At 74.0% G+C, this 97,180-nt stretch carries 96 protein-coding genes, 2 tRNA genes and 2 pseudogenes (1 of these 100 running past the window's edge); 33 read left to right on the top strand and 67 right to left on the bottom strand.

Going from position 1 to position 97,180, the window contains the following annotated elements; genetic code table 11:
- The first annotated feature begins 37 nt into the window (after positions 1-37).
- Positions 38-319: pseudogene (locus MUE36_11320) on the top strand (DUF222 domain-containing protein).
- Positions 320-1,452: 1,133 nt separating this feature from the next.
- Here the strand turns inward: MUE36_11320 and MUE36_11315 are convergent.
- Together MUE36_11315 and MUE36_11310 are read right to left on the bottom strand one after the other, a co-directional pair.
- Positions 1,453-2,073: pseudogene (locus MUE36_11315) on the bottom strand (patatin-like phospholipase family protein).
- 126 nt (positions 2,074-2,199) lie between these two features.
- Entirely contained in the window at positions 2,200-2,589 is a 390-nt protein-coding gene (locus tag MUE36_11310; protein ID MCU0311516.1) for a VOC family protein, read from the bottom strand.
- Between the two features lie 52 nt (positions 2,590-2,641).
- Here MUE36_11310 and MUE36_11305 point away from each other — a divergent pair, with 52 nt between their 5' ends.
- Positions 2,642-3,346, top strand: a complete 705-nt coding sequence (locus tag MUE36_11305; GenBank protein ID MCU0311515.1) for an acyltransferase — start codon at positions 2,642-2,644, stop codon at positions 3,344-3,346.
- A gap of 30 nt (positions 3,347-3,376) precedes the next feature.
- Here MUE36_11305 and MUE36_11300 read toward each other — a convergent pair whose 3' ends face one another.
- Positions 3,377-3,958, bottom strand: a complete 582-nt coding sequence (locus tag MUE36_11300) for a hypothetical protein (protein ID MCU0311514.1) — start codon at positions 3,956-3,958, stop codon at positions 3,377-3,379.
- Complete coding sequence (locus MUE36_11295) at positions 3,955-5,370, bottom strand: MFS transporter (protein MCU0311513.1); 1,416 nt, start codon at positions 5,368-5,370, stop codon at positions 3,955-3,957. The genes MUE36_11300 and MUE36_11295 overlap by 4 nt, the downstream gene beginning before the upstream one ends.
- A 181-nt stretch (positions 5,371-5,551) precedes the next feature.
- On the opposite strand from MUE36_11295, the gene MUE36_11290 reads away from it, so the two are divergent.
- From MUE36_11290 to MUE36_11275, 4 genes are read left to right on the top strand one after another with little or no spacing between them, the layout of a single operon-like run.
- The gene (locus MUE36_11290) at positions 5,552-6,187 is read left to right on the top strand and encodes an SDR family oxidoreductase (protein MCU0311512.1); all 636 of its coding nucleotides are present in this window, start codon (positions 5,552-5,554) and stop codon (positions 6,185-6,187) included.
- The gene (locus MUE36_11285) at positions 6,184-6,990 is read left to right on the top strand and encodes an SDR family oxidoreductase (GenBank protein ID MCU0311511.1); all 807 of its coding nucleotides are present in this window, start codon (positions 6,184-6,186) and stop codon (positions 6,988-6,990) included. Before MUE36_11290 ends, MUE36_11285 begins: the two co-directional genes overlap by 4 nt.
- A gap of 40 nt (positions 6,991-7,030) precedes the next feature.
- A complete protein-coding gene (locus tag MUE36_11280) occupies positions 7,031-7,663 on the top strand; it encodes a TetR/AcrR family transcriptional regulator (GenBank protein MCU0311510.1) in 633 nt (210 codons plus the stop codon).
- 37 nt (positions 7,664-7,700) lie between these two features.
- Positions 7,701-9,182 (top strand): hypothetical protein, encoded by a 1,482-nt coding sequence (locus MUE36_11275; protein ID MCU0311509.1) that lies wholly within the window; start codon positions 7,701-7,703, stop codon positions 9,180-9,182.
- Positions 9,183-9,201: 19 nt separating this feature from the next.
- On the opposite strand, the gene MUE36_11270 is transcribed toward MUE36_11275, so the two are convergent.
- On the bottom strand, positions 9,202-10,047 hold the full coding sequence (locus MUE36_11270) for an SDR family oxidoreductase (GenBank protein MCU0311508.1): 846 nt from the start codon (positions 10,045-10,047) through the stop codon (positions 9,202-9,204).
- 108 nt (positions 10,048-10,155) lie between these two features.
- On the bottom strand, positions 10,156-10,953 hold the full coding sequence (locus tag MUE36_11265; GenBank protein MCU0311507.1) for an SDR family oxidoreductase: 798 nt from the start codon (positions 10,951-10,953) through the stop codon (positions 10,156-10,158).
- 17 nt (positions 10,954-10,970) lie between these two features.
- On the opposite strand from MUE36_11265, the gene MUE36_11260 reads away from it, so the two are divergent.
- A complete protein-coding gene (locus tag MUE36_11260; GenBank protein MCU0311506.1) occupies positions 10,971-11,894 on the top strand; it encodes an LLM class flavin-dependent oxidoreductase in 924 nt (307 codons plus the stop codon).
- An 18-nt stretch (positions 11,895-11,912) separates the two neighbouring features.
- Here the strand turns inward: MUE36_11260 and MUE36_11255 are convergent, their stop codons facing one another.
- Positions 11,913-13,124, bottom strand: coding sequence for a flippase-like domain-containing protein (locus tag MUE36_11255; GenBank protein ID MCU0311505.1), 1,212 nt, complete (start codon positions 13,122-13,124; stop codon positions 11,913-11,915).
- Complete coding sequence (locus MUE36_11250) at positions 13,121-13,954, bottom strand: PIG-L family deacetylase (GenBank protein MCU0311504.1); 834 nt, start codon at positions 13,952-13,954, stop codon at positions 13,121-13,123. The genes MUE36_11255 and MUE36_11250 overlap by 4 nt, the downstream gene beginning before the upstream one ends.
- 158 nt (positions 13,955-14,112) lie before the next feature.
- On the opposite strand from MUE36_11250, the gene MUE36_11245 reads away from it, so the two are divergent.
- Positions 14,113-15,300 carry a glycosyltransferase gene (locus MUE36_11245; protein MCU0311503.1) on the top strand — a complete coding sequence of 396 codons (1,188 nt, stop codon included), beginning with the start codon at positions 14,113-14,115 and terminating at the stop codon, positions 15,298-15,300.
- On the opposite strand, the gene MUE36_11240 is transcribed toward MUE36_11245, so the two are convergent.
- Together MUE36_11240 and MUE36_11235 are read right to left on the bottom strand one after the other, a co-directional pair.
- Entirely contained in the window at positions 15,260-16,078 is an 819-nt protein-coding gene (locus tag MUE36_11240; GenBank protein ID MCU0311502.1) for a phosphatase PAP2 family protein, read from the bottom strand. The genes MUE36_11245 and MUE36_11240 overlap by 41 nt on opposite strands.
- Before the next feature lie 2 nt (positions 16,079-16,080).
- Positions 16,081-17,427, bottom strand: a complete 1,347-nt coding sequence (locus MUE36_11235; protein ID MCU0311501.1) for a PQQ-dependent sugar dehydrogenase — start codon at positions 17,425-17,427, stop codon at positions 16,081-16,083.
- Between the two features lie 124 nt (positions 17,428-17,551).
- Between MUE36_11235 and MUE36_11230 the strand changes: the two genes are divergently transcribed.
- The gene (locus MUE36_11230; protein ID MCU0311500.1) at positions 17,552-18,043 is read left to right on the top strand and encodes a GtrA family protein; all 492 of its coding nucleotides are present in this window, start codon (positions 17,552-17,554) and stop codon (positions 18,041-18,043) included.
- Positions 18,044-18,048: 5 nt separating this feature from the next.
- Complete coding sequence (locus MUE36_11225; protein ID MCU0311499.1) at positions 18,049-18,672, top strand: class I SAM-dependent methyltransferase; 624 nt, start codon at positions 18,049-18,051, stop codon at positions 18,670-18,672.
- On the opposite strand, the gene MUE36_11220 is transcribed toward MUE36_11225, so the two are convergent.
- Genes MUE36_11220 through MUE36_11205 form a run of 4 tightly spaced genes read right to left on the bottom strand, consistent with a single transcriptional unit; the run spans position 18,646 to position 23,017 of the window.
- On the bottom strand, positions 18,646-19,782 hold the full coding sequence (locus tag MUE36_11220) for a hypothetical protein (GenBank protein MCU0311498.1): 1,137 nt from the start codon (positions 19,780-19,782) through the stop codon (positions 18,646-18,648). The genes MUE36_11225 and MUE36_11220 overlap by 27 nt on opposite strands.
- Before the next feature lie 13 nt (positions 19,783-19,795).
- Positions 19,796-20,890 carry a hypothetical protein gene (locus tag MUE36_11215; GenBank protein MCU0311497.1) on the bottom strand — a complete coding sequence of 365 codons (1,095 nt, stop codon included), beginning with the start codon at positions 20,888-20,890 and terminating at the stop codon, positions 19,796-19,798.
- Positions 20,883-21,620: a class I SAM-dependent methyltransferase gene (locus MUE36_11210; protein MCU0311496.1), complete on the bottom strand. Its 738-nt coding sequence runs from the start codon at positions 21,618-21,620 to the stop codon at positions 20,883-20,885. The genes MUE36_11215 and MUE36_11210 overlap by 8 nt, the downstream gene beginning before the upstream one ends.
- Positions 21,620-23,017 carry a glycosyltransferase family 4 protein gene (locus MUE36_11205; GenBank protein ID MCU0311495.1) on the bottom strand — a complete coding sequence of 466 codons (1,398 nt, stop codon included), beginning with the start codon at positions 23,015-23,017 and terminating at the stop codon, positions 21,620-21,622. Before MUE36_11205 ends, MUE36_11210 begins: the two co-directional genes overlap by 1 nt.
- Before the next feature lie 70 nt (positions 23,018-23,087).
- Here MUE36_11205 and dtd point away from each other — a divergent pair, with 70 nt between their 5' ends.
- Positions 23,088-23,525 carry a D-aminoacyl-tRNA deacylase gene (gene dtd / locus MUE36_11200; GenBank protein MCU0311494.1) on the top strand — a complete coding sequence of 146 codons (438 nt, stop codon included), beginning with the start codon at positions 23,088-23,090 and terminating at the stop codon, positions 23,523-23,525.
- A 43-nt stretch (positions 23,526-23,568) separates the two neighbouring features.
- Positions 23,569-25,179, top strand: a complete 1,611-nt coding sequence (locus tag MUE36_11195) for an ATP-binding cassette domain-containing protein (protein MCU0311493.1) — start codon at positions 23,569-23,571, stop codon at positions 25,177-25,179.
- Here MUE36_11195 and lnt read toward each other — a convergent pair.
- Together lnt and MUE36_11185 are read right to left on the bottom strand one after the other, a co-directional pair.
- Positions 25,157-26,659 carry an apolipoprotein N-acyltransferase gene (lnt, locus tag MUE36_11190; GenBank protein ID MCU0311492.1) on the bottom strand — a complete coding sequence of 501 codons (1,503 nt, stop codon included), beginning with the start codon at positions 26,657-26,659 and terminating at the stop codon, positions 25,157-25,159. The genes MUE36_11195 and lnt overlap by 23 nt on opposite strands.
- Positions 26,660-26,730: 71 nt before the next feature.
- A complete protein-coding gene (locus tag MUE36_11185) occupies positions 26,731-27,297 on the bottom strand; it encodes a copper chaperone PCu(A)C (GenBank protein ID MCU0311491.1) in 567 nt (188 codons plus the stop codon).
- A gap of 117 nt (positions 27,298-27,414) precedes the next feature.
- On the opposite strand from MUE36_11185, the gene MUE36_11180 reads away from it, so the two are divergent.
- A complete protein-coding gene (locus MUE36_11180) occupies positions 27,415-28,371 on the top strand; it encodes an aminoglycoside phosphotransferase family protein (GenBank protein MCU0311490.1) in 957 nt (318 codons plus the stop codon).
- Between the two features lie 6 nt (positions 28,372-28,377).
- Here MUE36_11180 and MUE36_11175 read toward each other — a convergent pair whose 3' ends face one another.
- The 5 genes from MUE36_11175 to hemE all read right to left on the bottom strand — a co-directional run bounded on the left by MUE36_11175 (position 28,378) and on the right by hemE (position 33,743).
- Positions 28,378-28,932 carry a hypothetical protein gene (locus tag MUE36_11175; GenBank protein MCU0311489.1) on the bottom strand — a complete coding sequence of 185 codons (555 nt, stop codon included), beginning with the start codon at positions 28,930-28,932 and terminating at the stop codon, positions 28,378-28,380.
- A 91-nt stretch (positions 28,933-29,023) separates the two neighbouring features.
- Entirely contained in the window at positions 29,024-30,202 is a 1,179-nt protein-coding gene (locus MUE36_11170; GenBank protein ID MCU0311488.1) for an NlpC/P60 family protein, read from the bottom strand.
- A gap of 98 nt (positions 30,203-30,300) precedes the next feature.
- Complete coding sequence (gene hemG, locus MUE36_11165) at positions 30,301-31,737, bottom strand: protoporphyrinogen oxidase (protein ID MCU0311487.1); 1,437 nt, start codon at positions 31,735-31,737, stop codon at positions 30,301-30,303.
- Entirely contained in the window at positions 31,724-32,656 is a 933-nt protein-coding gene (gene hemH / locus MUE36_11160) for a ferrochelatase (protein ID MCU0311486.1), read from the bottom strand. Before hemH ends, hemG begins: the two co-directional genes overlap by 14 nt.
- Positions 32,657-32,684: 28 nt before the next feature.
- Positions 32,685-33,743 carry a uroporphyrinogen decarboxylase gene (hemE, locus tag MUE36_11155; protein ID MCU0311485.1) on the bottom strand — a complete coding sequence of 353 codons (1,059 nt, stop codon included), beginning with the start codon at positions 33,741-33,743 and terminating at the stop codon, positions 32,685-32,687.
- 162 nt (positions 33,744-33,905) lie between these two features.
- Between hemE and MUE36_11150 the strand changes: the two genes are divergently transcribed.
- Positions 33,906-36,071 (top strand): AAA family ATPase, encoded by a 2,166-nt coding sequence (locus tag MUE36_11150; GenBank protein ID MCU0311484.1) that lies wholly within the window; start codon positions 33,906-33,908, stop codon positions 36,069-36,071.
- Positions 36,072-36,194: 123 nt separating this feature from the next.
- On the opposite strand, the gene MUE36_11145 is transcribed toward MUE36_11150, so the two are convergent.
- Entirely contained in the window at positions 36,195-36,866 is a 672-nt protein-coding gene (locus MUE36_11145; GenBank protein ID MCU0311483.1) for a metal-dependent transcriptional regulator, read from the bottom strand.
- Positions 36,867-36,955: 89 nt separating this feature from the next.
- Here MUE36_11145 and MUE36_11140 point away from each other — a divergent pair, with 89 nt between their 5' ends.
- Both MUE36_11140 and MUE36_11135 read left to right on the top strand, forming a co-directional pair.
- Entirely contained in the window at positions 36,956-41,584 is a 4,629-nt protein-coding gene (locus MUE36_11140; protein ID MCU0311482.1) for a DEAD/DEAH box helicase, read from the top strand.
- 1 nt (position 41,585) lies between these two features.
- Positions 41,586-42,362 carry a hypothetical protein gene (locus MUE36_11135; GenBank protein MCU0311481.1) on the top strand — a complete coding sequence of 259 codons (777 nt, stop codon included), beginning with the start codon at positions 41,586-41,588 and terminating at the stop codon, positions 42,360-42,362.
- A 57-nt stretch (positions 42,363-42,419) separates the two neighbouring features.
- Here MUE36_11135 and MUE36_11130 read toward each other — a convergent pair whose 3' ends face one another.
- The 3 genes from MUE36_11130 to MUE36_11120 all read right to left on the bottom strand — a co-directional run bounded on the left by MUE36_11130 (position 42,420) and on the right by MUE36_11120 (position 44,842).
- On the bottom strand, positions 42,420-42,797 hold the full coding sequence (locus tag MUE36_11130) for a hypothetical protein (protein MCU0311480.1): 378 nt from the start codon (positions 42,795-42,797) through the stop codon (positions 42,420-42,422).
- Positions 42,798-42,875: 78 nt separating this feature from the next.
- Complete coding sequence (locus tag MUE36_11125; protein MCU0311479.1) at positions 42,876-44,702, bottom strand: hypothetical protein; 1,827 nt, start codon at positions 44,700-44,702, stop codon at positions 42,876-42,878.
- Between the two features lie 63 nt (positions 44,703-44,765).
- Positions 44,766-44,842, bottom strand: a tRNA-Thr gene (locus MUE36_11120).
- Positions 44,843-44,974: 132 nt separating this feature from the next.
- Here MUE36_11120 and MUE36_11115 point away from each other — a divergent pair.
- The 3 genes from MUE36_11115 to MUE36_11105 are packed head-to-tail and all read left to right on the top strand — an operon-like array spanning position 44,975 to position 49,156.
- Entirely contained in the window at positions 44,975-47,248 is a 2,274-nt protein-coding gene (locus tag MUE36_11115) for a xanthine dehydrogenase family protein molybdopterin-binding subunit (protein MCU0311478.1), read from the top strand.
- Positions 47,245-48,234, top strand: coding sequence for a TIGR03564 family F420-dependent LLM class oxidoreductase (locus tag MUE36_11110; GenBank protein MCU0311477.1), 990 nt, complete (start codon positions 47,245-47,247; stop codon positions 48,232-48,234). The genes MUE36_11115 and MUE36_11110 overlap by 4 nt, the downstream gene beginning before the upstream one ends.
- A 28-nt stretch (positions 48,235-48,262) precedes the next feature.
- Positions 48,263-49,156, top strand: a complete 894-nt coding sequence (locus MUE36_11105) for an AAC(3) family N-acetyltransferase (GenBank protein ID MCU0311476.1) — start codon at positions 48,263-48,265, stop codon at positions 49,154-49,156.
- Here the strand turns inward: MUE36_11105 and MUE36_11100 are convergent.
- From MUE36_11100 to ispD, 6 genes are read right to left on the bottom strand one after another with little or no spacing between them, the layout of a single operon-like run.
- Positions 49,138-49,995: an MBL fold metallo-hydrolase gene (locus MUE36_11100; GenBank protein MCU0311475.1), complete on the bottom strand. Its 858-nt coding sequence runs from the start codon at positions 49,993-49,995 to the stop codon at positions 49,138-49,140. The genes MUE36_11105 and MUE36_11100 overlap by 19 nt on opposite strands.
- Positions 49,992-50,813 carry a TauD/TfdA family dioxygenase gene (locus tag MUE36_11095; GenBank protein MCU0311474.1) on the bottom strand — a complete coding sequence of 274 codons (822 nt, stop codon included), beginning with the start codon at positions 50,811-50,813 and terminating at the stop codon, positions 49,992-49,994. The genes MUE36_11100 and MUE36_11095 overlap by 4 nt, the downstream gene beginning before the upstream one ends.
- Before the next feature lie 55 nt (positions 50,814-50,868).
- On the bottom strand, positions 50,869-51,468 hold the full coding sequence (locus MUE36_11090) for a hypothetical protein (protein MCU0311473.1): 600 nt from the start codon (positions 51,466-51,468) through the stop codon (positions 50,869-50,871).
- The gene (rlmB, locus tag MUE36_11085; protein MCU0311472.1) at positions 51,465-52,559 is read right to left on the bottom strand and encodes a 23S rRNA (guanosine(2251)-2'-O)-methyltransferase RlmB; all 1,095 of its coding nucleotides are present in this window, start codon (positions 52,557-52,559) and stop codon (positions 51,465-51,467) included. Before rlmB ends, MUE36_11090 begins: the two co-directional genes overlap by 4 nt.
- Positions 52,556-53,035, bottom strand: a complete 480-nt coding sequence (gene ispF / locus MUE36_11080; GenBank protein MCU0311471.1) for a 2-C-methyl-D-erythritol 2,4-cyclodiphosphate synthase — start codon at positions 53,033-53,035, stop codon at positions 52,556-52,558. The genes rlmB and ispF overlap by 4 nt, the downstream gene beginning before the upstream one ends.
- Positions 53,036-53,044: 9 nt before the next feature.
- Positions 53,045-53,779: a 2-C-methyl-D-erythritol 4-phosphate cytidylyltransferase gene (ispD, locus tag MUE36_11075; GenBank protein MCU0311470.1), complete on the bottom strand. Its 735-nt coding sequence runs from the start codon at positions 53,777-53,779 to the stop codon at positions 53,045-53,047.
- Between the two features lie 141 nt (positions 53,780-53,920).
- On the opposite strand from ispD, the gene MUE36_11070 reads away from it, so the two are divergent.
- A complete protein-coding gene (locus tag MUE36_11070) occupies positions 53,921-54,580 on the top strand; it encodes a Crp/Fnr family transcriptional regulator (GenBank protein MCU0311469.1) in 660 nt (219 codons plus the stop codon).
- Here MUE36_11070 and MUE36_11065 read toward each other — a convergent pair.
- Genes MUE36_11065 through MUE36_11055 form a run of 3 tightly spaced genes read right to left on the bottom strand, consistent with a single transcriptional unit; the run spans position 54,561 to position 57,393 of the window.
- On the bottom strand, positions 54,561-55,505 hold the full coding sequence (locus MUE36_11065; protein MCU0311468.1) for an SDR family NAD(P)-dependent oxidoreductase: 945 nt from the start codon (positions 55,503-55,505) through the stop codon (positions 54,561-54,563). The two genes, MUE36_11070 and MUE36_11065, sit on opposite strands and share 20 nt — an antisense overlap.
- Positions 55,502-56,347, bottom strand: coding sequence for an enoyl-CoA hydratase-related protein (locus tag MUE36_11060; protein MCU0311467.1), 846 nt, complete (start codon positions 56,345-56,347; stop codon positions 55,502-55,504). Before MUE36_11060 ends, MUE36_11065 begins: the two co-directional genes overlap by 4 nt.
- Positions 56,344-57,393, bottom strand: a complete 1,050-nt coding sequence (locus MUE36_11055; GenBank protein ID MCU0311466.1) for a TIGR03617 family F420-dependent LLM class oxidoreductase — start codon at positions 57,391-57,393, stop codon at positions 56,344-56,346. The genes MUE36_11060 and MUE36_11055 overlap by 4 nt, the downstream gene beginning before the upstream one ends.
- Positions 57,394-57,512: 119 nt before the next feature.
- Between MUE36_11055 and MUE36_11050 the strand changes: the two genes are divergently transcribed.
- Together MUE36_11050 and MUE36_11045 are read left to right on the top strand one after the other, a co-directional pair.
- Positions 57,513-58,004 carry a nitroreductase family deazaflavin-dependent oxidoreductase gene (locus MUE36_11050; GenBank protein MCU0311465.1) on the top strand — a complete coding sequence of 164 codons (492 nt, stop codon included), beginning with the start codon at positions 57,513-57,515 and terminating at the stop codon, positions 58,002-58,004.
- A 71-nt stretch (positions 58,005-58,075) separates the two neighbouring features.
- Positions 58,076-58,873 carry a thioesterase family protein gene (locus MUE36_11045; protein MCU0311464.1) on the top strand — a complete coding sequence of 266 codons (798 nt, stop codon included), beginning with the start codon at positions 58,076-58,078 and terminating at the stop codon, positions 58,871-58,873.
- Between the two features lie 2 nt (positions 58,874-58,875).
- Here MUE36_11045 and MUE36_11040 read toward each other — a convergent pair whose 3' ends face one another.
- Positions 58,876-59,796 (bottom strand): amidohydrolase, encoded by a 921-nt coding sequence (locus MUE36_11040; protein MCU0311463.1) that lies wholly within the window; start codon positions 59,794-59,796, stop codon positions 58,876-58,878.
- A 111-nt stretch (positions 59,797-59,907) separates the two neighbouring features.
- Here MUE36_11040 and MUE36_11035 point away from each other — a divergent pair, with 111 nt between their 5' ends.
- The 4 genes from MUE36_11035 to MUE36_11020 are packed head-to-tail and all read left to right on the top strand — an operon-like array spanning position 59,908 to position 62,603.
- Positions 59,908-60,966 (top strand): hypothetical protein, encoded by a 1,059-nt coding sequence (locus MUE36_11035; GenBank protein MCU0311462.1) that lies wholly within the window; start codon positions 59,908-59,910, stop codon positions 60,964-60,966.
- A 5-nt stretch (positions 60,967-60,971) separates the two neighbouring features.
- Positions 60,972-61,523 carry a hypothetical protein gene (locus tag MUE36_11030; GenBank protein MCU0311461.1) on the top strand — a complete coding sequence of 184 codons (552 nt, stop codon included), beginning with the start codon at positions 60,972-60,974 and terminating at the stop codon, positions 61,521-61,523.
- A gap of 4 nt (positions 61,524-61,527) precedes the next feature.
- Positions 61,528-62,355 (top strand): SDR family oxidoreductase, encoded by an 828-nt coding sequence (locus tag MUE36_11025; GenBank protein MCU0311460.1) that lies wholly within the window; start codon positions 61,528-61,530, stop codon positions 62,353-62,355.
- On the top strand, positions 62,352-62,603 hold the full coding sequence (locus MUE36_11020; protein ID MCU0311459.1) for a NifU family protein: 252 nt from the start codon (positions 62,352-62,354) through the stop codon (positions 62,601-62,603). Before MUE36_11025 ends, MUE36_11020 begins: the two co-directional genes overlap by 4 nt.
- A gap of 193 nt (positions 62,604-62,796) precedes the next feature.
- On the opposite strand, the gene MUE36_11015 is transcribed toward MUE36_11020, so the two are convergent.
- Complete coding sequence (locus tag MUE36_11015; GenBank protein MCU0311458.1) at positions 62,797-63,159, bottom strand: hypothetical protein; 363 nt, start codon at positions 63,157-63,159, stop codon at positions 62,797-62,799.
- Between the two features lie 83 nt (positions 63,160-63,242).
- On the opposite strand from MUE36_11015, the gene MUE36_11010 reads away from it, so the two are divergent.
- Positions 63,243-64,037 (top strand): thioesterase family protein, encoded by a 795-nt coding sequence (locus MUE36_11010; GenBank protein ID MCU0311457.1) that lies wholly within the window; start codon positions 63,243-63,245, stop codon positions 64,035-64,037.
- Between the two features lie 16 nt (positions 64,038-64,053).
- On the opposite strand, the gene MUE36_11005 is transcribed toward MUE36_11010, so the two are convergent.
- Positions 64,054-64,338, bottom strand: a complete 285-nt coding sequence (locus MUE36_11005) for an antibiotic biosynthesis monooxygenase (protein MCU0311456.1) — start codon at positions 64,336-64,338, stop codon at positions 64,054-64,056.
- A gap of 64 nt (positions 64,339-64,402) precedes the next feature.
- Between MUE36_11005 and MUE36_11000 the strand changes: the two genes are divergently transcribed.
- The 3 genes from MUE36_11000 to MUE36_10990 all read left to right on the top strand — a co-directional run bounded on the left by MUE36_11000 (position 64,403) and on the right by MUE36_10990 (position 66,764).
- Entirely contained in the window at positions 64,403-64,753 is a 351-nt protein-coding gene (locus MUE36_11000; protein MCU0311455.1) for a hypothetical protein, read from the top strand.
- Between the two features lie 103 nt (positions 64,754-64,856).
- Positions 64,857-66,164 (top strand): cytochrome P450, encoded by a 1,308-nt coding sequence (locus MUE36_10995; protein ID MCU0311454.1) that lies wholly within the window; start codon positions 64,857-64,859, stop codon positions 66,162-66,164.
- 3 nt (positions 66,165-66,167) lie between these two features.
- The gene (locus tag MUE36_10990) at positions 66,168-66,764 is read left to right on the top strand and encodes a class I SAM-dependent methyltransferase (GenBank protein MCU0311453.1); all 597 of its coding nucleotides are present in this window, start codon (positions 66,168-66,170) and stop codon (positions 66,762-66,764) included.
- Here the strand turns inward: MUE36_10990 and MUE36_10985 are convergent.
- The 7 genes from MUE36_10985 to MUE36_10955 form a co-directional block, all read right to left on the bottom strand.
- Entirely contained in the window at positions 66,736-67,350 is a 615-nt protein-coding gene (locus tag MUE36_10985) for a WHG domain-containing protein (GenBank protein MCU0311452.1), read from the bottom strand. The two genes, MUE36_10990 and MUE36_10985, sit on opposite strands and share 29 nt — an antisense overlap.
- Positions 67,351-67,561: 211 nt before the next feature.
- The gene (locus MUE36_10980) at positions 67,562-68,221 is read right to left on the bottom strand and encodes a dienelactone hydrolase family protein (GenBank protein ID MCU0311451.1); all 660 of its coding nucleotides are present in this window, start codon (positions 68,219-68,221) and stop codon (positions 67,562-67,564) included.
- Positions 68,222-68,376: 155 nt separating this feature from the next.
- Complete coding sequence (gene disA / locus MUE36_10975; protein ID MCU0311450.1) at positions 68,377-69,453, bottom strand: DNA integrity scanning diadenylate cyclase DisA; 1,077 nt, start codon at positions 69,451-69,453, stop codon at positions 68,377-68,379.
- Between the two features lie 61 nt (positions 69,454-69,514).
- Complete coding sequence (radA, locus tag MUE36_10970; protein MCU0311449.1) at positions 69,515-70,999, bottom strand: DNA repair protein RadA; 1,485 nt, start codon at positions 70,997-70,999, stop codon at positions 69,515-69,517.
- A gap of 10 nt (positions 71,000-71,009) precedes the next feature.
- Positions 71,010-72,485 (bottom strand): hypothetical protein, encoded by a 1,476-nt coding sequence (locus MUE36_10965; protein MCU0311448.1) that lies wholly within the window; start codon positions 72,483-72,485, stop codon positions 71,010-71,012.
- Positions 72,486-72,553: 68 nt separating this feature from the next.
- Positions 72,554-73,297, bottom strand: coding sequence for a hypothetical protein (locus tag MUE36_10960; GenBank protein MCU0311447.1), 744 nt, complete (start codon positions 73,295-73,297; stop codon positions 72,554-72,556).
- 133 nt (positions 73,298-73,430) lie between these two features.
- On the bottom strand, positions 73,431-75,956 hold the full coding sequence (locus tag MUE36_10955; protein ID MCU0311446.1) for an ATP-dependent Clp protease ATP-binding subunit: 2,526 nt from the start codon (positions 75,954-75,956) through the stop codon (positions 73,431-73,433).
- Positions 75,957-76,141: 185 nt separating this feature from the next.
- Here MUE36_10955 and MUE36_10950 point away from each other — a divergent pair, with 185 nt between their 5' ends.
- Positions 76,142-77,167, top strand: a complete 1,026-nt coding sequence (locus MUE36_10950) for a polyprenyl synthetase family protein (GenBank protein ID MCU0311445.1) — start codon at positions 76,142-76,144, stop codon at positions 77,165-77,167.
- A gap of 24 nt (positions 77,168-77,191) precedes the next feature.
- Here the strand turns inward: MUE36_10950 and MUE36_10945 are convergent, their stop codons facing one another.
- The 19 genes from MUE36_10945 to MUE36_10855 all read right to left on the bottom strand — a co-directional run bounded on the left by MUE36_10945 (position 77,192) and on the right by MUE36_10855 (position 93,033).
- Positions 77,192-78,019 (bottom strand): alpha/beta hydrolase, encoded by an 828-nt coding sequence (locus MUE36_10945; GenBank protein MCU0311444.1) that lies wholly within the window; start codon positions 78,017-78,019, stop codon positions 77,192-77,194.
- 23 nt (positions 78,020-78,042) lie between these two features.
- Positions 78,043-79,029, bottom strand: a complete 987-nt coding sequence (locus tag MUE36_10940) for an NAD-dependent epimerase/dehydratase family protein (protein MCU0311443.1) — start codon at positions 79,027-79,029, stop codon at positions 78,043-78,045.
- Between the two features lie 23 nt (positions 79,030-79,052).
- A complete protein-coding gene (locus MUE36_10935; GenBank protein MCU0311442.1) occupies positions 79,053-79,847 on the bottom strand; it encodes a type III pantothenate kinase in 795 nt (264 codons plus the stop codon).
- A 16-nt stretch (positions 79,848-79,863) separates the two neighbouring features.
- Entirely contained in the window at positions 79,864-80,724 is an 861-nt protein-coding gene (nadC, locus tag MUE36_10930) for a carboxylating nicotinate-nucleotide diphosphorylase (protein ID MCU0311441.1), read from the bottom strand.
- Positions 80,725-80,728: 4 nt separating this feature from the next.
- Complete coding sequence (locus MUE36_10925; protein MCU0311440.1) at positions 80,729-82,378, bottom strand: FAD-binding protein; 1,650 nt, start codon at positions 82,376-82,378, stop codon at positions 80,729-80,731.
- Positions 82,379-82,433: 55 nt separating this feature from the next.
- Entirely contained in the window at positions 82,434-82,826 is a 393-nt protein-coding gene (locus MUE36_10920) for an aspartate 1-decarboxylase (protein ID MCU0311439.1), read from the bottom strand.
- A 64-nt stretch (positions 82,827-82,890) separates the two neighbouring features.
- Complete coding sequence (gene panC / locus MUE36_10915; GenBank protein ID MCU0311438.1) at positions 82,891-83,742, bottom strand: pantoate--beta-alanine ligase; 852 nt, start codon at positions 83,740-83,742, stop codon at positions 82,891-82,893.
- A gap of 4 nt (positions 83,743-83,746) precedes the next feature.
- Positions 83,747-84,514, bottom strand: a complete 768-nt coding sequence (locus MUE36_10910; GenBank protein MCU0311437.1) for a DUF2520 domain-containing protein — start codon at positions 84,512-84,514, stop codon at positions 83,747-83,749.
- A gap of 10 nt (positions 84,515-84,524) precedes the next feature.
- Entirely contained in the window at positions 84,525-84,956 is a 432-nt protein-coding gene (folK, locus tag MUE36_10905) for a 2-amino-4-hydroxy-6-hydroxymethyldihydropteridine diphosphokinase (GenBank protein MCU0311436.1), read from the bottom strand.
- A 29-nt stretch (positions 84,957-84,985) separates the two neighbouring features.
- Positions 84,986-85,354 (bottom strand): dihydroneopterin aldolase, encoded by a 369-nt coding sequence (gene folB / locus MUE36_10900; protein MCU0311435.1) that lies wholly within the window; start codon positions 85,352-85,354, stop codon positions 84,986-84,988.
- A gap of 5 nt (positions 85,355-85,359) precedes the next feature.
- Positions 85,360-85,878 carry a hypothetical protein gene (locus MUE36_10895; GenBank protein MCU0311434.1) on the bottom strand — a complete coding sequence of 173 codons (519 nt, stop codon included), beginning with the start codon at positions 85,876-85,878 and terminating at the stop codon, positions 85,360-85,362.
- Positions 85,875-86,630: a dihydropteroate synthase gene (folP, locus tag MUE36_10890; GenBank protein ID MCU0311433.1), complete on the bottom strand. Its 756-nt coding sequence runs from the start codon at positions 86,628-86,630 to the stop codon at positions 85,875-85,877. Before folP ends, MUE36_10895 begins: the two co-directional genes overlap by 4 nt.
- A 68-nt stretch (positions 86,631-86,698) precedes the next feature.
- On the bottom strand, positions 86,699-87,403 hold the full coding sequence (folE, locus tag MUE36_10885) for a GTP cyclohydrolase I FolE (GenBank protein ID MCU0311432.1): 705 nt from the start codon (positions 87,401-87,403) through the stop codon (positions 86,699-86,701).
- Positions 87,400-89,247, bottom strand: a complete 1,848-nt coding sequence (gene ftsH / locus MUE36_10880; GenBank protein MCU0311431.1) for an ATP-dependent zinc metalloprotease FtsH — start codon at positions 89,245-89,247, stop codon at positions 87,400-87,402. The genes folE and ftsH overlap by 4 nt, the downstream gene beginning before the upstream one ends.
- A gap of 151 nt (positions 89,248-89,398) precedes the next feature.
- Complete coding sequence (gene hpt, locus MUE36_10875) at positions 89,399-89,938, bottom strand: hypoxanthine phosphoribosyltransferase (protein MCU0311430.1); 540 nt, start codon at positions 89,936-89,938, stop codon at positions 89,399-89,401.
- 39 nt (positions 89,939-89,977) lie between these two features.
- Complete coding sequence (tilS, locus tag MUE36_10870) at positions 89,978-90,877, bottom strand: tRNA lysidine(34) synthetase TilS (protein ID MCU0311429.1); 900 nt, start codon at positions 90,875-90,877, stop codon at positions 89,978-89,980.
- Between the two features lie 4 nt (positions 90,878-90,881).
- A complete protein-coding gene (locus MUE36_10865) occupies positions 90,882-91,955 on the bottom strand; it encodes a zinc-dependent metalloprotease (protein ID MCU0311428.1) in 1,074 nt (357 codons plus the stop codon).
- Positions 91,956-92,128: 173 nt separating this feature from the next.
- Positions 92,129-92,425, bottom strand: a complete 297-nt coding sequence (gene rsrA / locus MUE36_10860) for a mycothiol system anti-sigma-R factor (GenBank protein MCU0311427.1) — start codon at positions 92,423-92,425, stop codon at positions 92,129-92,131.
- A gap of 2 nt (positions 92,426-92,427) precedes the next feature.
- Positions 92,428-93,033, bottom strand: a complete 606-nt coding sequence (locus MUE36_10855; GenBank protein MCU0311426.1) for a sigma-70 family RNA polymerase sigma factor — start codon at positions 93,031-93,033, stop codon at positions 92,428-92,430.
- A gap of 111 nt (positions 93,034-93,144) precedes the next feature.
- Between MUE36_10855 and MUE36_10850 the strand changes: the two genes are divergently transcribed.
- Together MUE36_10850 and MUE36_10845 are read left to right on the top strand one after the other, a co-directional pair.
- Positions 93,145-93,678 carry a nitroreductase family deazaflavin-dependent oxidoreductase gene (locus tag MUE36_10850; protein MCU0311425.1) on the top strand — a complete coding sequence of 178 codons (534 nt, stop codon included), beginning with the start codon at positions 93,145-93,147 and terminating at the stop codon, positions 93,676-93,678.
- 35 nt (positions 93,679-93,713) lie between these two features.
- Positions 93,714-93,953 (top strand): DUF2516 family protein, encoded by a 240-nt coding sequence (locus MUE36_10845; protein MCU0311424.1) that lies wholly within the window; start codon positions 93,714-93,716, stop codon positions 93,951-93,953.
- Between the two features lie 8 nt (positions 93,954-93,961).
- Here MUE36_10845 and MUE36_10840 read toward each other — a convergent pair.
- The 4 genes from MUE36_10840 to MUE36_10825 all read right to left on the bottom strand — a co-directional run.
- Positions 93,962-94,037, bottom strand: a tRNA-Thr gene (locus tag MUE36_10840).
- A gap of 57 nt (positions 94,038-94,094) precedes the next feature.
- Positions 94,095-95,180, bottom strand: coding sequence for an AAA family ATPase (locus MUE36_10835; GenBank protein ID MCU0311423.1), 1,086 nt, complete (start codon positions 95,178-95,180; stop codon positions 94,095-94,097).
- A complete protein-coding gene (gene tmk, locus MUE36_10830; protein ID MCU0311422.1) occupies positions 95,177-95,800 on the bottom strand; it encodes a dTMP kinase in 624 nt (207 codons plus the stop codon). Before tmk ends, MUE36_10835 begins: the two co-directional genes overlap by 4 nt.
- Positions 95,797-97,180: the 3' portion of an MFS transporter gene (locus MUE36_10825; GenBank protein ID MCU0311421.1), read on the bottom strand. It continues 176 nt past the right edge of the window; only the last 1,384 of its 1,560 coding nucleotides appear in the window; the start codon falls outside the window, past its right edge — the gene reads right to left on this strand; the stop codon is at positions 95,797-95,799. Before MUE36_10825 ends, tmk begins: the two co-directional genes overlap by 4 nt.

Raw genomic sequence — 97,180 nt, 5'->3', positions numbered from 1 at the left:
CGAAGGCGCCCGCCTCCTCACCGCCGTCGAACGCGCCATGCCACCACGCGACCCCCACACCGAGACGACCGCCACCCCCGACCAACGCCGCGCCGACGGCCTCCTCGCCCTCGCCGGCGCCACCCTCGCCGCCGACACCGATCCCGACCGGGCCACCGTCGTCGCCGTCGTCGAGCTCGCCGCCATCTGCGACGACGACCCCGATGCCACCGCCGAACTCGAGACGGGCCAGCCCCTCGCCACCGAGACCGCCCGCCGGCTGCTCTGCGACAGCCGGATCGAGGTGGTGGTCCAGGACCGCGCCGGCATCGCCGTCGGTGTCGGCACCACCGCCCGGGTGGTCACCCCGGCGATGCGGCGGGTGCTGATGCGCCGCGACGGGCGCTGTCGCTTCGGGAACTGCACCTCGACCCGCTTCCTGCACGCCCACCACATCACCCCCTGGCCATCACCGACCACCACCGCCAACCTCGCCCTGTTGTGCTGGCACCACCACCACCTCGTCCACGAAGGCGGCTGGGCACTGTCCGGTGATCCCAACAGCGCGCTCCACGCCACCAACCCCACCGGCACCACCACCGTCACCAGCCACCCCCACCACCACCCCCCACCCGGGCTGGTGTCACCACCGCCGCCGCCACCTCATCCGCCCAACATGACGAACGGGGCGCCGCATCGAGGTCGCGACCGCATCCCACGAACCACGACGCCCAATGCCAAACATGAACCCGTCCCGCTCTTCGCCGCCGACACGAGCTGAGCAACCGTCCCGGGCGAGGCGTCCATCAGCCCGGGCCGGGCCGGGTGCGTGAAGGTTCGGCACGGCGCGGCACGGCACGGCACGGCACGGCGCGACTCGGGCGACTCGGGCGACTCGGGCGACTCGGGCGACTCGGGCGACTCGGGCAGCGCAGCGCAGCGCACGACCCTGCGCGGCCCCCGCCCGGTCCCACCGGTCGAGCCGGCCCTTCCCGCCGGCCACGCCGCTCTGGCGGAACCGGCAGCGAGGCGCATCGGGGGGCGGCCGAGGGTGCGGGCAGACGAACGGGCCCGGTCCTCAGCAGTGCACGCGGCAGCCTCCGACGCGGGGACTCGTCAGTCGGGGATGCCGGTGGAGAGGCCGGCCAGGAGGGTGCGGACGAACGGGCGACCCACCTGCTCGGCGGTGTCGACCGCGGTGGCCTCGGCGATCTCCTCGCCCCGCTCGTCGCTCATGAAGTCGATGCCGGCGGCCGTCACCACGTCGGGACCGGGCTCGATGGTGACGACGGGGATGCCCGCCTTGTGCAGGCGCTCCACCTCGGCGTCGAGCTTGCCCTTGGCGTAGCGCCGCACCATGCCCTCGCGGTCGAGGCGGCCGAGCGACCCGAGGTCGTGCCCGGACATCGGCGACACCACGATCACCAGGTCGAGGTGGTCCTGGGTGCGCAGCACGTCGGCGTTGGTCGGGGAACGCACACCCCCGTCCACGTAGCGGTGCCCGTCGATCCGCACCGGCCGGAAGTACCCGGGGATCGAGCACGACGCGTGCACCGCATCGGCCAGCGACGGCCACAGGTCACGCCCGAACACCTGCCGCTTCAGATCGGACTGGCGAACGGCCGTCACCCACAGCTGCTCGTGGGGCCACTCGTCGGCCAGGATCCCGTGGAGCGCCTCGGTGTACTCGGCGAGCTCGAGGGAACCGTCGGGCACCAGGGTCATGAGCGCCCCCAGCGGATCGACCCGCCACGGGCGGCGGGTCCAGCTCGTGAACAGGCTCATGTTGGGGGCCCGGGGGCGGCGCAGGTACGAACGGACGTCGAACGGTGGGAACTCGGGTCGCTCCGCCAGCCCGTCGACGACGTGACCGGGGAGCTCGACCGGCGTCCCGCCCACCGTGACGGCGGCCAGGTCAGCGGCGGGGACACCCCGGCGCAGCATCGCCCCGACGAGCGACCCGGCCGACGTCCCCACGATCACGTCGGCACGCCGCGGGTCCCAACCGAGCTCCTTCTCGAGCGCCACCAGGGCGGCGGCGTGGTACGTGAGACCCACGACCCCACCACCACCGAGCACCAGTCCGACTCTCATTCGCTCATCTCTTCCCCGATCGGCGCGACCGGAACCGGGCTCGCGTGTCGCTGGCCCACACCGGTACGGCGAGGCCCTTCCACGATCACCGTACGGGGGGCCCGCCGCCCGGGGTAGGACCGAAGGTCAGGTTCGCTGGGGGTCGAGGGGGCGGGCGACGCTCAGCTCGTGGCCGGCCGGGTCGGGAACGTGGAAGTAGCGCTCCCCCCACGGGGCGTCCGACGGGGCCATGGCCGGCTCGTACCCCGCGGCCACCACCCGGTGGTAGGCGGCGTCGACGTCGTCGACCCACACGATGGTGCGCCCCCACACCTGCGCCGGGGACCGCCAGCCGGCCACCAGCTGGAGGTTGAGGAACGCCGTCGGGCCCACCCGGAAGCTCGTGAAGGCGGCATCGGCGCCGCCGTACGCGCACTCGAAGCCCACCGCCTCGTAGAACGCCACCGACGCGGCCATGTCGGCGGTGACCAACGTGACCGCGGAGAGCGCCTCGATCGGGCCGGGATCGGCGGGCATCCCGCCCACCTTCGCACAGGAGAGGTGCTCGACGTTGGCTACGGTCTCGGCGGTGCCGCTCCCCGAAGCCCTGGCCCGCCGGGCCCGAGACACGCTCGCCGCCACGGTGCAGGGCGCCTGGGCGCTCGCCCACGACGTCGGCAAGGTGCGGGCCGGGTCGGCCCGGGCCCGCCGGTTCGGCGCCTTCGGGGAGGGCAGCTCGATCGCCTTCCCGCCCGGCGACGTCATCGGCCCGCAGGCGGTGCGCATCGGGGCCCGCTGCGCCATCGGGGCCGAGGTGTCCCTCGCCGCCGGGTTCCCCGCCCAGACCTTCCCCGACGTCTGCGACCCGGTGATCACCATCGGCGACCGGTGCTCGATCGGCCGCGGCGGCTTCGTGGTCGGGCTGTCCTCCATCGTCCTCGAGGACGACGTCACCATCGCCCCGAACGTCTACATCACCGACCACAACCACACCTACACCGACCTGTGGCTGCCGATCGGGCAGCAGTGGCCCGAGCAGGCCGACGTCCGCATCGGCGAGGGCTGCTGGCTCGGCACCGGGGTGATCGTCCTGCCCGGTACCACCATCGGCCGCCACGTCACCGTGGCCGGCGGCGCGGTGGTGCGCGGCGACATCCCTCCTTACAGCGTGATCGCCGGCACGCCGGCCCGGGTCGTGCGCCAGTGGAGCGAGGCCGACGGGTGGGTGCCGCCCCTGGCCCACTCGCTGGACGTGCCCCCCGGCTGGCCGGTCGGCGTCCCGCCCACCAGCTGACCGGGGCCCCGGCTCGCTCGCCCCGCCCGCTCAGCCGGCGAGCTCGGCGGTGACGGCGGGGGCCAGCAGCTCGGCCAGCCCGGCGGTGACGGCGTCGAGCTGGTCGGCGGTGCGCCGGTACACGTCGAGGGGCTCACCGACCGGGTCGGCCACCTCGTCGGCATAGCGCCCCACGGCCCGACCCGACGGGCGGGCGGCGGCCACGGCGTCGGTCCAGGCCCGCAACGGGCGACCCGGCCGCGCCGGGCCCACGGACCGCCCCAGGCGGACCACCTCACCGATCACGAACGTCCGGTCCACCGCGGTGGGGTCGTGGATCAGCACGCCGCTCACGTGGTCACGGGTCATGCCCAACACGAGGTCGGCCCCGACGACGAGGCCGGCGTCGAGGCGGCGGCTCTCGTGGCCCGACAGGTCGAGGCCCCGCTCGGCCATGACGGCCACGGAGTTGGCGGTGGCCGGTCCGCCCCAGCCGAGGGTGCCCGCCGAGTGCACCCGGGCGCTCACCCCGGCGGCGCCGAGATGGTGGGCGAGCAGCACCATCGCCATCGGCGAACGGCAGGTGTTCCCCGAGCAGACCATCAACACGTCGATGGCTGCGACCGGGCTCACCCCTCCATCACCGGGCTGATGGTGAGCGCCGTCTCGGTCTCCACGAGATCGTCGGCCGCCGAGCGCGCCTCGGCGGTGACGGGGGGACGCTGGGAGATCACGAAGCGCACCACCACCACCGAGGCGAACGAGACGACCGCGGCGATCGCGTAGTACCAGCCGAAGCCGCCGAGGGCGGTGGCGGTGACGGCGATGCTGATGCCGGCCGCCCCGCCGAGCTGGGACGTCATCCGCATGGTGGCCATGCCGACCCCGAAGAACTCGGGCTGCAGGGCGTTGCCGGCGGCCGACGCCGTGGCCGGGCGCATCATCCCGTGGGACAGGCCCATGACCACGAGGCCGAGGACGAAGACGACGAGGTCCTCGAGGACGAAGCCGGCCAGGAACAGGCCCATGGCGGCGGTCATGGCGACCGCGCCGATGGTGCCCGCCGCCCGCTCCCCGAGGCGGACCGCGACCCGCCCCCCGACCGGCGACCCGACGGCCATCCCCAACGGCAGCGGGAGCATCAGGAACGACGTCGACACCACCGAGGTGTCGAACACCTCGGTGAGCAGCAGCGGCGCGGCGAAGAAGGCGCCGTTGCCGGCCACGATCGACAGGACCTCGGCGCCCACCGGGGCGTTGAACTGCCGCGACCGGAACAACCCCGGGGGCAGCAACGGGTCGGTGGCGCGGCGCTCGGCGCGCACGAACACGGCGAGGGCGACGGGGAACACCAACGCCGCCACCAGGATCGACGGGTGCGTCCACCCCCAGGCGGCGGCGCGGTCGAAGAAGAACAGCACCGAGCCGCTGGCCACCATGAGGCTCACCCCGCCGAGCACGTCGAAGCGCACCCGCTCGGCCAGCGGCGTCTCGCGCAGCCACCGCCGACACATGGGGAAGAACGCCGCCGCCAACAGCATCTGCATGACGAACACCCCCCGCCACCCGAGGGCGGCGACGAGCGGGCCGCCGAACATCAGGCCGAGCGCCGGCGAGAACGCGGTGACCCCGGACCACGCGCCGAGCGCCCGGGGCCGGTCCTTCGGCTCGAAGGCCGCCATGATCAGGGCGATGGCGGTGGGCACCGTGGCCACGCCGGCGGTCTGGCTGAGCGTGCGGAAGAGGATGAGCGACCAGGCGTCCCACGCCAGAGCGGTCATCCCTGCCGTGACGACGCTCAGGCCCAGGCCCCACAGGAACACCCGGCGGTGGCCGTGGAGGTCGCCGAGCCGGCCGAAGGTGGGCAACAGCACCGACGAGACCAGCAACGGGAGCGTGATGACCCACGCCAGGGTGGTGGCGTCGGTGTCGAGCGACGCGGCGATGGTGGGCAGGGCGGCGATCAGGATGACCGAGGGCCACGCCGTGACGAAGATGCCCATGAGCGTCGACCACAGGGTTCGGCGCTGCTGGCGGACGTCCACCCGGGCAGTGTAGGGCACCATCCCCTAACGCGCATTTGGTCGGCCGGGACGCTCCCGCTCGGCGTGGCCGACACCCCCGTCGACCTGGGACACTGCCCGGATGTCCTCGTCGCCTCCCCCTGCCGGGCAGCCCGCGCCGACCAGCACCGCCGGGCCTCCCGGACCCCCGAGCGTCCTCGTCGTGGGCACCACGGCCGCCGCGCACGGCCTGGTCGAACGGCTCTCGGCCCGAGGGTCCGACGTCGCCCACGTCGACCCCTGCACCGCCGTCAGCCCCGCGGCGGCCATCGACCTCGCCGTCGACCACCTCGGCGCCCCGGCCACCCTGGTGCTCGCCCACCTCGACCCGGCGGCGGCGGTCGCCGCGCCCCTCGTCACGCTCGACGAGGCGACGTGGGACGCCGCCGGTGAGCGCTCCATCCGCCTCGCCCTCCAGGTGCTCCAGGAGGCCCACCGCCACCTCCCCGACGGCGGGCACCTCGTGGTGGTCCTGCCGTCGGCGGCCACGATCGGCGTTCCGGGGCTCGTGGCGCTGTGCACCGCCGTCGAGGCGATCCGCGTGATGGCCAAGGTGGCGGCCCGACGCTGGGGGGCCCGGGGGATCACGGTCAACGTGGTGCTCGTCCCGCTGGCCGACTTCCTCGGCGACGCCGCCCCCGCGGGCGCCGCCGTCCCGTCGCTCGGCGCGGCCTCCCTGCCCGACCGCGACGCCCTCGACGACGCCACCGCCCTCGTGGCGCTGCTGTCCGGACCGGACGGCCGGGCGCTGACCGGCGCCACGCTGGGTGCCGACGGGGGGACGGTGATGCTGCCGTGAGCACCCGACACCCGAGCCCCACCGAGCTCGGCATCGACGGCCTGCTGGAGGGCCGCGTCGTCCTCGTCACCGGGGCCGCCGCCGGCGTGGGCCGCGGCGTGGCCCTCGCCGCCGCCGCCGCCGGCGCGGTGGTCGGCCTCGGCGTGCGCCGGCCCGAGACCGGCGAGGCGGTGGCCGCCGAGATCGCCGCCCTGGGTGGTCCGCCGGCGACGGTGCTGCGCGGCGACGTCACCAACCCCGCCCTCGTGACGGCGTCGGTCGAGGAGCTCGTGGCCGCCCACGGCCGGCTCGACGCGGTGGTGCACAACGCCACCAGCAACCGCTCCAGCGAACCGGTCGAGCTCGAGACCGCCGACCTCGACCTGTGGGACGAGCACGCCTCGGTGGCCCTCACCGCGTCGTACCGGCTCGCAGTGGCCGCCCACCCGCACCTGAAGGCCGCGGGCGGGAGCTACGTGATCATGGTGTCCCCGGCCGGCATCGACGCCTCCGCTCCGCTCGGCTTCTACAGCACCGTCAAGGCCGGTCAGCGCGGCTTCGTGAAGGCCCTGGCCCGCGAGTGGGGACCCGACGGGATCAGGGTGAACGGCGTGGCGCCGCTCGCCGTCACCCCGGCCCTCGAGAACCGCTTCGAGGTCGACCCGTCCATGCACGACCGCCTCCGGGCCCTGATCCCCCTCGGGTGGTTCGGCGACCCGGCCGCCGACATCGGCCCGCCCACGGTCGTGCTGTGCAGCGACGCGGCGCGCTACGTCACCGGCCAGACCCTGGTCGTCAGCGGCGGACGCTTCACCGCCCTGTGAGCCGCCCCTCCCCCGGGCTCGGCCCTCTAGGCTCGGCGCCGTGGGGAGCACCGCAGCGGCCACCGGGGGTGGCCGGGACGTCGACGCGACCGAGGTCGCGACCTCGGAGCGGCGCGCCGAGATCCTCGCCGTCGCCGCGGACATCTTCGCCCGCAAGGGCTACGTGAACGCCACGGTCCGCGAGATCGCCGACGCCAGCGGGATCCTGGCCGGGAGCCTGTACCACCACTTCGACTCCAAGGAGGCCATGGTCGACGAGATCCTGTCGACCTTCCTCACCGGGCTGGTGGCGCGCTACGAGGCGGTCATCGACGCCGGCGACGACCCGGAGACGACGCTCACCAACCTGGTGCACGTCCTGTTCGAGGGACTCACCGAGAACCGGGCGGCCATCACGCTGTCGCACAACGACAGCTACTACCTGCGCCAGATCCCCCGCTTCGCCTACCTCGAGGAGACCGGCCGGAAGGTCGAGCGGCTCTGGGTGGAGGTGCTGCGCGAGGGCGTCGGGTCCGGGGCGTTCCGGGCCGACGTCGACCCCGCGCTGGTGTGGGTCTTCATCAAGGGCGCGGCGTGGGCCGCCGTGCAGTACGTGAGCGACGGAGGGCCCACCGCGGGCGCGGCGATCGCCGACACCCACCTCGCCGTGCTGCTCGACGGGGTCCGGGCCTGATGCAGGAATCCTGAATTCACTTGCCTACAATTGCCGGGTGACGACCGACCCCCGCTCCCCCTGCATCATCGGCGTGGCCCAGCACACCTGGCGCCACGAGCCCGCCCCGGAGCCGCTCGACATGTGGGCCCGGATGGCCCGCTCGGCCGACGGCGACACCGGTGCGCGGTCCGTGCTCGACGCCGTCGACGACCTCTCGGTCGTGCACTGCGCCACCTGGGACTACGACGACCCACCCGAACGCCTCGCCGAGCGGATCGGTCTCGGGCCCGGTCACCGCACCCTGTCGATCCTGGCCGGGACCTCCCACCAGAGGATGATCGACGCCGCCGCCGAACGTCTCGTCGCCGGCGAGTCGAGCGTGGCCCTGGTGGCCGGCGGCGAGGCCCTCGCCACCAAGAAGCGCCTCGAGAAGGGCGGCGAACCCCTGCCGTTCTCGTTCCCCCACCCGAACCCGGTGTTCCCGGTGCGCTTCGACGAGTGGTTCCTGCCCACCGACGCCGCCCACGGCATCATGCCGGCCTGGCTCACCTTCGCGCTGTTCGAGAGCGGGCGACGCGCCGGCCACGGCACCGAGCCCGACGCCTACCGGCGGTCGCTGGGCGAGCTGCTCGCCCGCATGAGCGAGGTCGCCGCCACCCACCCCGGCGCATGGTTCCCCGAGGCCCGCACCGCCGACGAGATCCTCACGCCCACGCCCGCCAACCGGGTGGTGGCCTGGCCGTACACGAAGCTCATGACGGCCTTCCCCGACGTCGACATGGCGTCGGCCACCCTGCTCACCACCCACGCCGAGGCCGACCGCCTGGGTGTGCCCCCGGAGCGCCGTGTCTACCTGCGGGGCTGGGCCTTCGCCCGCGACGCGGTGTACGTCGCGTCGCACCCGGAGATGGGCGGTTCGCCGGCCATGCGGGCGGCGTCCGCCGAAGCCCTGGCCTGTGCGGGGATCACCGCCGCCGACCTCACCCGCATCGACCTGTACGGCTGCTTCACCAGCGCCATCGGCTTCGCCATGGACGCCCTCGGCCTCCCCGTCGACGGGCCGGTGGCCCCCACGCTGCTGGGCGGGCTGCCGTCGTTCGGCGGGCCGAGCTCCAACTACACCGGTCACGCGGTGGCCACCATGGTCGACACGCTCCGCGCCGACGGCGGGGGGTTCGGCCTGGTCAGCGGCGTGGGCATGCACATGACCAAGCACGTCTACGCGGTGTACGGCACCGAGCCCGGCGAGGTCCGCCTCCCGGCCGAGGACCTCCCCGATCGGATCGCCACCACCCACCCGCCGCTGCCGGTCGTGGCGCACGCCGACGGCGTCGCGACGATCGCCGCCTACACGGTGGTCCACGACGCCGACGGACCCACCCACGCCGTCGCGGTGTGCACGCTGCCCGACGGCAGCCGGGCCTACGCCCTGGCCCGCGACGCCGCGCTGCTCGGTGAGCTCGAGGAGGGCGAGTGGGTCGACGCCAAGGTGACCCTGCGCCCCGACGGCGACGTCAACCTCTTCACCCCGGCCTGACCGGCAGGGGCCGGCTCGCTCAGCCCCCCGTGAGGCGGGCGCGCAGCTCCTGGTTGTGCACGAACACGGGGAGCTCATCGGCGTCGTTGACGGCGGGTCGCACCGACGTGCCCCCGTCGACGCACAGGCACTGGCCGGTCACGTAGCCGGCGAGCTCGGACATGAGGAACAGGGTGGCCGCCGCGATGTCGTCGGCGGTGCCCCGCCGCCGCATGGGGATGACGAGCAGGTCGTCGCCGTCGGTGTCACCGGGGGCGCGCTGCGCGGCGCTCTTGGGTGTGGCGATGGACCCGGGGGCGACGGCGTTGACCCGGATGCCGTGGCGGCCCCACTCGACGGCGAGGGTGCGGGTGAGCGACAGCACGGCCGCCTTGGCCGCCCCGTAGGCGGCCATGTACGGCGCGGCGTTCAGGGCCGACACGGTGGCGATGTGGACGATGGCCCCGCCCTGCCCCTGCTCGACCAGCCGGCGGCCGATCGCCCGGGTGGCGTTGACGGTGACGCCCAGGTTGAGGGCCATCACGTCGTCGAAGGCGGGGTCGTCGCTGGCGAACGGCGCCCACTGCGGCGGCCACATACCGCCGGCGGCCTGCACCCCGCCGCGCAGCGGCGCGAGCTCGTCGGCGCGCTCGACGGCGGCGGCGACCGCGTCACGGTCCTTGCCGTCGGCCACGATCCCGAGGTGGTCGACCCCGGCGGCGGCCAACTGGTCGGTGGCGATGCGGAGCTTGTCGGCGTCGACGTCGACGGCCACCACCCCCGCACCCGCGTTCCCGAGGTGGCGGCAGATGGCCGTGCCGATGCCGCCACCGCCCGCGCCGACCACCACCACCGACGAGCCCGCGAGGCCCCAGATGTCTGTCATTGCGAGGACCCTAGAACGCCGAACACGGTCAGACGGGCGGCGAGGGGAAGCGCCAGCGACCGAGCCGCACCGCGTCCCGACGAGGCGCAGCCGAGGAGGGCGCCATCGTCACTGTCGCTGCCAACCGCCGGCGGCCCACGTGCCGCCGTCGACGTGGATGGTGGACCCGGTCACGAGCCGGGAGAGGTCGCTGGCGAGGTACAGCGCCGCCGCCGCCGAGTCCTCCGGGGTGCCGAAGAACCCGACCGGTGGGGTGTAGGCGGGCATGAACTCGGGCTCGCTGGCGAGCATCGCCGCCCGGGCCTCCTTCTCGCCCTCGCTGGGCTGGGCGTCGGAGGCGATGTTGTTGACGCGGATGCGCCGCCCGCCGAGCTCGAGGGCCAGGGACTTCGAGAGGCTCGACACGGCCGTCTTCATGGCGGCGTACACGGCGAACCCCGGGCCGGCCTGGTGGGCCTCGACCGAGGTGAGGTTGATGATCGAGCCGCCGTCGGGCATGTGGGGCACCACGGTGCGGATGAAGTGAGTGACCTGGGTGAAGTTCTCGGCGATCAGCGACGCCTCCCCCTTGGCCGACACGTCGAGGAACGGGCTCACGAACGTGCCCCCGGCGTTGTTGACCAGCACGTCGATCTTCCCGAGCTGCTCGACGGCGCCGGCGACGTAGGTGTCCACCGCGGCGCTGTCGCGCACGTCGAGCACGCCGGTGTGCACCGTCGCCCCCGCCGCCTCGGCCGCCGCCGCGGTGGCCGCCAGCCCCTCGGCGTCCCGATCGCACAGCGACAGGGTGGCGCCGCACCGGGCGAACAGCCGGGCGGTGGCCGCCCCGATGCCGACCGCGGCGCCGGTCACGAGGGCCACGCGGTCGGTGAGCAGGATCGAGTTCCGGTCGAAGAGATCGTCCATCGGGCCAGACTAAGCCGATGCGTCTCGCCGTCTGGCCCCTCGCCCAGCAGCCGTGGGCGGACGTGCTGGGCGCAGCGGTCCACGCCGATGCCACCGGGTGGGACGGGGTGTACGTGGCCGACCACTTCATGGGCGACGGGCACCGGTTCGGACCCGTCGAGGGCCCGACGTGGGAGGCCACCGCGGCCGTCGCGGCGCTGGCCGCCGTCACGAGCCGGGTGCGGGTCGGGCCGCTGGTGCTGGGCGCGACCTACCGGCACCCGGCGGTGGTGGCCCGGTGGGCCGCCACGGTCGACCACGTGAGCGGCGGCCGCCTCGTCCTCGGCCTCGGCGCCGGGTGGCAGGCCAACGAGCACGAGCAGTACGGCATCGCGCTGCCCTCCCCGGGGCACCGCGTCCGGCTGCTCGACGAGACGTGCGCGGCGATCCGGGGGCTCCTCGACCGGCCGCGCACCACGCTGCACGGCGTCACGGTGCACCTCACCGACGCGATCGCCGAGCCGAAGCCCGTCCAGCCCCGGTTGCCGCTGCTGGTGGGCGCGAAGGGGGATCGGATGCTGGAGGTGGTGGCCCGCCACGCCGACGTGTGGAACCTCTGGGCGCTGCCCGGACCGCTCGCCGAGCGCTCGGCCGTGCTGGACCGCCGCAGCGAGGAGCTCGGCCGGGACCCCGCCGAGATCGAGCGGAGCGTGCAGGCCCTCGTCCTCCTCACCGACGACGCGACCGAGGCGAGGGCGTTCGTCGACCGGCACGCCCCCCGGGCGGCCTTCGCCGGTCCGCCGGAGGCGTTCGCCGAGCTCGTGGGCGCGTGGCACGACGCCGGCGTCGCCGAGGTCGTCGTCCCCGACCTCCACCTGGGCCGCGGCAACCAGCGGGCCGACGCCCTCGCCGCGCTGCGCACGGCGGTCGCCGAGGTTCTCCCGGCAGCCCCTGGGCCGTGACGAGGAGGGCGACAGGCGTCAGCTCGGGACCGACGGGCGGGCGGGCACTTCAGCCGGCTGGGGTGCCCGCCACGACCGCTTGGTGGCCCACACGCCCCAGGCGGCGAGCCCCAGGGGGATCTCGGCGAGGTAGGTGAACCCGCGGAAGAGGAACACCGCCGCCGCGGCGGCCGCGTCGCCGCCACCGAAGCCGATCAGGGCGGCCACCGCCCCGGCCTCCACGAACCCCACGCCGCTGGGGGTCAGCGGGATGGTCTCGAGCAGCCGGGCGAAGGCGAAGGCGGCGAACACCTCCACCCACCCGAGCTCCTCGGTCCCGATGCCGATGGCCCGCACGCACGCCAGGAGCAACAGGAACTGACCGAGGTTGTAGCCGAGCATCCACAAGCTGATCCGCCACCACCGGGTGCGCAGCAACCCGATGCTGCGGCGCCGGAACGAGCACACCGCGCCCACCATGTCGGGTGCCGACGACCGTCGCACCCACCGGGCCAGCGGCGTGACGACCCGCTGGGCGACGGCGCCGACGGCCGCGGCGAGCGACTCGCTGCGCAGCACCAGCGAGAGCACCACGACGGCGACGGTGAGCGCAGCGAGGCCGAGGAGGGTGGGCGCCAGCAGCTCGGCGGTCGATCGCCCCGTGACCACCAACAGGACCAGGGCCACGACCGGGAGGGCGAGCTTGGTGAGCACGTTCCAGATCCCCGACACGAGGATCGACAGCGTGATGGCGCTCACGCGGAAGCCCCACGACATCTCGACGCCATACGTCGCCCCAACGCCGACCGCCCCGCCGAAGGGCACCACGTTGGACACGGCGCTGCCGGCGAAGTTCACCGTGAGGGCCTGGGGGTGGCTGAGCCCGGGCAGCGTGGTGGTGAGCACCCCCGTGTAGAGCACCATGCTGAACATCCACAGCGAGGCCAGGCCGGCGACCTGGAGCCAGTCGAGCTTCTGGATCTCGCGCCAGATCTCGGAGTAGTGGGCGTCGGTCACCGCCGGCACGACGAAGGCGAACAGCACCCCGACGATGGCGAGCGACACCGTCGCCTCGAGCACCCGGCGCCCGGGGCTCTTGCGGTGCAGCTCGTTCTCGACCACCGCCCGCAGGTCGGCAGGGTCGTCGACGAGTTCGTCGACAGGGCAGTCGACAGGTTCGTCGACAGGTTCGTCGGGCCGGTCGGGCGGCGGACCCTCGCCGCTCGGGTCGTCGGCGGCCCCGGAGGTCATCGGCCCACGTTCGACAGGCCCGCGAGCAGGTCGGTCGAGCGCGGCTCGGTGGGTGCGCCGGGACGGGTGAACCACTCCGTGCCGAAGGCCGACGCGTACACGTCGTCGGGGAGGTCGAGGAACACCGCCAGGGTCCGCACGGTGTCGGGGGCACCGGTGGCCTGGCTGGCGTGGGCCCGCATGGAGGCCCGCTTGGCGTCGAGCCAGCCGGTGACGTCGACGGCGTGGGTGATCCGGTCGGCGGGGGTGTACCAGGCCGACACGTCCGGGGGGACGAAGCCGTCGGGCACGGCCAGGCCCATCGACTCGGCCAGCGCCACGCCCCCGGCCAGGAAGTCGCGGTCGACGGTCGCCTCGTAGCGCACCACCCCCGTCGCGTCGGCGGCCAGGCACGCCACCTCGTGGACGCGCCGGTGGTCGGGGTGGCCGTACCCGCCGTTGGCGTCGTCGGCGAGGAGGACGTCGGCGCGCTCCTCGACGAGCAGCGCCGCCAGGCGGTGGGCCACGTCGTGCCGGTCGGCGGCGCACAGCGACCGCGACGGCCAGGTCCCGTCGGCGGCCGGGGCGTGCCCCGAGTCGAGCAGGTCGAGGAACTCGAGGCGGGCCACGCCGAGGGCCCGGGCCGACGCCTCGGCCTCGGCGGAGCGGCGACCCCCGAGCGCTTCGCCCTCGGCGAGGACGTCCGCCCCGACGTCGCCGCGTTCACCCCTCGTGGCCAGGACCAGGACGGTGCGATGCCCCTCGGCGGCGGCCCGGGCGAGGGTGCCGGCGGTGAGGAGGGCCTCGTCGTCGGGATGGGCGTGGAACGCCACGATGGTCCTCCGGGTCACCCGGGCATTCTGGCAGTTGCACCCCCAAGGCCCCGTCGGACCGCCGGCCCGGTCGCGGGCACGGGGAGGAGACGAGGGAGCACGAGGGGGGACGACGGGGCACGGGAGGTCCGGGGCTACGGTGACGCCCTGCGTGGCCCCGATCAGGGAGGTCGGCCATGACCGACGCCGACACCTCGACGGACGCCCCCGAGCCGGCCACCGGGCCGCTGCGCGTCGGCATCGTCTCGGACTGCTACGTGCCCCGCCTCGGGGGCATAGAGATGCAGGCCCACGACCTCGCGAGGAACCTGACAGCGGCCGGTCACGAGGTCGTCGTGGTGACCCCCACCGCGGGCCCCGACGTCGTCGACGGCGTGCGGGTGCGGCGCATGGACGTCCCGCTGCTGCCCTTCGACGTTCCGTTCCTGCCGTCCACGTTCCGCCTCGCCACCGACCTCCTCGTCGAGGAGCGGGTCGACGTCGCCCACTTCCACGGCGGCCTCGCGTCCCCGATGGCCTACCTGGCCGCCCGCCGGGCCCAGGCCATCGGTATCCCGACGGTGATCACCGTGCACTGCATGTGGAGCTACGCCGCCCCGGCCTTCGCGGGCCTCGACCGACTGGCCCACTGGTCGCAGTGGCCGGTGGTCCTGTCGGCGGTGAGCGACGTGGCCGCCGAACCGATCCGGCGCATCGCCGGACCGGGGCGACCGGTGGTGGTGCTGCCCAACGGCATCGACGACGAGGCCTGGCGCGTCGAGCCCGTCGAACGTGACCCGACGACGGTGACCCTCGTCTCGGTGATGCGCCTGGCCCCCCGCAAGCGCCCGCTGCAGATGCTGAGGATGGTGGGCCGCGTGCACGCCGCGCTGCCCCCCGGACGACGGCTCCGGGTCATCGTCATCGGTGACGGCCCGGAACGCCCGCAGCTCGAGAAGTACCTCCGCACCAACGGCCTCAGCGAGGTCGTCGACCTGATCGGCCGCCGCACCCGCGAGGAGATCCGCGGCTACTTCGCCCGCAGCGACGTCTTCGTCGCGCCCGCCAACCTGGAGTCGTTCGGGATCGCCGCGCTCGAGGCCCGCTGTGCCGGCCTGCCCGTCGTGGCGAAGGCCCGCACCGGCATCCGCGAGTTCGTCACGCACGAGAAGGAGGGACTGCTCGCCAGGGACGACGCCGAGATGGTCCGCGAGCTGATCCGGATCGTGGTCGACGACGACCTGCGCCGGACCATCACGACCCACAACCGCAGCGAGGCCTCGCCGGTGGACTGGTCGGTCGTGGTGGGCCGGAACGTGGCGAGCTACCGGGCGGCGATCGAGCTCATGGCGCGACGGCCGGCCGGCGGCGGCCGGCCCGGGTGACGACCCTCGCCGCGCCGTAGCCGATCACGAAGATGGCCAGGCCTCCCACCGCGTCGAGGAGGTAGTGGTTGCCGGTGATGACCACCACGTAGATCGTCGTCGCCGGGTAGAGCACGGCGAGGCTCTTGGCCCACCACGACCGCACGCGGGGGAGGAACACCCACATCCCCCAGAACGCCCAGCCGCAGTGCAGCGACGGCATCGCCGCGAACTGGTTGGAGATGGTCTGCATGGCCGAGGAGTCGAACGACCACAGCGTCGGATAGGCCACCATGGTGTCGACGAAGCCGAAGGCCCGGCCGTCGCCCATCGTGTCGAGCAGGCGGGGGGGCATGAGCGGGAAGGTGGCGAAGCCGACGAGGCCGAGCAGCGTGCCGATGAGCAGCGTGTTGCGCCACAGGGGGTAGTCGTCGGGGAAGCGGCGGTACAGGAACAACAGGCCGGCCATGGTGACGACCATGTAGGCGGCGCCGTAGTAGTAGTTGGACACCACGATCAGCGGTCGGAACTCGAGGGCCCAGTCCTGGAGGGCCTGCTCGTGCCACAGCCAGAGGCCCTGTTGCCAGTCGATGATCCGCATGGCGTTGGCGTAGGCCGCCTCGGCGTTCGACTTCGAGACGTTGCGAACGGTCTCGTACGCGAGGTAGACGGCCCCCACGATCACCAGCTCGCGCCACCACAACAGCACCGACCCGTCGCCGAGGTCACGGCGCCGCCAACCCGCCCACACCGTGGAACGTGCCGCCGGCGGAACCACACCGGGGGCGACGTCGTCCACGGTCAGCCCGCCTCGACCTTGAACAGGCCCTCGCCCGCGGAGAGCACGTACAGCTCGCCATCGACCCCTTGACCGAAGCTGACCAGGGCCTGGTCGGGGAGCACCGCCCCCAGGGCGCGGTCGTCGAGCACGACGCCGTCTCGCACCAGGAGCCCCCGGATCTCACCCACGCAGTAGTCACCGTAGAGGTAGACGCCCTGGAGCGCGGGAATGGCCGTACCCCGGTACACGTAGCCACCGGTCACCGAGCAGTTGCCGTCGCGGTGGTCGTAGGTGTGGATCGGGTCGACGAGGCCCTCGGGAGGCGTCCCGTCGCGGAACGGCCGGTCGCCCTCCCGCCAGTTCCAGCCGAGGTTCACCCCGAGCCCGGCGCCGTCCGGGGCGGCCAGCAGGTTGACCTCCTCGATCTCGTTCTGCCCGACGTCGGCCACCCACAGATCACCGGTGGCGCGGTCGAAGCTGAAGCGCCACGGGTTGCGGGCGCCGTAGAGGTAGATCTCGGGCCGCCCGCCTCCGGCTGCGAACGGGTTGTCGGCCGGCACGGCGTAGGCCCGGTCCGCGGTCGGTGCGCTGGGGTCGATGCGCAGGATCTTGCCGAGCAGCTCGTCGGTGTCCTGGCCGTTGTCGCCGGGATCGCCGGACCCACCGCCGTCGCCCACCCCGGCGTAGAGGAAGCCGTCGGGCCCGAGGACCAGCTGGCCCCCGTTGTGGTTGGCGAACTCGCGATGGGGGACGGTGAGCAGCACCCGTCGGCTGCCGGCGTCGATGGTGGCACCGCCGTCGGCCGCGATCACCGCGTACTCGGCGATCACCACGTCGCCGGTCGGGTCGGTGTGGTACAGGTACACCGAGTCGGCGGTCTCGTCGAAGGCGATGCCGAGCAGCCCCTGCTCGCCACGGGCCCGGGTGAGGTCGCCCAGATCGAGCAGCGGGTCGGGATCGAGGTCGTAGCGGTCCGATCCCCCGGGCTCGACGGTGCGGACCACCCGCCGGACGGTGCCGTCCTGCTCGGTGATCCAGAGCTCGCCGCCGTCGGGGCGGGCCGCCAGGGCGGTCGGCTGGTCCAGGTCCACGAGCGGGGTCAGCACGACGTCGGCCTCGATGGCGTCGGGCCCCGCACCGGCAGGACCGCTGTCGGGAGGGCCGCTCGGCAGCCCCGTCGACGGCGCCGGCACGGCCGGTTCGGCGCCGTCACCGCCGTCGGACCCCCCGCACGCGCCGAGCAGGAGAGCGGCGACGACCGCCACGGCGACGACCCCTCCCCCGCGCCGCCGGTGCCCGGCGCGGCGGGAGAAGGTCGGAGGCGGGGACAGGAGGTGACCGTCGGGCGTCGTCGCGTCTGGCGTCATGGCGTCTGGAGGGTACCGGCGCCGCCCGGGGGACCGGCGGCGGCGGGCGCTCGCCGTCTGTCACCGCCCGCAGCCCGGAGGTACGCTGCTTCGTCCGTCGCGCACAGAGTTGGTACCCCCACCCGTGAAGACCCATCCGGCCGAAACGAGCCCCTCCGGCGAGTCCGGCCCGCCCACCGGCGGCCTGCTCGGCGCCGTGTTCGGCAAGGTCCGGACGAAGGGCCCCCGCTACGTGATGGTGTCGGTGGTCAACGTCGTCATCGGCGCCGGCCTGTTGTTCGTGCTCCAACGCTGGATGCGCCCCACCTTCGCCAACATCGTGTCGGTGGGCATCGGCGCCGTCCCCGCCTTCTACATGAGCAGGGCCTGGGTGTGGGGCAAGCGGGGGCGCTCCCACCTGAAGAAGGAGATCCTGCCGTTCTGGATCTTCACGTTCTCGGGGCTCGTCATGTCGACCGCGGTCATCGCCTACGTCGACGACCACACCAGCAACCGGGTGGCCATCCTCGCCGCCCAGCTCGCGACGTTCGGCGTGCTGTGGGTGCTGCGCTTCTTCCTCCTCGACAAGCTCTTCCACGTGGAGATCTACGAGGACGACACCCCCGACGAGGACTGAGCCCGGTGGACCCCCGGCACCGCGACGCCGCCGAGCAGGCCCGCGGCTTCATGCCTCCCGACGAAGGCCTCGCGCTGCACGACGCCGCCATCACGGTCCCCCGGGGCGGGTCGCCGATCCTCGAGATCGGCAGCTACTGCGGCAAGTCGTCGATCTACCTCGGATCGGCCGCCCGGGCACGCGACGTGGTCGTCTTCGCGCTCGACCACCACCGCGGCTCGGAGGAGAACCAGCCGGGGTGGGAGTGGCACGAACCGGACCTCGTCGACCCCGAGGTGGGCCGCATCGACACCCTCCCCCGCTTTCGACGCACCGTGCACGACGCCGGCCTCGAACCGGTGGTGGTGGCGCTCGTGGGCGACTCGCCGACCGTCGGGCGCCACTGGCGCACACCGCTGTCGCTGCTGTTCATCGACGGGGGCCACGGCACCGAGCCGGCCCACCGCGACTACGAGCTGTGGACACCGTGGGTGGAGCCGGGTGGCCTGCTGGCCATCCACGACGTGTTCCCCGACCCGGCCGACGGCGGCCGCCCGCCGTTCGAGATCTACTGCCGGGCCCTCGACTCACAGCAGTTCACCGACGTCTCGGCCACCGGCTCGCTACGGGTCCTGCGCCGCACCGCCTGACGACATCGGGTCGGCCTCGTCGGGGACGAGCGCCAGGTTGGCGCTCATCCGGTCGGAGGTCAGTCGGGCGCGGGCCCCTTCGGTGAGGGCGTCCGGCTCGAGCGACCGGAGCACCCGGGCGGCGTGGGCGGCCAGGTCGGCCCGGCCCGCCCACCACCCCGACACCAGCAGGTCGTCGTGGAGCGCCACGACCTGTTCGTCGTCGAGGGCCACCGTGCCGGCCCGCCACGCCTCGTCGACCGCCAACGCATGGCCGACGGCGCGGTCGTGCAGCTCGCGACCCCGGCAGTCGGCCAGCAGCCGCAGCCGATGCCACACGGCGTCGTGCAGCCCGTCGAGGTTGGCGACCAGCGCCTCCCACGGGCCGTACGACAGGGCGAAGCGGTCGCGGTGACCGGCCACCACTGCGCCGAGCCCCGCCTCTTCGACGGTGGGCCATCCCGACCCGACGCACCGGCCCAGCTCGGCGTCGACCCAGCCCACCAGGTCGGCGAGATCGACCCGGGGCACGCCGAGCAGCCCGCCCGCCACGCGCGAGAAGGGGTTGTCGCGGTAGTAGGCGACGGGATCGGCGACCTCCTCGGCGGTGGTCTCCCACAGCACGTCGGCCCGGATGCCGGTGGTGGCGTCGGCCAACAGGTCGTCGAACGGGCGCGACGGGTGGGGCCGGGCGACGTGGCCGATGCCGATGTCGACCCACCAGAGCAGGTCGGCGTCGGCGGCGGGCCCGGCCGCCGACCGGTCGAGCAACCCCGGCTTCGACCAGCCGACGGCCAGGTAGGCCGGCGTGTCCTTGGCCGGGTTCGACGCCGTCGGGGCCCGGCGCCCGGCGGCGAACGCCTCGGTGGCCGCGTCGGCCAGCCCGGCCGCCGGGAGCTCGTCCCAGGGACAGGCCACGACCGTGGTCGGGGCGCCCGGGGCCAGCTCGGCCCGCCGTCGGGTCACCGCCTCGACGAGCTCGGGGCCGACGTGGGCCACGAGGTGGTGCCGGGTGCCGAGCACCGGGACCGCCAGTGCGAGGTACTGCTCGGTCGTACGGCGGGGTGCGGCGTCGATCGCCGCCAGGTCGACGAGGGCGGTCACGACGGCGACGTCGACCGGCGTCCCCACGTCGGCGGACCGCTCAGTCCGTGGGATCGGCCAGGGACTCGCTCTCGTCGACCTCGACCAGCGGCGGCAGGGCGTCGTGGTCGACGAACAGGGCCCACGCCGGGCTGGTGCGGCTCAACGCGTCGGCGGCGAGCACCACCGAGGCGTCGGTGTAGGTCGAGCGCTCGTCGGCCGGGAAGTGCACTGCGTCGGGCTGGACGATGCCGGTGAAGTAGTGCCCGTCGTCGTCACGGAGCGCCTGGGCCCACGAGAAGAGCTGGAGGGCCTGCTCGGCGTTGCCGAGGGACAGCTCGGCCATGAGGCACTCGCAGGTCTCGGCGGCGGTGATCCACGGCCGGTCGCTGACGCAGCGCACCCCCTGGCCCTCCATCACGAAGGTCGAGCGGCGGGCGTCGAGCCGGGAGCGACCGTCGGCGGGCGACAACACCCCGGCCAGCACCGGGTAGTACCAGTCCATCGCCCAGCGGGCCTTGGGGGCGAAGGCGTCAGGAGCGTCGCCTGCGCAGTGGCGCCGGATGACCGCGGCGAGGCGGGCGGCGCTCAGCTCCCAGTCGGGTCGTTCGTGGCCCAGCAGGTCGGCGAGGGCCACGGCACAGCGCAGGCTGTGGCAGATGCTCGACGAACCGGTGAGGAGCGCGAACGACCACGGGGTGCCGTCGGCGTGGCGCGCCCAGAGGATCTCGCCACGAGGGGTCTGGAGGTCGAGGACGAAGTCGATGCCGGCCTCGACGGTCGGCCACATCGCCTCGACGAAGCCGCGGTCGCGGTGCAGGAGCCAGTGGTGCCACACGCCGGCCGCCGGGTAGGCGATGGTGTTGGCGTCGAGCTTGTCCTGCTCGATGCCCTCGGCGAGGTAGTACTGGTGCCACGAGCCGTCGGGGCGCTGGATGTCGACGAGCCACTGGTAGGCCCGCTCGGCCTCGGAGCGCAGGCCGACGAGGTCGAGGGCCATCGCCGCCTCGACGTGGTTCCAGGGATCGGCGTGGCCGCCGGGGAACCACGGGATCATCCCGTTGGGGAGTTGCCAGTCGGCGATCGCCTCGCCGGTGGCCCGGGCCTGGGCGGCGCTCAGCATCCCGGGGACCTCGGGGACGGGGTGCTCAGGCATGGGCCATCGTCCGCACGGGCTTGGTGGCGTACACGACGAGCGACTTGCCGAGCACCGGGTTGAGCAGCCGCTCGGTCACCCGGGTCACCGACGGGGCGGCCACGATGTCCCACTCGAGCAGCCGGGCGTAGGCCCGCACGAGGGGGTTGGCGTCGTTGGTCGGACCCACGGCGCACCGCAGCCACCAGTACGGCGAGTGCAGCGCGTGGGCCAGGTGGGCCCCACCGGGCTCGAGGCCGGCGCCCTGCATCTTCCGGCGCACCTCGCCCTCGGTGTAGATGCGCACGTGGCCCCCCTCGACGTACGGGGCGTGGTACTCCTCGGAGAGCGCCCAGCAGACCCTCTCGGGGAACCAGGCCGGCACGGTGACCGCCATGGTGCCGCCGGGGCGCAGGACGCGGGTGAGCTCGTCGAGGGCGCGCAGGTCGTCGGCGACGTGCTCCATGACCTCGGAGGCGATGATCCGGTCGAAGGAGCCGTCGGCGAAGGGGAGCCGGGTGGCGTCGCCGTTGACGGCGGTGGCCAGCATCTGCGGCGGGGCCTCGCCGGAGGCCTGCATGCCCTCGAAGACGCCGAGGGTCTCGACGAGCTCGGGCACCGCCATGTCGCACGCCACGACGCGGGCGCCGCGGCGCAACGCCTCGAAGGCGTGGCGACCGAAGCCGCAGCCGAGGTCGAGCAGGCGGTCGCCGGGCCGCAGGCCGAGGCGGTCGTAGTCGGCGGTCAGCATCAGCCCACGACCGGCGCCGGCGCGGCGACCGTGGGCGCGCCGCGCCGGTAGCGGGGCGCCGCGGCGGCGCCTCCCGGCCGGCGGTCCTGCACGTGGGCGGTCTCGGCCAGCAGGGCCCGGTAGTGCTCGACGGTGCCCACGGCCGTGTGCCGCCAGGTCCAGCGCTCGATGACGCGCCGTCGTCCGGCGGCGCCGATCCGATCGCGGAGGGCGGCGTCGTCGAGGGCGACGGCGATGGTGGCGGCGAGCGCCTCGGGGTCGCCGGGCGGGACCAGCAGGGCGGTGTCGTTGTCGTCGCCCACGACCTCGGGGAGCGCGCCCCCGGTGGTGGCGACGAGGGGGACGCCACAGGCCATGGCCTCGATGGCGGGGAGGGAGAACCCCTCGTACAGCGAGGGCACCACCGCGACCTGGGACTCGGAGTAGAGCTCGATGATCCGCTGCTCGGGGACGCCGGTGACGAAGGTGACGATGTCGCGCAGCCCGAGCTCGTCGATGATGCGGGCCGAGGTGCCGCCTTCCTTCAACCGCCCGATCACGACCAGCTCGACGTGGCGCTCGGTGCGCAGCTTGGCCAACGCCTCGAGCAGGTAGCGCAGCCCCTTCATCGTGACGTCGGCGCTGGCGGTGGTGATGAGCCGTCCGGGCACCCGCTCGACCCCCGGCAGAGGGCGGAAGAGCTCCTGGTCGACGCCGACCGGGACGACGTGGAGCCGGTCGAGCGGCACCCGGTGGTCGGCGTGGATGTCGGCGAGGGAGTTCTTCGACACCGTGATGAGTCGGGGCATCCGGGTCGCCACCCGGGTCTGCATCCTCGTGAAGCCGTACCAGCGGGCCTTCGAGAAGCGCTTCCACCGGCTCTCGGCGTGCTCCATCTCGAGGCGCCGATCGACGGTGATCGGGTGGTGGATGGTGGCCAGCACCGGCAGGCCGGCCCGCTCGATGGCCAACAACCCGTACCCGAGCGACTGGTTGTCCTGGACGATGTCGAAGTCGTTGACCCGGTGGCGCAGGTGCTGCCACGCCCGGACGCTGAAGGCGAGCGGCTCGGGGAAGCTGCCGCTCACGAAGGAGGCCACCTCGACGGCGTCGCCCCAGGTCGTGACCTCCCACGGGCCGGGCAGGCGCATGGGGAAGTGGTCGTTGTAGATGTCGAGGCTGGGCAGCTCGACCAGGGGGACCCGTTCGTCGAGGACCGGGAAGGGCTGGCCGCCGAGCACCTCCACCTCGTGACCCAGGTCGACGAGCGCCTTGGTGAGATGGCGCGTGTACACGCCCTGCCCGCCCACGTGGGGCTTGCCCCGGTAGCTGAGGAAGGCGATGCGCAGGGCCAGGTCACCGTCGGCGGCCAACGGGGACGCGCCGGGGGAGTGGGGTGACGAGGAGCGGACGGACATGAGCCGTCAAGTCTCGTTTGGCCCCCCGAGGCGGTCAAGCTGGCGACCTCGGCCTGTCAGACTCTGCGGCGTGCGAGCGGTGGTGCAGCGGGTGTCGGAGGCGTCGGTCACCGTCGGGGGCGAGGTGTCGGGCCGGATCGGCCAGGGACTGTGCGTCCTGGTCGGCGTGACCCACGACGACGGCCCGGACACGGCCTCCACGCTGGCCCGCAAGCTCTGGCGGCTGCGGCTGTTCCCCGATGCCGAGGGGCGGATGGACCGGTCTGCCGAGGACGTCGGTGCCGAGGTGCTGGTGATCTCGCAGTTCACCCTGTACGGCGACACCAGCCGGGGCCGTCGCCCCGGGTGGAGCGCGGCGGCCCCGGGGGCGGTCGCCGAGCCCCTGGTCGAGACGCTGGTGGTCGAGCTGACGGCCCTCGGTGCCCGAGTCGCCACGGGCCGCTTCGGGGCCGAGATGCAGGTCGCACTCGTGAACGACGGGCCCGTGACGGTCATCGTCGAGGTCTGAGTACCCGATCGCCAGCTCTGCCGTGCAGCCCTAGCGTGGGTGGGTGCTGAGGGCCCGAGGTGTGTCGAGGTCGTTCGGTGGCCAGACCGTGCTCGACGGGGTGGACCTCCAGGTCGATGCCCGCGACCGCGTGGGAGTGATCGGGCGGAACGGGGTGGGGAAGTCGACGCTCCTCCGGCTCCTCGCCGGGCTCGACCTCCCCGATGGCGGCGTCGTCGAACGGGCCCCTCGCCAGCTCACCGTCGGTCTGCTGCCCCAGGAGCCCGACGCACGCGCCGGGGAGACCCTGCTCGACTACCTGGCGCGCCGCACGGGCGTGGCGGCCGCCTCCGTGGAGTTGGACCGCTGCACCGAAGCCCTGACGGACGGGAGCAGCGAGGCCCTCGAGGCCTACGGAGACGCGCTCGAGCACTTCATCGCGCTCGGGGGCGCCGACCTCGAGGCGAGGGCTGCAGCGGTGGCCGAGCGCGTCGGCCTGCCCCGCAGGCGGCTCGCGCAGCACACGGTCACCCTCTCGGGTGGCGAGGCCGCCCGCACCGCCCTCGCCGCCATCCTCCTGTCCCAGGTCGACGTCTTGTTGCTCGACGAGCCCACCAACAACCTCGACTTCGCCGGGCTCGACCTCCTGGAGTCGTTCCTCGACGGCTTCGACGGAGCCGCCGTCGTGGTCTCGCACGATCGGGCGTTCCTCGACCGGGCGGTGCACCGCATCGTCGAGGTGGACGAGCGCTCCCGACGCGCCACGGAGTACGCCGGCGGGTGGACGGCCTACACGGAGGCCCGAGCCCTGGCCCGTCGCCAGCAGTACGAGGCCCACCGGTCCTACGTGGACGAGCGCGACGAGTTGCGGGAGCGTCAGCGCCGCCAGATCGGCTGGTCCGACAAGGGTGTGCGTCAGGCCAAGGCCTCCAGCGAGAACGACAAGCACCTCCGGCGGCGGCAGGTCGCCCGTAGCGAGAAGCAGGCGGGGAAGGTCAAGGCGACGGAGCGGCGCATCGACCGGCTCGAGGTGGTCGAGAAGCCCTGGGAGGGGTGGCGGCTCGACCTCCAGCTCATCCCGGCGGGGCGCAGCGGCGACGTGGTCGCCCGCCTCGACGGGGCGGTGGTGGAGCGGGGGTCCTTCCGCCTCGGCCCGATCGACCTCGAGATCGGCTGGCGGGAACGCGTGGCGTTGGTCGGCCCGAACGGGGCCGGGAAGACGACGCTGCTGGGCGCGTTGCTGGGCACGGTGGTGCTCACCGAGGGCCGGCGGTGGTTGGGCCCCGGAGTGGTGATCGGCGAGATGGATCAGGCCAGGACGTCCTTCGACGGCGATCGACCGGTACTCGAGCTCGTGCAGGTCCGCACCGGTCTCCCGCTCAGCGAATCGCGGTCGTTGCTGGCCAAGTTCGGTCTGAGCGCCGACCATGTCGGCCGGCGCGGGGTGGAGCTGTCACCGGGAGAGCGGAGCCGGGCGGTGCTGGCGTGTCTCATGGCCGAAGGCGTCAACTGCCTCGTGCTCGACGAGCCGACCAACCACCTCGACCCGGAGGCCATCGAGCAGCTGGAGTCCGCGCTGGGGGCCTACGAGGGCACGGTCGTGGTGGTCTCCCACGACCGTCGGTTCCTCGAGGCCCTGGCCCTGGAGCGGGTCATCGACCTCGCCGACGGCTGACGTCGGGCGAGCCCGGACCGAGGCGCCACGCCAGGATCCAGCCGCCGGCCACCATGAGCGCGGCCAGGGCGACGATCGGCCACGGTCCGATCCGGGTGGCGATCGTCAGCCCGTCGCGACGGGTGATGACCTCGCGGAGCACGGCCGGCTCGCTGACACCGGTCCGGGCGACGAGGCCCCCGTCGGGCTCGACGACCGCACTGAACCCGGTCGGGGCGGCCTGGAGCACCCAGCGGCCGGTCTCGATGGCCCGCAGGCGGCTGGAGGCGACCTGCTGGGTCTGCACCTGGGTCAACCAGTAGCTCGACCCGTTCGTGGGATTGAGCACCGCCTCTCCCCCCTCACGCACCCCCTCCCGGACCCGTCCGGTGAAGAAGACCTCCCAGGAGATCGCCACGCCGAACGAGCCGACGTCGGTGCGCAGCACGGCCGGGGTGGTGCCCACCACCGCGTCACGGGCGCTGAGCCCGGACGAACCGGCGAACGGCTCGACCAGCCCCCGGAACGGGACGTACTCGCCGAAGGGGACCCGGAGGACCTTGTCGTACCGGTCCCCGACCTCGCCGTCGGGGCCGTACACCACGGCGTAGTTGGTGAAGCGCTCGTCATCGAGGTCCTCGGTGACGCCGACCACGATGGTCGTGTCCAGCCGTCGGGCCAACGCCGCCAGCTCACGGTGCTCCCGGGTGGTGGCCAACGGCTGGTCGAGGGTCACGACGTTCTCGGGCCACAGCACCAGGTCGACCGGCCCGTCGATCGTCTGGCTGGCGGCCATGTGGCGGTCGAAGACCTCGTCGGCGTCGGTGTCCGATGCCCGGGTTCCCTGCGGTCCGCCGCCCTGCACCACCGCGACGTCGAGGTCGGCGACGTCGGCCCCCCGTGGAGCGACGAGGGACGAGCCCCACAGCACCAGGACCACGGCGAGCGCCCCACCCGCCACCCACCAGCGTCGGGACGACGCCGCCGACAGGGCCACGCCCCCGATGCCGACCACGAGGACGACGCCGATGGCGCTGCCGATCCGGGCCACCTGGGCCAGCGGGGCGTCGGCCTGGCTCATCGCCGTCGTGGCCAGCGGCACCCCCTCGAACGGGAACGACCACCGGGCCGCCTCGCACAGCACCAGCGCCCCGGGCAGGGCCAGCCACCGGGCCCGCGGATCGGCCGCCGACCCCGGCACCGACAACCCGGCGACGGCGACGTAGGCGGCGAACCACACCACGGCGATCACGTAGCCGGGGGCGGTGAGGTCCCACATCCACAGCAACGCCGGCGCCAGCCACGTCACGCCGAGGAGGAACGACCGGGCGGCCCGCGACCGCGCCGGGCGACCGGCCAGGGCGCGATCCCAGAGCGCGACCCCCACGAAGGCCAACGGCCACCACCCCCACGGTGGGACCGACGCCGCCAGCGCCAGTCCCGCGACCAGGGCCAGGACGGCGCCGCGGACGCGTTCGGACACCGCGGGCAGGGAGAGCACGACGGACCATCTTGGCCGGAACCGGGCGGCCCGCCCGCCGCGGGCGACCGGGGCCGGCGGGGACCCGGCGCTCAGGGACCGGCGGGGGTCTCGAGCCGCGGGGGCAACAGCAACTGCCCGATCTGGTCGTAGCTGAGGACCTCGGCCTGGACCGTCACCGGATCGGCGACCCGGAAGCGCAGCTCCATCGGGACGGTCGGCCCCTCGACAGGGGTGAGGCCGGTGAGGAGGAGCTGGTCGCCGCCGGGCTGGAGCCGGGTCGTCTCGTAGCCGGCGAGGCGCAGCGAGGTCGCCTCCTCCAGCTCGGCGGTCCCGGTGGCCGGGTCCGCGACCCGCCGTTGGAGCGTCACCGTGGCGCCCGGGACGCTCACCCCGACCAGATCGTCGCCCCCACCGTCGTTCACGATGACGAGGTAGGCCCCCGCCGGGTCCGCCCCGGCGCCCAGGTAGGCGGCCTGCACGGTCAGCTTCGGGGGCTGGGAGTCGAAGGGGCTCACGATCGCCGTGACCACCACGACGGCGATGCCGCCCAGGACGACCAACACCGGCGCCCACCGGCGCAACAGGCTGGGTCGCGCCACGTCGCCGGCGGCGTCGTCGGGGACGGCAACGGGCTCGGTCAGGGGTTCGCTCGTCATGGGTCCTCCACGGGTCGACGACCCGTTCGCACACGATCCTTGCCGTTCCGCCGACGCCGGTCAGATCGGGGCGTCCGGGCTCCCGGCACACCGGGTCGGACATGCCAGGATGAGCCGGTGCCCGGCCCCGATCCCTCTCCCCACCCGGATCCGGCCGCCGTGCTGTCCGCCCCCAACGGCCCGCGTGAGCAGGCCGCGCTCGACGCCGTGGTCGCAGTGGCGTCCGGCGCCGGGCTCGACACCCGACGCGCGGGGATCTTCCGGGCGGGCTCGGCGGTCATCGTGGGGCTCCCCGAGGCCATGGTGCTGGGGCGGGTCGACCCACCGGCCCGGGAGGCGACCGCCCGGCGCCAGGTGATCGTGTCCGAGCTCCTGGCCGACCTCGGGGTCGCCGCCGTGACCGTCAGCGAGCCCTACGACCAGCCCGTGATGACCGAGGCGGGCTCGGTGACCACGTGGACCTGGTTGGAGGTCGTCGAGGGCGAGGAGGTCGACCCCCGCGAGCTCGGCCGCATCGCCCGTTCGCTCCACGACGTCACCCGGGGCGGGGTGGCCAACGTGCCGTCGTTCGACATCCTCGGGGCGGTGCGGGCCGAGCTCGACCGCGCCGAGGAGGCGGGGCGCACCGCCGAGGCCGATCTCGTGCTGCTCCGCGAGCGGGCGGCACGGCTCGAGGCGACCTGGCCCGACCCCGAGGACGACCCGCTCGGGGTCGCCGTCGTGCACGGCGACCTGCATCGTCACAACGTCCTGTCCACCCCGACCGGACCGGTGCTCGTCGACCTCGAGATGTCCGGGGTCGGCCCGGTGTGCGCCGACATCGTCCCCCAGGTGGTGGCGGTGCGCCGGTACGGGGCACCGCCCCGGGTGCTCGACGAGTTCTTGGCTGGCTACGGGTTGGAGGCGAGCGGATGGCCGGGCTTCGAGACCCTCGTCCAGGCCTACGAGCTCTGGACGACGGCCTGGGCGGTCGGCAACCGCGGCCAGTCAGCCGAGATCGACGACGAGGCCGAGGTACGGCTCGACCGCTGGCGTCCGGGGCACCGCTTCCCCCGGCCGTGGGCGCTGCGCTGACCCTGTTCAGCCGTCGGCGTCGGCGAGGCCGTCGAGCCAGCGGGCGAGGGGGTCGAGGAGGTCCGGCCCGAGGCGGTGACCGCCGGGCACGTCCTCCCACTCCACCCGGGCGCCCCAGCGTTCGAGGGCCCGGGCCGCGCCGCGTCCGCGTATCGGGTCCATCACTGCGTCGTCGAGGCCGTGCGCGAAGAGCGCCGGTCGGCCGGCCATGCGCTCCCCGTCGAGCCCGCCGTCGCGGTGGGGGAGGTAGGCGGCGAGGGCGACCACGGCGCGTGGTGGGGCGCCGAGGGCGGGGTCGAGGCTCGTCGCCAGGGCGGCCGCCCCGCCCTGGGAGTGCCCTCCGAGGACCACCTCGCCCTTCTCGATGCCGGCCGCCTCGGCGACCACCGCGACGGCGGCATCGACGGCCGCCGTGGCTCGGGCCACGCCGTCAGGGTCGGGGCCGTGCTCGTCGACGGTGTACCAGAGCGGCCCGTGCGGGCCGACCAGGTACGGCTCGGCCACCGCCACCAGCCAACGCCGAGCGGGATCGATCCGCTCGAGATGAGCGGTGAACGCCACGGTCGAGTCGCCGTAGCCGGGCAGGAGGAGAACAGCCCGCCCCGCCGACCGCGGACCGTGCAGGACGAGCTCGGGGACGACGGTCAGCGGCTCAGATGCGTCCGTAGCCCGACGGGGTCTTCCACCAGCCGTCGAGGGCGGTCACGCCGGTGGCCGCCCGGGAGCTGAAGGCGTGGACGATCTGGTTGCCGCCCATGTAGAGCGCCACGTGCTCCGAACCGCCGGAGCCCCAGAAGACGAGGTCGCCGGGCTGGAGCTGCGCCCTGGAGATCCGGGTCGTGGAGGCGTACTGGGCGCCGCTGTAGTGGGGAAGGGAGATACCGACCTGCTTGAACGCCCAGACCATCAACCCGGAGCAGTCGAAGGTGTTCGGACCCGCCGACCCCCAGACGTACGGGGCGCCGACCTTGCTGAGGGCGGCGTCGATCGCGCCCTCCAGCCCACCGCGCAGGGTGGGAGCGGGGCCCGACGGCGCCGGTGCCGGTGCCGGTGCCGGTGAGCCGCCACCGGTCGAACGGGGGGCAGGGGCGGCGGACGACGAGGGCGCAGGGGCGCGCGAGGCGCTCTCGGCGGCGGCCCGTTCGGCGGCGGCCGCCGCGGCGGCTGCGGCCGCGGCGGCGCGGCGGGCCTCCTCTTCGCGGACCAGTGTGGCGAGCTCGCCCTGCACACGGTTGTTGACGGCCCGCTGGGCCTCGGTGGCCCGCTCGGCGTCGGCGCGGGTGGAGGCCATCTCGTCGCTGACGCGCTCGGCCTCCGCCTGGGCCTGCTGGAGGCGCTTGGTCTCGTCCTCGGCCTGGCGCTGCATGGCGCTGAGGCTGTCGACGAGGTCGCGGCGGTTGCCGTTGGTGACCTCGATGTAGGACTTCTTCGCCGGCGCGGTGTCGCCGTCGGCGGTGAGGAGCGCATTGAGCTCGGGGCTGTCGTTGCCGCTCTGGTAGGCCTTCACGGCGAAGGTGCGCATCTCGCCACGGCGTTGGTCGAGCTCGGCGTTGGTCTGGTCGACGCGGGCCTGGGCCTCGCTCACCCGCTCCTCGGCCTGCGAGAGCTCGTAGCGCGACGCCTCGTAGCGGGCGTTGATGTCCATGAGCTCGCGGTCGAGGCTGGCCAGCTCGGAGGCCACGGCGGCCGCTTCGGCGCGCTTGGACTCGAGGGACTGGGCGCCGGCGGGGAGGCTGGACGCCACCGGCACGGCGAGGAGGCCGGCGACGACGGCACCGGCCAGCACGGCACGGCGTCGGGGGAGGGCCCGTGGGCTTCGTTCGGGTCGCATTGTTGCGGAATCTTTACAGATCGGCGACGCGACCGCAACGTCATCGACCGAATTCGCCGCTGATCCGGGCCGTTCGCCCCGGCGGCGGCCCCGTGCGTTCACCCGCCGGCCACCTGCGCCACCGCCGCCCGCCCCTGGCGGATGCAGGCGGGCAGGCCGAGGCCGTCGCAGGCCGCACCGGCGACGACGAGGCCGGAGGCCTCCGAGGCGAGCTCACCCCGCCAGGTCCGGAGGCGGCCCAGGTGGCCGGGGTGGAACTGGGGCAGGGCGTCGACCCACCGTGTCACCCGGGCCTCGACCGGGGCGCCGGCGAGGCCCATCGTGGTGGCCAGGTCGTCGACGAGCACCCGGACCAGCTCGTCGTCGTCGAGCGCGAGCGCGGCGGTGTCGCCGTGACGGCCCGCGGAGACGCGCAGGACGGCGAGATCGGGGTCGTCGAGGTGCGCCCACTTGGCCGAGGCCCACGAGCACGCCGTCAGCGCGCCCAGACGCTCCCCCGCCGCCACGAGGAACCCCGACGCGTCGAGCGGACGACCGAGGTCGGGGCGGCGCACGGCCATCGTCACCATGGCCACCGACGCGTACTCGAGCGCAGCGAGGCCCGCGCCCGCAGCCGGCGCGTGCGGGGCGACGAGCCGGGAGGCGACCGGTGCCGGCGCGGTGACCACGACGGCGTCGGCCTCCAGCGGGCCCGACGGGGTGCGGACCAGCCATGGGGCGGGCTCCCCACGCTCGATGCCCTCCACCGGACAGGACAGGTGGACGGCCACTCCGCCGGCGACGAGCCGGGCCAACAAGAGGTCGGTGAGGGTCTGGGTGCCCACCGGGATGCCCCTGAAGACCGGGGCGTCGGGATCGGCTCCGGCGGCACGGGCCCGCTCGGCCTGGGCCCGGAGGCCGGCCACCAGGCTCGGGTCCGTGCGGGCGGCGGCACCCAGCTGGGCGGCGCCCGCCGCCACGCTCAGGAGGTCGGCGTCGCCGGCGTTCACCCCCGAGAGGAGCGGGGCGACCAACCGCTCGAAGACCTCGTCGCCCATCCGCCGCCGGACGAGGCCGCCGACGGACTCGTCGCCGTCGGCCTCGGCGTCGCCCTCCGGTTCGTCGGGCAACCATTCGGTGGTGGTGAGGTCACGGCGGGCCCGTTCGACGCCGTCGTCGCTCACGATCCCGGAGTCCGCGAGGGCGTCGAGGTCGGTCGGCACGCCGAGCACCAGTCCGTCGGGCAGCGGGCGCAGCGCCCCCCCGGCGAACACCAGTGCCGAGCGCCGGGCCGGTGACGTGAGCACGGACCCGAGGCCGAGCTCCTCGCACAACTCGATCGCTTCGGGCACCCGGGCGAGGAAGGCGTCGGCGCCGCAGTCGACCGGGCGGCCGGCGAAGGGCTCGGTGAGGATCTTTCCGCCGACCCGACCGGACGCCTCCAGGAGGGTCACCGTCCAGTCGGGGTGCCGGGTGGCCGCCGTGAAGGCGGCGGTCAGGCCGGTGATGCCGGCCCCCACGACGACGAGGCGTCGGCCCGGCTCAGCGCTCGGCACCGCGCTCCCCGGTCGCGACGACGAGGTCGGCCAGCGCGCCCATCACCGTCGGGTCGGCGTTCAGCGAGCGGGTGCGGGCGAAGGCGAGACCGAGGTCGGCGGCCACCCCGGCCGCCTCGATGTCGAGGTCGTAGAGGACCTCGAGATGGTCGGCCGTGAAGCCCTGCGCGCACACCAGCACGCCGTCGGCGGAGCCGGTGGCGGCCAGCTCCCGGATGACGTCGAGGACGTCGGGGCCCCGCCACGGTTCGGGGGTCCGTCCTGCGCTCTGCCACGCCAACGCCCACTCGGGCCACGGGAGCAGGCCCACCTGTTCGGCGACCAGCGCGGCGCTCTCGCGGAGCAGGTCGGGGTAGGGGTCGTCGGCGAGCACCCGCTCCGGGAGGGAGTGGGCGGTGAAGAGCACCTTGTGGCGCTCGGGGAGCCCGGCGCGGGCCTCGCGCACCGCCCCGGCCAGGAAGTCGAGGTAGGCGGGCTCGGTGTGCCAGGTGTCGACGCGGTGCACCGTGACGCCGTGCTCGGCGGCGGCGTCGACGGCCCGCTGCTGGTACTGGCCGACGCTGAACCCCGAGTAGTGCGGCGCCAGGACGAGCCCGACGACGTCGGTGCACCCGGCGGCGGCGAGCTCGGCGACGCCGTCCTCGATGAACGGCGCAGCGTGCTTCTGGCCGAGCGCCACGATCCATCCACCGGGGCGACGCTCCTCGAGCGCGGCGGCGAGCGCGCTGCGCTGCGCCTCGGTGAGCGCGGCCAACGGGGAGATGCCGCCGATGGCGTCGTAGCGCCCGACGAGCTCGGCGAGCAGCTCCGGGGTGGGTGGCCGACCGCGTCGGATGTGGGTGTAGTAGGCCTCGACGTCGTCGGGCGTGCGGGGCGTGCCGTAGGCCATGACCAGCAGGCCGAGGGGGGCGGCGGCCATCAGGGGTCCTCCGGGAGGGATCGGTCGGTCATGTCGGCCCGTCGCAGCGGCCCTCGGCGTGGACCAGGTCGACGACCCGTCCGAGCACCTCCGGGTCGAGCTCGGGGAGCACCCCGTGGCCGAGGTTGAAGATGTGGCCGGGGTGGCCGGCGTTGCGGGTCAGCACGTCGCGCGTGCCCTCGGCCACCGCGTCCCAGGGGGCGAGGCACAGGGCCGGGTCGAGGTTGCCCTGCAGCGCCACGCCGGCGGGCACCCGGGTGCGGGCGAGGTCGATCGGGACGCGCCAGTCGACGCCCACGACGTCGGCGCCGGCCGCGGCCATGAGGCCGAGCAGCTCACCGGTGCCCACCCCGAAGTGGATGCGCGGCACCCCGAGGTCGGCCACGGAGTCGAACAGCCGACGGCTGTGGGGGAGGACGAACTGCTGGTACACGGGCGGGCTGAGCGCCCCCGCCCAGCTGTCGAAGATCTGCACCGCCGCCGCGCCGTTGTCGACCTGGGAGCGCAGGGAGGTCGAGGCGAGGTCGACGAGGCGGTCCATGAGGGCGTGCCACAGGGCGGGGTCGCCGTGCATGAGCGCCTTGGTGAGTCCGTAGGTCCGTGAGGGGCGGCCCTCGATCAGGTAGCTGGCCACGGTGAAGGGGGCGCCGGCGAACCCGATGAGCGGCACCGACAGCTCGCGGCGCAGGATGCGGACGGTCTCGAGGACGTAGGGGGTGTCGGCTTCGGGGTCGAGGGGGCGCAGCCGCTCGAGGTCGGTGGCCGATCGGAAGGGCCGCTCGACGACCGGGCCGACCCCGGGAGCGACGTCGACGCCGAAACCGACGGCGTGCACCGGCACGACGATGTCGGAGTAGAGGATCGCGGCGTCCACCCCGTAGCGCCGCACCGGCTGGAGGGTGATCTCGGCGGAGAGCTCGGGGTCGGCGATGGCGTCGAGGATGCTGCCCTCGCCGCGCACGGCCCGGTACTCGGGCAACGAACGCCCGGCCTGGCGCATGAACCACACCGGCACGCGGTCACCCGGGCCGCCGGGGACGCCACGGCAGGCCCGGAGGAACGGAGGGAGGGGCTCGTCGGGCGGCACCCGGCCAACCTACCGCCGACACCGGGACCGGCCCGGGGTCGACGCCCGCGACGCCGGGGTGGGCTGACGGGGCACGCGGTGGGTAGGATGGCCGATCCCCCGGGAGGCCGTTGTGCCCCCGGCCGAACCCAGCGCCGCCGGCCGCCGCCGGCACCGATGCCGATGGCCAACCACCCCGACCTCGCCGCCGAGCAGGCCTACCTCGACCGGGCCCACGCCTGTCTGGAGGCCACCCGTCAGGCGGCCACGAAGCTCACGTCCATGGTCGAGGTGGGCCGGGGGGGCACCGAGCAGGCCCGCTACGAGCGCGAGGTCATCATCGACACGGTGGTGAACCGCCTCCACCAGCTCCAGCTCGGCGACGCCGCCCTGTGCTTCGGGCGCATCGACCGGCCCGACGACCGGGTCGGAGGCACCGACGGCCCCGGGGGCCATGACGGGGGCGGCGACGGGGCCGCGCCGGTCGAGAGCTTCTACATCGGGCGCATCGCGGTGAGCGACGAGGACCAGGAACCGGTCATCGTCGACTGGCGGGCCCCGGTGGCCGAGCCCTTCTACCGCGCCACCGGCCGGGAGCCGATGGGCCTCGCCCGGCGCCGCCACTTCGCCACCCGGGGTCGGACGCTGCTCGGGATCGAGGACGAGCTGTTCGGCGACGCGCTGGCCCAGTTCGGCATCGCCGCCGACGACCCGTCGGCCGACCGTCCCGAGATCACCGGGCAGGGCGCGCTGTTCACCGCGCTGGAGACGGCCCGCACCGGGCGACTCGGCGACATCGTCGCCACCATCCAGGGTGAGCAGGACGAGATCATCCGGGGGGCGCTGCCCGGCGTGCTGGTGGTGCAGGGAGGGCCGGGCACCGGCAAGACGGTGGTGGCCCTGCACCGGGCCGCCTACCTGCTCTACACCCACCGGTTCCCGCTCGAGGGCCAGGGGGTGCTGGTGATCGGGCCGAACCGGCTCTTCCTCGGCTACATCGAGCAGGTGCTGCCGTCGCTCGGCGAGGCCGGAGTCGAGCTCGCGGTGCTCGCCGACCTGGTCCCCGAGGGCCGCATCCAGGGCTACGACCGGGGCCTCACCGCCCGAGTGAAGGGCGACCCCCGCATGACGCGGTTCCTGGCCCGAGCCGTCACCGACCGCGAGCAGCCCCTGCGCCGCGACCTGCAGGTGGGCTACGGGCTCCAGCGCCTCGTGCTGCGCCGCGACCGCAGCGCCCGCATCGTGCAGGAGGCCCGGCGGCGGTACCGGCGCCACAACGCCGGGCGTCGCTTCGTCGAGACCGAGGTGTTCGCCGAGCTGGCGGCGTCGGGCCGGGGCGAGCTGTCCGCCTCGGAGGTGCGCGACCGTCTCCGCCGGGATCCCTCGGTGCGCGAGGCCCTGGAGTGGATGTGGCCGGTCCTCACCCCCTCCCAGCTGCTCCACGACCTCTTCGGCGCTCCCGGCCTGCTCCGCCACGCGGGGCGCGACCTGCTCGACGACGACGAGTGGCGTTCCCTGCAACGGGCCCGGTCCGAGCACGTGGCCGAGGTGACGTGGACCAACGACGACGCCCCGCTGCTCGACGAGGCCCGGGCCATCCTCGGCCCCAAGCCCAGGCGGGGACGCACGGGCGGGGGCGGCGACGACGAGACCCGCACCTACGGCCACATCGTCGTCGACGAGGCCCAGGACCTCTCCCCCATGCAGCTGCGCATGCTCGAGCGCCGCTCGCTCAACGGGTCCATGACCATCGTGGGCGACATCGCCCAGGCCACCGGGCAGTGGGCCCACGCCTCGTGGGACGAGATCCTCGAACGTCTCCCGGACCGCCGCCCGCCGCGTCGCGCCGAACTCACCCTCGGCTACCGGCTCCCGGCGCCCATCATGGCCCTGGCCGCCCGGGTGCTGCGCCACGCCGCCCCGGACATCACCCCACCCCGCTCGGTGCGCGAGGACGGCGCCGAGCCGGTGGTGATCCCTGCGCCGCCGGGCCAGCTCGTCACCGCCGCGGTGGCCGCCACCCTGGCCGAGCGCCGGGCGGTCGACCCCGGGCAGGTGGCGGTGATCTGCCCCGGGTCGCTGGTCGAGGCGGTGTGCGCCGGCCTCGCCGCCGCCGAGGTCCCCTTCGGCCGGGCCACCCGCAGCGGGCTCGACCAGCAGGTCACCGTGGTCGAGGTCGGACTGGTGAAGGGGCTCGAGGTCGACGCCGCGGTGGTCGTCGAGCCCGCCCGGATCGTCGACGAGGAGGCCCAGGGGGAGCGGGCTCTCTACGTGGCGCTCACCCGGGCCACGAAGCGCTTGGCCGTGGTCCACGAGGCCGCGCTGCCACAGTGCCTCGCCGAGCCCTGAACCCGGCTCTCGACCCGAACCCGAACCCCGACCCCCGAACTGTTGAGTCGAGGCGGAGCAGCCGGGCGCAACAGGCGACGGTCAGCGAGCGAAGGTCAGCGAGCGAAGGTCAGCGAGCGACGGTCAGCGGGCGGTGACGAGGATGCGGCCGCTCGCGAAGGCGCCGATGCCCACGTGCTGGCCGTCGATCTCCACGGTGGTGGTGCCGTCGGGCGACGCCGCGGTGACGACGCCGTCGTGGCCCGGGAGGAGGGACGACGACTCGAGGAAGTCGAGGATGCCGGGGGCGAACTCGAGCTCCTCGGGGATCCTCGACACCGTGAACGCGCTCCCGACGGCGAGGCTGTCCAGGCTGACGGCGTCGGGCGCGGCGTAGCCGCTGCCCGGGATCGGGTTGCCGTGCGGGCAGGTGGTCGGATCGCCGAGCACCCGGCTCATGGCCACCTCGACCGTGGGGGAGATGACGTGCTCCCAACGCCCGGCCTCGACGTGCGCGTCGGCCCAGGACAGCCCCAGGATGTCGGTGAGGAACCGCTCGGCGAGGCGGTGGCGCCGCACGACGGACTCGGCGAGTTCGGTGCCGCTCGCCGTCAGCCGGATGGCACCGGCGTCGACCGTGATCAGACCCGCCTTCTCCATCCGCCGGATCATCTCCGACACCGCCGGGCGGGACACGTCGAGGCGTTCGGCCACCCGGGCCTGGATGACGTCGAGGTCGTCCTCGCGCAACTCGAAGATGGTCTCGCAGTACTCCTCGAAGGCCGGGTGCCACTCGCGCGTCGCAGGGGGAGCCATGGACGTCGAGTGTACGACGGCTCCCCCCGTCCTGCCTCGGCGGAGGACCGACCGGCGGCGCCGTCCCAGGCCCTCGGTAGCGTGACCGGGTGCCGTCGGATCCCGCGCTCGCCGCGTTCTCCGAACCGGTCCGCGCCTGGTTCTCCACCACCTTCGCCGAGCCCACCCCGCCCCAGGCCCAGGGCTGGCCGGCCGTCGCCGAGGGCGCCCACACGTTGGTCCTGGCCCCCACCGGCTCGGGCAAGACCCTCGCCGCGTTCCTGTGGGGCCTCGACCGGCTCGTGACCGAGCCCGTGCCCGAGGACCGCGAGCGCCGCACCCGGCTGGTCTACGTGTCGCCGCTGCGGGCCCTCGCCGTCGACGTCGAGAAGAACCTGCGCAGCCCCCTGGCCGGCATCGCCCTCGCCGCCGAACGGCTCGGCCACCCCTTCACCCTCCCCACGGTCGCCATGCGCACCGGCGACACGCCCGCCGACGAGCGGCGCCGCATGCTGCGCCACCCGCCCGACCTGCTGATCACCACCCCCGAGTCGCTGTACCTGATGCTCACCTCCCAGGCCCGCGAGACCCTCCGCGGCGTCGAGGCGGTGATCATCGACGAGATCCACGCCGTGGCCCCCACCAAGCGGGGGGCGCACCTGTCGCTCACGCTGGAGCGACTCGACGCCGTCACCGACCGCCCGGTGCAGCGCATCGGGCTCTCGGCCACGCAACGCCCGCTCGACGAGATCGCCCGCTTCCTCGGGGGCCACGACGGCGCCACCGGACGTCCCCGCCCGGTGACCATCGTCGACGCCGGGGTGCGCAAACCCCTCGAGATCGAGGTGGTGGTGCCCGTCGAGGACATGGGGGCCCTCGGAGAGGAGCTCGCCGAACCGGTGAGCGGACCCGCCGCCGCAGGCCCGGTGCGCCGCAGCATCTGGCCGTCGATGCACCCCCGGCTCCTCGACCTGGTCGAGCAGCACCGCAGCACCATCATCTTCGTCAACGCCCGCCGTCTGGCCGAGCGCCTGGCCGCCCGACTCAACGAGTTGCACGTCGAGGGGTCCAACCGTGCCGGGGAGAACCAGGGCACGGGCGCGGCCGACGGCGACGAGCTGGTGATGGCGCACCACGGGTCGCTGAGCCGGGAACGACGGCTGATGATCGAGGACCGCCTCAAGCGCGGCGAGCTCAAGGGCCTGGTGGCCACCAGCTCGCTCGAGCTGGGCATCGACATGGGAGCGGTCGACCTGGTGGTGCAGGTCGAGTCGCCGGGGGCCGTCAGCCGCGGCCTGCAGCGGGTGGGCCGGGCCGGTCACCAGGTCGGCGAACCCAGTCGGGGCACGTTCTTCCCCAAGCACCGCAACGACCTCATCGAGACGGCGGTCGTCGTCGACCGCATGCAACAGGGGCTCATCGAGCACACCCGCTACCCCCGCAACCCGCTCGACGTGCTCGCCCAGCAGATCGTCGCCATGGTGGCCATGGACGACTGGACCGTCACCGACCTGACCCGCCTCGTCCGTTCGTCGGCGAACTTCGCCGAGCTGGGCGACGACGTGATGGCCAACGTGCTCGACCTGCTCGCCGGGCGCTACCCGAGCGAGGAGTTCGCCGAGCTGCGGCCCCGGGTCGTGTGGGACCGCATCGATGAGGTGGTCCGGGCCCGGGCGGGGGCGCAGCGCCTGGCGGTCACCAGCGGGGGCACCATCGTCGACCGGGGGCTGTTCGGGGTGTTCCTCCCCGACGGCACCCGGGTCGGCGAGCTCGACGAGGAGATGGTGTACGAGAGCCGACCGGGCGAGACCTTCCTGCTCGGCGCGTCCACGTGGCGCATCGAGGACATCACCCACGAGCGCGTGGTCGTCACGCCGGCGCCCGGTCAGCCCGGCAAGATGCCGTTCTGGCACGGCGACGGCCCCGGCCGGCCCCTGGAGCTGGGCCGGGCCCTGGGCGCGTTCGTGCGCACGGTGCGGTCGCTGCCCGTCGACGAGGCCACCGCCGTGCTCCACGAGCGCCACCGGCTCGACCCGCTGGCGGCGTCGAACCTGCTCGCCTACCTCGACGAGCAGGCCGAGGCCTGCGACGGGGTCGTGCCCGACGACCGAACGGTCGTGGTCGAGCGCTTCCGCGACGAGATCGGCGACTGGCGGGTGTGCGTGCACACCCCCTTCGGCGCGCAGGTGCACGCCCCCTGGGGCATGGCGCTGCAGGCCCGCCTCGCCGAGCGGTGGGGCGTCGACGTCGAGCTGCTCTGGAGCGACGACGGCATCGTGCTGCGCCTGCCCGAGGCCATCGACACCTTCCCGGTCGACGAGCTGTCCATCGACCCCGCCGAGATCGACGAGCTCGTCATCGCCCAGCTCCCCCAGACGGCCATGTTCGCCGGCCGCTTCCGGGAGTGCGCGGCTCGCGCCCTGCTGCTCCCCCGGCGCCGACCCGACCGGCGCACCCCGCTGTGGCAGCAGCGCCAGCGCGCCGCCGACCTGCTCACCGTTGCCGTCCGCTACCCCGACTTCCCGATCCTGCTCGAGACGACCCGCGAGTGTCTGAACGACGTGTTCGACCTGCCCGCGCTGCGCGAGGTGCTCACCGATCTGCGGTCGCGGAAGGTGAAGGTGGTCGCCGTCGACACCCCGAAGGCGTCGCCCTTCGCCCAGTCGCTGCTCTTCGGCTGGATCGCCGTGTACATGTACGGCGGCGACGCCCCCCTGGCGGAGCGGCGGGCGGCGGCGCTCGCCCTCGACCGCGACCTGCTGCGCGAACTGCTCGGCGCCGAGGAGCTGCGCGACCTGCTCGACCCGGCCGTGCTCGCCGACCTCGAGCTCGAGCTGCAGCGGCTCACCGACGGGCGACGGGCGCGCGACGCCGACGAGGCCCACGACCTGTTGCGGGTGCTCGGGCCGCTGTCGCGCTGGGAGGTCGAGGCCCGCAGCGACCCCGCCGACGGCCGCGGCGAGGCGGCGGTCGGCGAGTGGCTCGCCGAGCTGGTCGAGACCCGCCGGGCGATCGTCGTCACCGTCGCCGGGGAGGAGCGCCTCGCCGCCACCGAGGACGCCGCCCGGCTCCGCGACGCCCTCGGTGTGGCCCTCCCGCCGGGGCTCCCGGCGGCCTTCACCGATCCGGTGGCCGACCCCCTCGGCGACCTGGTGGCCCGCTTCGCCCGCACCCACGGCCCATTCGTCACCCATCAGGTGGCCGGCCGGTACGGCACGAGCGGCGACCGGGTCGGGGCCGTGCTCGAGCGCCTCGAGGCCGAAGGGCGGGTCGTGCGGGGGGAGTTCCGCCCCGACGGGGTCGAGCGGGAATGGGTCGACGACGACGTGTTGCGCCAGCTCCGGCGCCGCTCGTTGGCCGCGCTGCGCCAGGAGGTCGAGCCCGTCGAGGGGGCCGCCCTGGCCCGCTTCCTGCCGTCGTGGCAGGGGGTGGGGTCCACCCGTCGGGGTCTCGACGCACTGGTCGACGCCGTCGGCGTGCTGCAGGGGGCACCGGTGCCGGCCTCGGTGCTCGAGACCGACGTGTTGAGGTCCCGGGTGCCCGACTACCGACCAGCCGACCTCGACGCCCTCATGACCGCCGGCGACGTGGTGTGGGTCGGCGCCGGGGCGGTGGGGGCCGCCGACGGGCGGGTGCGCCTGTTGTTCCGCGACCAGGCGGGCCTGCTCGTGCCCGTCCCCGACCCCATGACCGTCGGGGTGTCGGGCGGCGACGCCGGCGACGACGGGGACGCCGACGACGACGCCGATCCGGCCCGCGCGGTGCGCGCCGCCCTGCACGCGCACCTCCGCGACCGGGGGGCGTCGTTCTGGCCCGACCTCGCCGCCGCCAGCCAGGCGGCCGGTCAGCCCTACGACGACCCGACGCTGCTCCACGCGCTGTGGGAGCTGGTGTGGGCGGGGTTGGTCACCAACGACTCGCTGGGCCCCCTCCGGGCCCTGGTCGCGTCGGGCGGGCGGCGCACGGCGGGCGGGACCCGCCGACCGGCCCGTGGCGGACGACGGGCAGCGGGGCACCTGGCCGCCCGCCGGCCCAACCTGGGCCGCCCCTCCCCCGGGTCGCTCGATCGGCTCGGCCCCCCGGCGGGGGCCGGACGGTGGTCACTCGTGGAACCCCTCCTGGCGCCGACGCCGTCACCGACCGAGATGGCCCACGCCACCGCCCTCCAGCTCCTCGAGCGCCACGGCGTCCTCACCCGCGAGGCCGTGCTCGCCGAGGGCGTCGACGGCGGGTTCGCCGCCGTCTACTCGGTCCTCAAGGCACTCGAGGAGCGGGGGCAGGTGCGTCGGGGCTACTTCGTGTCGGGGCTCGGCGCAGCCCAGTTCGCCCTGCCCGGGGCCGTCGATCGCCTGCGGTCGGCCCGCGAGGCCGCCGAGGGCGACCTGGTGGCCGTCGCGCTGGCCGCCACCGATCCGGCTCAGCCCTACGGCGCCACCCTGCCCTGGCCGGCGTCGGTCGGACGCCCGGCGCGGGCCGCAGGAGCGTTCGTCGTGCTGGCCGCCGGGGAGGCCGTGGTGCACCTCGAACGGGGCGGGCGCAGCCTCACGTCGTTCCCCGCCGCCCACCACCGCTCCCACTGGGCCGACGCGCTCGTCGCCCTCGTGAAGGACGGCCGGCTGGGACGGCTGGAGATCACCCGCATCGACGGTGAGCCGGCGAACGAGTCTCCGCTCGCCGACGTGCTGCGCGCCGCCGGGTTCGCCGACGGCTATCGCGGCCTCACCCTCCGAGCCCGCTGACGTGCCCGAGGGCGACACCATCCACCGGACCGCCGCCCGCCTCCGACCGGCGCTGGTCGAACGCACCGTCCGCCGCGCCGAGGCCACCCGCTCGGCCCGGTCGGGTGCGGCCCCGGGCAGCGTGATCGAGTCCGTCGAGGCCCGGGGCAAGCACCTCCTGATCGCGTTCAGCGACGGCTGGATCCTCCAGTCGCACATGCGGATGACCGGGAGCTGGCACCTGTACCGCCCGGGCGAGGCGTGGCAGCGTCCGGCGAGGCAGGTGCGGGCGCTCGTGGAGGTCGACGGCGACCCGGGCTGGGTGGCGGTGTGCTTCTCCGCCCCGGTGGTCGAGTGGGTCCGGGCCCCCCGCACCGGCCACCTCGGCCCCGACCTGTGCCGCTCGGACGCCGACCTCGACGAGGCGGTGCGGCGGATGGGGCGCCTCGACCCCACGACGGCGTTGGCCGAGGTGCTGCTCGACCAACGCGTGTGCTGCGGGGTGGGAAACGTCTACAAGAGCGAGGTGGCCTTCGCCGAGGGCGTGCACCCGCTCACCCCGATCGGGTCGGTGACCCCCGACGCCCGCGACCGCATCGTGGCCACCGCCGCCCGCCTCCTGCAGGCCAACCTCACCACCACGTCCCGCACCACCGTGACCGGACCGCCGGGGTCGCTCGCCGTCTACGGGCGCCGGGGTGAGCCCTGCCGGCGCTGCGCCACGCCGATCGAGCGGGCGGTCACCGGCCCGCAGGCCCGCAGCACCTACTGGTGCCCCCGCTGCCAGCCCGCCCCCTGAACGCCCGGCCGGCCGACACCCGACCGCACGGCACCCGACCGCACAGCACCCCACCGCTCAGCGGCACTCCACGCCCTCGGGGCAGCGCGACACGAGGGCACGGCCGTCGAGGGGCTCGCCGATCACCGCCGTCATCGGGGTGATGAGGGCGATGTCCTGGCAGATGTCGCCCTCCTGCTCGATCAGCACGGTCACGACGACCTCGTCGGCCGCCTCGCGCACCTTCAACAGCTTCGGCGTCTCACAGGAGTTGCCCATCGCGTCGGCCGACACGGTCACGTCGTCGTCGGCGATGCGCAGGTTGGTGACGGTGCGCTCGAAGCTCGAGGGCAGGGAGGACTGGGCGCAGGCGGGCACCCCGAGGAGACCGAGCGCCACGAGGGCGGCGACGACCAGCGGACGGATCAGCCCTCGGAACCAGACGCAAGAGGTCATCGGTGCCAGTGTCGCACCGGGCGACCGTCCGCGCCGCGCCGCCGCCGACGACCCCGCGGCTCGTCCGCCTCGACCCGGTCAGCGGGCCCGGTAGAGAACGAACACCTGGCGGCGAGGGTGGAGCTCGACGAACCGGGCCAGGTCACCGCTGTCGAGGTTCGGGTCGTCGACGAAGAGCTGCGGGGCGCTGTCCAGGAAGTCGGCCACCCCGGCCGGCGCGGTGGCCTCGAGGCGGGCCTCCAGCGACGCCTGGAGGCGTTCGTACTCGGCGCGCTCGGCCGGACCCAGCGGGTCGAATCGGGCCACCTCCTCCCACCCGGGGTCGGCGGCGAACCCGGCGATGGCGTCGCCGGTGGCGACCGCCAGGTGCTCATCGGCCGAGTCAGGGTCGCCGCCGCGGGTCCCGCTCCAGGTGAACTCGGCGTCGAAGGGCACCGTGACCCGGCGATCGAGGCGTTCGAGCTCGTAGACGAGCCCCTCGGCCACGCCCGGGAACGGTTCGGTGAAGGTCATCGCCACCGTCTGGCCAGGCCGGGTGACCGCCTCGGCGGCGGGCAGCAGTCCCGCCACCGCGTCCGACAGCACCGGCTCGGGCCGGTCGGCCCCGGGAACCACGGCCACGGCGACCACCACCGCCACCACCGCGGCGCCGGCGGCCGCCCCCCGTGCGGCGCCGGCCCAGCCGGGCCGCAGCACGACGACGGCACGCACCAGGACGAGCGCGACGGTGAACCAGACCATGGCCCCCACCACCCGTGACCACGGGTAGAGGTACGGGTAGGCGACGTCGGACAGCGAGGCCAGGGTCACCAGCCCGGCCACGGCGGCGACCGCCACCACGGCGGCGAGCGCAGCGACCACCCGGTCGCGCCGCCACCAGGCGAACAGACCCGAGGCGGCGAGGGCCCCGGCGGGCAGCACCACCCACCACCACGGGGCGCCGCGGAGGTCCCCCAGCAGTCCGATCGGCTCCGGTCCTCCCGCCCACGGCCCCCACGGGACGTACGAGCGGGCCACCAGCCCGAGGGCGTCCGCCATCCCGAGGGTCGGGTCGTCCCCGCCGACGAAGTACTCCACGAGCGCGCCGAGGTTCCCGGTGCCGGTCACCTGGTCGATCACCACCGGCGCCCACAGCGCCGCGCCGAGCGCGGCGGCGACCGACAGCGGAACCCGCCACCCCGGACCGGGCGCCGCGCCCCGCCGTTCGACCACCACCACGACCAGCGTGGCGAACGCGGCGACGGCGACGACGAGCGGCAGGTAGCCGACGTGGGCCTGTGCGCAGATCGAGCCGCTCACCACCAGCACGGCCGGGGCCCACCGGTCGCCGACGGCCAGCGACCACGCCGAGACGACCACGCACAGGAAGACCAGCACCACGACGGTCGGGTTCCAGATCGTGTACGGCGTGTCGGGCATGGTCACCAGCAGCACCGACGCCACCACCGCCGCCAGGGCCGCCCCCGCGAGCCCGGCGCGCCGTCCGGCCAGGACCGTGGCGGCGACGGCCGCCGCGCCCTTCAGCACCATGCCGGCGGCGAGCGCGACCGCCGGGGCGCCTCCCGACACCCACGAGGGCAGGAGGAACCACCAGGCCAGCGCGGGGCCGGGGTGGTACCAGCCGAAGCGGCTGTACACCCCGACGAGGGGCGGGTCGCCGGGGGCGTCGAGGACCCGGGTCAGGAAGATCGCCGCGTCGCTGGTCACCGACCACGAGCTGCGCAGCGCCGCCACCGTGGCCACGGCGAACCCCACCGCGACCAGCACCGGGACCCACCCCCAGCAGTCGTCGCCGAGGCCGGGCCGCCACCATCGAGGGCCGGGGTCCCGCGGGTCCCGGGTGCCGGCACCCCGGACCGTGGGGCGGTCCCCGTCGAGCCCGCCCCTGGCGACGTCACCGGCCACCGCGCCACCGTAGGCCAGCCCGACGGCCGGTCGACCCACCGCCGACCGGCGGTTCCCGCTCCCTGGAGCCCGAGCAGGGATTCGAACCCTGGACCCCCTGTTTACAAGACAGGTGCTCTGACCAGCTGAGCTACTCGGGCCGGCGGCCCTCGGTGAGGACGACGCGCCCGACGATCCTAGGAGGGACCCGGGCCACGGCGACCGGCCACCGTCCGACCGGCGCAGGGGCGTCGCCCCGGCGGCGGAGCCGGCGGGCGGGTACCGTCGCCGCGGTGAGCATCCTCGGACACCGGGTCCTGCGCAGGGAGGACCCCGCCCTCCTGACGGCGGGCGGCACCTACGTCGACGACATCGCCTCGCCCGACGCGGCCCACGTCGTCTACGTGCGGTCCACGATCGCCCACGCACGGGTGGTGGCCGTCGACACCACCGAGGCGGCCGCCGCCCCCGGGGTGCTGGCCGTGGTCACCGCCGCCGACCTCGACCTCCCGGCCCTCCTGCCGATCGGCATCGTCAACCAGGACATGCCCCGCCCCGTGCTCGCCACCGACACCGTGCGCTTCGTCGGGGACCCGATCGCCGCCGTCGTGGCCGACACCCGGGCCGCGGCGATCGACGCCGCCGAGCTCGTGGTCGTCGACCTCGAGCCGCTCGAGGCGCTCGTCGACGTGGAGGCGGCAGCCGGCGACGACGCCCCCGTGCTCTTCCCCGGCGCGGGGACCAACGTGGCGATGGCCATCGCGCACCACGGCGACCCTGTGTCGTTCGACGACTGCGAGGTGGTGGTCAGCCTCCGGACCGTGAACCAGCGGGTGGCGCCGGCGCCCATCGAGACCCGCACCGCCCTGGCGTGGTGGGACGACGACGACCGCCTGGTGCTCGAGATCGGCTGCCAGGGCCCGCACCCGGTGCGCGCCGCACTGGCCGAGCTCTACGGCCTCGACCCGAGCCGGGTGCGCGTCGTGTGCCCCGACGTCGGCGGGGGCTTCGGGGCCAAGGCCCAGGCCGGCCCCGAGGCGCTGCTCCTCGGCGAGCTCTCCCGGCGCCTCGCCCGCCCCGTGCGCTGGAGCGAGACCCGCTCGGAGAACCTCGTCGGCATGGGCCACGGCCGGGGCCAGGTGCAGCGCGTCACCCTCGGCGGCCGCGCCGACGGGCGGTTCGAGGCCTACCGCATCGACGTGCTCCAGGACGGCGGCGGCTACCCCAACATGGGCGCCGTGCTCCCCTTCGCCACCCGGGTCATGGCCAGCGGCGTCTACGACATCGGAGCGGTGGAGGTGAACGCCCGGTCGGTGGTCACCACCACCACCCCGACGGGCGCCTACCGGGGGGCGGGACGCCCCGAGGCCGCCGCCGCGCTGGAACGCGCTGTCGACCTCTTCGCCGCCGAGGCCGGGCTCGACCCCGCCGACGTGCGCCGGACCAACCTCGTCCCCGCCGACGCCTTCCCCTACCGCACCGCCACCGGCACGGTGTACGACAGCGGCGACTACGGGGGTGCCCTCGAGCGGGCGTTGGCCGCCTCCGACTACCCGGCGCTACGGGCCGAGCAGGCCCGGCGACGGGCCGCCGGCGACCCCGTGCTGATGGGCATCGGCATCGCCTGCTACGTCGAGATCACCGCCATGTCCGGAGGCGATGAGTTCGGATCGGTCGAGCTGCGCCCCGACGGCTCGGTGCTCGTGGTCACCGGCTCGAACCCGTACGGCCAGGGCCACGTCACCTCGTGGGCCATGCTCGTCGCCGAGCGCACCGGCCTCCCCCTCGACCGCATCGAGGTCGTCTACGGCGACACCGACGTCGTCCCCCGCGGCGAGGTCACGGGCGGCTCCCGCTCCGCCCAGCTCGCCGGGGCGGCGGTCGACGACGCCTCCGCCAAGCTGGTGATGCTGGCCCGCGAACGGGCCGCCGAGCTGCTCGAGGCCGCCCCCACCGATGTGGTGATCGACCCGGACCGGGGCGTCTTCCACGTCGTCGGCACCCCGGCGGTCACCGTCGACTGGGCGGCTCTGGCCGCCACCGCCCACCCCGACACCGGTGCCGGCGCCGTCGGCCCGCTCTTCGCGGTCGCCGACTTCACCGCCGAGGGGCCCACGTTCCCGTTCGGCGCCCACGTCGCGGTCGTCGAGGTGGACACCGAGACCGGCGCGGTGACGCTCGAACGCATCGTGGCGTGCGACGACGCCGGCACGATCCTGAACCCGCTCGTGGTCGACGGCCAGGTGCACGGCGGCCTCGCCCAGGGCGTCGCCCAGGCGCTGTTCGAGGAGGTCCGCTACGACGCCGACGGCAACCCGCTCACCGCCACCCTCGTCGACTACGCCATGCCGTCGGCCGCCGAGCTGCCGATGTTCGAGCGGGTGGCGATGGAGACCCCCACACCGATGAACCCGTTGGGGGCGAAGGGCATCGGCGAGTCGGGGACGATCGGCTCGACGCCGGCGGTGCAGAACGCGGTGGTCGACGCCCTCGCCCCGTTCGGCGTCCGCCACCTCGACATGCCCCTCACCCCCGAGAGGGTGTGGCGGGCCATCCGCGACGCGTGAGCCCGCCGATGCGGATCGGGCTGTTCGTCGCCGAGACCGGTCCGGGAGGGTCGGACATCGACGCCGTCGTCGACCGGGTGGTGTGGGCCGAACAGCAGGGCCTGGCCACCGGCTGGGTGCCCCACATCCCCTGGAGCCTCGACGCCCTCACCGTGCTGGCCCTCGCCGGTCGGGCCACGCACCGCATCGAGCTCGGCACCGCCGTGGTGCCCACCTGGTCGCACCACCCCTACGGCCTCGCCCAGCACGCCCTCACCACCCAGGCGGCGTGCGGGGGGCGCCTGGCCCTCGGCATCGGCCCGAGCCACCGCAGCGTGGCCGAGGGCTGGTACGGCGCCAGCTACGAGGGCGTGATCCACCACGTGCGCGAGTACGTGGAGGTCCTCGAGGCGGCCAACGCCGCCCAGGCCGAGGTGCTCTCCGGGGCCGCCGGACCGCTGGGCGGCCGCGTGCACCACGACGGCGACCTCTACCCGGTCGAGTCGCTGCTCGACGTCCCCGGGGCCACCGAGGTGCCGATCTTCCTCGCCGCGCTGGCCCCGCTGATGCTGCGCCTGGCCGGCGAGCGCACCGCCGGCACGATCACGTGGATGTGCGACGAACGGGCCCACGCCACCCACGTGCTGCCCCGCCTGGCGGCGGCCGCCGAGGCGGCCGGCCGGCCCACCCCGCGGGTGGTGGCGGGGCTCCCCGTCACGGTGTGCTCCGACCGCGACGAGGGCCTGTCGGTCGCGGCACGCCGCTACGCCATGTACCGCGAGATCCCGACCTACGCCCGGGTCCTGGCGCTCGGCGAGACCGGCGCCCCCGAACAGGTGGCCATCGTCGGGACCGAGGAGCAGGTCGCCGACCGCATCCGCTCCTACGCGAACGCCGGCGTCACCGACCTCGCGGCGATGACGTTCGGCGTCGGCGACACCCCCGAGGAGCGCACCGCCGGCCACGACCGCACGCTCGCGCTCCTCGCCGAGCTGGCCCGCGGCTGACCCTGGCTGACCCGGCGCCGATCCGACGATGACCACCCCGGCGACCGAGGAGGCCCGCACCCCCGAGGAACTGGTGCGCGACCTGCGGGCGCTCGGCATCAGCGAGGGCGACCTGGTGATGGTCCACGCGTCCCTGCGGGCCATCGGCCCGGTGCAGGGCGGGGCCGCCGGGGTGATCGAGGCCCTCGACGCCGCGGTGGGCCCGACCGGGACGGTGACCATGCTCCTCGGCGCACGCGACGACTGGGACTGGGTGAACTCGCGCCCCGAGGACGAGCGACCCGCGCTGTTGGCCGACGCGGCCCCGTTCGACCCGCTCACCACCCCCGCCCAACCCGACGTCGGCACCCTCGCCGAGGTGCTGCGCCGCCACCCCGGGACCGTCGTCGACGACAACCCCGAGGGGCGGTTCGCGGCGCGCGGCGCAGGAGCGGCCGAGCTCGTGGCCGACACCCCGTGGGACGACTACTACGGGCCCGGCTCGGTGCTGGCCCGCCTCGTCGCCGGCGGCGGCAAGGTGCTGCGCATGGGCGCCGACCCCGACACCACCTCGGTGCTCCACCACGCCGAGTACCTCGCCGAGGTGCCCGACAAGCTCCGGGTGCGCCGGTACCGAAAGGTGCTCGGGCCCGACGGGCCCGAGGTCCGCGTCGTCGAGGCGCTCGACGACGAGGACGGCATCGTCCCCGAGGCGGACCAGCCGGCCACCGACTACTTCGCGCTGATCCTCGATGCGTACCTGGCCACGGGACGGGCGACCGTCGGGCGGGTCGGCGACGCCGACAGCCACGTCCTCGACGCCGCCGACATGGTGGCCTTCGGGGCCCGGTGGATGGAGGAGCACCTGCCGTGGCCGGACGGCGCTCGGTCGACCGGCACCGCGACGGGGACGACGACGGGACCTCAGACCTCGAAGCGGTAGCCGACCTCGTCGTCGCCCACGATCCACCCCGCGGTCGGCTCGGCGTAGTGGGTGCCGATCACGAGGGTGCGGCGGTCGCCGTGGGCGGCCCGCAAGGCTCGACGGGAGGCCGCCGAACCGACGCCGTCCCAGTCGCCGGCCATCCCCCAGTCGGGCTCGGCCCACTGCACGGGATGGTGGGTGGCGTCACCGGTGATGAGCGCCCGCTCCCCGCGCGACTCGACGAGCACCGACACGTGCCCGGGCGTGTGCCCCGGCGACGGGACGAGCCGGACCTCGTCGGTGATCGCGTGGTCGGTCTCGACGAGGTCGGCCTGCCCGGCGGCCACCACCCGGGCGACGGTGTCGTCGAAGTTGAGGGCGTAGCCGCCGGGGTCCGCTGTCCAGTGCTCGAACTCCACCCGGCCGAACAGGTACCGGGCGTTGGGGAACGTGGGCACCCAGCGCTCACCGTCGAGGCGGGTGTTCCACCCGACGTGGTCGAAGTGCAGGTGCGTGCAGCACACGACGTCGACGGTATCGGCGGGGCACCCGGCCGCCGCGAGACGGTCGGGGAAGTCGGTCGGCCCGCGCAGGCCCTCCATCCCCGGGAGCGACCGGTCCCCCACGCAGGTGTCGACCAGGATCCGGCGTCCGCCGCTCTCCACCACCAGCGAGTGGATGGAGAGCACGGTGGTGCCCTCGTCGTCGAGGAAGTGGGGGGCGAGCCACCCGGCGTGCGGCTCCAGGGCAGCGGCGTCGGCCGCCGGGAGGAGCCCCACGAGCGGGAGCGGTTGCTCGAGCTCCACCACCTTCGTCACGGTGACGTCCCCCACCGTCCAGCGTCGCGGCGGACTCATCGCACCGCCACCCTCCCCATCTCGCGACGCTCCGGCATGTAGTCGGCGACCGCGAAGTGCTGGGTGCAGCGCTCGTCCCAGATCACCACGTCACCGGGCGACCAGTGGTGGCGGAACTGGTGGTTCGGGTCCTCGGCGGCGGCGAACAGGATGCCCAGCACCGCCCGGCTCTCCTCGGGGTGCAGGCCGACGATCGACTCGGTGAAGCCACGGTTGACGTTGAGGTAGGGACGCCCGGTGCCGGGGTGCCAGGCGACCACCGGGTGCTCGACGCCCGGGAAGAGCTCGCGCACCTGCGCCACGAGCTCGGGCCCGGCCTTGCTCACGAACGCCTTCCCGACCCCCATCGTGTGCACCGCCGCCAACGGCTCGACGAACGCCTGGAGCGGCGGCGACAGGGCGTCGTACGCGGCGTACGCGCTCGACCAGATGGTGTCGCCACCCCGCGCCGGGAGGTCGACGGCGCGCAGCGTGCCGTAGGTGGGGGGCTCGACGTCCCAGCTCACGTCGGTGTGCCACTCGTCCTGGTAGGGCGGGTGGTCGACGTCGTCCACGATGTGCTCGCAGCGCGGCTCGGACGCCGACGCCCGACCCAACGGATGGATGTACGGCGCGCCGAATCGCAGGGCGAAGGCCAGCTGGCCCTCGTCGTCGAGGTCCTGGTCGGGCAGGACGAGGACGAGGTGCTCGTCGAGCAGGGCTCCGAGCTCGGCCCGGCGGTCGTCGTCGAGCCCGTCGCGCAGGTCGATGCCGCGCACCGCGGCGCCGAGCCGCCCCGCCGTCGGCGTCACCGAGAGACCGGTGGCGGTCGTGGTCATCGTCCCTCCCCCGTCGGGGCCCTCACCCCGTCCGGGCCCGACGCTAGCGGTCGCCTCAGCCGGGGTTCAGGTTGCTGCAGTCGTCGAACACGACGATCGACGGCGACACCTCGGCGGTCGCCCCGAACTGCAGGGTGAGCGCGATCGGTGGCAGCCCGGCGAGCGGGACGTCGACGGCGACGGTGCCGTCGGCCGCCGTCACCGGGGCAGCGACGAGCTGGCGCTTCTCCCGGGCGTCGGGCCAGGTGATGAGGGTGACCTGCCACTGGTCGGCCCGGCGGGCGATGCGCAGCTCGAAGCTGAGCGGGTCGAGCGGATCGCCCTGGGCGACCACGAAGGTCGGGTCGGGGACGTCGGCCACCGGGCCGACCACCTCGAAGCGCACCGCCAGCTGCTCGCCCTCGACGGTGGCCTCCGCGGTGACGAGGTCGATGCCGGCCAGCGCGGGCAGCACCTCCGGGGGGACGCCGGCGGGAACGTCGAGATCCCCGGTCGGGTCGTCGCAGCGGTCACCCGAGCTCGAGGGGACGACGGCCGACGTGGACGGGGCGGCCGCGTCGCCGTCGTCGGACCCCGAGCACCCCGCCGATCCCACGGAGGTGACGACGAGGCCGACGACCACGGCGAGGGCGGCCAGCCGCGGACGAGGGCTCATCGCCGTGCCGCCGCGAGGCGCCGGCGGGTGACCTCGAAGCACGCCAGCGCGCCGGCCGAGGACACGTTGAGCGATGCGAGCTGTCCGAGCAGGGGGATGCCGGCCACGGCGTCGCACCGCTCGCGGACCAGCCGGGACAGCCCCTTGCCCTCCGCGCCGAGCACCAGGCAGACGGCCTGGTCGGCCACCTCGAGGTCGAACAGGTCGGTGTCACCGCCGGCGTCGAGGCCGATCACCCAAACCCCGCGTGCCCGCAGCTCGCGCAACGCGTTGGGAAGACCGCCGACGAGGGCCATCGGCAGGTACTCGACGGCCCCGGCGGCCGCCTTGGCCACGGTCGGGGTGACGTGCACCGCGCGGTGCTTCGGCAACACCACCCCGGTGACGCCGGCGCACTCGGCCGACCGCAACAGCGCGCCGAGGTTCCCGGGGTCGGTGACCCCGTCGACGGCGAGCAGGAACGGAGGCGCCCCGGTGGGCCCCGGGCGGCGGGCGAGGTCGTCGAGGTCGGCATCGTCGAGCGCCTGGGCCCTGGCCACGACGCCCTGCGGGGCCTCGGTCCGCGCCTCGGCGAGCAGGCGGGTGCGGGTCACCTCCCGTACCGGCACCTTGAGGTCGAGGGCGAGGTCGACGATGTCCTGGAGCACCTCGTTGTCGTCCTGGTCCTCGGCCACCAGGATCTCGCGCACCCGGCGGCGCCCGGCGAGGAGGAGCTCGCGCACCGCCTGGCGGCCCTCGACCTGGTCGCCCCCGAGGCCGTTGTCGCGGCTCGTGCGCCGGACCGCCGGGCCCGGGGAGGAGCGGGCCGACGAGCGGGCGGGCCCGGGCCGACGCGCCGCCGATCCGGGCCGGTCGGCCTTGCGCACGGACGCCGCGGCGTGCTTGGCCCGCTTCGCCTCGACCGCCTTCTGCGCCGCCGGGGACAGCGGCTTGGCGGCCCGCGTGCCGGGAGCGCCCCGCTTGGCCGCGCTCGACCCGCCGCGACCGCCCTTCGACGACCCCGTGGGGGCCCGTCCACCCTTCGGCGCACCCTTCGGCGCACCCTTGGGAGCACCCTTCGACGAGCCCTTCGAAGAGCGGGGCGGGGTCACGAGGCGGCGCTCACGACGGCGACGGCGAAGCAGGCGATCCCCTCGACACGACCGATGGCCCCCAGGCCCTCGGCCCGGTTCCCCTTCACCGTGACGGGCGCCCCGACGGCGGCCGAGAGGTTGTGCTCCATCTCGTCACGCCGTGGCGCCAGCTTCGGGCGCTCGCACACGACGGCGCAGTCGACGTTGCCGGGCTCCCACCCGGCCGAGCGGACCCTCGACGCCACCTCCGACAGCAGCGCCACGCTGTCGGCGCCCGCCCACGTCGGGTCGGTGTCGGGGAAGAGCCCACCGATGTCGCCGAGCCCGGCCGCCCCGAGCAGTGCGTCGGCGCACGCATGGGCGACGGCGTCGGCGTCGCTGTGGCCGAGCAGTCCCCGCTCGCCGTCGAAGCGCACCCCGCCGAGGACGAGCACCCGCCCCGGGTCGTCGGTGAAGGCGTGGACGTCGAACCCCTGTCCGACCCTGACCGTCATGACGTCAACCTACGGCACGGCCAACACGTCGACGAGCGCGACGGCGAGCGCCAGGTCATGCGGTCCGGTGATCTTGATGTTGGTGGTCTCCCCCGGCACCACGACCACGGTGGCGCCGACGGCCTCCACGAGCCCGGCGTCGTCGGTGGCCGTGGCGCCCGAGCCGTGGGCCCGGCGCAGGACGTCGGGCCGGAACGCCTGGGGGGTCTGCACGGCGACGAGCTCGGCCCGGTCGAGGGTCTCGGTGACGACGGTGAGCCCCTCGGTGTCGTGGCCGGCCGGCCCGGGTGCGGTGCGCTTGATGGTGTCGGTCACGGGGACGGCGGGGATGACGGCGTCGGCGCCGTCGTGGACGGCCTGGACGACGGCCCGGTGCAGGGCTGCGGAGGCCAGGGGCCGGGCGGCGTCGTGGACCACCACGACGGCGGCGTCGGGGTCCACCACGGCCAGCCCCGCCCGCACCGAGTCCGCCCGCTCGGCTCCCCCGGTCACCGCGACGTCGGCGGCGCCCGACGCGACGAGCGCCGCCCCTTCGTCCTCCTCGCCCTCGGCCAGGACCACGACGACGTGGTCGGCCGCCGCGCGGGCCGTGGCCAGCGACCGGTCGATGACCCGCTCGTCGCCGATGAGGGCGTACTGCTTGGGCTGGGGACCGCCGAAGCGATGGCCCCGTCCGGCGGCGAGGACCACGGCCCACACCGGTCCGTCGGCCGGGCCGGCGCTCAGGTCCCTCTCGAACGACATCGTGCTCCTCCACCGGCGGCCGTGCTGCGCGGGCCAGTCTCGCGTCGCCACGCCGGCCGGGCACGGACGCTCCGCGCCGACGCCGGCTCGTCCGTGGGACGCCCGTCACATGACGAGCGTGTGACGGATAGGGTGCCCGCCGTGGTGGAGCCTCGGCTGTTGAGCGACGTGGAGTTCTTCCAGGGCTTCGAGGGCGCGGCCTTCGACGACCTGGTGGCGGCCGCGGAGACCCGCAGCTACAACCGGGGCGACGTGGTGTTCACCGAGAGCGACGTGGCCACCGAGCTGTTCGTGGTGGAGTCGGGACGCATCGCCATCGCCAACAAGTCCGACGACGGCCGCGAGTCGGTCGTGGCGCTCATGGAGCGCGGCGACCTCTTCGGGGAGATGCCGCTCTTCGACCGGATGCCGCGCTCCGCCGAGGCCCGGGCACTCGAGCCGTCGGCGTGCACCGCCATCCCCTACGCCCCGCTGCGCGACATCTACGAGCAGCGCCCCGAGCTGCTCTGGAACGTGGTGGCCCTGCTGGCCACCCGGCTGCGCAACACCGACGAGCAGCTGGCCGACTCGGTCTTCCTCGACGTCACCGGCCGCACCGCCAAGCGCCTGCTCGAGCTGGCCGGCGAGGCCGACGAGTTCTCCCTCCCGATCACCCAGGAGGAGCTCGCCGGCATGGTGGGCGCGTCCCGGGAACGGGTCAACAAGGCGATCGCCAGCTTCGTGCGCCTCGGGTGGATCGAGCAGTCCGAGCGCCGGTACCGGATCACCGACCGCGAGCAGCTCAGCCGCCGAGCTCGCTGACGTCGGGGTAGGCCTCGCCGACGAGGTCCTCCGACAGCGCCCACAGCGCGGCGGCCACCCGGGGGTCGGCGGCGTGGGGGGCCGGCGCGGCGACGGCGCGGTCGGCGGTGTACGCCCCGCCCTGCCCCTCGAGCTCGGGGGCGGTGGCCGCCCACACCGTGGTGGAGGCGCCGACGTCCACCTGGACGAGCGGCGGGAGCTGCGTGCCGGCCTTCGACGCCCGACCGGCGAGCTCGGCCATGTCGTCGCGGGTGAAGTGTCGCCCGAGCTCGGTGGCCACCATGCCCGGGTGCACCGAGTAGGCGTGCACCCCGAGGGGCCCGTAGCGGCGGTCGAGCTCGGCGGCGAAGAGCACGTTGGCCGACTTCGACTGGCCGTAGGCGTCCATCTTCCCGTAGTCGCGCCGCTCGTAGTTCGGGTCGTCGAGGTCGACGCCCGCCGCGTGGTGCCCGGCCGAGCTGAGCACGACCACCCGCGACGGCGCAGCCGCGACGAGGAGCGGGAGGAGTCGCCCCACCAGGAGGAAGTGGCCGAGGTGGTTGGTGCCGAACTGGAGCTCGAAGCCGTCCTCGGTGCGACCGAACGGCACCATCATGATGCCGGCGTTGGCGATCAGGAGGTCGAGGCGGTCGAGGCGCCCGCCGATGTCGTCGGCGAACGACCGGATCGAGGACAGCGACCCGAGCTCGAGGACCCCGAACTCCACGGACGCGCCGTCGACGGCCTCCTCGATCGCCGTCACCGCCGCGTCACCCTTCTCGGCCGATCGGGCGCTGACCACGACGCGGGCGCCCGCCGCGGCGAGCGCGCGGGCGGTCTCGAGGCCGAGGCCGGTGGTGGCCCCCGTGACGAGGGCCGTCCGCCCTCGGAGGTCGACGTCGCGGAGGACCTCGGTCGTGGTGGTGGTGGGGGCGGTGTCGCTCACAGGACGTCCTCCGGGGCCGGCCAGTCGGCGGGCCAGTCGTGGTTCACGGTCATCGACCAGTCGGGCTCGCGCCGCTCCAGGAACGCGTGCACGCCCTCCCGGGCGTCGGGCTCGCCCATCAGGTGGTGGTGGAGCACCGTCTCGGCCTCGTCGACCTGGTCGGGCCGCAACCCGAACGACCCCCACATCAGGCGCTTCGCCACCGCCACCGACACCGGGGCGGTGTTCACCGCCATGTCGTGGGCCAGCTCGAGGGCGGCCGGGAGCACCTCGTCGTTGGGGAGCACCCGGTTGGCGACGCCGAGGTCGCGGGCCTCGGAGCCGAGGAACGTGCGCCCGGTCAACAACACGTCGGCGGCGTTGCCCATCCCGGCGATCCGCGGGAGCGTCCAGTGGCTGAACGCGTCGGGCATCACGCCGCGGCGCACCTGGACCACCCCGTACTTGGCGTCGAGGGCCATGATGCGCAGGTCGCAGTGCAGCGTGAGGGTGAAGCCGATCCCGATGGCGTGGCCGTTCACCGCGGCGATGACGGGCTTGCGGATCTGCCACGCGGTGGGCGTGACGGGGCAGGCCCGGAAGCTGGGCGCGTCGCTGCGCTCGAAGACGTCGCTGCCGGAGGTGAAGTCGGCCCCGGCGCAGAACGCCGGAGGGGTGCCGGTGAGCACCACGACCCGGATGGCGTCGTCGGTGTCGGCCCGGCGGTAGAGGTCGCCGAGGGCGGCGCCCATGGCGCCGCTGAAGGCGTTGCGGCTGTCGGGACGGTTGAGGGTGGCCACAGCCACGCCGTCGTCTCGAAGGTCGACGAGCAGGTCGTCGGTGCCGGTGTCGATCGCCGTCACACCCGCACCTCTCCGGCGTGCCCGGCGGCGACGGACGCCTCACCGATGGCGGCGATCAACTCGGCGATCGTGTCGTCGGAGATCTCATAGCCGGGAAAGTAGGTGCAAACCCGGGAGGCGAACGGCCCGAAGCGGTCGACGATCTCGGCGGCCACCTCCTTCGGCGTGCCGAACACGGCGATGGTGCGCATGAGGTCGTCATCGATGCGGTCGGCCATGCCCACCCAGTCACCCTGCTTCGACAGCGCGTTGAGCTCGGTCTGGAGGTCCCCGCGACCCTCGACGTCGAGCACCGGCCGGTAGGAGGGCGTCGAGCCGTAGAAGCCGAGCAGGTACTTCACGCCCGCCGCCGCGGCGGCGAGCTCCTCGTCGGTGCGGCCGGTGGCGACGATCACCTCGGCGATCACCTCGAAGTCCTCCCCGGTCCGCCCGGCCGCCCGCAGCCCCGCCTGCAGCGCCGGCACGGTGCGCTCGCGCATGTGGCGGGCGCTGTTGAACGGCATCACCAGGATGCCGTCGGCCACCTCGGCCGTCATCTGGCACATCTTCGGCCCGAGGGCGCCGATGAGCACCGGGGGACGGCCGAAGGGGTTGGGCCCCGGGTTGAAGTTGGGCGTCATGAGCGTGTGGCGGGTGTACTCGCCGGTGTACGCGAAGGGGCCCTTGCCCTCGAAGTGGTCGAACATCATCGAGATGGCCTCCACCCACTCGCGCATCTTGGCGACCGGCTTGCCCCACTGGGACCCGTACCGCTTCTCGATGTGGGGCTTGATCTGCGACCCGAGCCCGAGGCGGAACCGCCCCTCGCTGAGCAGCTGGAGGTCGTGGGCGGCATAGGCGAGGTGCAGCGGGCTGCGGGGGAACGCCATCGCCACGTTGGTCATGAGCTCGAGGTCGACGACCTGGCTCGCCATGACGAGCGGGAAGAACAGATCGTGGGCGTTCTCGAAGGAGAACAGACCGGACGCACCGGTGGCGACCAGCTCCCGAGCCCGCTCGGCGGCGCCCTCCGGACCGCTCATGGCGATGCCCAGGTCGACCTTCATGGGTTGCTCCCGTTCCCCGGCGCCGGGACGGCGACGGCCACCCGCCTGTTCTAGCCGACCCCGTCCGGGGCCCTTCCGGCCGGGACGGCCACGACGGGCGTTCGCCTACAGTTCGGCCCATGAGCGACACCCCGGCCAGCCAGAAGAACGAGGCGTTCGACGAGCCGTCACGCGACGAGATCCCCGGGATCTCCCGACAGCACACGGCCTGGCTGGAGACCACCGACGAGGAGTCGGCGTGGATCATCGCCGGGATGGACCACGTCATCCTGCACACGGTCGGTCGCCGGTCCGGCAACGAGCACAAGGTCACGCTGCCGTTCTGGCTCGACCCCGAGGGTCGTCGGGTCGTGGTCGGCTCGTTCGCCGGAGCGCCGACGAACCCGGCGTGGTGCCTCAACCTCATGGACCGCGACGCGAACCCGAGGGTGAAGATCCGGGTGCGGGGCGGCTTCTACGAGTGTGACGCGGAGGTCCTGTCGGGTGACGAGCGGGCCCGCATCTGGGCGCTGCTCACCGCCGACCGCGAGTACTACGTCGACTACCAGTCCCGCACCGAGCGGGAGCTCCCGTTGGTGCGCTTCGACAACCTCGTGGCCGTCGAGGGCTGAGACGCAGGTGGTGCACGGTGCCCGGAGACGCTCGACCGCCGGGCGCTGACGGGTTCAGGCGGGCCACCGCGGTGCGATCGCAGGCACCGGCCCCGACCTCGGCGCCCGCCACCTCGAAGTGGGACGCCGCCATCGGGGAGGGCTGGGACGTCGCCGGCAACGCCAACGGCGGCTACCTCCTCACCATCGCCGCTCGCGCCCTCGGAACCGCCCTGGGGCGGCCCGACCCGGTCACCGTCACCGCCCACTTCCTCGCCCCCGGCCGACCGGGTGACGTGACGGTCGAGGCCCACGTCGTCAAGCAGGGGCGCCGGTTCGGGACGGGGACGGCCACGATGTGGACCGGGAGTCGACCGCTGCTCACCTGCGTCGGCAGCTTCGGCGACCTGAGCGGCGCCCACGACGATGCACCCGAGCTGGTGGACCGCACACCGCCGGAGCTCCCACCCGCCGAGGCGTGCACCGAGCTGGTGCCGACCGACACGTTCCCTCCACCGTTCGTCGGCCAGGTCGAGCTGCGCCTGCACCCCGACGACTCGGGCTTCGGCTCCGGCCGGGGGTCGGGGCGGGCCCGCATGCGGGGCTGGTTCCGCCTCCGCGACGGCGAGGTCTGCGACACCCTCGCCCTCCTGTGCGCCGTGGACGCCTTCCCTCCGACGGTGTTCAACGCCAACCTGCCGATCGCCTGGGCGCCGACCCTCGAGCTCACCGCCCACGTCCGGGCCCGACCGGCCCCGGGATGGTTGCGCTGCGAGTTCTCGTCCCACTTCATCACCGGCGGGTTCCTCGAAGCCGACGGTGAGGTCTGGGACAGCCGGGGCCACCTGGTCGCCCAGTCCCGACAGCTGGCGCTGGTACCCCGGGCCTGAGCTCAGCCCGTCGACGGGCCGTGGACGGGCGGACCCGCGGCGAACCACAGGCGGGCGGCCAGTTCGCCGAAGAAGGACCGCCGGGCGGCGGCATCGAGGTCCCGGGTGGCGTGCTCGGCGAGGGCCCGCTTGCCGGGGTAGGAGCGGGTCAGGTCCTGGGGGTGGTCGGAACCCCAGCAGAGCCGATCGGCTCCGAACGCCGATCCCAGGCGCTCGACCGCCGCCGCCGGATCGCCGTCGTCGCGCTCCGCCGCCTCGAGGACGTAGCTCGTGACCTTCAGCGACACCGACGCCACGGCGGCGAGGCGGTCCAGCGCCGCCCACCCGTCGGCCCCGTCCCGGTCGGGGAAGCCGCAGTGGTCCACCGCCACCGCCACGCCCGGCTCGGCCTCGGCGGCGACCGCCACGGCGTCGAGGTCCGCGGCGAAGGTGCAGGTGACCAGCCCGACGGACAGCTCGGCGGCGGCGCGCCAGATCTCGGTCGCCCGGGCGTCGTGCAGCGCCGCCGCGCCGTCCACCCCCACGCCGAACAGCCGGACGGCGACCGGACGGACCTCGGCCCCGGCCACCGCGGCGACGAGGTCGCGGGCCGGGTCCGGCGACGCCAGGTCCACCGCGGCGACGAACGCGAACCGCGCAGGGTGCTCGGCCACGGCGCGCGCCGCGCACCGGGCGTCGTAGCCGTAGACCCCGACGGCCTGCACGACCACGGCGCGGGCCACCCCGCCGGCATCCATCTCGCCCAGCAGGGCGTGCGCCGAGCCGCCCTCGGAGGCCCACCCGCTCCCCACTCCCGTCGGACGAAAGGGGAACCGCGGGTCGTCGCCGCAGGCGACGTGGGTGTGGGCATCGACGACCTCCGCCGTCCGCGCGGACGGCGGCGCCCCGCTCGACTCGACCCCGGTCATGCCTCGCGTCGACACGTCCCCTCCGAACCCCGCTCCGGCCACGTCCGGGTCCCGCCTGCTGCGAGCGGCTCCGACGACGCCGGTCAGCCTAGAGTCTGATGGCATTCGACTCTCGGAGGGGCCGCCGTGACCACCCGACCCACGACCTACGAGCCGGCCACCGTCGAGCTGGCCGACGCCAGCCCCGAGGCGATGTTCGCGTTGCTCGCCGACCGGGGCATCGGCGACGGCCTCCCGGTGGTGCCACCCACGCCGGACCGGGTCGACGCCATGCTCGACCACGCCGCCGGCGACCCCGACGCCGTCCTGTTCACCCTCGAGCCGCGGGCCGGCATCGTCACCCGCCGGGTGGTCGCCGTCAACGCCGTGATGGCCGGCTGTCCGCCCGAGGTGTTCCCGGTGGTGCTCACCGCGCTGCGGGCCCTCGCCCGACCAGAGGTCAACCTGCGCGGCGTCAACGCCACGACCCACCCGGTCGCGCCCATGGTCGTCGTCCACGGCGAGGTGGTCGACCGGTGCGGCTTCAACAGCGGCGTCGGCGCCTTCGGGCCGGGGAACCGCGCCAACGCGACCGTCGGCCGGGCCGTCCGCCTCACGATGCTCGCCGTGGCCGGCGCCACCCCCGGCCTCGGCGACGCGGCCACCCACGGCCAGCCCGCCAAGTACACCTTCTGCGCCGCCGAGAACCTCGCCGCGAGCCCCTGGGAGTCCTACCCCCGCAGCCGCGGCATCGACGCCCCGAGTGCCGTCACCGTCCACTGCGGGGAAGGGCCGCACAACGTCCACGACGCCGAGGCGGCCGGCGACCCGGCCCTCATCCTCGACAAGATCGCCTCGGCGATGACATCCCTCGGCCAGAACAACGCCCCGATCAGCCGGGCCGAGTACTTCGTGGTACTGGGGCCCGAGCACGCCCGGAGCCTCGCCGACCGCGGCCTCACCCGCGCCGACGTCGCGTCGTACCTCTTCGACCACGCCCGCCTCCCACTCTCGTTGCTGCGACGGCACTTCCAGGAGCGGGCCTGGCAGCAGTGGATGCACATCTGCGCCGACGACCACCTCGTCCCCATGACCGGCGATGCCGACAACATCCGCGTCCTGGTCGTCGGCGGCCCCGGCAAGCACTCGCTGGTCGTGCCCTCGTGGGGCGTCACCCGCAGCGCCACGCTGCCCCTGGAAGGTTGAGCCCGTTGACCGTCACCGTCTACCTCCCCGACTCCGAGCCTGGCCCCCCCGCCGCCACCATGGCCCCGTCACCCGCCTCGCTGGCCGGGTTGCGCATCGCCGTGCTCGACAACGGCAAGCCCAACGCCGACGTGGTCATGACCGCCGCCGCCGAGGCCCTGGCCCGCCGCACCGGCGCCACGGTCAGCCTCGTCACCAAGAAGGGCCCCCGCGGCGAATCGGCCAACGCCGCCGTGCGATGCGACCCGGACATCTTCGAGCAGGTGGTCGCCGAAGCCGACCTGGTGATCACCGGCGCCGCCGACTGCGGCAGCTGCACCGCGTACTCGGTGACCGACGCCATCGAGCTCGAGAAGGCCGGCCGCCCCGCGGTGGTGGCCACCACCACCCAGTTCGAGCCCGTCGCCACCACTCTGTCGACCAGCTTCGGCCAGCCCCACACGCGGCTGCTGGTGCTCCCCCACCCGATCGGCGGCACCGACGCCGACACGCTCGGCCAGTGGGCCGAGGCCGCCACCGATGAGCTGATCACGCTGTTCACCACCCCCCGGGGCTGAGCGGGTGACCGTCGAGATCGACCTCACGGGGCGAACGGCGCTGGTCACCGGCGCCGGCGCGGGCATCGGCGCCGAGATCGCCGCCTGGCTGGGCCGGGCCGGGGCGTGGGTGGCGGTGCACGACGTGCGCCGCCCACAGGCCGACGCCACCGTGGCCCGCATCGAGGCGGAGGGAGGTCGGGCCTTCCCGGTGATCGCCGACGCCCGCGACGACACCGCACTCGAGGGGGCCGTCACCCAGGCCGACACGACCTTCGGTGGCCAGCTCGACATCGCCGTCAACAACGTGGGCATGTACGGCTCGCAGCGTCCGGGGCCGGTCGAGACGCTCGATGGAACCCATTGGCGGGACCTGCTCGACCAGAACCTGGTGCTCACCGCGCTGGCCGGCGCAGCCGAGGCCCGGGCCATGATCGCCGCCGGTCGCGGCGGGGTCATCCTCAACATCAGCTCGGGCGAGACCACCCGTCCCGCGCCGTTCATGGCCGCCTACGCCGCAGCCAAGGCCGGCATCAACCACCTCACCCAGACCATGGCCGTGGAGCTGGGACCGCACGGCATCAGGGTGCTGGCCATCGCCCCGGGCACCACTCTCACCGAGACCGTGCGCGACGCCTTCGACGACGACCACGTCGCGGCCCTGGTCGAGTCGACCCCGCTGCGGCGCATGACCGAAGCCGACGAGCTGGGCCGCCTCGCCGTGTTCCTGGTGAGCGACCTGGCCCGCTGCGTCACCGGGCAGCTGATCCTGGCCGACGCCGGGGCACACCTCTCGCGCACCCGCCCGGCCAACCGACCCGCCGCAGCCGCCGACCGGAGCGAGACCCCGTGACCGACACCGCCACCGTCGCCGAGGCCCTCGTGCCCGTGCGCGAGATGCTGCAACTCGATGGTGCCGACATCGAGCTCGTCGACGTCACCGACGACGGGACGGCCCATCTCCGCCTCCTGCTGGTCGAGGCGGGCTGCGCCGAGTGCGTCCTGCCGACGGCGATGCTCGAAGGCGTGGCCCTCCAACTGATGACACCCTTTGCACCCGGCCTCACCGCAGTCACGATCGACGACCCCCGCACGACCTGAGAGGGCTTCACCCCGGCTCGTCGGCGAGCACGCGGAACGAGCACCTCGGACCGGTGGCCGACGCCAGTCGGGCGTCGGCCGTGACCAGATCGACCTCGAACACCTCGGCCAACGCGACGTAGACCGCGTCATGGGCCGTGACGTTGGCCCGCAGCTCGAAGGCCCTCCTGAGCAGCGAGGTGAGCGGGTGGGGTCAGTCGTCCTCGTCCAGTGCGCGCAACAGCACTCGCAAGTGCTGGCCGGTGAGCATCGCCGACACCGCCAGGGCGATCACGGCGACCAGCGCCCAACCCCACGTGGCCTGGAGGGTCTGTCCGAGGACGTTGAGGAGGCGGTTGTCCCGGGTGCTCTGGATACCCGCGAAGCCTCCGGCACTCGTCGCATCCCAGAACGTCACGAACAGCGACACCGTGGTGACGACCCACACGATGGCGGCCACTGCGGCCACGACCCGCAGGATTCGGGCGCTGCCCTGGAGCGAACGCATCGCCGACGCGGCCTCGGTGACGTCGGAGTCGGAGGCCAGGTACGGGTCGTCGCTCGGATCGGGGTCCATCGCACGAGTCTCGTTCCCGATCGGGGGCAGAGGCGTCATCCCCAGCGCTCCGCCTCGTGACACCGACGTGGTAGGCAACGGCGATGACCGCGCTGCTCGACCAGGAATGCCGGCTCACCTCGCTCGGCGACGGGGCCTACGAGCGCACCTGCGACCGAACCTGGTGGGGCTGGGAGGCCCAGCACGGCGGCTACGTGCTGGCACTGGCCAAGACGGCCATGGACGCGGAGCTGGGCGTCGACGGCATGGAGCCCCAGCACCTCACCGTGCAGTACCTCAAGCCCTTCGTCGACGGACCCTTCCGCGCCGAGGTCACCGTCGAGCGCCGAGGCCGCACGATGGCCAACGCGACGTGTCACATGTGGTCCGGAGGGCGCCTGGCGGGGGTGGCTCTCGGTTCGTTCGCCCGGCGGCGCCCGGTGCACCAGTTCCTGGCCGCCACCCCACCCGACGTCGCCCCGTTCGATCCCGACGAGGAACCGGTCGACCCCACCCTCCCCGTGCCCACCATGGACCGGGTGTGGCTCCATCCCCGTCTCCGGGAGGTCGTGGGTGACGGTGGCGCCCGGGTCTGCGGTTGGGTGCGGCCCCGCACGCCCGAGATCGTCGACCACCGCTGGCTGGGCCTGCTGGCCGACCTCTGGCCGCCGGTGGCGTACCAGGTGTGGGAGCAGGGCGCGGTGGCCCAGTCCGTGGACCTCACCTACCACGCCCGCTCCTCGCTCCCCCGGACCGACCTGCCCCCGGGCTCACCCCTGCTCGTGGTGCTCACGACCCGGGCGTCGAGCGGCGGCTTCGTCGACGAGGACGTCGAGATCTGGAGCGGCGCCGGCGACCTGCTCGGCCAGTGCCGCCAGATGCGCTTCATCCACTCCTGACACCCGCAGCCGCTCGTCAGAGCCTGGTCGTCGACGCCACCTCGTGCTCGTGCACCTCGGCGTCGCGCACCAGTGCCCAGAGCTGATCGGTCGGTCCCGAGCCCCGGAAGGACTCGGCGGCCTCAGCCGACGCCCACTGCTCGAACACGTTGATCCGATCGAGCTCGATCGGATCGGCCGAGAGGTGGAAGGCCCGGCACCCCGGGGCCGTCCGGGCGGCGGCGACGACATCGCCACACGCCGCCAGATACGTGTCGCGGTCTTCTGCTGCGACGGTCAGGGTGCCGGCCACGATGATCATGGCCCGAGCGTGCCACGACGGCCTGCTTGCCCGTGGGCGCCCGACGACCGACGATGGTCGTCCCATGGACACCGTCGTCGCCGTCTACTCCGTGGCCGTGGGCGCGTCGATGGCCGTGTGGTGGGCGGTGGAGCTGCGCAACGGGGTGCTCCACCGGAACGACCGGTCCCGGCCCGAGATCACGTTGCACGTGGTCGCCGAGGTCGTGACCGCGGTCGTGCTCGTCGCCGGCGGCGTCGTGATCCTCACCAGCGGGGCATCCAGCCTCGCCTTCGTCGGGCTCGGGCTGCTGCTGTACGCGGTTGTCCAGAGCCCGGGCTACTTCCTCGAGCGCGGCGAACGGACCATGGTGTGGATGTTCGCTGTGCTCGTGATCGTCACGAGCTCGGCGATCGTCGCTCTGCTCGCCGTCTGAGCCCCGCTCTGGCCCTGGAAGGCGATCCGCACCACCATGTGCGGCATCGTTCACGACGACCCGCGAGGATGGGGGTCGACGCACCCCAGATGAGGAGCCGACCATGACGGACCTGAGCACCGAGGCATCGCCGACGTTCGACGACATCGACGTGACCGACCTCGACGTGTTCGCCGAGCGCTACCCCGCGGAGTGGTTCGACAAGCTCCGCCGCGAGGCGCCCGTCTACCGCCATCCGGGCACCGCCGGCAGTGACGGGGAGGACTTCTGGCTGGTCACCTCGCACCGCCACGTCACCGAGGTGCACAAGGCCGGTCTGCTCTACAGCCACCAGACCGGACCCGGCCGCGACGGCGCCGGCGGCATCGCCCTCACCGACCAGCCGCCGGAACTGGGCCCGGGCCTCATGATGGTCAGCACCGATCCGCCCCAGCACACCCGGTACCGCAAGCTCGTCAACTCCGGGTTCACCCCCCGCATGATCCGCCGCCTCGAGGAGGCGCTGCGCCAGAAGACCAACGCCGTGCTCGACCGGGTCACACCCGTGGGTGAGTGCGACTTCGTGGTCGACGTGTCCGCCGAGCTGCCGCTGCTGGCCATCGCCGAGATCATCGGGGTGCCCGCCGAGGACCGCGCCAAGCTGTTCGACTGGAGCAACCGGATGATCGGTAGCCAGGACAGCGAGTACGGGTCGGGCGCTCCGGCCGAGGAGATGGGCTCGGACTACGCCAACGTCATCATGGAGATGGCGATCTACGCCAGCGAGATGAGCAACGACAAGCGGGCCAACCCCGCTGAGGACGTCTGGACCAAGCTCACCGACGCCCAGGTCACCATGGAGGACGGCACCACCGTCGAGCTCACCGACCTCGAACGCGACCTCTTCTTCGCCCTGCTCGTCGTGGCCGGCAACGAGACCACCCGCAACGCCATCTCCAAGGGCCTCATCGCCTTCATGGAGCACCGCGACCAGTGGGACCGATGGATCGCCCACCCCGAGCTGGCCGACACCATGGTCGAGGAGATCCTGCGCTGGACCAGCCCGGTCAACTTCTTCCGCCGCACCGCCACCGCCGACACCGTGCTCGGCGGCCAGGCCATCGCCGCGGGCGAGAAGGTCGTGCTGTGGTACCCGTCGGCCAACCGCGACGAGGAGGAGTTCGGGCCCACCGCCGGCGAGTTCGACATCGCCCGGGACCCCAACCACCACGTGGCCTTCGGCGCCGGAGGGCCCCACTTCTGCCTCGGCGCCAACCTGGCCCGCCTCGAGATCAGGGTGATGTTCGAGGAGCTGGCTCGGCGGGTGCCCGACATCCGCCTGGCCGGACCGGTCCAGCGGCTGCGGATGAACCTGGTCGACGGCATCAAGCACATGCCCGTCGAGTTCACGCCCACCCCCGCCCTCGGGTAGCGGGTGAGCACGGACGGCGACTTCTTCGAGGAGGTCTACGCCCGGGCCGACGGCGACGAAGGCGCCATCCCCTGGCAGGACGCCCCGTCGCGCCCCCTCTTCGACGAGTGGTGGGCCCGACAGCCGGAGCGGCCCGGCGGGCGAGCGCTGGTCGTCGCCGCCGGGCTGGGCGACGACGCCGTCGCACTGACCGAGAAGGGGTACGTGGTCACGGCATTCGACGCCTCCCCCAGCGCCGTCGACTGGGCCCGACGGCGCCACCCCGACGCCCCCGTGGCGTGGGAGGTCGCCGACCTCCTCCACGCACCAGCGGGGTGGCGGCACGCCTTCGACCTGGTGGTCGAGGTGTTCACGGTGCAGTCGATCGACCCGGACCTCGAGGTCGCGGCCGCCGAGGCCATCCGGTCGTTCGTGGCCCCCGGCGGCACCCTGCTGGCCATCGCCCTGGTCGGCGACCCCACCGGACGGGGACGACCGTGGCCGCTGGCCGCCCCGGTCGTCGATGCGCTCTGCGCCGGACTCCGGGTGGTCGACCGTCGCGCCGTGCGGCTCGACCCGGCCACCGAGGTGGTCAGGTTCGAGCTCGAACGTCCGGCGTGACCGGGTCGGCGCCGACGTCGCCGGCCACGGCGGCCAGCTCGCGGACGAACACGGCGATCATCCGCTCGACCGTCTCGTCAGGGTCGGCGGGCATGGTGAGCAGGCCGTCGCGGCGCATGAGCGAGAACCCGTGCACCGACGCGAACACGATCCGGTACCAGTGCAGCGCGTCGGCGTCGTCGAGGCCGTAGGAGCGGAAGACCAGGTTGAGGGGACGGCCGACCGACGCCATGGCCGCGCCCAGCGCCGGATCGTCGCCGGGCGGGAGGAGCGTCGCGTCGTAGAGGCCGGGGTGCGCGAGGGCGAAGCCCGCGTAGGCCCGCACGATCCCGGCGAGGGCGTCCGGGCCCGAGCGGCCCGCGGCCGCCTCGGCCAACGACCCGGCCAGGCGGTCGAGGGCGACGACGGCGACCGCCCGGCGCAGGTCGTCGAGCCCGTCGACGTGGGCGTAGAGGGACTGGGTCCGGACCCCGAGTCGGTCGGCCACCTGGTGCAGACGGACGGCGTCGACCCTCCCGGCGTCGTCGACGAGGGCCACCGCCGCATCGACCACCGCCGCACGGTCGAGCCCCACCGGTGCCGCCATGCGCCGCACCGTACCGCCAAGCTCCCCCGCCCCACTCCGCCCCGCCCCGCCCCGCCCCGCCCCCATGCGAACTGTTGAACGCTCCGCTCGGTATTCCGAGCTGACGACGCAACAGTTCGGGGGGTGGAGCTGGGTCGGCCGGGCCACATGCGAACTGTTGAGCGCTCCGCTCGGTATTCCGAGCTGGCGACGCAACAGTTCGGGGGGTGGATCAGGTGGCGAGGAACGCGAGGGCGCGGGCCCACGCGTCGGCGGCGTCGTCGGGGCGGTGCGCGGGCCGGGTGGCGTCGTGGACGAACCCGTGCTCGGCCCCCTCGTAGCGCACGATCTCGACACCGAGCGCCTCGGCGTCGGCGACGTCCTCCGGCGGCGTGTAGGGATCGGCCGTGCCGATGACGGCCATGGTCGGACAGCGCTGCGGGCGCGCCAGCGCCTCGAGCGGGTCGACCATCGTGGGGCCCCGCCAGCTCTCGGGCAGGCGGATCATCCCGTAGAAGGCCACCGCCCGGTGGAAGCGGCCCGTCCCGGCCGCGGCGAACGTGACCATCCCGCCCATGCAGAAGCCGAGCACGCCCACCGTCGGTGCGTCGGTGGCGTCCGCCGCCGCCACCACATCGACCAGCATCCGCTCGGTGCCCACCTCGGCGACCCCTCCCGCCATCCGCTCCTCGACGGTCCAGCCCTCGTGCCCGGCGAAGGGCTCGGGACAGCACACCGCCCATCCGGTCTCGGCGGCCAACCGGTCGGTCATCTCGTCGAACAGCGTCCGCAGTCCCATGATGTCGGGGATCACGACGAGGCCCCGGTCGGGCGTCGAGCCCCCGGGACGGGCGAGGGCGGCGGCGGCGCCGGACGGGAGCTCGATGCGCATGGCCGCATCCTGCCACCCGTCCCGCCCCGCTGCTCCCCCATGACCGCGAGCACGCGTACCGGTGCCCGGCGCGGTCGGGAGCACGGGTGACGCGCCCGTCATGAGCACGGCTGACACGCCCGTCGCACGGCTGAGGCGCCCGCCGGGGCGGGCGTTCAGCTGTAGTGGTCGAGGATGCTCGCCTCGGCGAGACGGGAGAGGCCTTCCTTGATGGCCCGGGCCCGCTGGTCGCCCACCCCCTCGACCTCCTCGAGGTCGGCGATGGTGGCGCGCATGATCGTCGACAGGTTGCCGAACCGCTCGACGATGCGGTCGATCACCCCTTCGGGGAGGCGGGGGATCCGGGCCAGGAGGCGGTAGCCCTTCGGCTCCACCGGGTCGTCGAGGTCGGCGGTGGCGCCGGAGGGGAGGTGGAGCACCTCGGCCACCGCCTTCATGTCGAGCAGCTTCTCGGTGCCCAGCCGGGCCAGACCGTCCATGGCCTCCTCGAGGTGCCAGTCGTTCTCCTCGTGGAGGTAGTCGACGACCACCAGGCGACGCTCGTCCTCCACCCCGGCGAGCACCTCCTCGAGCTGGAGCCGGATGAGGCGCCCGTCGACGCCGAGCTCCACGATGTCGAACTCGATCTCCTCGGCGATGCGCAGCACCATCTCGGTGCGCTGCAAGAGCATCACCACGTCGCGGAGGGTGACGAGGTCCTCGACCTCGAGCGCGGCGAGGTTCTGGGACACCTCGATCAGGCGGTCCTTGTAGCGCTCGAGGGTGCGCAAGGCCTGCGTGCCCCGGTCGAGGAGCCGCGGGACGGGGATGAGCTGTTGCTTCTCGTCACCGCAGTAGACGGCGATGATCGACATGTCCTCGGACACCGAGATGACCGGGAGGTTGATGGAGCGGGCCACCCGCTCGGCGGTGCGATGACGGGTGCCGGTCTCGGAGGTCGGGACGTTGGGGTTGGGCACCAGGTGCACGTTCGCCCGGGCGATCCGGCTGGCGTCGGGGGCCAGGACGATCGCTCCGTCCATCTTGGCCAGCTCCGACAGCCGCTGGGGGCTGAAGGCCGCATCGAGGAGGAAGCCCCCCGAGCAGATGTTCAGGACGTCGGGACCGTCGCCCACGACGATGAGTGCGCCCATGCCCGACTGGAGGATGCGATCGAGGCCCTCGCGGAGCGGCTTGCCGGGAGCCACCGCGCCCAGCGCGGAGAGCATCGCCTCGCTGCGTCGCCGTGCCATCGACGGATCCTAGGCGGATCGACCCACCGGGGAGGCCTGGGGGACGACCCGAATCGGCGTCTCAGAACGGGGGATCGGCGGGGTCGGCCCATCCCAGGAGCTCGTCGGGCACCCGATCGGGGACCTCGGCCGCCGCCACTGGTCGCAGCGTCGCCCCGCCACGACCCACCCTCGGCCGCCGAAGCTCGTCGTCGGCGAGGCCCGCCGCCGCCACCGCGTCGGCCAGGGTGTCGACCCGGATCAACTCGATGTGGTCGGGCATCGGCGGCGAGAGGCGAGGCACCAGCGCCCGCGTGAACCCGAGCCTGGCGGCCTCGGCGACCCGACGCTCGCACTGGGCGACCTGGCGCAGCTCACCGCCCAGACCGACCTCGCCGCACACCACGAGATCGGCGGGCACCGACCGACCGGTGAGCGCCGACGCCAGGGCCAGGGCGAGGCCCAGATCGGCGCCCGGCTCGACCACCCGCACCCCGCCGACGGCCAGCGCGTAGACGTCGGTGTCACCGAAGCGCAGCCCCGCCCGCTCGGCCAGCACGGCCAGCAGCAACGAGAGCCGACCGGCGTCGAGGCCCTGCGCCGACCGGCGGGGGCTGGGGAGCGTGCTCGCCGCGACGAGGGCCTGCAGCTCGACGAGGAGGGGCCGGTGACCGTCCATGGTGGGCACCACGACGGACCCCGAGACGCCCTTGCGACGGTCGGCGAGGAAGAGCCGGCTCGGGTCGGGCACCCCGATGAGCCCGTCGCCGGTCATCTCGAAGAGGCCCAGCTGGTCGGTGGCACCGAAGCGGTGCTTGGCCGCCCGGAGGAGCCGGAGCGCGTGGTGCCGCTCGCCCTCGAAGGCGAGCACCGTGTCGACCACGTGCTCGAGCACCCGCGGGCCGGCGAGGCCGCCGTCCTTGGTGACGTGGCCGACCAGCACCGTGGCCACCCCACGGGCCTTGGCGTGCCCGACGAAGCGCGCCGCGCACTCGCGAACCTGGGCCACCGATCCGGCCGCGGAACCCAGGTCGGGGTCGTGGACGGTCTGGATGGAATCGACGACGAGGAGCTCGGGCTGCACCTCGTCGAGGAACGACAGGATGTGGGGCATGGCCGTCTCGGCGGCGAGGTACAGCGTGGGGGTGAGGGCGCCCAGCCGTTCGGCGCGCACGCGGACCTGCTGGGTGGACTCCTCCGCCGAGACGTAGAGGACCCGGACCCCGTCGGCCGCGACGGCGGCGACGGCCTGCAGCAACAGGGTGGACTTGCCGATGCCCGGCTCGCCGCCGAGGAGGGTGACCGACCCCGGCACGAGACCTCCGCCGAGCACCCGGTCGAGCTCGGCGATGCCGGTGGGGCGGGCCCGCCACTGATCGACGTCGACCTCGGTGATGGGCCGGGGGGCACCGAGCGGGGCGGCCAGACCGGCGGCCGCCACCGACGCCGGCACCTCGCGCTCCTCGACCAGGGAGTTCCAGGCCTCGCAGGACGGGCACCGGCCGGCCCACTTGGGGGCGGTGCCACCGCACTCCTGACATCGGAAGACCGAACGGGACCTGGCCATGTGCCGCACCCTACGCACCCGCTGGGACAGGCTCCTGCACCGGCTCGGGTCCCCCGGACGGACGGTCGGCGTCGGACGGGTCGGTGGCGTCGCCGAGGCCCACGACCTCGAGCAGGGAGAGCACGCCGAGCAGCACCCCCAACCGCACCAGCACCGCCGGCGTGAGGAGGTGGCGGGCGGTCTCCATGCCGTCGGCGTGCCAGGCCACGAACGCCAGCGGCCCCGCCGCGACCACGCACGTCGCGGCGACGATCGCCAGCGGCGTCGGCCGGCGCCGTCGCCAGAGGTACCACCCGGCGATGGCCACGCCCACGGCCACCGTCGGCACGAGCGGCAGCCACAGCAACGCGGTGAGACCCGGGACCGTCCGTGAGCCCGCAGGGGCGTAGGTGGCCACGACGTCGCCGTCGCCGTTGTTGAACGTCCGCTCCGGGTCCTGGAGCGGCTCCCCCACGAGGTACCCGGGATGGGTGAGCGCGTAGCGGACCAGCGCGGCCCGCCCGTCGGTGTCCAGCCACGACCGCCACGTCTCGGTCGACGGGCTGTCGAGGTCGACGGGGGCCACAGGTGCGACCTCGCCGCCCGGCGCCGCCACCGGGAGAGGCAGGCCGAGCCCCGGCATGCCCTGGTCGACGAACCACTGGATGCGGTCCTCGTAGGGCAGGACCCGGACCGCGAACACGTGGGCCAGCGGGACCACGTGGCGGCCGCCGGCGTTCGACGACCACGCCGCGAGCGCGAGCACCACGGCCAGCGCGACGGCCCCGACCGCCAGCCAGGCTCGACCGCTCCCCTCGCCGGTCCCGACCGGCTCCCGCCGCGAGCGGCGCCACCCCAGGGCCCACCACCCGCCGAAGCCGACGACGAGCATCGCCACCACCACCGCGTTCGTGTCACGGGTGAACCCCCACGCCGCGGCAGCGAGCACGAACACCACCAGTCGCCGGAGGTCGGCACCCCGGAGGAGCCAGAGCCCCGCCGCAGCCGTCGCGGCGAGCAGCGACAGCCCGAAGGACTCCGAGAGCACCGACCGGTCCCAGAGGGCCACCGGCCGGGTCCACGAGAACGCCAGCACCACGCCGAAGGCGACCCACCGGCGCGTCGCCGTCGGCATCACCGCCGAGACCTGCGCGGCCAGCGCCGACCACGCCAGCGCGGCGAACACGACCTGGAACACCACGTAGTTGACGTTGAGCTCCCCGCCCAGCGTGGCGATCAGGTACGACACCAGCCCGGGGCGCGAGCCGGCCCACAGCTCGGTGCTCCACAGCGGGTTGGAGCCCACGGCGAGGTAGTCGAAGGAGTCCTGCCAGACGGCGGGCGGGCCCTCGCCGGCCAGCCACACACGGACCACGATGCCGACGATCGCGCCGAGCACGAACCGCTCCACGGTGTCGAACCGGGCCAGGCGGCTCCCGCCGCCCGAGTCGGCTCCGACAGTGTCGGTCCCCGCAGCGTCGGTCCCGGTGGCCTCGTCGCTCCCCACACCCGTCTCCCCGCCACGCCTGCCGATGGCGGCAACGGTAGTGCGACCCCTCCCGCCGGCTCGGCCCGTCAGCGCCGCGGCGTCCACCCGCTGATCACCCGACGGGACCGGCGCCGGCGGGTGGCCCACGCCCACCATCCGAAGAGCACCGTGGCCACCACCAGGGCCACCAGTGCCCCCTGGACCAGGCGCTCGACCACCCGGCTCTGCGCGCTCCTCGCCGCCACCGTGGTCGGCGCGGGATCATCGAAGCCGGGGGTCCAGGTCTCCCGGTAGCCGCCGGGAAGCTCGACGGTGACCGAGAAGTCGACCATCTCGGCGATCGGGCGCCCCTCCTCGGCCTCGACCTCGGCGAGCAGCGCCCCGAAGGGGTTGCCCTCCACGGCGTCGAGCTCGGGGTCGCTGAACAGCCCGGCGCCCGCGGTGAGGTCGTAGGTGGCGTTGAGCTCGGTGACCCGCTCGAAGAAGGCGTCACGACGGCCGGCGGCGATGTCGAGGAACGGACCACCGGGGCCGTTGAGCTGGGAGAGGACCACGGCGAGCTCGGTGGTGTCCTCCACAGGGCGACGGGCCCTGATCCAGGTGAGCTCGCCCTCGGTGACGGGGTCCTCGACGATCCACCCCGCCGCCTCGAGGTCGGCGACGGCCACCTGCCGCTCCAGGTCGCCGATGCGGGCGAGGGCGGCGGCGTCGAGCCCGACCGCCTGGACCACCTCGCCCGACCCGTCCTCCTCGATGACGACGGTCGTGTCGACCTGCAGCTGACAGCCCGCCGCCGCGAGCACGACGAGCGCGACGAGCACGAGGAGCACCAGGACCCGGCGCGGTCGTGGACCCGGCCTCGCACCGTGCCCACCAGGGCGGACCGTACGGGGGCGGCGCGGACGAGCCCGGGCCGGGGGCCCGGGCTCGTCACGCAGCGGAACCGACGCCGGGGTCAGCGGGTCACTCGGCCGGCCCGGTCTCGGCCAGCTCCATCGGGGGCGGTTGGAAGCCCTCGACGGCGTTGAAGACGATGACCTGCTCGCCCGTCTCGGGATCGGGCTCGGCGTCGACGATGATGTGCTCGCCGGCCCGGAAGCCCTTCATGAGCAACCGCTCCGAGAGCGGGTCCTCGACGAGGCGCTGGATGGCCCGGCGCAGCGGACGGGCGCCGAGGGTGGGGTCGTAGCCCCGGTCGGCCAACAGGAGCTTGGCCGCCTCGGTGAGCTCGAGACCGATGCCCTGCGCCTCGAGCTGCACGGTGACCCGCTTGATCATCAGGTCGACGATCGTGGTGACCTCGGCCTTGGTGAGCTCGTGGAACACGATCGTGTCGTCGATGCGGTTCAGGAACTCCGGCCGGAAGTGCTGCTTGAGCGCGTCGTTGACCTTCTCCTTCATGCGCTCGTAGCTGATCGCCTCGTCGGACTTGCCGAAGCCGACGTTGGCCTTGCGCAGGTCCTGGGTGCCCAGGTTCGAGGTCATGATCAGCACCGTGTTGCGGAAGTCCACCGAGCGGCCCTGGCTGTCGGTGAGCCGGCCCTCCTCCAGGATCTGCAGGAGGGTGTTGAACACGTCGGTGTGGGCCTTCTCGATCTCGTCGAAGAGGACCACCGAGAACGGCTTGCGCCGCACGGCCTCGGTGAGCTGGCCGCCCTCCTCGTACCCGACGTAGCCGGGGGGCGAGCCGACCAGTCGGCTGACGGTGTGCTTCTCCATGTACTCGCTCATGTCGAGCGCGATCAGGGAGTCCTCGTCGCCGAAGAGGAACTCGGCGAGGGTCTTGGCCAGCTCGGTCTTGCCGACGCCGGAGGGGCCCAGGAAGATGAACGAGCCGCTCGGGCGCTTCGGGTCCTTGAGCCCGGCCCGGGTACGCCGGATCGCCTGGCTGACGGCCTTGATGGCGTCCTCCTGGCCGATGACCCGCTTGTGGAGCTCGTCCTCCATGCGCAGGAGCTTGGCGGTCTCCTCCTCGGTGAGCTTGTAGACGGGGATCCCGGTCCAGATGGAGAGGACCTCGGCGATGGCCTCCTCGTCGACCTCGTCGAAGAGGTCGATGCCGGCGTCGCGCATCTCGCGCTCCTTGGTCTCCTTCTCGGCGAGGAGCTCCTTCTCCCGGTCGCGGAGGCGACCCGCCTCCTCGAAGCGCTGCGCCTCGACGGCCTCCTTCTTCTCCTGGACGACCTGGGCGATCTGGTTCTCGAGCTCCTTGAAGTCCGGCGGGGTCTCCATGCGCTTGATGCGCAGGCGCGAGCCGGCCTCGTCGATGAGGTCGATGGCCTTGTCGGGCAGGTGGCGGTCGGAGATGTAGCGGTCGGCGAGGTTGGCCGCCGCCACGAGCGCCTGGTCGGTGATGGTCACCCGGTGGTGGGCCTCGTAGCGGTCGCGGAGGCCCTTCAGGATCTCGATGGTGTGGGCCACCGAGGGCTCCTCGACCTTGATGGGCTGGAAGCGCCGCTCGAGCGCGGCGTCCTTCTCGAGGTGCTTGCGGTACTCGTCGAGCGTGGTCGCACCGATGGTCTGCAGCTCGCCACGGGCGAGCATCGGCTTGAGGATGCTGGCAGCGTCGATCGCGCCCTCGGCGGCCCCGGCACCCACGAGGGTGTGGAGCTCGTCGATGAACAGGATGATGTCGCCGCGGGTCTTGATCTCCTTGAGGACCTTCTTCAGGCGCTCCTCGAAGTCGCCCCGGTACCGCGACCCGGCGACGAGGGCGCCGAGGTCGAGCGTGTAGAGCTGCTTGTTGTGCAGCGTCTCGGGGACCGAGTCGGCGGCGATGGCCTGGGCGAGGCCCTCGACGATGGCCGTCTTGCCGACGCCGGGCTCACCGATGAGCACCGGGTTGTTCTTCGTCCGCCGGCTCAGCACCTGCATGACCCGCTCGGCCTCGCGCTCGCGCCCGATGACCGGGTCGAGCTTCTTCTCGCGGGCGAGCTGGGTGAGGTTGCGGCCGAACTGGTCGAGGACGAGCGAGCCCGACGGGGTGGCCTCGCCCGAACCGCCGGCGGTGGCGCCGGCCTTCTCGCCCCCACCGCCCTGGGAGCCGGGGCCCGAGTAGCCCGAGAGCAGCTGGATGACCTGCTGGCGGACCCGGGAGAGGTCGGCGCCCAGCTTGACCAGCACCTGGGCGGCCACGCCCTCGCCCTCGCGGATGAGCCCGAGCAGGATGTGCTCGGTGCCGATGTAGTTGTGACCGAGCTGGAGGGCCTCGCGCAGCGACAGCTCGAGGACCTTCTTGGCACGCGGGGTGAACGGGATGTGCCCGCTCGGCGACGAACCGCCCTGGCCGATGATCTCCTCGACCTGGCTGCGCACGGCCTCGAGGGAGATGCCGAGCGACTCCAGCGCCTTCGCGGCCACGCCCTCACCCTCGTGGATCAGCCCGAGCAGGATGTGCTCGGTGCCGATGTAGTTGTGGTTCAACAGCCGCGCTTCCTCCTGGGCGAGGACGACAACGCGGCGGGCTCGGTCGGTGAAGCGTTCGAACACTGACACTGCCTCCCATGACGGGGATGGCTCCCCCCGGGGGCGGGGGGATCGTCCACCGAGCATACCCACGGGCCCCTCGGCCTCCTCGCCCGACCGACCGGCCCGACCGACGGGCGACGACGCCGTGCGGATCACGGTGCCGCCCGGTTGAGGACGAACGGCATCGCCCGCCTATCGTTCTCGTCGTGGCTCCCGCCTCCCCCCTCCTCACGTTGCCCGTGCTCCAGGACGACCTGGTCCGGGTCGAAGAGGCATTGCGGGCGTCGGTCGTGGCCGACGACGCCTTCCTCACCGAGGTGGCCAGCCACCTCATCCTCGCCGGGGGCAAGCGGGTGCGCCCCGCCTTCGCGGTCACCGCCGCGGCCACCGCCCACCGCCAGATGGTGGCGGCCACCCCCGAGGTCGTGCTCGGTGCGGTGGCCGTCGAGCTGGTCCACCTCGGCTCGCTGTACCACGACGACGTGATGGACGACGCCGAGACGCGCCGGACCGTGCCCAGCGTCAACGCCCGCTGGGGCAACCTCAAGGCCATCCTCGCCGGCGACTACCTCCTCGCCAAGGCCTCCGAGATCGCCGCGTCGCTCGGCACCGAGGTCGCCGGGCTCCTCGCCGCCACGATCGGCCGGCTGTGCGAGGGCCAGGTGCTCGAGCTGCAGGCGGCCTACTCGCTGCGCCGCACCGAGGAGGCGTACCTCTCGTCGATCGACGGCAAGACGGCGTCGCTGCTGGCCACCTCGTGCCGGATCGGCGCTCTTGTGGCCGACCTGCCCCGGGCCCAGGTCGAAGCCCTCACCGTGTTCGGCCGCAGCTTCGGGATGGCCTTCCAGATCGTCGACGACCTCCTCGACGTCACCTCCACCGACGAAGAGCTCGGCAAGCCGGCGGGCCACGACCTCGTCGAAGGCACCTACACCCTCCCGGTCATCCGCACGCTGGCCGCCGGAGGCCCCCCGGCGCGTGAGCTCGAGGCCCTGCTCGCCGCGCTCCACCCCGTCGACGGCAGCCCTGTTCCGGTCGACGACCCCGGGGCCCTCGCCGCGGCCCGCGACCTCCTGCGCGGCGGCCCGGCCGTCGAGTCGTCGCTCGACACCGCCCGCGGATACGTCGAACGCGGGCAGGCCGCGCTGGCGCCCTACGCCGGCCACGAGGCGGTCACGGCGCTCGAGCGGGCCGCCGAGCACCTGCTGGCGAGCGTCCGCGCCGCGGCCTGAACCGACCCGGATCCGGTCGGGGCGCTACGAGCGTCGTTCGGGATCGTCGGCCGAGACCCGACCGAGGAAGTCGCGCACGGCGTCGTTGAAGCGCCCGGCGTTCTCCACCATGAAGCCGTGGGCGCCCCCGGTGACGATGACCAGCTCGGAACCGGGGATCATCTCGCTGAGGAGCTCGCTGTCGCCGATCGGGGTCAGGATGTCCTGGCTGCCCACGATGACGAACGTGGGCACGTCGATGGCGTCGAGCTCGAACCGGAGCTTGTCGTCGAGGGCGAGGATGGCGTCGATCTGGGCGCAGAAGGCGGCCGGCGTCACGTTCAGGGCGAGCGGCCCGAGCACGCCCACGACGGGCCAGAGCCGGAACCGCGACCGGGGCCCCATCAGCCACCGTGCCGCCAGGTCGACGAGGGCCCGCATCCCCTTCGTGCGGGCGGTCTCCTCCCACTCCGCGAGCAGCTCGCGCCGCCAGGGCAGGTGCCGACAGCCCGTGCAGGCCAGCGTCAGGGAGCGGACCCGGGACTGGTAGCGCACCCCGAGGATCTGGGCGATGATCCCGCCCATCGACGCCCCCATGACGTGGGCGGACTCGAGACCCAGGTCGTCGAGCACGGCCACGGCATCGGCGGCCATCACCTCGAGGTCGTAGGGGCCGGGCGGCACGTCGGAACGCCCGACGCCCCGGTTGTCGAACACGATGCCGCGGTACTCCCGCGAGATCATCCCGCGCTGGCGCAGCCAGCCCCGGCTGTCGGCCCCCAGGCCCTGGACCATCAGCACCGGCGGACCGTCGGCCCTGCCGAAGGTCTCGTAGTTGATGCGGGTCCCGTCGGGGGCCTCGACGATGGGCACGGCGAGAGTCTAGGGACCGGGCGTCAGGCGGCCGGCGCAGCCGACGCCGGAGGGGCCGGGCGGTTGCGCGACCAGCTGACGTCGGCCCAGTCGTGGACGTGGCGCAGGCACTCCCGGGTGGTGTGCTCCGGGCGGAACCCCAACAGCTCCTCGACCCGGTCGCCGTCGGCCAGACGACCCTTCACCAGGAGCTCGACCACGTGATCGGGCAGCGGGGCCCCCGAGAGCTCGGTGACCATGCGGGCCGCGTTCCACCCGGGGCCACAGACCGGCACCGGCAGCCGGGCGCCGAGACGCACGGCGTCCCACGCGCTGACCGACCCCGGGGCCACCACGTTGACCGGGCCGTCGGTGTCGGGGCGCAGGGCGGCGGCCACGAACGCCCGGGCGGCGTCCTCTCGGTGCAGCACGCAGAACGCCCCGCCGCCGAGCGCGGGCACGGGCACGGCCGGGAGCCGGAGGAGCCGGACGAGCGGGCTCGGGAAGTGCGGCCCGACCACCGGGCCGAAGCGCAGCAGGGCCATGCTGGCGTCGACGCGCGCCGCACCGGTGGTGACCACCCGTTCGGCGTGGAGGAGCGACTGCCCGAACGGCGACGTGGGTTCCGGCACGACCGTCTCGTCGGGCCGGACCGGGGTCTGCGAACCCCGGCCGTACACCTCGATGCCCGACCGCATGACGACGCGGGTCAGGGCGCCGCCGGCCCGGGCGCCGTCGAGGGCGGCGACGGTTCCGGCGATGGTCCGGGTGGCCGCCGAGCGGGGGCTCGACCGGGCGTTGGGCTCGTAGACACCGACGTGGACGAGGACCTCGGGGGCGAAGTCCCCGATGACCTCGAGCATGCGGGCCCGGTTGCGGGGATCGACCCGGTGGAAGTCGGCGCGGTCGAGGTGGCGTCGGGGCGGCTCGATGTCGACCCCCATGATCTCGGTGAACTCGTCGCGCTCCTCGAACAGGGTGGCCACCCTGGTCCCCAGCTCGCCACCCATCCCGGTGATCGCTACCCGCATGTGCCGCTCTCCTCGCTCGGGTTCTAGGCGTTCTTCTCGTGCACGAGGCGCAGCCCGTGCAGGGTGAGCCACGGCTCGGTGTACCGGATCCTCGAGGAGAACGGGGTGATGAGCTCGGCGAGCCCGCCCGTGGCCACCACGGTGCACTCCCCGAGCTCGTCCTCGATGCGCGCGCACAGGCCATCGACCTGGGCAGCGAACCCGAACACCGCGCCCGACTGGATCGACTCGACCGTCGACTTGCCGAGCACGTTGCGAGGGGCCTTCAGCTCCACGGCCCGGAGCGCAGCCGCCCGGCCGACGAGGGCGTCCATCGAGATCTCGATCCCGGGGGCGATGGCCCCACCGAGGTACTCGCCGTTGGCCGACACCGCGTCACAGGTCGTGGCCGTGCCGAAGTCGGCGATGATCGTCGGCCCCCCGTAGAGGTCGAAGGCACCGACGGCGTTGGCGATCCGGTCGGCGCCGACCTCCTTCGGGTTCTCGTAGACGATGGCGATGCCGGTGCGGACGCCCGGCTCGATGACGACGGGGTCGAAGTCGAGGTACCGATCGCTCAGCTCGCGCAGCGCGGCGGTCACCCGCGGCACCCCCGAGGAGACGGCGATCCCGTCGAGGTCGTGGAACGTGAGGCGCCGCAGCGCGAGGAAGCCCTGGAGGAGGACGGCCACCTCGTCGGAGGTGCGCTGGGCGGCGGTGGAGATGCGCCAGTGGTCGAGGAGGCCCTCCGCGGGCCGGCGCCCGGCCGCGGTGGGACCGTCGGACTCGTAGAGACCGACCACCGTCTGGGTGTTGCCGGCGTCGACGACGAGGAGCACGGTGGGGTTCCTGTTCTCAGTCGGGTCGGATGTCGAGGCCGATGTCGAGCACGGGGGCGGCGTTGGTCAGCGCGCCCACCGAGATGCAGTCGACACCGGTGGCGGCGTAGTCGGCGACCACGTCGAGCGTGAGGCCTCCCGACACCTCGAGCAGGGGGCGGTGGGGGAGGTCGGCGCAGGCGTGCACGCAGGCCCGCACCTCGTCGACGGTCATGTTGTCGAGCAGCAGCGCGTCGGCGCCGGCGGCGAGCGCCTCGTGGACCTGGTCGAGGCGGTCGCACTCGACGTGGACGGTGCGCGCCGGCCAGAGCGTGCGGGCTCTCTCGACCGCCGCGGTGATGCCGAAGCGGGCGATGTGGTTGTCCTTCAGGAGCACCCAGTCCGAGAGGTTCCCCCGGTGGTTGGCGCCCCCGCCGGCCCGGACGGCCGCCTTCTCGAGGCTGCGCAGGCCGGGTGTGGTCTTGCGGGTGTCCCAGATGCGGGCGTCGCCGCCGAGCGCGGCGGCGTCCACGTACGCCCGCGTCGAGGTGGCGATGCCGGAGAGGTGGCCCAGGAAGTTCAACGCCGTGCGCTCGGCGGTGAGGATCGGGGCCAGCGGCCCCACGACGACGGCCAGCACCTCGCCGGCGGTGACCGCGTCACCGTCGTCGACGTGCCACTCGACGCGCACCGCCTCGTCGACCTGGGCGAAGGCCTCGGTGGCGCACGCGCAACCGGCCACGACACCCGAGTGACGGGCCACGAACGTCGCCTCCGCCTCGATGTCGTCGGGCAGCAGCGCCGCGGTGAGGTCGCCGAGGGGCGTCAGATCCTCGTCGAGGGCGCGGCCCACCGCCTCGGTGACGGCCTTCCTCGGCGGCTGGACGGCCCGGGACATCCCCTCAGCCTGCCTCGCCGGCCGCGGCCGGCGGTAATCCCACGACGATCCGATGGCGCAGGGCGGGGTCGGTGGCGGGGTGGTCGGCGCGGGTGTGGGCTCCCCGGCTCTCGAGTCGGGCGGTGGCGGCGTCGAGCAGCGCCGTCGACGCGGTGGCGAGGTTGGCGAGCTCCCACGTGCCGGGCTCGTCGCCGACGGCGACCCGCTCGGCCACCTCGGCGACCACCTCCCGGGTGGCGGCCAGCGACTCGGCGGTGCGCAGCACGCCCGCCCCCGAGGTCATCGCCCGCTGGAGCCGATCACGGTCCGCGACCACCGCTGCCGGGGCCGGGCCGCCGGCGGCGATCACCACCGGCGACGGATGGGCGCCGCCCACCAGCACCGACCCGCCGATGATCCCGTCGCCGGCGTCGCCGGCGTGGACCGCCCGCATGGCGCCGGTCGGGCGGGGCCCGTCGGCGCCGCGCTCGACGGCCTCCACGACCCGGGCCCCGAACACCATGCCCTCGAGCAAGGAGTTGGAGGCCAAGCGGTTGGCGCCGTGGACACCCGAGCAGGCGACCTCGCCTGCCGCCCACAACCCGGGGAGGCTGCTGGCTCCGTCGAGGTCGGTGACGATGCCCCCGCAGAGGTAGTGCGCCGCCGGGGCGATGGGGAGCCAGTCGACGCTCGGGTCGAGCCCGGCCTCGGCGAGATCCCGGGCGATCGTGGGGAAGCGCAGCGCGAACGAGTCGAGGCCGGTGGCGTCGAGCCAGCAGTGGTCGACACCGAGCTCCAGCATCCGACGGGTCATCGCCCGACTGACCTCGTCACGCGGGAGGAGCTCGTCCACGAAGCGCTCGCCGTGGATGTCGCGCAGCAGCGCCCCGTGCCCGCGCAGCGCCTCGCTCAGCAACGGCCGCGGCATCCGGGGGTGGTGGAGGGCCGTCGGGTGGAACTGCACGAACTCCACGTCGGCGACCGCCACCCCCGCCCGCAGCGCCATCGCCAACCCGTCGCCGGTCGCCTCCACCGGGTTGGTCGTGACCGCGAACATCTGTCCGGCCCCGCCGGTGGCCACCAGCACGTGCCGGGCCCGCAGCTCGACGGGGCGACCGTCGGCGGTGACGGCCCGGAGACCGGCGCTGCGCCCGTCCTCGACGACGATGTCGAGGGCGAAGGCGTGCTCGTACACGGCGGTCGCGGTGCGCCGGACCGCCTCGACGAGAGCCCGCTCGATCTCGGCGCCGGTCGCGGCGCCGCCGGCGTGCACCACCCGCGGGAGCGTGTGGCCGCCCTCCCGGGCCAGCTCGAGGCGGCCGTGGGCGTCGCGATCGAACATCGCGCCGAGGGCGATCAGGTCCTCGACGCGCCCCGGGCCCTCGTCGACCAGCACCCGCACGGCGTCGACGTCGCACAGCCCGGCCCCGGCGGCGAGGGTGTCGGCGAGGTGCAGGTCGGTCGAGTCGGGGTCCTCGGCGAGCACCGCCGCGACCCCCCCTTGAGCCCACCGGGTGGTCGACTGCTCGAGGGTGCCCTTGGTCAGGACCCCGACGCGCAGGCCGTGGGTCTCGGCGGCGCGCACCGCCGCCGACAGCCCGGCCACGCCGGAGCCGACGACCAGGAGGTCGACCTCGCCGAGGGACTGGGGGTGGCCCTCGCTCGGGGCGCTCACCGGTCGGAGGTCCGGCCCGGCCGGACGGACCCGGTCAGGTCGACGACGGGATCGGTCAGGCCCGGACCCCGACCTCGAGGGCGGCGAGCTCGGAGGCCGACCGCTCGTCCACCGGCCGGTTGGACGCGTCCACGTGGACGACGGTCGGCTCGTAGCCGTCGAGCTCGGCGTCGTCGTAGTCGGCGTAGCTGATCACGATGATCCGGTCGCCGGGTTGCACCAGGCGGGCGGCGGCGCCGTTCAGGCACATGTCACCGCTGCCGCCGGGGATGACGTAGGTCTCGAAGCGGGCCCCGTTGTCGATGTCGACGACGTGTACCTGCTCCCACTCGCGGATGTCGGCCAGCTCCATCAGGCGCCGGTCGACGGTGATGGACCCCACGTAGTGGAGGTTGGCGTCGGTCACACGCGCCCGGTGGATCTTCGACTTCATCATGCGGCGTTGCATGGTGCTCCTCGGGTCTCGACGCTCTCGGGAGTCGCCGTACGGAAAGGGGCCTGCCCGTCGCTCCTCACGGAGCCACCACGGAGAGGTTATCCAGGAGCCGGGTCGGGCCAAAGCCGACGGCCACGAGGAGGCGGACCTCCCGGCCCGGGACCGTTGCGGTCACGGCCTCCAGGGTCGCCGGGTCGACGGCGGCGGCGTAGTCGAGGAGGGCCTCGGGTTCGGCGTCGACCACCTCGCGCATCGCCGCGACCGCCGCCCCTCCGTCGCCGCCGGCCGCGATCCGGGCCGCGCCGGCCTGCAACGCGACCGACAGCACCGTCGCCGCGGACCGCTGCGCCGGGCTGAGATAGACGTTGCGGCTCGACATGGCGACCCCGTCGGCCTCCCGCACGATCGGGCAGCCGACCACGGTGACGGGCTGGTCGAGGTCGGCGGCCATGCGGGTGATCACGGCGAGCTGCTGGTAGTCCTTCTCCCCGAAGTAGGCGCGGCTCGGCCCGGCGAGGTTGAAGAGCTTGGTGACCACCGTGGTGACCCCGTCGAAGTGGGTCGGCCTCGACGCCCCTTCCAACCCGGCGGTGAGCCCGGCCACGGTGACCGTGGTGGCCGAGCCCGCCCCGTACATCTCCTCGGTCGACGGGGTGAACACCACGTCGACCCCGGTCGCCTCGGCCAGGACCAGGTCGTGGTCGAGGGGGCGTGGGTAGGCGTCGAGGTCCTCCCCGGCCGAGAACTGCAGCGGGTTCACGAAGATGGTGAGCACCACCTCGTCGCACTCGGCGGCGGCGGCCCTCACGAGCGAGAGGTGGCCGTCGTGCAGGGCGCCCATCGTCGGGACGAGCCCGATGCGGCGGCCGGTCGTCCGGACGTGGTCGAGGTGGTCGCGCAGCGCGGCCTTCGTGGTCACCACCAGCACCCGGTCAGCCTCCCGCACCGTCGGCCGAGCGGCCAGTCCCGGCCGAGCCGCCGTCCACGAGGCGGCGCACCGCTCTGACCATGGCGTCGTAGGCGTCGAGCTCCTCGGGGGGCAGCGCGGCGCGGTGGCGTTCGACGGTCGTCCAGTCGCCGCGGGAGGCCGGACCGGTGAGCGCGCCCCGGGGACCGAGCTCGGCGACGTTGTCGAGCGTGGCCCGGACCAGGTCGAGGTACACCTCGAGAGGGACCCCGGCGGACCGGGCGACCCGCTCGGCCTGGCCGAGCAGGGCCACCACGTGGTTGGAGGCGATGGCGGCGGCGGCGTGGTAGGCGGCCCGGTCGTCGTCGGCGACGGTGAACCAGCGCCCGCCGAGGTCCTCGACGACGCCGGCGACGACGGCGCGTGCGTCGTCCGGTTCGCCGGCAACCGCGAACCAGGCGCGGTCGGCGAGGCGGCGGGCCCCGACCCCGGCCGACGGCAACGCCACCAGCGGGTGCAACGCCGCCCGCCGGGGATGGCCCTCGAGCACGTCGAGCCCGAGGGCCCCTGCGAGGTGCGCGACCACCGCCGTCGACACCGGCCGCACGGCGCGAGCGACGCCGGCGACGGCCTCGTCAGGCGTGGCGATGACCAGGAGATCGACGTCGGCCGCGGCCGCCGTGAGGTCGTCGTGGCGCCCCAGGGCCCGCTCGACCCGCCACCCCGCCGCGGCGAGGGCGAGGGCCAGGGCACCGCCGGCCCGACCCGACCCGACCACCCGGAGCGACGCCACCGGGACGGACTCAGCCGGCCCCGACGTCGAGGGGGCCGAGGAGCTCGACGCGACCCTCGGCACGGTCCTCCCAGTCGGGCCCGGCGACGTCGGGCGCGATGTCGGCCAGAGGGGCCATCACGAAGCGCCGCACCCGCATGCGGGGGTGCGGGACCTGCAGGTCGGGTTCGTCCACCGGTTCGGCGTCCATCCAGAGGATGTCGACGTCGAGGGTCCGCGGGCCCCATCGCTCCGTCCGGACCCGGTTGGCGGCCGACTCGAGGCGATGGCACACGCCGAGCAGCTCGCGCGCGGACAGATCGGTGTCGATCTCGACCACGAGGTTGAGGAACGGGTCCTGTTCGGGCCCGCCCACGGGCGCGGTGCGGTACACGGGGGAGACGGCCACGACGCCGGCGAGCGACCCGACGGCGTCGCGCAGCAGCGCGAGCGGATCACCCATGTTCGAGCCCAGCCCGAGGAGGGCCCGGGTCATCGTCGGGTGCGGGTGATCCGCACTCCCGAAGTGGCCATGACCTGGGGCACCGGGGGGCGCTGCTTGCGCACGCTCACCGTCACCGCGGCGGCTCGCGGATCGTCGAGCACCACCTCGGCCAGGCGCTGGGCGAGCCGCTCGAGCAGCACGAAGCGCTCACCGGTGATCACCGCCTCGACGGCGGCGGCGATGGCGCCGTAGTCGAGGGTGTCGCCGAGGTCGTCGGACACCCCCGGTCGGGCGAGGTCGACCACCACGTCGAGGTCGACCTCGAGGGGCTGAGGGCGGACCTGCTCCTCGGGGAGGGCGCCGCAGATCCCGCTGGCGACGAGGCCACGGAGCTCGATCGTGTCGGTGGGGGCCACGAGGATCAGGAGGGCGGCGGGAGCGTCTCGGCGAGGGCGACCAGCTCGCGGCCCACGGGTCCGAGCTGACGGCCGGTGAGGCGCTCGACGACGGTGACCGTGGCGGGGGACGTGTCGACGAGGCCGGACCACAACAGGTAGCCGGCCACGAGGCCGCAGAGGCGGTCGCCGAGCTCCTCGCTGTGCACGAGCACCTTCGCGCCGCCCGCCAACAGGTCGCGCAGCTCGGCGAACACCCGCAGCTCGTAGCCCGACCGGTTGTCGTCGTCGAACGGGCGATGGCGCCAGACGACACCCAGCTCGTCGTAGTTGTGGAGGTTGTGCGGCGCGGGGATCGTGGAGATGACCACGGTGAACCCCTGCTCCCTGATCCAGATGATCTCCTCCTGGCGGCGAACCTTGCGGTGGCTCGCGCCGTAGCCTCCCGGCCGCTCGCAGATCGCCAGCCGGTCGCCGATCACCCAATGGAAGTTGCGGGGGCGGATGCCCTGGGCCCACTTGCCCTTGCTGGCCACGGCGCTCATGCTGCCACGACTTTCACGGCCTGGACGGCGGCGGCGACGTCGTGGGCCCGGATCATCGACGCGCCCTGGTGCAGGCACCACACCTCGGTGGCGATCGACGCGGCCAACCGGTCGTCGGTCGGGACGATCCCCTCGACACCGTCGGAGGCGGCCAGGATCCTCCCGAGGGTGGCCTTGCGGCTCGTCCCGAGGAGGACGGGCCAGCCGAGCGCGACCACCCGGTCGAGGTGGGCCAGCAGCGTGAGGTTGTGGGCCATCGTCTTGCCGAACCCGATCCCCGGGTCGACCCAGATCTCGCCGACGCCGGCCGCGGCGGCCCGCTCGGCCATCCGTTCGAGGTGCGCGCACACCTCGGTCACGACGTCGTCGTAGCGAGGTTCGTCCTGCATGGTGGCCGGCTCACCCTGCATGTGCATCGCGACCCAGCCGGCGCCGGTGTCGGCGGCGACCTCCCACAACGACGCCGAGATGTCGTTGACCAGGGTGGCGCCGGCGGCCACCGCGGCACGGGCCACCTCGGCCTTGCGCGTGTCGATGCTGACCCGGCCGTGCGGGGCCAGCGCCTCCACGACGGGCAGCACCCGCCGCAACTCCTCGGCCACGTCGACCGGCGTGGCCCCGGGGCGGGTGCTCTCCCCGCCGACGTCGAGCACCGAGGCCCCCTCGGCGAGCAGCGCGAGGCCGTGGGCGACGGCCGCCTCCGGTTCGAGGTAGCGCCCACCGTCGCTGAAGGAGTCGGGGGTGACGTTCACGACGCCCATCACCCGGGGGAGCCCCCCGCCGGTGTCGCCGGGCCCCGACGGGCCGGCGTCCTGCTCGCTCAGGACCGCTCGATGTAGCGCATGGCCTCGAACCGCGTGGCCGTGCTGTCGCGGAAGAGGCCGCGCACGGCGGACGTGACGGTGGAGGAACCGGGCTTGCGCACCCCCCGCATCGACATGCAGAGGTGCTCGGCCTCGACGACGACGAGCACGCCCCGGGGTTGGAGGGTCCGTTCGATCTCGTCGGCGATCTGGGCGGTGAGCCGCTCCTGGACCTGGGGCCGCTTGGCGTAGGAGTCGACCAGGCGGGCGAGCTTGGACAGCCCGGTCACCCGACCGTCCTCGTTGGGGATGTAGGCGACGTGGGCCTTGCCGATGAACGGCACCAGGTGGTGCTCGCACATCGAGGTGAGGGCGATGTCGCGGACCATCACCATCTCGTCGTGCTCGGCCTCGAAGACGACCTTGAGGTGGGAGTCGGGTGCTTCGCGGAGGCCGGAGAAGACCTCGGCGTACATCCGGGCGACCCGCCCGGGGGTGTTGAGCAGCCCGTCGCGGTCGGGGTCCTCCCCGATGGCGACCAGGATCTCGCGCACGGCGGCCTCGATCCGGGGCAGGTCGACCGGGGGCAGGTCCGACGGGTCGGCGGCGGCGGGGACCGGGCGGGGGGCCCGGACCAGCTCGGGTTCGTCGAAGGGTGGCACGGGGAACGACCCTAGATCGTCCTGCTCCACGGGCGGGTCGACGAGTTGGTCGTTGGTCATCGCTCTGGCTCCCACGCGGGACCGGCCTGGTACCGGCTCACTCGAGGGTGGTCAGCACCCCCCGTGCCCGCTTCATTCCCGACGCCGGGGCGGGGCGGGTCGTCCGTCGACACCGAGTCGGCGCCGGCGAGGAGGTCGGCGAGCTCGGCATCGCCGAGGGTTTCGTGCTCGACGAGGGCGTCGGCGAGGCGATCGAGGGTGCTGCGGTGCAACGTGAGGATCTCGCGGGCCTCGGCGCGGGCCTCGGCGACCAACCGGGCCACTTCGGCGTCGATCGCCGCGGCCACCTCCTCGCTGTAGTCGGGCTCGCCGGCCACGTCGCGCCCGAGGAAGGGCTCCCCGCTGCGTCGCCCGAGCTGCAGGGTGCCGAGCGCGTCGCTCATCCCGTACTGGGTGACCATGGCCCGGGCGATCTCGGTGACCCGCTTGATGTCGTCGGAGGCCCCCGTCGTCGGGTCGCCGAAGATGAGCTCCTCGGCCGTCCGCCCGCCGAGGAGCATCGCCATCTGGTCGACGAGCTCGGCGCGGGTGTGCCACAGGCGGTCCTCGACCGGCAGGGCGAGCGTCCAGCCGAGGGCGCGGCCGCGCGAGACGATCGACACCCGGTGGATGGGATCGGTGTTGGGGAGCACGTGGCCGACGAGCGCGTGGCCGCTCTCGTGGTAGGCGATGATGCGCTTCTCCCGCTCGGTCATGACCCGGCTGCGCCGTTCGGGTCCGGCGAGGAGCCGGTCGATGGCCTCCTCGCACTCCGCCATCGAGATGCTGGTCTCCCCCCGGCGAGCGGCGAGGAGGGCGGCCTCGTTGAGGAGGTTGGCGAGATCGGCACCGGTGAAGCCGGGCGTGCGGCGGGCGAGGAGGCCGAGGTCGACGGCGTCGGCGAGCGGCTTGCCCTTGGCGTGCACGGCGAGGATCGCCTCGCGGCCGGTCAGGTCGGGCTGGTCGACCACGATCTGGCGGTCGAAGCGACCCGGGCGCAGCAGCGCGGGGTCGAGGATGTCGGGCCGGTTCGTGGCGGCGATCATGATCACGCCGGCGCTGACGTCGAAGCCGTCCATCTCCACGAGGAGCTGGTTGAGCGTCTGCTCGCGCTCGTCGTGACCGCCGCCGAGCCCGGCCCCCCTGTGCCGGCCGACGGCGTCGATCTCGTCGACGAAGATGATCGCCGGGGCCTCGGCCTTGGCCTGCTCGAAGAGGTTGCGCACCCGGCTGGCGCCGACCCCGACGAACATCTCGACGAAGTCGGACCCCGAGATGGAGAAGAACGGCGCCCCCGCCTCGCCGGCCACCGCCCGCGCCAGGAGCGTCTTCCCGGTGCCGGGGGGACCGAAGAGCAGGACGCCCTTGGGGATCTTGGCGCCCATGGCCATGAAGCGGTCGGGCTCGGCGAGGAAGTCGCGGATCTCGGCGAGCTCCTCGATCGCCTCGTCGCACCCGGCGACGTCGGCGAACGTGACGACGGGGAGGTCCTTCTCGGCCTTGCGGGCCTTGGTCTTGCTGAACCGACCCATGGGCCCGCCGCCACCTTGCATGCTCGTGATGAGCCACAGGAAGGCGCCGACGAGCAGCACCACCGGGAGGAGCTGGAAGAGCAGCTGGGTGAGGAGCGACTCGGCCTGGTTGTCGGTCTGGATCTCCACCCCGGCGTCGACGAGCTGGGTGGTGAGGGCCTCGGCGTAGTCGTTGGGGTAGGCGACCTCGTAGCGGGTCCCGTCGGTCAGCTCGCCCTGGACGGTGTTGTCGCGGTCCTGGATCTCGGCGGTGGCCACCTCGCCGGCGGCGATGCGCTCCTCGTACCGGACGAGGTCGATGTCGGTGCGCCCCGGCCCGCCACGGAGCGCCACGAACGCCACCACGGCGGCGAGGACGACGACGGCCACTGCGGGCACGAGCCATCGGCGCCGGGACCTGGATCTCCTGGGGGCGGGCTTCTCGGACACGGTGCGACCGAGGCTAGCGACGCCCGATCCGGTCCGAGCAGCCGGGCCCGTTCCGCTACGGACCCAGGTAGGTGCGCACCTCGCGAAGGTTGCGGTAGCGCTCGGCGACGTCGAGCCCGTAGCCGACCAGGAAGGTGTTGGGGAGCCGGAACCCGACGTAGCGCAGGTTCGGCTCCACCTTCTGCTGGCCCTCCTTGACGATCAGCGCGCAGACCTCGAGGGTGGCGGGCTGCCGGGTGGCGAGGTTCTTCAACAGGTAGTTGAGCGTGAGCCCGCTGTCGACGATGTCCTCGACCACGATCACGTCGCGCCCCGTGAGGTCGGCGTCGAGGTCTTTGACGATGCGGACGACCCCGCTGGTCTTGGTGGCGCTGCCATAAGAGGACACGGCCATGAAGTCGAGCTCGACGGGCAGGTCGACGGCGCGGGCCAGGTCGGCCATGAACATCACCGCCCCCTTCAGCACGCCGATCAACAGGGGGCGCCGACCCTGGTAGTCGACGGTGATCTCCGCGCCGAGCTGCTCGATCCGCTGCTGGAGCTCGTCGGGGCCGATGGCCAGCTCGCCGAGGTCCGGGTCGTCGGAGGGGGGCACGAGCGGCGAACGTAGCGCAGCGCCGGCGTCAGGCCCGCCCTACCCCACGGGCGGGACACCGTCGGTTCGCTCCAGCCGGAGGCGCCCCGCGGTCCTGGCCACCTTCCAACCCCCGCCCACCTGCGTGGCCCGGACCCGGCCGGCGACCACGTCGAGGACCCGGTCGACCGTCGCCGCGTCGGGGGGATGGCGGTCGGGATCGGTGGGGCGCAACCACTCCCGCAGCGCGACGCGGACCACCACCTCGGGGGCGGCCCCGAGGTCGGCGACGTCGGTGGGATCGAGGGCGCGGGCCTCCTGACGGAGGTGGTCGGCGACGGACCGCAGCAGGTCGGCCTGCCGGCCCATCACCGGGACCACGTCCCGGTCGGCGAGGTCGGCGAGCAGCGGGAGCACCTCGTGACGCACGCGGTTGCGGAGGAAGGCGGGATCGGCGTTGCCGGGGTCGGCGAAGGGCACGAGACCGTGTCGTGCGCACAGCGCCTCGGTCTCACGGCGGCGCAGCGCCAGGATCGGATGGCGGGGACCGGGGCGCATGCCGGACAGACCGTCGAGCCCGGCGCCGCGCAACAGGTTCACGAGGATCGTCTCGGCCTGGTCGTCGGCGGTGTGGCCGAGGGCGCAGTCGGGGCCGAGGGCGCGGTGGCGCGCCCGACGGGCCCGGGCCTCGAGGTTCGGCCCCGCGTCGACCTGCACCCGCTCGGCCCGGAAGGCGGCGCCCAGCCCGGCGGCGACGGAGCGCACGAGATCGGCCTCGTCGCCCGAGCCGGGGCGCAGGCCGTGGTCGACGTGGACGGCGGTCACCACGCACTCCGCGGCGACGGCCAGGACGAGCAGGGCGAGCGAGTCGGCCCCGCCCGAGACCCCGCACACGAGCGCCGTGCCCGGCGGGGGGAAGCGGCAACGTCCGAGCAGCTCGGGCTCGGCCGGGCGTGCCACCGGGTCAGCCGGCGGCGGGGAGCAACGCGTCGATCCGCTCGATCCAGAGGCGGGGCTCGCGGATCTCGGCCCGGCTGGGCAGGTTGGCCGGTGCCTCCCAGGCCCGGTTGAGGAAGTCCTGGCCGCCGTGGGCCTCGACCGCCTCGATGAACGCCTCGCCCTGGGCGTACTGCTCGAGCTTGGCCTCGAGGCCGATGAGCTGTTGGAGGAGCTTGGCCAGGCCGGTGGCGGACTGGCGGCGCTGGCGCAGCACCCGCCCGAACCGCTCGGCGCTCGGCACGAGCTCGGTGCCGGCGCGGTCCATGGTGACGTCGCCGTGGCCCTCGAGCAGGCTCATCAACCCGCCCACCTGGTCGAGGACGGCGCGCTGCTCGGGGCCGGCGAGGAGCGTCATGACACCGCCGTCGGCGAGCGGGTTGCGGCCCTGGCGCACGGCGGTGACGAGCTGGTCGAGGGCGCCGAACAGGCGATCGGGATCGGGTTCGACGGCGTCGAGGGTCTGGTGGACGAGCCCGATGAAGTGCTCACGGAGCCACGGGACACCGGTGAACTGCGCCCGGTGGGTGACCTCGTGGAGGGCCAGCCACATGCGGAACTCCGCCGGCGGGAAGCCGTACTGCTTCTCGAGGGCCAGGACGTTGGGACCGACGTAGTACACGAGGTCCTGGTCGAGGGGCCGCTCCTCCTCGATCACCAGGAGGTCGTACTGGCCGAGGACCCGGGTGCTCATCCAACCGAGCACCAGGCCCAGCTCGGCTCCCGCGAAGCGCGACGTGACCGGGAGCAGCGGGCTCGACCCCACCCGCTCGCCGAACCGGTCGAGCAACGGGCGCAACAGCCGTTGGAACGACGCCAGGTTGGCGCGGATCCACCCTTCGCGGTCGGTGACCCGGGACCGGGCGGGGCCGGCGAGGGACCGCAGCCCGGTCTCGGAGGCGACGAGGTCCTCGGCGCGCGCCGTGTACTCGGCGAAGTCGGGGGCGAGGGAGTCGTAGTGGTACGACTCGGCGAAGGGGTCGCGGCCGCAGCGGCGGACGGCGACCCGTTCGGCGAACGCCCAGTCGACGGCGCCGGCCACGGTCAGCTCACCGCTTGGGGTACTTGGGGACGACGACCTTCATCACGTACATGGCCAGGATGCCGGCGACGAGGAGGATGGTGCCGAGGACCAGCGCCACCGAGATCCAGAAGGTCCAGACGACGCCCAGTGCGAGTTCCATGGCGGGGATCCTAGAACGACCGGGCCGAGGGTCAGAATGCGGCGGCGGGGGCGTCGCCGCCGGTGTCGTCGGTCGCCAGCGCGGTGAGGGTCTGGGTGATCCGCAGCCGCAGGGCGTCGGGCACCTCCTCGACGGCCCGGGTGCTGACCACGATGCGCAGCTCGGCCTCGAAGTCGAAGATCTCGACGCACGGGTTGCAGCTCTCCAGGTGCGAGGCGATCGCGGACCGCTTGGCGTCGGTGAGCTCACCGTCGAGGAAGGTGTAGAGCTCGGCGAGCGCCTGCTCGCAGGGGGAGGGCTGGTCGTGATCGTGATCGTGATCGGCCATGCTCAGTCGACGTCCGTGGGGATCGAGGCGGTGGGGGCGGGTTCTCTCGGCTCGGGGGCGTCCGTGGGCCCCGGGGGGGGCGCATCGGTGAGTCCACGGGCCAGTGCGAACTCGTACAACTGCTTCTGGAGGCCTTTTCTTCCCCGGTGCAACCGGCTCATCACGGTGCCGATCGGGATGTCGAGGATCTCGGCGATCTCCTTGTAGGAGAACCCGTCGACGTCGGCGAGCAGGACGGCGATCCGGAACTGCTCGGGGAGCGCTTCGAGGGCGTCCTTCACCTCGACGTCGGTGAACCAGTCCATGAGCTCGTCCTCGGCGCTGCGACCGGCCTGCGCCGCCTCGAGGCCGCCGAGACGGCGGTACAGGTACAGGTCCTCGACCTCGTCGAGCTCGGTCTCGTCGGGCCGTCGCTTCTTCGACCGGTAGGAGTTGATGAAGGTGTTGGTGAGGATGCGGTAGAGCCAGGCCTTGAGGTTGGTGCCCTGCTGGAAGCCGCCGAAACCGCGGTAGGCCTTCAGGTAGGTCTCCTGGACGAGGTCCTCGGCGTCGGCGGGGTTGCGGGTCATGCGCATGGCCGCGCCGTACAACGCGGGCATGTACTCCATCGCCTGCTCCGCGAACTCCGCCTGGTCGGCCACCGGACCGTTCTACCAGCGAATCCCCCCGGTCACCCGGCGTCGACGGGGTCCCGCGGCGGGGTGGGTAGCGTCACGACGATGGGACTCGCCACCGAGCTCGGCTACCGGCACCGGCCGCCGAACGCCTTCCAGCGCCTCAACCAGCGCCTCGGCGCCACCCGCCCCGGGGCGTGGACCTTCTCGAAGGCCCTTCCCCCGCTCGACCGGATCGTCCACCGGGTGAGCAAGGGGGCGACCAGCCTCCCCGCCGTGCTGGCCGGACTGCCGGTGCTGATGGTCACCACGACCGGCCGGCGCAGCGGCGCCCCCCGCCTGACCCCGCTGATCTCGGTGCCCGTCGGCGACGACCTGGCGCTGCTGGGCACGAACTTCGGGCAGTCCCGGACGCCGGCGTGGGTGCACAACCTCGAGGCCGACCCGCACGCCACGGTGGAGTTCCGTGGGCGCGCGGTGGCGGCGACGGCGCGCCCCGCCACCGACGCCGAGCGGGCCTCGGTATGGGCCGCGTCGGCGAGCATCTACGGCGGCTACGGCACGTACCAGCAGCGCGTGACCGACCGCGAGATCCGGATCTTCGTGCTCGAGGCCACCCGGCCGCCCGAGCGCTCCTGAAACCGGGGGGCGAGGCGCCCCACTAACCTGCCGGCGTGAACATCGGGTTCCAGGAGTCCGCCTTCTTCGTGGCCGCGCTGGCGACGCTCGGCCTGGCCGTCTTCTGCCTCGTCGACGTGGTCCGGCGCCCGAAGCACACGTTCAAGGCGATCGACCACAACAAGATGCTGTGGGTCATCGTCACCGTCGTCGCCCCGGTGGCGTGCTGGCCGGCCAGCCTGGCCCTGTCGATCTTCTACCTGCGCAAGGTTCGCCCCGAGCTGGCCGCGGTCTGACCGACCCCTGGAGCCCGAGAGGAGAATCGAACTCCTGACCTGCTCATTACGAGTGAGCTGCTCTGCCGTCTGAGCTACCCGGGCGGGTCCGGCGATGGTAGCGCCGTGGGCGGGCGGACCGAACCGCGAACCGCGGCGGGTTCACCGCGCCCGGAGGCGGCCCAGCCGGACGAGGAGCGCGACGAGCTGCAGGCGCTCGTTGGGGTTGCGGACCAGTTCGTCGGCCAGCGCGGTGATCGCCGCGATCGCCTCCATCGCCGCGCCGGGTCGCTCGGAGGCGGCCATCGTGTCGCGGTACCGACGCGCCAGCTCGGTGAACCCGGCCCGCAGCTCGTCGGTGCGGTAGCGCCGCTCCTCGCGCTTGTGGCGGGCCACCATCTCGGTCCGCCCCGCTCCCCGCTCCCCCGTCGCGGCGACCCGTTCCTCGAGCTGGGCGAGCTCGGCCTGGTGGGCCTCGGCCAGCGTGGCCATGGCGTCGGCGATCATGGCCAGCAGCTCGTCGGCCACCACGACGGCCGTGCCACCGCTGCCGTCGAGACGGTCGGGCACGGCGTGCCAGGCCTGACGACGCAGCGACAGCCGCTCGTCGACCGCCAACAGCCGGGCGCGGCGCAGGTCGCCGACGGCGACCCGGGCGGCGTCGGCGGCCCGCGCCGGGTCGACCCCTTCGGCGACCAGCCGCTCGACGATGGCCGGCTCGGGCACCGGGCCGAGGTCGACGCGCACGCACCGGCTGGCGATCGTGACCAGGTCGGGGGTGAGGCGGTCGGCGAGGACGAGGAAGACGGTCCCCTCCGGCGGCTCCTCGATCGACTTGAGCAGCTTCGGTCCGGCCGTCGTGACGAGGTGGAACTCGTCGAGCACCAGCACCTTCGGGCCACCCTCCACGGACGCCCGGGACGCCCGGCCGATGATCTCGTCGGCCTGCTCGACGCTGATCGACGCCCCCGTCCGTTCGACGACGTTGAGGTCGGGGTGGGCCTCGGCCAGCGCCAGCGTGGCGTGACGGACGGCCTCGTCGCCGGTGTGGCCACGAGCGAGCAGGGCCGCCGCGAACGCCCGGGCCAGGGCCCGCTTCCCGCTGCCCCGGGGCCCGACGAGGAGGTAGGCGTGCACCGGTGACGCCACCGCGGCCCGGAGCTCGGCGACCGCGGCGGCCTGGCCGATCACGTCGCCCCAGACGTCGGGACCGGTCCCGTCGGCGGTCAGGGGTTCGGAGCCGCTCACCCGGGGAGTTGTAGCCGCTCGCGCACGGCGGCGTTCACGGCGTCACGCACCTCGTCGACGGGACGGGACCCGTCGAGCACGACCCACCGGTCGGGATCGGCCTCGGCCTGACGACGGAAGCCGTCGGCCACGGCGGCGTGGAACGACGCGCCGGCGGCCTCCATCCGGTCGAGGTCGCCCCCGAGGCGCTCGGCGGCGACCGCCGCCGGCACCTCGAGCAGCACGACGAGGTCGGGCCACACCCCGTCGACCGCGAACGCCGACAGCCGGCGGATCTCGTCGGCACCGAGGCCCCGCCCGTAGCCCTGGTAGGCGATCGAGGAGCCGGCGAAGCGGTCCGAGACGACGTGGCGACCCTGCACCAACGCGGGGCGCACCACCTCGGCGACGTGCTGAGCCCGATCGGCGGCCATGACGAGCGCCTCGGCCCTGGGGTCGAGGCCGACGGTGTCGGGCGACAAGGCGAGCCCGCGCAGCACCGACCCGATCGTCGTGCCGCCCGGTTCACGGGTGAGCACCGCGCCCAGGGCGTCGGCCAGCAACGCCGCCTGGGTGCTCTTCCCGCACGCCTCGCCGCCCTCGAAGGCCACGAAGCGACCCCGGGTCGCTTCGGTGCTCACGGACGGGAGTACCGCGACGGGTGCGACGACGCCCGGGCGCGCAGGATGCGCTCACCGGCGCGGAGGGCCGTCCACGCCGCCACGCCGGCGCCGATGATGATCGCCGAGGCCAGCCAGAGGGCGAGGCGGACCCCCGGCACCGGGATCGTGACGCCGAGCAGGGTGACCTCGCCGCCGACGAGGGCGGTCGACATCCGCCCCAGCAGCGCCGCCACGAGCGGCCCGACCACCATCGACACCAGCACGCACAGTCTCACGAGCGTGTTGAGCGAGCTGAAGACGCGGCCCCGCTTGTCGTCGGGGACCGCGGTCTGCAGCATCGAGAAGCCGAGCACGTAGACCGGCCCCACCGAGACGCCCATGAGGAAGACGAACGCCGCCGCCACGGGCAGCGTCGAGGAGGAGGCCGCGGCGAACAGCGCCAGGCCGGCGGCGAACAGCGAGGTGGTGAAGACCCGTCCGGCCGGGAGCCGCTTCTGCAGCAACGACACCCCCACGGCCCCGACGGCGACCCCGAACCCGAGGGCGGTGATGAACAGGCCGTAGCCGGCGGCGCCGGCGCCGAGCACCTCGGCGGAGAACACGGCACCGAGCGGGATCAGCATCCCGCCGCCGATGAGCCCACAGGCCAGGCCGAGGTTGACGGCCCGGACGGTGTGGTTGTCGAGGATCTCCCGCCAGCCCTCGCGGAGCTCGCCGAGGGTGCGGCGCAGCGCCGCCTTGATCTCGCGCTTCTCGGAACCGGCCACCGCCCGGGTCCGCATGGTCTCGGGGTCCGGGGGAGGTGTCTGGCCGAACGTCAGGCGGTGGATCATCCACGCCGAGAAGAGGAACGTGAACGCATCCACGACGAAGGCCAGCGCCACCTGGTCGCTGTCGAGGAAGGCCAGCGCCGGGACGTCGCCCAGCCACACCGAGACGGCGGCCAGCAGGGCGAACAGCGCGCTGGCGAAGGGGAACGTGCCGTAGGCGGCCGCCAGCGACAGCGAGTTGGCCGTCGTGAGGTGGTCGTGGGGCACGAGGTTCGGCACCTCGGCGTCCTTGGCCGGTGACCAGAGCAGCGTGAACACCTCGAGCAGCAGGGAGGCGATCACCAGCCCGACGATGGAGTCGACGAAGAGCAACGAGGCCAGCACCACCGCCCGGCCCACGTCGCAGGCGACCATGACCTTCTTGCGGTCCCAGCGGTCGACGAGCACACCGGCGACGGGACCGAAGAAGAACCCGGGGATGATGCGGGCGGCCATCACGAGCGACACCGCACCTGCGCCGGCGGTGCCGCCGATGCGGGTGGCCAGCACGATGATGGCGGAGAAGCCGAGCCAGTCACCGGTCGCCGAGACGACCTGGACGAGCCACAGGCGGAAGAACTCGTGGGAG

The sequence above is a fragment of the Acidimicrobiales bacterium genome, assembly GCA_025455885.1.
Classification (GTDB): Bacteria; Actinomycetota; Acidimicrobiia; order Acidimicrobiales; family Acidimicrobilacustridaceae; genus Rhabdothermincola_A.
Note: the sequence above shows the minus strand (reverse complement) of the source record. Positions and strands in the feature narration are given on the sequence as shown.

What these genes read in the sequence shown, in the direction of transcription:
- ispD (MCU0311470.1), bottom strand. Translation starts at nt 53,779, where the DNA reads ATGTCGTTCGAGAGGGACCTGAGCGCCGGCCCGGCCGACGGACCGGTG.
- MUE36_11130 (MCU0311480.1), bottom strand. Translation starts at nt 42,797, where the DNA reads ATGACCTCTTGCGTCTGGTTCCGAGGGCTGATCCGTCCGCTGGTCGTC.
- MUE36_11310 (MCU0311516.1), bottom strand. Translation starts at nt 2,589, where the DNA reads ATGCCCGCCGATCCCGGCCCGATCGAGGCGCTCTCCGCGGTCACGTTG.
- folK (MCU0311436.1), bottom strand. Translation starts at nt 84,956, where the DNA reads ATGGGTGATCCGCTCGCGCTGCTGCGCGACGCCGTCGGGTCGCTCGCC.
- radA (MCU0311449.1), bottom strand. Translation starts at nt 70,999, where the DNA reads ATGGCCAGGTCCCGTTCGGTCTTCCGATGTCAGGAGTGCGGTGGCACC.
- MUE36_11145 (MCU0311483.1), bottom strand. Translation starts at nt 36,866, where the DNA reads ATGGCTCCCCCTGCGACGCGCGAGTGGCACCCGGCCTTCGAGGAGTAC.
- rsrA (MCU0311427.1), bottom strand. Translation starts at nt 92,425, where the DNA reads ATGGCCGATCACGATCACGATCACGACCAGCCCTCCCCCTGCGAGCAG.
- MUE36_11245 (MCU0311503.1), top strand. Translation starts at nt 14,113, where the DNA reads ATGACCGACGCCGACACCTCGACGGACGCCCCCGAGCCGGCCACCGGG.
- MUE36_11100 (MCU0311475.1), bottom strand. Translation starts at nt 49,995, where the DNA reads ATGAGTCCGCCGCGACGCTGGACGGTGGGGGACGTCACCGTGACGAAG.
- MUE36_11055 (MCU0311466.1), bottom strand. Translation starts at nt 57,393, where the DNA reads ATGAAGGTCGACCTGGGCATCGCCATGAGCGGTCCGGAGGGCGCCGCC.
- MUE36_11000 (MCU0311455.1), top strand. Translation starts at nt 64,403, where the DNA reads ATGGACACCGTCGTCGCCGTCTACTCCGTGGCCGTGGGCGCGTCGATG.
- folE (MCU0311432.1), bottom strand. Translation starts at nt 87,403, where the DNA reads ATGACCAACGACCAACTCGTCGACCCGCCCGTGGAGCAGGACGATCTA.
- MUE36_11170 (MCU0311488.1), bottom strand. Translation starts at nt 30,202, where the DNA reads ATGCGACCCGAACGAAGCCCACGGGCCCTCCCCCGACGCCGTGCCGTG.
- MUE36_11270 (MCU0311508.1), bottom strand. Translation starts at nt 10,047, where the DNA reads ATGACAGACATCTGGGGCCTCGCGGGCTCGTCGGTGGTGGTGGTCGGC.
- nadC (MCU0311441.1), bottom strand. Translation starts at nt 80,724, where the DNA reads ATGTCCCGGGCCGTCCAGCCGCCGAGGAAGGCCGTCACCGAGGCGGTG.
- MUE36_10850 (MCU0311425.1), top strand. Translation starts at nt 93,145, where the DNA reads ATGGGACTCGCCACCGAGCTCGGCTACCGGCACCGGCCGCCGAACGCC.
- MUE36_10920 (MCU0311439.1), bottom strand. Translation starts at nt 82,826, where the DNA reads ATGCAACGCCGCATGATGAAGTCGAAGATCCACCGGGCGCGTGTGACC.
- MUE36_11210 (MCU0311496.1), bottom strand. Translation starts at nt 21,620, where the DNA reads ATGCTGACCGCCGACTACGACCGCCTCGGCCTGCGGCCCGGCGACCGC.
- MUE36_10985 (MCU0311452.1), bottom strand. Translation starts at nt 67,350, where the DNA reads ATGGCGGCACCGGTGGGGCTCGACCGTGCGGCGGTGGTCGATGCGGCG.
- MUE36_11255 (MCU0311505.1), bottom strand. Translation starts at nt 13,124, where the DNA reads ATGACCTCCGGGGCCGCCGACGACCCGAGCGGCGAGGGTCCGCCGCCC.
- MUE36_11235 (MCU0311501.1), bottom strand. Translation starts at nt 17,427, where the DNA reads ATGACGCCAGACGCGACGACGCCCGACGGTCACCTCCTGTCCCCGCCT.
- MUE36_11005 (MCU0311456.1), bottom strand. Translation starts at nt 64,338, where the DNA reads ATGATCATCGTGGCCGGCACCCTGACCGTCGCAGCAGAAGACCGCGAC.
- ispF (MCU0311471.1), bottom strand. Translation starts at nt 53,035, where the DNA reads ATGACGGTCAGGGTCGGACAGGGGTTCGACGTCCACGCCTTCACCGAC.
- MUE36_11265 (MCU0311507.1), bottom strand. Translation starts at nt 10,953, where the DNA reads ATGGACGATCTCTTCGACCGGAACTCGATCCTGCTCACCGACCGCGTG.
- MUE36_10980 (MCU0311451.1), bottom strand. Translation starts at nt 68,221, where the DNA reads ATGCGCATCGAGCTCCCGTCCGGCGCCGCCGCCGCCCTCGCCCGTCCC.
- MUE36_11090 (MCU0311473.1), bottom strand. Translation starts at nt 51,468, where the DNA reads ATGAGCCCTCGTCCGCGGCTGGCCGCCCTCGCCGTGGTCGTCGGCCTC.
- MUE36_11015 (MCU0311458.1), bottom strand. Translation starts at nt 63,159, where the DNA reads ATGGACCCCGATCCGAGCGACGACCCGTACCTGGCCTCCGACTCCGAC.
- MUE36_10895 (MCU0311434.1), bottom strand. Translation starts at nt 85,878, where the DNA reads ATGAGCGCCGTGGCCAGCAAGGGCAAGTGGGCCCAGGGCATCCGCCCC.
- MUE36_11095 (MCU0311474.1), bottom strand. Translation starts at nt 50,813, where the DNA reads ATGACCACGACCGCCACCGGTCTCTCGGTGACGCCGACGGCGGGGCGG.
- MUE36_11185 (MCU0311491.1), bottom strand. Translation starts at nt 27,297, where the DNA reads ATGACGAGCGAACCCCTGACCGAGCCCGTTGCCGTCCCCGACGACGCC.
- MUE36_10940 (MCU0311443.1), bottom strand. Translation starts at nt 79,029, where the DNA reads ATGCGGGTAGCGATCACCGGGATGGGTGGCGAGCTGGGGACCAGGGTG.
- MUE36_11010 (MCU0311457.1), top strand. Translation starts at nt 63,243, where the DNA reads ATGACCGCGCTGCTCGACCAGGAATGCCGGCTCACCTCGCTCGGCGAC.
- MUE36_11205 (MCU0311495.1), bottom strand. Translation starts at nt 23,017, where the DNA reads ATGTCCGTCCGCTCCTCGTCACCCCACTCCCCCGGCGCGTCCCCGTTG.
- hemH (MCU0311486.1), bottom strand. Translation starts at nt 32,656, where the DNA reads ATGGCCGCCGCCCCCCTCGGCCTGCTGGTCATGGCCTACGGCACGCCC.
- MUE36_11260 (MCU0311506.1), top strand. Translation starts at nt 10,971, where the DNA reads ATGCGTCTCGCCGTCTGGCCCCTCGCCCAGCAGCCGTGGGCGGACGTG.
- MUE36_11150 (MCU0311484.1), top strand. Translation starts at nt 33,906, where the DNA reads ATGGCCAACCACCCCGACCTCGCCGCCGAGCAGGCCTACCTCGACCGG.
- MUE36_11050 (MCU0311465.1), top strand. Translation starts at nt 57,513, where the DNA reads ATGAGCGACACCCCGGCCAGCCAGAAGAACGAGGCGTTCGACGAGCCG.
- MUE36_11105 (MCU0311476.1), top strand. Translation starts at nt 48,263, where the DNA reads ATGACCACCCCGGCGACCGAGGAGGCCCGCACCCCCGAGGAACTGGTG.
- MUE36_10855 (MCU0311426.1), bottom strand. Translation starts at nt 93,033, where the DNA reads ATGGAGTACATGCCCGCGTTGTACGGCGCGGCCATGCGCATGACCCGC.
- disA (MCU0311450.1), bottom strand. Translation starts at nt 69,453, where the DNA reads ATGGCACGGCGACGCAGCGAGGCGATGCTCTCCGCGCTGGGCGCGGTG.
- MUE36_10995 (MCU0311454.1), top strand. Translation starts at nt 64,857, where the DNA reads ATGACGGACCTGAGCACCGAGGCATCGCCGACGTTCGACGACATCGAC.
- MUE36_11215 (MCU0311497.1), bottom strand. Translation starts at nt 20,890, where the DNA reads ATGCCTGAGCACCCCGTCCCCGAGGTCCCCGGGATGCTGAGCGCCGCC.